The sequence below is a fragment of the Companilactobacillus huachuanensis genome (assembly GCF_005404815.1).
Lineage (GTDB): Bacteria > Bacillota > Bacilli > Lactobacillales > Lactobacillaceae > Companilactobacillus > Companilactobacillus huachuanensis.
Window position 1 is genome coordinate 1 of the sequence record NZ_BJDF01000002.1, and the last position, 115343, is coordinate 115343.

The 115343-nt window shown below is 36.2% G+C and carries 102 protein-coding genes and 1 riboswitch (1 of these 103 running past the window's edge); of the genes, 29 read left to right on the forward strand and 73 right to left on the reverse strand.

What is annotated here, in order from left to right; all coding sequences use genetic code 11:
• The first annotated feature begins 78 nt into the window (after positions 1–78).
• From FFM71_RS13865 to FFM71_RS01180, 4 genes are all read left to right on the forward strand, one after another.
• A complete protein-coding gene (locus tag FFM71_RS13865) occupies positions 79–204 on the forward strand; it encodes an AraC family transcriptional regulator (protein WP_171000432.1) in 126 nt (41 codons plus the stop codon).
• A gap of 236 nt (positions 205–440) precedes the next feature.
• Positions 441–920, forward strand: coding sequence for a PTS sugar transporter subunit IIA (locus FFM71_RS01170; RefSeq protein ID WP_137610360.1), 480 nt, complete (start codon positions 441–443; stop codon positions 918–920).
• A 92-nt stretch (positions 921–1012) separates the two neighbouring features.
• The gene (locus tag FFM71_RS01175; protein WP_137610361.1) at positions 1013–1840 is read left to right on the forward strand and encodes a phage integrase N-terminal SAM-like domain-containing protein; all 828 of its coding nucleotides are present in this window, start codon (positions 1013–1015) and stop codon (positions 1838–1840) included.
• 11 nt (positions 1841–1851) lie between these two features.
• Positions 1852–2421: an LOG family protein gene (locus tag FFM71_RS01180; RefSeq protein WP_137610362.1), complete on the forward strand. Its 570-nt coding sequence runs from the start codon at positions 1852–1854 to the stop codon at positions 2419–2421.
• A 248-nt stretch (positions 2422–2669) separates the two neighbouring features.
• On the opposite strand, the gene rbsU is transcribed toward FFM71_RS01180, so the two are convergent.
• The 5 genes from rbsU to parE form a co-directional block, all read right to left on the reverse strand.
• Positions 2670–3560, reverse strand: coding sequence for a ribose/proton symporter RbsU (gene rbsU / locus FFM71_RS01185; protein ID WP_137610363.1), 891 nt, complete (start codon positions 3558–3560; stop codon positions 2670–2672).
• A 323-nt stretch (positions 3561–3883) separates the two neighbouring features.
• Complete coding sequence (locus tag FFM71_RS01190; RefSeq protein ID WP_137610364.1) at positions 3884–4822, reverse strand: manganese-dependent inorganic pyrophosphatase; 939 nt, start codon at positions 4820–4822, stop codon at positions 3884–3886.
• Between the two features lie 15 nt (positions 4823–4837).
• Complete coding sequence (locus FFM71_RS01195) at positions 4838–5806, reverse strand: LysR family transcriptional regulator (protein ID WP_137610365.1); 969 nt, start codon at positions 5804–5806, stop codon at positions 4838–4840.
• Positions 5807–5899: 93 nt separating this feature from the next.
• On the reverse strand, positions 5900–8341 hold the full coding sequence (gene parC, locus FFM71_RS01200; protein WP_137610366.1) for a DNA topoisomerase IV subunit A: 2442 nt from the start codon (positions 8339–8341) through the stop codon (positions 5900–5902).
• Positions 8342–8351: 10 nt separating this feature from the next.
• Entirely contained in the window at positions 8352–10355 is a 2004-nt protein-coding gene (gene parE, locus FFM71_RS01205; protein ID WP_137610367.1) for a DNA topoisomerase IV subunit B, read from the reverse strand.
• Positions 10356–10563: 208 nt separating this feature from the next.
• Between parE and plsY the strand changes: the two genes are divergently transcribed.
• The 3 genes from plsY to FFM71_RS01220 all read left to right on the forward strand — a co-directional run bounded on the left by plsY (position 10564) and on the right by FFM71_RS01220 (position 13277).
• On the forward strand, positions 10564–11199 hold the full coding sequence (plsY, locus tag FFM71_RS01210) for a glycerol-3-phosphate 1-O-acyltransferase PlsY (RefSeq protein ID WP_137610368.1): 636 nt from the start codon (positions 10564–10566) through the stop codon (positions 11197–11199).
• A gap of 114 nt (positions 11200–11313) precedes the next feature.
• On the forward strand, positions 11314–12015 hold the full coding sequence (locus FFM71_RS01215; protein ID WP_171000433.1) for a DUF3862 domain-containing protein: 702 nt from the start codon (positions 11314–11316) through the stop codon (positions 12013–12015).
• Between the two features lie 299 nt (positions 12016–12314).
• Positions 12315–13277 (forward strand): hypothetical protein, encoded by a 963-nt coding sequence (locus tag FFM71_RS01220; protein ID WP_137610370.1) that lies wholly within the window; start codon positions 12315–12317, stop codon positions 13275–13277.
• A gap of 89 nt (positions 13278–13366) precedes the next feature.
• Here the strand turns inward: FFM71_RS01220 and FFM71_RS01225 are convergent, their stop codons facing one another.
• The 12 genes from FFM71_RS01225 to fakB all read right to left on the reverse strand — a co-directional run bounded on the left by FFM71_RS01225 (position 13367) and on the right by fakB (position 24425).
• Positions 13367–14245, reverse strand: coding sequence for an aldose 1-epimerase family protein (locus FFM71_RS01225; RefSeq protein WP_137610371.1), 879 nt, complete (start codon positions 14243–14245; stop codon positions 13367–13369).
• Between the two features lie 10 nt (positions 14246–14255).
• Positions 14256–15689, reverse strand: coding sequence for an ATP-dependent protease ATPase subunit HslU (gene hslU, locus FFM71_RS01230; RefSeq protein WP_137610372.1), 1434 nt, complete (start codon positions 15687–15689; stop codon positions 14256–14258).
• A gap of 18 nt (positions 15690–15707) precedes the next feature.
• Positions 15708–16232, reverse strand: a complete 525-nt coding sequence (hslV, locus tag FFM71_RS01235; RefSeq protein ID WP_137610373.1) for an ATP-dependent protease subunit HslV — start codon at positions 16230–16232, stop codon at positions 15708–15710.
• Between the two features lie 15 nt (positions 16233–16247).
• Positions 16248–17147 (reverse strand): tyrosine recombinase XerC, encoded by a 900-nt coding sequence (xerC, locus tag FFM71_RS01240; RefSeq protein ID WP_137610374.1) that lies wholly within the window; start codon positions 17145–17147, stop codon positions 16248–16250.
• Complete coding sequence (topA, locus tag FFM71_RS01245) at positions 17147–19234, reverse strand: type I DNA topoisomerase (protein ID WP_137610375.1); 2088 nt, start codon at positions 19232–19234, stop codon at positions 17147–17149. The genes xerC and topA overlap by 1 nt, the downstream gene beginning before the upstream one ends.
• Before the next feature lie 112 nt (positions 19235–19346).
• Positions 19347–20165, reverse strand: a complete 819-nt coding sequence (dprA, locus tag FFM71_RS01250; protein WP_137610376.1) for a DNA-processing protein DprA — start codon at positions 20163–20165, stop codon at positions 19347–19349.
• A 51-nt stretch (positions 20166–20216) separates the two neighbouring features.
• Positions 20217–20990, reverse strand: coding sequence for a ribonuclease HII (gene rnhB / locus FFM71_RS01255; protein WP_137610377.1), 774 nt, complete (start codon positions 20988–20990; stop codon positions 20217–20219).
• Positions 20980–21834: a ribosome biogenesis GTPase YlqF gene (ylqF, locus tag FFM71_RS01260; protein WP_137610378.1), complete on the reverse strand. Its 855-nt coding sequence runs from the start codon at positions 21832–21834 to the stop codon at positions 20980–20982. Before ylqF ends, rnhB begins: the two co-directional genes overlap by 11 nt.
• A 23-nt stretch (positions 21835–21857) precedes the next feature.
• On the reverse strand, positions 21858–22082 hold the full coding sequence (locus tag FFM71_RS01265) for a YozE family protein (RefSeq protein WP_137610379.1): 225 nt from the start codon (positions 22080–22082) through the stop codon (positions 21858–21860).
• Positions 22083–22094: 12 nt separating this feature from the next.
• Positions 22095–22688 (reverse strand): YpmS family protein, encoded by a 594-nt coding sequence (locus FFM71_RS01270; RefSeq protein WP_223876450.1) that lies wholly within the window; start codon positions 22686–22688, stop codon positions 22095–22097.
• Positions 22689–22690: 2 nt separating this feature from the next.
• Complete coding sequence (locus tag FFM71_RS01275; protein ID WP_137610381.1) at positions 22691–23539, reverse strand: DUF459 domain-containing protein; 849 nt, start codon at positions 23537–23539, stop codon at positions 22691–22693.
• 43 nt (positions 23540–23582) lie between these two features.
• The gene (fakB, locus tag FFM71_RS01280; RefSeq protein WP_137610382.1) at positions 23583–24425 is read right to left on the reverse strand and encodes a DegV family protein; all 843 of its coding nucleotides are present in this window, start codon (positions 24423–24425) and stop codon (positions 23583–23585) included.
• 817 nt (positions 24426–25242) lie between these two features.
• On the opposite strand from fakB, the gene trhA reads away from it, so the two are divergent.
• Positions 25243–25893, forward strand: coding sequence for a PAQR family membrane homeostasis protein TrhA (gene trhA, locus FFM71_RS01285; protein ID WP_137610383.1), 651 nt, complete (start codon positions 25243–25245; stop codon positions 25891–25893).
• 23 nt (positions 25894–25916) lie between these two features.
• On the opposite strand, the gene FFM71_RS01290 is transcribed toward trhA, so the two are convergent.
• The 28 genes from FFM71_RS01290 to dnaE all read right to left on the reverse strand — a co-directional run bounded on the left by FFM71_RS01290 (position 25917) and on the right by dnaE (position 58792).
• On the reverse strand, positions 25917–26405 hold the full coding sequence (locus FFM71_RS01290) for a dihydrofolate reductase (RefSeq protein ID WP_137610384.1): 489 nt from the start codon (positions 26403–26405) through the stop codon (positions 25917–25919).
• Positions 26406–26414: 9 nt separating this feature from the next.
• Positions 26415–27371, reverse strand: coding sequence for a thymidylate synthase (locus tag FFM71_RS01295; protein WP_137610385.1), 957 nt, complete (start codon positions 27369–27371; stop codon positions 26415–26417).
• 4 nt (positions 27372–27375) lie between these two features.
• Positions 27376–29280, reverse strand: a complete 1905-nt coding sequence (locus tag FFM71_RS01300; protein ID WP_137610386.1) for an ABC-F family ATP-binding cassette domain-containing protein — start codon at positions 29278–29280, stop codon at positions 27376–27378.
• Positions 29281–29367: 87 nt separating this feature from the next.
• Positions 29368–29535: a hypothetical protein gene (locus tag FFM71_RS13340; RefSeq protein WP_171000431.1), complete on the reverse strand. Its 168-nt coding sequence runs from the start codon at positions 29533–29535 to the stop codon at positions 29368–29370.
• A gap of 70 nt (positions 29536–29605) precedes the next feature.
• Entirely contained in the window at positions 29606–30070 is a 465-nt protein-coding gene (locus tag FFM71_RS01305) for a hypothetical protein (protein ID WP_137610387.1), read from the reverse strand.
• Between the two features lie 53 nt (positions 30071–30123).
• Complete coding sequence (locus tag FFM71_RS01310; protein ID WP_137610388.1) at positions 30124–31326, reverse strand: CCA tRNA nucleotidyltransferase; 1203 nt, start codon at positions 31324–31326, stop codon at positions 30124–30126.
• A gap of 714 nt (positions 31327–32040) precedes the next feature.
• Complete coding sequence (locus FFM71_RS01315; protein WP_137610389.1) at positions 32041–32880, reverse strand: metallophosphoesterase family protein; 840 nt, start codon at positions 32878–32880, stop codon at positions 32041–32043.
• The gene (locus FFM71_RS01320) at positions 32873–33964 is read right to left on the reverse strand and encodes an ABC transporter ATP-binding protein (RefSeq protein WP_137610390.1); all 1092 of its coding nucleotides are present in this window, start codon (positions 33962–33964) and stop codon (positions 32873–32875) included. The genes FFM71_RS01315 and FFM71_RS01320 overlap by 8 nt, the downstream gene beginning before the upstream one ends.
• Before the next feature lie 9 nt (positions 33965–33973).
• Positions 33974–34792 carry a carbohydrate ABC transporter permease gene (locus FFM71_RS01325; RefSeq protein ID WP_137610391.1) on the reverse strand — a complete coding sequence of 273 codons (819 nt, stop codon included), beginning with the start codon at positions 34790–34792 and terminating at the stop codon, positions 33974–33976.
• Complete coding sequence (locus FFM71_RS01330; RefSeq protein ID WP_137610392.1) at positions 34785–35669, reverse strand: carbohydrate ABC transporter permease; 885 nt, start codon at positions 35667–35669, stop codon at positions 34785–34787. The genes FFM71_RS01325 and FFM71_RS01330 overlap by 8 nt, the downstream gene beginning before the upstream one ends.
• Positions 35653–36930 carry an ABC transporter substrate-binding protein gene (locus tag FFM71_RS01335; protein WP_137610393.1) on the reverse strand — a complete coding sequence of 426 codons (1278 nt, stop codon included), beginning with the start codon at positions 36928–36930 and terminating at the stop codon, positions 35653–35655. The genes FFM71_RS01330 and FFM71_RS01335 overlap by 17 nt, the downstream gene beginning before the upstream one ends.
• A gap of 356 nt (positions 36931–37286) precedes the next feature.
• Positions 37287–38708, reverse strand: a complete 1422-nt coding sequence (gene nhaC / locus FFM71_RS01340; protein ID WP_137610394.1) for a Na+/H+ antiporter NhaC — start codon at positions 38706–38708, stop codon at positions 37287–37289.
• Positions 38709–39658: 950 nt separating this feature from the next.
• Positions 39659–40906, reverse strand: a complete 1248-nt coding sequence (locus FFM71_RS01345; RefSeq protein WP_137610395.1) for a tetratricopeptide repeat protein — start codon at positions 40904–40906, stop codon at positions 39659–39661.
• Positions 40907–40977: 71 nt separating this feature from the next.
• Positions 40978–41253 (reverse strand): non-specific DNA-binding protein Hbs, encoded by a 276-nt coding sequence (gene hbs, locus FFM71_RS01350; RefSeq protein ID WP_010019909.1) that lies wholly within the window; start codon positions 41251–41253, stop codon positions 40978–40980.
• Between the two features lie 187 nt (positions 41254–41440).
• Entirely contained in the window at positions 41441–42754 is a 1314-nt protein-coding gene (gene der, locus FFM71_RS01355) for a ribosome biogenesis GTPase Der (RefSeq protein WP_137610396.1), read from the reverse strand.
• Between the two features lie 15 nt (positions 42755–42769).
• On the reverse strand, positions 42770–43429 hold the full coding sequence (gene cmk, locus FFM71_RS01360; RefSeq protein ID WP_137610397.1) for a (d)CMP kinase: 660 nt from the start codon (positions 43427–43429) through the stop codon (positions 42770–42772).
• 65 nt (positions 43430–43494) lie between these two features.
• Entirely contained in the window at positions 43495–44649 is a 1155-nt protein-coding gene (locus FFM71_RS01365) for a LysM peptidoglycan-binding domain-containing protein (RefSeq protein ID WP_137610398.1), read from the reverse strand.
• An 82-nt stretch (positions 44650–44731) separates the two neighbouring features.
• Positions 44732–45283, reverse strand: coding sequence for an ECF transporter S component (locus FFM71_RS01370; protein ID WP_137610399.1), 552 nt, complete (start codon positions 45281–45283; stop codon positions 44732–44734).
• A 73-nt stretch (positions 45284–45356) separates the two neighbouring features.
• Positions 45357–45477, reverse strand: a riboswitch (FMN riboswitch).
• Positions 45478–46455: 978 nt separating this feature from the next.
• Entirely contained in the window at positions 46456–47178 is a 723-nt protein-coding gene (locus FFM71_RS01375; RefSeq protein ID WP_137610400.1) for a pseudouridine synthase, read from the reverse strand.
• Complete coding sequence (gene scpB / locus FFM71_RS01380; protein ID WP_137610582.1) at positions 47165–47692, reverse strand: SMC-Scp complex subunit ScpB; 528 nt, start codon at positions 47690–47692, stop codon at positions 47165–47167. Before scpB ends, FFM71_RS01375 begins: the two co-directional genes overlap by 14 nt.
• A gap of 20 nt (positions 47693–47712) precedes the next feature.
• The gene (locus FFM71_RS01385; RefSeq protein WP_137610401.1) at positions 47713–48438 is read right to left on the reverse strand and encodes a segregation and condensation protein A; all 726 of its coding nucleotides are present in this window, start codon (positions 48436–48438) and stop codon (positions 47713–47715) included.
• Entirely contained in the window at positions 48438–48824 is a 387-nt protein-coding gene (locus tag FFM71_RS01390; RefSeq protein ID WP_137610402.1) for a RibT protein, read from the reverse strand. Before FFM71_RS01390 ends, FFM71_RS01385 begins: the two co-directional genes overlap by 1 nt.
• A 10-nt stretch (positions 48825–48834) precedes the next feature.
• Positions 48835–49755, reverse strand: a complete 921-nt coding sequence (gene xerD / locus FFM71_RS01395; protein WP_171000434.1) for a site-specific tyrosine recombinase XerD — start codon at positions 49753–49755, stop codon at positions 48835–48837.
• Between the two features lie 12 nt (positions 49756–49767).
• On the reverse strand, positions 49768–50637 hold the full coding sequence (locus FFM71_RS01400; RefSeq protein ID WP_137610403.1) for a CvfB family protein: 870 nt from the start codon (positions 50635–50637) through the stop codon (positions 49768–49770).
• Positions 50638–50989: 352 nt separating this feature from the next.
• Positions 50990–51796 (reverse strand): DUF4931 domain-containing protein, encoded by an 807-nt coding sequence (locus tag FFM71_RS01405; RefSeq protein ID WP_137610404.1) that lies wholly within the window; start codon positions 51794–51796, stop codon positions 50990–50992.
• A 776-nt stretch (positions 51797–52572) separates the two neighbouring features.
• The gene (pyk, locus tag FFM71_RS01410) at positions 52573–54342 is read right to left on the reverse strand and encodes a pyruvate kinase (protein WP_137610405.1); all 1770 of its coding nucleotides are present in this window, start codon (positions 54340–54342) and stop codon (positions 52573–52575) included.
• 67 nt (positions 54343–54409) lie between these two features.
• The gene (pfkA, locus tag FFM71_RS01415; protein ID WP_137610406.1) at positions 54410–55369 is read right to left on the reverse strand and encodes a 6-phosphofructokinase; all 960 of its coding nucleotides are present in this window, start codon (positions 55367–55369) and stop codon (positions 54410–54412) included.
• A 99-nt stretch (positions 55370–55468) separates the two neighbouring features.
• On the reverse strand, positions 55469–58792 hold the full coding sequence (gene dnaE, locus FFM71_RS01420; RefSeq protein WP_137610407.1) for a DNA polymerase III subunit alpha: 3324 nt from the start codon (positions 58790–58792) through the stop codon (positions 55469–55471).
• Positions 58793–58885: 93 nt separating this feature from the next.
• Here dnaE and FFM71_RS01425 point away from each other — a divergent pair, with 93 nt between their 5' ends.
• Positions 58886–59092, forward strand: coding sequence for a YjzD family protein (locus FFM71_RS01425; RefSeq protein ID WP_223876452.1), 207 nt, complete (start codon positions 58886–58888; stop codon positions 59090–59092).
• A 37-nt stretch (positions 59093–59129) separates the two neighbouring features.
• On the forward strand, positions 59130–59519 hold the full coding sequence (locus FFM71_RS01430; protein ID WP_137610408.1) for a VOC family protein: 390 nt from the start codon (positions 59130–59132) through the stop codon (positions 59517–59519).
• Positions 59520–59737: 218 nt separating this feature from the next.
• On the opposite strand, the gene FFM71_RS01435 is transcribed toward FFM71_RS01430, so the two are convergent.
• From FFM71_RS01435 to obgE, 7 genes are all read right to left on the reverse strand, one after another.
• Positions 59738–60472 (reverse strand): hypothetical protein, encoded by a 735-nt coding sequence (locus FFM71_RS01435; RefSeq protein WP_137610409.1) that lies wholly within the window; start codon positions 60470–60472, stop codon positions 59738–59740.
• A gap of 63 nt (positions 60473–60535) precedes the next feature.
• A complete protein-coding gene (rpmF, locus tag FFM71_RS01440; protein WP_041499893.1) occupies positions 60536–60718 on the reverse strand; it encodes a 50S ribosomal protein L32 in 183 nt (60 codons plus the stop codon).
• An 87-nt stretch (positions 60719–60805) separates the two neighbouring features.
• Positions 60806–61120, reverse strand: coding sequence for a LapA family protein (locus tag FFM71_RS01445; RefSeq protein WP_137610410.1), 315 nt, complete (start codon positions 61118–61120; stop codon positions 60806–60808).
• A gap of 11 nt (positions 61121–61131) precedes the next feature.
• Positions 61132–61929, reverse strand: coding sequence for an SDR family NAD(P)-dependent oxidoreductase (locus tag FFM71_RS01450; protein ID WP_137610411.1), 798 nt, complete (start codon positions 61927–61929; stop codon positions 61132–61134).
• A gap of 15 nt (positions 61930–61944) precedes the next feature.
• A complete protein-coding gene (rnz, locus tag FFM71_RS01455; RefSeq protein ID WP_137610412.1) occupies positions 61945–62871 on the reverse strand; it encodes a ribonuclease Z in 927 nt (308 codons plus the stop codon).
• Between the two features lie 13 nt (positions 62872–62884).
• Complete coding sequence (locus tag FFM71_RS01460) at positions 62885–64813, reverse strand: acyltransferase family protein (protein ID WP_137610413.1); 1929 nt, start codon at positions 64811–64813, stop codon at positions 62885–62887.
• A gap of 12 nt (positions 64814–64825) precedes the next feature.
• A complete protein-coding gene (obgE, locus tag FFM71_RS01465; RefSeq protein WP_137610414.1) occupies positions 64826–66100 on the reverse strand; it encodes a GTPase ObgE in 1275 nt (424 codons plus the stop codon).
• A gap of 201 nt (positions 66101–66301) precedes the next feature.
• On the opposite strand from obgE, the gene FFM71_RS01470 reads away from it, so the two are divergent.
• The 5 genes from FFM71_RS01470 (at position 66302) to FFM71_RS01490 (ending at position 73459) form a co-directional block, all read left to right on the forward strand.
• On the forward strand, positions 66302–67054 hold the full coding sequence (locus tag FFM71_RS01470) for a DeoR/GlpR family DNA-binding transcription regulator (RefSeq protein ID WP_137610415.1): 753 nt from the start codon (positions 66302–66304) through the stop codon (positions 67052–67054).
• Positions 67055–67975 (forward strand): 1-phosphofructokinase, encoded by a 921-nt coding sequence (pfkB, locus tag FFM71_RS01475; RefSeq protein WP_137610416.1) that lies wholly within the window; start codon positions 67055–67057, stop codon positions 67973–67975.
• An 18-nt stretch (positions 67976–67993) separates the two neighbouring features.
• Positions 67994–69934, forward strand: a complete 1941-nt coding sequence (locus FFM71_RS01480) for a PTS fructose transporter subunit IIABC (RefSeq protein ID WP_137610417.1) — start codon at positions 67994–67996, stop codon at positions 69932–69934.
• A 1708-nt stretch (positions 69935–71642) separates the two neighbouring features.
• Positions 71643–72155 carry a hypothetical protein gene (locus tag FFM71_RS01485; RefSeq protein WP_137610418.1) on the forward strand — a complete coding sequence of 171 codons (513 nt, stop codon included), beginning with the start codon at positions 71643–71645 and terminating at the stop codon, positions 72153–72155.
• The gene (locus FFM71_RS01490) at positions 72152–73459 is read left to right on the forward strand and encodes a glycosyltransferase family 2 protein (protein ID WP_137610419.1); all 1308 of its coding nucleotides are present in this window, start codon (positions 72152–72154) and stop codon (positions 73457–73459) included. Before FFM71_RS01485 ends, FFM71_RS01490 begins: the two co-directional genes overlap by 4 nt.
• A gap of 544 nt (positions 73460–74003) precedes the next feature.
• Here the strand turns inward: FFM71_RS01490 and FFM71_RS01495 are convergent.
• Together FFM71_RS01495 and FFM71_RS01500 are read right to left on the reverse strand one after the other, a co-directional pair.
• The gene (locus FFM71_RS01495; RefSeq protein WP_137610420.1) at positions 74004–74438 is read right to left on the reverse strand and encodes a hypothetical protein; all 435 of its coding nucleotides are present in this window, start codon (positions 74436–74438) and stop codon (positions 74004–74006) included.
• A gap of 195 nt (positions 74439–74633) precedes the next feature.
• Positions 74634–75548: an AraC family transcriptional regulator gene (locus FFM71_RS01500; protein WP_137610421.1), complete on the reverse strand. Its 915-nt coding sequence runs from the start codon at positions 75546–75548 to the stop codon at positions 74634–74636.
• A gap of 417 nt (positions 75549–75965) precedes the next feature.
• On the opposite strand from FFM71_RS01500, the gene FFM71_RS01505 reads away from it, so the two are divergent.
• Together FFM71_RS01505 and FFM71_RS01510 are read left to right on the forward strand one after the other, a co-directional pair.
• A complete protein-coding gene (locus FFM71_RS01505; protein WP_137610422.1) occupies positions 75966–79271 on the forward strand; it encodes a DUF5107 domain-containing protein in 3306 nt (1101 codons plus the stop codon).
• Complete coding sequence (locus tag FFM71_RS01510; RefSeq protein WP_137610423.1) at positions 79268–80293, forward strand: aldose epimerase family protein; 1026 nt, start codon at positions 79268–79270, stop codon at positions 80291–80293. Before FFM71_RS01505 ends, FFM71_RS01510 begins: the two co-directional genes overlap by 4 nt.
• A gap of 411 nt (positions 80294–80704) precedes the next feature.
• Here the strand turns inward: FFM71_RS01510 and map are convergent, their stop codons facing one another.
• On the reverse strand, positions 80705–81544 hold the full coding sequence (gene map, locus FFM71_RS01515; protein WP_137610424.1) for a type I methionyl aminopeptidase: 840 nt from the start codon (positions 81542–81544) through the stop codon (positions 80705–80707).
• 18 nt (positions 81545–81562) lie between these two features.
• Complete coding sequence (gene uvrC / locus FFM71_RS01520; RefSeq protein ID WP_137610425.1) at positions 81563–83380, reverse strand: excinuclease ABC subunit UvrC; 1818 nt, start codon at positions 83378–83380, stop codon at positions 81563–81565.
• Positions 83381–83829: 449 nt separating this feature from the next.
• Here uvrC and FFM71_RS01525 point away from each other — a divergent pair, with 449 nt between their 5' ends.
• The 3 genes from FFM71_RS01525 to FFM71_RS13345 all read left to right on the forward strand — a co-directional run bounded on the left by FFM71_RS01525 (position 83830) and on the right by FFM71_RS13345 (position 85364).
• Positions 83830–84066 carry a hypothetical protein gene (locus tag FFM71_RS01525; protein ID WP_137610426.1) on the forward strand — a complete coding sequence of 79 codons (237 nt, stop codon included), beginning with the start codon at positions 83830–83832 and terminating at the stop codon, positions 84064–84066.
• Positions 84067–84129: 63 nt separating this feature from the next.
• Entirely contained in the window at positions 84130–84633 is a 504-nt protein-coding gene (locus FFM71_RS01530; protein WP_137610427.1) for a hypothetical protein, read from the forward strand.
• A 578-nt stretch (positions 84634–85211) separates the two neighbouring features.
• Entirely contained in the window at positions 85212–85364 is a 153-nt protein-coding gene (locus tag FFM71_RS13345; RefSeq protein WP_164480478.1) for an SPJ_0845 family protein, read from the forward strand.
• Positions 85365–85819: 455 nt separating this feature from the next.
• On the opposite strand, the gene FFM71_RS01535 is transcribed toward FFM71_RS13345, so the two are convergent.
• The 6 genes from FFM71_RS01535 to pfkB (FFM71_RS01560) form a co-directional block, all read right to left on the reverse strand.
• Positions 85820–86416, reverse strand: a complete 597-nt coding sequence (locus FFM71_RS01535) for a TMEM175 family protein (RefSeq protein ID WP_137610428.1) — start codon at positions 86414–86416, stop codon at positions 85820–85822.
• Positions 86417–86521: 105 nt separating this feature from the next.
• Positions 86522–87049 carry a hypothetical protein gene (locus FFM71_RS01540; RefSeq protein WP_137610429.1) on the reverse strand — a complete coding sequence of 176 codons (528 nt, stop codon included), beginning with the start codon at positions 87047–87049 and terminating at the stop codon, positions 86522–86524.
• A 136-nt stretch (positions 87050–87185) separates the two neighbouring features.
• Positions 87186–87890 (reverse strand): MgtC/SapB family protein, encoded by a 705-nt coding sequence (locus tag FFM71_RS01545; RefSeq protein WP_137610430.1) that lies wholly within the window; start codon positions 87888–87890, stop codon positions 87186–87188.
• Between the two features lie 234 nt (positions 87891–88124).
• Entirely contained in the window at positions 88125–88655 is a 531-nt protein-coding gene (locus FFM71_RS01550; protein WP_137610431.1) for a PTS sugar transporter subunit IIA, read from the reverse strand.
• Between the two features lie 384 nt (positions 88656–89039).
• Positions 89040–90965, reverse strand: coding sequence for a fructose-specific PTS transporter subunit EIIC (locus FFM71_RS01555; protein WP_137610432.1), 1926 nt, complete (start codon positions 90963–90965; stop codon positions 89040–89042).
• A gap of 3 nt (positions 90966–90968) precedes the next feature.
• Entirely contained in the window at positions 90969–91898 is a 930-nt protein-coding gene (gene pfkB / locus FFM71_RS01560; RefSeq protein ID WP_137610433.1) for a 1-phosphofructokinase, read from the reverse strand.
• A gap of 123 nt (positions 91899–92021) precedes the next feature.
• On the opposite strand from pfkB (FFM71_RS01560), the gene FFM71_RS01565 reads away from it, so the two are divergent.
• Complete coding sequence (locus FFM71_RS01565; RefSeq protein WP_137610434.1) at positions 92022–92780, forward strand: MurR/RpiR family transcriptional regulator; 759 nt, start codon at positions 92022–92024, stop codon at positions 92778–92780.
• A gap of 1069 nt (positions 92781–93849) precedes the next feature.
• Here the strand turns inward: FFM71_RS01565 and FFM71_RS01570 are convergent.
• From FFM71_RS01570 to FFM71_RS01585, 4 genes are all read right to left on the reverse strand, one after another.
• Positions 93850–94695, reverse strand: coding sequence for a hypothetical protein (locus FFM71_RS01570; RefSeq protein ID WP_137610435.1), 846 nt, complete (start codon positions 94693–94695; stop codon positions 93850–93852).
• Complete coding sequence (locus FFM71_RS01575; RefSeq protein WP_137610436.1) at positions 94692–96722, reverse strand: hypothetical protein; 2031 nt, start codon at positions 96720–96722, stop codon at positions 94692–94694. The genes FFM71_RS01570 and FFM71_RS01575 overlap by 4 nt, the downstream gene beginning before the upstream one ends.
• 386 nt (positions 96723–97108) lie before the next feature.
• Complete coding sequence (locus FFM71_RS01580; RefSeq protein ID WP_137610437.1) at positions 97109–97570, reverse strand: low molecular weight protein-tyrosine-phosphatase; 462 nt, start codon at positions 97568–97570, stop codon at positions 97109–97111.
• On the reverse strand, positions 97571–97861 hold the full coding sequence (locus FFM71_RS01585) for a helix-turn-helix domain-containing protein (protein ID WP_137610438.1): 291 nt from the start codon (positions 97859–97861) through the stop codon (positions 97571–97573).
• Positions 97862–98022: 161 nt separating this feature from the next.
• Here FFM71_RS01585 and FFM71_RS01590 point away from each other — a divergent pair, with 161 nt between their 5' ends.
• A complete protein-coding gene (locus FFM71_RS01590; protein ID WP_137610439.1) occupies positions 98023–98490 on the forward strand; it encodes an NUDIX hydrolase in 468 nt (155 codons plus the stop codon).
• A 909-nt stretch (positions 98491–99399) separates the two neighbouring features.
• Here the strand turns inward: FFM71_RS01590 and FFM71_RS01595 are convergent.
• Positions 99400–100278, reverse strand: coding sequence for a LysR family transcriptional regulator (locus FFM71_RS01595; protein WP_137610440.1), 879 nt, complete (start codon positions 100276–100278; stop codon positions 99400–99402).
• 102 nt (positions 100279–100380) lie between these two features.
• Between FFM71_RS01595 and FFM71_RS01600 the strand changes: the two genes are divergently transcribed.
• Both FFM71_RS01600 and FFM71_RS01605 read left to right on the forward strand, forming a co-directional pair.
• On the forward strand, positions 100381–102003 hold the full coding sequence (locus tag FFM71_RS01600) for a malolactic enzyme (RefSeq protein WP_137610441.1): 1623 nt from the start codon (positions 100381–100383) through the stop codon (positions 102001–102003).
• 39 nt (positions 102004–102042) lie between these two features.
• On the forward strand, positions 102043–103008 hold the full coding sequence (locus tag FFM71_RS01605) for an AEC family transporter (RefSeq protein ID WP_137610442.1): 966 nt from the start codon (positions 102043–102045) through the stop codon (positions 103006–103008).
• Positions 103009–103179: 171 nt separating this feature from the next.
• Here the strand turns inward: FFM71_RS01605 and FFM71_RS01610 are convergent, their stop codons facing one another.
• Positions 103180–103509, reverse strand: coding sequence for a hypothetical protein (locus tag FFM71_RS01610; RefSeq protein WP_137610443.1), 330 nt, complete (start codon positions 103507–103509; stop codon positions 103180–103182).
• A 473-nt stretch (positions 103510–103982) separates the two neighbouring features.
• Between FFM71_RS01610 and FFM71_RS01615 the strand changes: the two genes are divergently transcribed.
• Positions 103983–104456, forward strand: coding sequence for a GNAT family N-acetyltransferase (locus FFM71_RS01615; protein ID WP_223876453.1), 474 nt, complete (start codon positions 103983–103985; stop codon positions 104454–104456).
• Positions 104457–104502: 46 nt separating this feature from the next.
• Here the strand turns inward: FFM71_RS01615 and FFM71_RS01620 are convergent, their stop codons facing one another.
• The gene (locus FFM71_RS01620; protein WP_137610444.1) at positions 104503–105642 is read right to left on the reverse strand and encodes a glycerate kinase family protein; all 1140 of its coding nucleotides are present in this window, start codon (positions 105640–105642) and stop codon (positions 104503–104505) included.
• A gap of 13 nt (positions 105643–105655) precedes the next feature.
• Entirely contained in the window at positions 105656–106939 is a 1284-nt protein-coding gene (locus FFM71_RS01625) for a GntP family permease (RefSeq protein ID WP_171000436.1), read from the reverse strand.
• A 266-nt stretch (positions 106940–107205) separates the two neighbouring features.
• Here FFM71_RS01625 and FFM71_RS01630 point away from each other — a divergent pair, with 266 nt between their 5' ends.
• The 3 genes from FFM71_RS01630 (at position 107206) to FFM71_RS01640 (ending at position 110189) form a co-directional block, all read left to right on the forward strand.
• Positions 107206–108261 carry a CdaR family transcriptional regulator gene (locus tag FFM71_RS01630; protein ID WP_171000437.1) on the forward strand — a complete coding sequence of 352 codons (1056 nt, stop codon included), beginning with the start codon at positions 107206–107208 and terminating at the stop codon, positions 108259–108261.
• Between the two features lie 462 nt (positions 108262–108723).
• Complete coding sequence (locus tag FFM71_RS01635) at positions 108724–109449, forward strand: alpha/beta hydrolase (protein ID WP_137610446.1); 726 nt, start codon at positions 108724–108726, stop codon at positions 109447–109449.
• Between the two features lie 83 nt (positions 109450–109532).
• The gene (locus FFM71_RS01640) at positions 109533–110189 is read left to right on the forward strand and encodes an HAD family hydrolase (RefSeq protein WP_137610447.1); all 657 of its coding nucleotides are present in this window, start codon (positions 109533–109535) and stop codon (positions 110187–110189) included.
• A 41-nt stretch (positions 110190–110230) separates the two neighbouring features.
• Here FFM71_RS01640 and FFM71_RS01645 read toward each other — a convergent pair whose 3' ends face one another.
• Complete coding sequence (locus tag FFM71_RS01645; protein ID WP_137610448.1) at positions 110231–111088, reverse strand: aldo/keto reductase; 858 nt, start codon at positions 111086–111088, stop codon at positions 110231–110233.
• Positions 111089–111302: 214 nt separating this feature from the next.
• On the reverse strand, positions 111303–112508 hold the full coding sequence (locus FFM71_RS01650; protein WP_137610587.1) for a NupC/NupG family nucleoside CNT transporter: 1206 nt from the start codon (positions 112506–112508) through the stop codon (positions 111303–111305).
• Positions 112509–113058: 550 nt separating this feature from the next.
• Between FFM71_RS01650 and FFM71_RS01655 the strand changes: the two genes are divergently transcribed.
• Positions 113059–113904 carry an aldo/keto reductase gene (locus FFM71_RS01655; protein WP_137610449.1) on the forward strand — a complete coding sequence of 282 codons (846 nt, stop codon included), beginning with the start codon at positions 113059–113061 and terminating at the stop codon, positions 113902–113904.
• A 354-nt stretch (positions 113905–114258) separates the two neighbouring features.
• Here FFM71_RS01655 and FFM71_RS01660 read toward each other — a convergent pair whose 3' ends face one another.
• Positions 114259–115343 carry the 3' portion of an APC family permease gene (locus FFM71_RS01660; protein WP_137610450.1) on the reverse strand. Its footprint extends 241 nt past the window's final position, so only the last 1085 of its 1326 coding nucleotides appear in the window; its start codon lies beyond the right edge, outside the window; its stop codon occupies positions 114259–114261.

Consider the following 115343-nt stretch of genomic DNA (forward strand, 5'->3'; position numbering starts at 1 on the left):
TAGTCATCTACCTCATTAAGTGGATTATATCAAAAAAGCACCCATAACTGGATGCTTAAAAAACATTATAAATATCTTATGGACTTTTTCAGCAGCCTCGCGAATCGGTGTGGCTTTAACAGTGATACTTATTTCAACACTCTCTTTAAGAAACATTTTCAACAAACTCCTCTAGAATATCGTGATTCATCTAGACATAGATAGCTTAACAACTCTTGCAAAATACGATATTTTATCTATAATTGTATTAACGCGTATAATGTAAGCGCATTAGCAATTTTATATCGTGGTTTTGGTTCACAATGACAGTTTCGAAATCGTTCTTTGAGGAGTTTCGTAATTCAATTAATTACAGCGACTTCAATTTAAACCTTTTTTGGCGTCAAAGAGATCATTTGTCACTCATTATATTGCTAAGTATTTCAAGGAGGAAGATTAAAATGGGATTGTTCTCTAGAAAAAAGGTTGACGAATTCGTTGCTCCAGCAAAGGGTGAACTGATTCATTTGGATAAAGTCAGTGATCCAGTTTTCTCACAAAAACTTATGGGCGATGGATTTGCTGTTAATCCTAGTGCTAATGAAATTGTTGCTCCAATCGGCGGAATTATCGGAACTGTTTTTCCAACAAAGCATGCTTTAATGATTACTAGTGACCATGGTCTGGAAGTAATGTTGCACTTAGGTATTGATACAGTTGAATTAAAAGGTAAACCTTTTGAGGTCTTCGTTAGTGAAGGTGACACTGTTAAAACTGGTCAAAAACTGGCAACTATGGATCTTCAACAAATTAAGGATTCAGGCAAAGAAACCTCTATTATGGCAATCATAACTAATTCTGATGCTGTTAAAGATATGGGTGACTTTGATGAAAAATCTGTTAATACTGGTGATGACGTTCTTAAAATTGATGTCAAATAGAGTAAATTATCTGAGTTAGGGGATTCCCTAGCTTTTTTTTTACCTAAAAGTTTTCAAAATGTATAATTAATATAACAAAAGGAGGTTTTAACATGGTAAAGATTCCTTACTTAGCTGGCTTTGATGCATATTTGAAGACCAGACATATTTCACCCAAGGCTCATACGGAATATATGAACTCTCTGAACGATTTTTTCAACTTCACGATTCAACATAATAATGATTATAAAATTTCTGAAGATATCAAAGATGTTCACGAAATGGATGTTAGATTATTTAAGAATTTTATGATTGATAATTTACACCTATCGGCCAGTACTATTAACAAAGTCATCAGTAATCTCAACGTCTATTTTAAATACCTCTTCAGCGTCAAAAAAACGTCCGAGATTCCCACTTTAACTATCACTAGTGTCACAGTACCAAAACAGTCAGACTTTCCTGTAGTGGTCTTTTTAAAGCTCCCCTACTATTTAAAAACTAATTTAAGTATCTACACTCGTTTATTAATTCTGATCATAGCGAAAGGTTTCAATTATAAGGAAGCTATGGCACCTGATTTCTATCAGAAGTTCAATCAAGTTCAATTCGATGATGCTGAAAAGGAATTCTTAAATTTATACAAAACGTACATCGAACCATATCGCTCATATTGGAATAATGATAATCTATTCTTAAGTCGTAATCGCGGGGCCAATACACCGCTATTGACTATTCCAGCCATTCATCGTGACCTTAAACGAGATAGTGAAGCAACTAGTTTGGACTTGTCACCTAAGAAACTCTATACGACCTTCATTCTCCTAGCATTAAGTACCCACGACTTAACCGCTGATCAGCAACGGTCACTGGATGCATTAGATACACCGTCATTAATGTACTATCGTCGCCTTAAGCGTGAGACAAATTTTGATATATAGAAAGTGAAACTATGGAAAATATTGCAGTATACTGTGGTGCTGCCACAGGTAATGATGAAATTTATTCACTTGGCGCCAAAAAGTTAGGCCAGTGGATCGTCGAAAATAATTATGGTTTAACATACGGTGGTGGACGTTTCGGTTTAATGGGCGTTGTCGCTGACAGTGTCTTAGAGAATAACGGCTTTGTCCACGGTATTATTACCAAAGAATTAGCTAGTCGTGAGCTATCACATAATACCCTATCCAAACTGGATATCGTTTCTGATATGTCCGAACGCAAGCAGGCTATGTTGAATGACTCGGTAGCTAATATTGCTCTGCCAGGTGGTCCGGGAACGTTAGAGGAAATCTCTGAGGCTTTCTCTTGGACGATTGTTGGTGACAGCACTAATCCTTGTATCTTCTATAACGTTGACAACTATTATGACGAATTGGCAAGTTTCTTCGACTCAATGACTGCCAAAGGTTTTATGGAGGAACAAACCCGTAAGACCTTGCTATTCAGCGATTCCCTACCAGAAATTGGTGAATTTATCAAATCATATACGCCTCCAACATTAAGAAATTACGAGAAATAATTGAGCATATTATTTAACTAGTATTTAAAAAGGAGTTATATTCTAACCGTCAGATAGATAGAAAATATCTGACGAAATATACTCCTTAGATATACATGAAAATGTGATTTTCTCATTAATACTACATAAAATAAATATCCTCCCAATTTTGTATAGTTAATAAAATAGACCAATCAACCTAAAAACTCTCTGATATATAACAAAAACACGTTGGAATCAATTTCCAACGTGTTTTTGTTTGCTTATTATTATAATAACGTCGTAACACTACCAGCAATTACAACTAGGACTAAACCACTTAAGATAAAGCCCATTTCTTTTTTTGTTTTCTTTTCATGTAAGACATAAATTCCACCAAGTGTGGCAATAACAACATTCATCTGCGAAAGGATGAAGCCAGTTGCTAAACCATTAACGGAAGGTCTTGCTGAGATCAAGTAAGTTAAAGCAGCAAAGGCAAAGAAGAAACCACTAACAATATTAGTATATGAACTCCTTGTTTTAAATGGCTTTTCAGCACGATTACCCTTCGTAGCAACGGCAAAGACTGTTGCGACTACCGTCATACCTAAAGCTTGTGGTAGGAAAGCCGAGAAGCCACTGACGCTGATTGCTTGTGGGAATGCTGAGTAACCAAGATAACCAATTTCAGCACAGGCTACTAGCAAAACACCTTTAACAGCATTCATCCCGCCATCTTCTTTGGGCAGCTTTTTCTCACTATATGTCGTTAACCAAACACCGAAGATGATCAAAATGATAGCTGAGAAACCAATTAACTTGGCATTACCTGTCGCACACTCACCTAGCACGATAACACTCCAAAGTGAAGCTCCAACCAATTGGAAGCCAGTTGAAACTGGCATGGTTCTAGAAACACCCATCTCCGCGAAAGCATAAAATACTAAGATTTGACCTGCTGACCAAAAAACACCTGATAAAAAGGTAAATAGAAAGGCTTTTCCCGTCAACATTGGTGTCTGGCGAACTAAGGCAACTATAATGGCAAAAATCAAGGTACCATAAGTTGTTCCCAAAATTTGATTAACTGGCTTACCACCGAATTTACCGGTTAAGATTGGGAATAGTCCCCATCCAATCATTGGCATAAGACCAATTAATAGATTTAATGCATTCATTAATTAAAACTCCCTTTTGAAACTCTCGAATTAAAACCAATCGGACTCACCAAAGTAAAATTGGTTTTTGGACAATGCAAGTATTATATCAGAAAGACGAATACGTTTTCAAGATTTACATAATATTTATTACTCATCTTTCACTGATTATTTTTTAATTTCTTAACCAGAGTCTTGATAATAAACCGCATGAGTTAATCTTAGCCTATTAAGACAAATAGAAATAGTCGATTTCAACGAAATCCAAAAAAAATAAACCCTCAATTCATTAGAAATTGAGGGTTTATTTTCAGCTTCTGAATGAAGCTGCTTTCATAATTTAATTAATCAAATTGTTCTGTTAGTGGAGGAACAACTTGCTTCTTACGTGATACAACACCAGGTAAAGCAGCTTTATTATCTGAAACTTTAGTATTTAGAGCTGTTTCAAACTTGGCAACTGCATCATCAGTACCGATGATAATACCAGTTGTGTCACTTGTAAGAATGTTAGTGATCAATAATACAAATAATCCATAGCCATTCTTGTCATTTTCAGCCTTAATATCATTAACAAAGTCATCTTCACGTTTCAAAGTATCGTTAACGTCAACTGTATTTACTTGAGCAACACGGACATTTGTACCATTCATATCAAAACTCTTGGCATCCATGTCGATAAGTTCTTGGGTTGTCTTGCTGTCTAAGTTAGTACCAGCCTTTAACATTTCAAGACCATATGATTCATAATCGATACCAGCAGTTTCAGAAAGACTCTTCAAAGCATCACGGTCAACTTCTGTAGTTGTTGGTGATTTCAATAGTAATGTATCTGAAATGATCGATGAGGCCATGATAGCAGCAATTTGACTAGGAATCTCGATTTCATCTTCAAGGTACATCTCCCAGATAATTGTACTTACACAACCAACTGGTTCAGCACGATAATATAATGGCAATTTAGTTTCAAAGTTAGCAATACGGTGATGGTCAACAACGTGGGTAACTTCAACGTCTCTGATGTCAGAAACACTTTGTTGTTCTTCGTTGTGATCAACAAGCATAACTTTCTTAACCTCACCATTAATGGCTGAAATAATACGTGGATACTTAACATTGAAATGATCGTAAACAAACTTTGTCTCTAGGTTAGGTTCACCTAAAGCAACAGCTTCAGTGTTGTAACCTAATTTATTTTGTAGATATGAATAAGCAATAGCTGCTGAAACAGCATCTGTATCAGGATTCTTGTGTCCAAATACTAATTCTTTTTCCTTTGGCATGTGTACTATACCCCTTTATAAAATTTTTCTTGAAGATTTAAGCCGATCAATATAACTCACTTTATCTAAGAAGTTATCCCACTCACTCAAAAATTCTTGAATTCGTGGAATCTTCTCTTTATCTTCCCGATATACAAATGATAAATCACTTGATATGGCCGGTTCAAGTGGTGTTTGATAAAGTTTAAACATTGATTGATGTGCAATACAAAAACTCAATGGTAGAACCGTATAAACGTCTTCTGACTCTTGAGCAAACTTCAAAAGTTGATACGGTGAAGAGAATCTGGCAACAACTTGTGGATCATCAACTAATGCATCCCTAAGTCGTTCCCGTAACAACTCTGAAAAATAGTAAGTTTTCAAATAAGTAGCCCAAGGCTTACTGATAGCGTCCTTGTAACAAACGGATTCTCTCTTACTGAATTTTTCATTATTATGAATCAACATAATATTATCACTGATAATCTTTTTAGACTTGTAAATTTTCCAACTTTTGATATTTTTATCAGGCAAATACATGATAGCCATATCAATTTGGTTATTCTGAATATTGTCCCAAAGTTCCTTACGTGTCAAAAGATTTAAATCGATCACAACATTAGGGTTGATACGATTGTATTCAACAATAAAGTCTTCAATTACGATTGATTCAGCTGTTGAAAGTAATCCAATACTGATTGTACCGCTTTTTTCTGAAGAAGCTTGTTGAATGTGATCTGTTACATTATTGATCAGATCAAACATCTGATGTGTTGCTTTGAGCAATGACGTTCCGGCATCGGTTAAATAAATCTTCTTTCCAACACTGTAAAACAATGGTGCACCAACGACACGTTCGATTTTTTTGATCTGTTGTGTCAAAGCAGGCTGCGTTATTCCTAATAACTGTGCCGTTTTCGTATAACTCATATTCTTAGTTAGTTCGTCAAAATAGTTTAAAGCTTTGGAGCTAAAGACCCTTCTTGATTTTTCGTCCAGCAATAAAAGAATCCTCCTAGGTATTTGTGAAGTAAAAAATAATATATTCAATAAGTTAATAATACTATATTAAATTAATCTATGCCGTTTATATTATTATTTTTCTGCAATTTCTTTCACAAATCTCACTGGATTACCATCGATTGCTGGGTCCATAACGAAGGATCCATTAGAATAGCGATCAGTACTTTGATGACTTGCTCGATCAATTTCAATTTGTTTATTTGTATCGGTAATAACTGAAATGTCCATTTCATTGGAAACATTTGTTACAAGAGTAATTCGATGTGGCTGGCGTTTCAATTCACGCAACGTTAAGACACCACGACGAGCACGGCTTGTAACTGGAATTTCTGACAGTTTCATTTGTTTATATGAACCACGTTGCGTCAAAACTGCAATCTTATCATTTTCATCAGTGGCCATAAAGTATCCGGCTATGGCATCGTCATCTTTTAGACTAACGAATTTAACACCGATAGCTTTACCACTAACAACAGGTACCTCGGTAATTGGGAACGCTGAAGCATATGAGTGTTTTGTAAAGACATAGATCAAGTTGCTTGCATCAACTGGCACATAATAGATATCCATTACTCGAGCATCAGCTGATTTCAACTTACAATATTTTGAAGCCCGAGATTTATATGTTCGTCCAGGCATGAGATCACTGAATGCAACTTGTTTGATGTAATTTTCTGATGTTGCTGCCAAAAAATTGCCAGTTTCTTTCAAATCCTTGAAAACAAAGGCTTTTAGAATCGATTCATCCGCATCCAGTCCAATTTCTTGAGACAAATGCGAACCCATATCTTTCCAACGACTATCTTCAATTTCAAAGATTTGTCGATAGATCAAATTCCCTTTGTCAGTAAAGACAAACAAGTGATCCAACGTATTGACGTTTTCATCAATAATTGGATAATCTTCGTCTTTCAATCCGTTGTTGTCTCCCGTTGATGCTTGATAAGAACGTAAACTGCTTCGCTTAACATAGCCATCATGACTAACTAGCAAACGAACATCTTCACTCGCAACCATGACACGAGTATCAACTTCAATTTCTTCGACCTTATCTTGAATCTTAGTTCGACGGTCATCAGCATAATTCTTACGGACTTCCAAAATTTCTTTTTTGATTACTTTGGTCAAAGTAGCATGATCATCAATAATTTTATTCAATGATGTAATTTGACTTCTGAGACCTTTGTCTTCTTTTTGTAACTCAGTAACATCGGTATTAGTTAAACGATAAAGTTGTAGGGAAACAATGGCTTCAGCTTGTTCTTCAGTAAATTGATACTCTTTTACTAAATTATTTTTTGCATCAGACTTGTTTTTACTGCCACGGATGGTCTTAATAACTTTATCCAAAATTGACAAGGCCTTAATTAAACCTTCGACAATGTGCAGACGTTTCTTAGCTTTTGCCAAGTCAAATTGACTACGACGTAAGACGACGTCCTCTTGATGTTTAATATATTCCTTCAGTATTTGAACTAAACCGACCTGTTGAGGACGCATGTCAGCAATTGCAACCATGTTAAAGTTGTATGAAATTTGTAAATCGGTATTTTTGAAGAGGTAATTCAAAATACCATTAGCATCTACATCCCGTTTCAACTCAACAACAATTGACAGACCTTGACGGTCACTTTCGTCACGAACTTCAGCAATACCGTCAACGCGCTTCAAAACACGCATTTCATCCATCTTTTTAACTAATAGTGCTTTATTAACCTCATAAGGGATCTCAGTAATCACTATCTGTGACTTGTGACCACGAATCTCTTGAATATTAGTCTTAGATCTCAAGTAAACTTTTCCGCGACCGGTACGATAAGCATCCCTGATACCATCTTTACCTTGTAGGATACCGCCTGTTGGAAAATCAGGACCCTTAACAATTTGCATGAGTTCATCCAACGTAACGTCAGGCTTATCAATCATTTTGATTGTAGCATCAATGACCTCACCCAAGTTATGTGGTGGAATTTCAGTCGCATAGCCTGCAGAAATTCCAGTTGCACCATTAACTAATAAGTTAGGAAAGCGGGCAGGTAAAACCTTTGGTTCCTTTTCAGTATCATCAAAGTTCCATTCTTCATCAACGGTATCTTTATTGATATCACGTAACATTTCACCAGAAATTTTACTTAAACGTGCTTCGGTATAACGCATGGCGGCCGGTGGATCACCATCCATTGAACCGTTATTACCGTGCATTTCAATTAAGGGATTACGTAATTTCCAGTCTTGAGACAAACGAACCATGGCTTCATAGATTGATGAATCACCATGGGGGTGAAAATTACCCATGACATTACCAACACCCTTGGCCGACTTTCTAAAGCCTTTGTCATAAGTATTGCCATCCAAAAACATTGAATACAAAATTCTTCGTTGAACCGGTTTTAAACCATCACGAATATCTGGCAAAGCTCGCTCTTGAATAATTGATTTTGAATATCTCGCAAATCGATCTCCCATGATTTTTTCGAGCGAGATATCTTGAATTTTAGGAGAATTTTCAGTCACTATTTATCACCTATTCCTTATTCAATAAATCGTCAACGATTTTACTATCGATGGGATCTGTTTCATCATCAACCTTTTCCAAAATATTGTCCCCTTCTTCGGTACCATTGAAGCGAACATTATTTTCGATCCAGTCACGACGTGGCTTAACTTTGTCACCCATCAGTGTAGTTACTCGACGTTCAGCTAAGGCTGCATCATCGATATTAACTCGAATCAAAATACGATTTTCTGGATCCATAGTTGTCTTCCATAACTGGTCGGCATTCATTTCACCAAGACCCTTGAATCGTTGCAAGTCATAGCCTTTACCCATTTTTGCGATTCCAGCTTTTAATTCATCTGGAGTCCAAGCGTACTTAATTTGAGTCTTAGCACCCTTACCTTTTTGAAGCTTGTAAAGAGGTGACAAAGCAATATAAACATGGCCTGACTCAACTAAGGGACGCATGTAGCGATAGAAGAAGGTCAACAAAAGGATTTGAATATGTGATCCATCATCATCAGCATCGGTCATAATAATAACTTTGTCGTAGTTGCGGTCTTCAAGGTTAAAGTCCGCCCCCACACCAGCACCGATCGTATAGATCATCGTATTGATTTCTTCGTTTTTGTAAATATCTTCTAGCTTAGCCTTTTGTGTATTTAAAACTTTCCCACGCAATGGCAATATAGCTTGGAACTTTCGATCTCGACCTTGCTTAGCTGATCCACCGGCAGAGTCACCCTCGACTAAGAATAATTCGTTCTTATCGGAGTTTTTCGACTGAGCAGGTGTTAACTTACCAGACAAAAGACCGTCAGTCTTTTTGTTTTTCTTACCACTACGAGTACTTTCACGAGCTTTTCTAGCAGCATCTCGAGCTTCACGAGCTTTCAAAGCTTTCTTAACTAACATTTGAGCTTGCTCGCCGTTCTCCAACAAGTAGAAACTCATTTGTTCGTAAACTAGTTGATCAACAGCTGACCGAGCTTGAGGAGTTCCAAGCTTACCCTTAGTTTGACCTTCAAACTGTAAGATCTCTTCAGGAATACGCACGGAAATAATTGCTGATAATCCTTCGCGGACATCGCTACCCTCAAGATTCTTACTGTTTTCCTTCAACAAACCAACTTTACGAGCATAGTCGTTGAAGGCTTTAGTTAAACCGGATTTCATTCCAGCTTCATGTGTCCCACCATCAGCAGTACGTACGTTATTAACGAAGGAGATAATATTTTCAGAGTACCCATCATTGTATTGACCTGAAAATTCGATTTCCATATTGGAATTCTCACCTTCAATATAGAAGATGCCGCCAAGCGTATCTTTATCTTCATTCAAATACTTAACGAATGATTGGATTCCGTCTTCATAATGGAAAACTTCTTGTTTTTCTTCCTCGCCACGTTTGTCAGTAATAGTGAACTTAACACCCTTAAGCAAGAATGCTGATTCACGTAAACGTTCAGAAAGCGTATCGTAATTAAACTTTGTTGTCTGAAAAATACTCTTATCAGGTTTAAAGCTAATTGTTGTACCATTGCCTTCTTTAGTAGTACCAGTTTTCTTCAAAGTTCCAACTGGGTGACCACCATTTTCAAAGCGTTCTTCATATACTTTGCCTTCACGAACAACTCGAACAGTCATCCACTCCGATAAAGCATTCACGACTGATGAACCAACACCATGCAGACCACCAGACGTTTTGTAACTATTTTCTGAGAATTTACCACCAGCGTGAAGCACTGTAAGGATAACTTCAATAGTTGGTTTTCCAGAAGCGTGCATCCCTGTTGGCATCCCACGTCCATGGTCAACTACAGTGATACTGCTATCTTTGTTGATTGAAACGTTGATTTCTTTACCAAATCCTGATAAAGCTTCATCAACCGCGTTATCAACAATTTCATAGACAAGGTGATGTAATCCACGTGAATCAGTGGAACCAATGTACATACCAGGTCTTTTTCGTACAGCTTCTAATCCTTCAAGGATTTGAATTGACGAATCATCATAAGATGATTTTGGCATTTATATCATTCCTTTTCATTTACTACTAATCCGATATTCTAGTATTATAACACTATTTACAGTATACGAATATACGTTCGCATACAAGAGAAATCTTTTATTTTTAGTCAAAATAGTGGATAATGTCTAGGTTGGTATTTATAATTCTTGTTAAAACACCATAGAGTTACAATATACCAAAAAATAAAGCTGAGAGAGTGATTTTTTAATGAAACTTCTCATTTGTGCAATTTTAGCCTATCTAATTGGCTCATTTCCAACCGCTTATATTATTGCAAAATTTTTCTTCCACAAGAATATTTTTGAATACGGTAGTGGAAATGTTGGAACTACTAATGCCTACCGAGTCCTTGGTAAATTTGCTGGAACTGTTGTTTTAGTGATCGATATCTTGAAGGGAACTCTGGGGGCTTTGATGCCTGTCTTTTTTGGACTTGATCGTCATTTGATTTTATTTGTCGGAATTTGTGCTGTTATCGGCCACTGTTACTCGATCTTCTTGAAATTTCGAGGTGGAAAAGCCGTTGCAACCAGTGCCGGAATTCTATTAGCTTACAATCCATTGCTATTCGTGATTTGCTTTATTGTGTTAGCTTCAATCGTTTATATCACAAGTATGGTAAGTGTTGCTAGTTTGACAACCGTCCTATTCTTTGCTATTTCCACGCTATTCTTACATGATTGGATCCTAACAACCGTCGCCGTGATCGTTACCGTAATTATTTATTATCGTCATATTCCCAATATTAAGCGACTGCTTAAAGGTCAAGAGAACCTGGTTCCAATTGGATTGCAGTATAAGAAGCAGCAACGACAGAAGGCTCAAGAAAAATCTGATAAGTAATTTCCCCAAGCAAAACTAAAAATAGTTTTGCTTTTTTTGTATTTAAAAGCGCTTTTATACGTGGTTACTGATAAAATGATAGTAAAGTACCATCAACTCGGGGAGGGGTCGATTATGGACTATAATAATAATTTGCCTACAAGATCGGAATACCGCCGTTCTTTAAAACATAAAAAAAAGCATTTCTATAAAAGCTGGTGGTTTTGGACAATTGTTGTTGTTCTTATCCTAGCTGGTAGCGGGGTTGCCGGAATGAAAATGACTTCAACCGGCCCATTTCATCAGACTAGTAAAGTGTCCAAATCAAAGAAGACTAAAAAGAAAAGCACATCTAAAAAAACTGACGTTACTTTTGCCCAATACAGTGGCATCTTTCTTAATGAATCTAGTGGTACCCCAATCGCTACTGTACAACGTCTGTTAGGCAAGCCATCAAGTACTTCGACCTCAACGGCTAATAACGCCAAAACTGAAATAAATACTTGGAACAATATTGAAAATGGTGACTTAGGCTCTAATCTTACAGTTAACTTTGTCAACGGACATGCAATAAGCAAGGCTATCAGTGGTCTTAAGGTCGTTCGTTCCGAGAAACTAGGTTTGGACGCATATAGTTCGGTTCAAAATGGAATGCAGGAAGATACTATCCTAACCAATGTTGGTAAACCAAACGGTTACAGTGAGTCATTCAATTCAGATAAGACATCTAAGAGCTATACGTACTCTTCTGGCGTCTCTGGTAACACTGGAGCAAATTTTGTCGTTAACTTCACCAATGGTACTGTTAGTGGCAAAAGTCAGACAGGGATGAAATAACCACCGTTTCCACTTAACATAAATATTGCAATATTAAATCAAATAAGAGTGATAATCCAAGTTTGGGATTGTCACTCTTATTTTTATTAGGCAAAAAGTTATATCTTATCGCAAATTCATTAATTTGGAGATGGCATATTTCACAAGAATCACCCGTAATCATATAATTAATCAAATATTTCATAAAGCTAAAAACCATATCTATTCAAACGTTTTCTAGGGACTTTTGAAGGGTTTTAATTAGACTAGTCTAGACCACCTCTTATAAAATAAAATTAGTTTATTGAGGAGGCATTATCATGGAACAGCCATCGGGTCCGGAATCACAGATTATCGGAATTTTAAATAGCATGAACATAATCTTTGATCGTGAACGAACATTTCCAAACCTAATCAGCAAGGCCGAAAATGTACTACTACCTGTTGATTTTTCGTTAAATATCAACGGTTTTCTGGCAATCATTGAATATAACGGTTCACAACATTACAAGGCTAAAAGTAGCACTAATAATGTTCAAGAAGCCCTAAGAAGATTAAGCGCCAATGGAACCGCCCGTTTGAACTACTGTAATAAAAATAACATCCCCCTATTAATAATTCATTACAAAGATAAAGACAAATTGATTAAAATCATTTCTTCTTTTATTGAAGATGTTAAAATCACTCTCCATGAAACTACCAAGTCCTACACTGTTCATACAAAAGGCTATTTCAAAAATATTCCCTATGCTACTTTTGAAGACACACCTACTGGACCAATCAAACCAATACAATTTCACGAAAATGACACTTTAGGTTATATCAGTCTAAGCAATAATGCTATCGTTTGGACAAAAAAAGAACTCGACACAATGTTAGCTCGTATCAAATCCTATGAAGATAAGATTGAACAATATCAAAAAGTAACAGCTGATTTGGTTTTGACTATCAGTTCATTGCAACATGAATTGGAACAAAAAAATAACGAGTTAAATAATCAAAATGAATCAAATTTAGATGTTACAAAAAGTCCTTTACCAACCAATCAGGAACCAAAAATAAAGTTGAAATTCGTAAAGGACCCCAGTCTTAATGAGCTTCAAAAATTTAGTGGTAAATTTAGAAAAACTAAATCATCCAGAGGTCAACTCACAGTGGAAGCAAAAAAATTTATCAAGTCCCTATCCGATCAATATAATACGATTTCTGAAATTCAAGAATATCTCAAAAAGAATTATCATGAGAACGTCTCCTTACCAACATTAAAAAAATGTATGCTTTGAATCCAAAAATTGATTTGATTAAATCTGCATCAAAATATCGGTCAAAAAAAGCTCAACATCTTTAAAAGATGTTGAGCTTTTCGATTAATTTACTTAACTGATACACTGAAGTAAGCCTCAAATTGTTCCTTAGGAGCCAATTTGTTAATCGCATACTTATTCTTAAGATTGTTATCTGAATCAGTCTTATCTGCAAGTCCCCACCATGGTTCAATACACATAAACTTACCATTTTCATCGGGATATGTTGACCACATACCGAAGAATTTAGCATTACCTGTATCAAGTGTTAACTTGTGTTCTGACTTATCACTAGCAATTGTTACCTCAGCTGGTTCGTTCAAACGATAAACTACAGCATCATCAACAAAGTAATCACGTGTCATTGGGAAATTTTGATTCTCAACTTTTGTCTCACCATTTAAATCTACTAAATGGTTATCGATTGGAATGTGAGTTCTTGTTTCAGCTGGATCAACTGTAACTTTATAATCTTCGAAGTTAAGGCCCTTGTCAAAAGGAACTTCAAAACCAGGATGTGCACCAATTGAGAAGTACATATCTTCTGATTCTTCCAAACTGTCAACTAGGTAAGAAATTTGAACAGTACCCTTAACTAGTTGATAAACAATTCTCAACTTGAAGTGATATGGATACTTAGCAAGACTTGCTTCACTTGTAGTTAAACTCAAAACTAATTTTGAGTCTGTTTGTGATTCAAGAGCGAATTCTTGGTCACGGGCAAAACCATGTTGTGTCATCTTGTATTCTTTACCATCAACAAAGTAATGGTCATCCTTTAAACGTCCAACGATTGGGAACAATACTGGTGCATGGCGTCCCCAAACTTTTGGATCTGCTTGCCAGATAAATTCTGAATCTTCGTTATTCACGATGCTGTTCATTTCAGCACCTAGTGAATTAACCTTCAATGTTAAAAAGTCGTTCTTCAATTGATAAACTGTCATGTTTTTCCCCCTAAAGAATATAACGTGAAAGATCTTGATCTGCAGCAATCTTACCAACTTGTTCGTGTACATATTCACGAGTAATGGTAATATCACCCATTTGCATATCAGGTCCTTCATACAAAATATCTGCCAAGATTTTTTCCAAGACAGTAGAAAGGCGTCTCGCACCGATATTCTGATTACTATTATTCAATTCAAATGCAATTTTTGCAATCTCTTCGACAGATTCTTTAGTAAAAGTTAAATGTATTCCATCTGCCCTTGTAAGCGCTACATACTGTTTTGTTAAAGCATTATCTGGCTTTGTTAAGATTTGAATGAAATCGTCCTCAGTCAAGTCGTTCAACTCAACACGAATTGGAAAACGTCCTTGAAGTTCAGCAATCAAATCACTAGGTTTACTTTCGGCAAAAGCACCTGAAGCAATAAACAAGATGTGATCCGTATCAACGGGACCATATTTTGTTGCAATTTGTGAACCTTCAACGATAGGTAAGATATCACGTTGCACACCTTCACGAGAAACTTCACCAGAATTACGTTTGTCACCGGCAGCAATCTTATCAAACTCATCAATAAAGATAATACCGTTATTTTGAGTTCTTTCGATAGCCTTTTGGTAAATTTCGTCATGATCGATACGTTTTTGTGATTCCTGTTGAATCAACAATTCACGAGCCTCTTTAACTGGCAAGGTTCTAGTGATAGTTTTCTTAGGTACCAAAGAATCCATCATCCCTGACATATCGATACCCATTTGGCCCATTTGATCGCCCATTGCACCAACTTTTTTCGATTCCTCAACATGAATTGTTACTTCTTCATCTTCAAGTAAACCATTATCAAGTTGTTCTTTAACTGACAAACGTCTGTTACGTACTTCGTCAGTCACTTCAGCATTAGCATCAGGATCCTCATCCACTGTTTCAGCATTACTGAAGATATTGCCTAAGGATTGACCATTTTGAGCATTAGTAAACATATTTAAAATGTCATTACTATTATTTTGACGTTGTGCCTTTTTTACACCAGGAGCAAGCAATTTGACCAATTTTTTGTCAACATCACGGCGAACTTCTGGTCTGATTTCGTCAATTCTTTCTTTTTCAACCATTGAAACTGCAACACTCACCAAATCACGAACCATTGATTCAACGTCACGACCAACGTAACCGACTTCAGTAAACTTAGTTGCTTCGACCTTAACGAAAGGTGCATTGACAATTTTTGCCAAGCGACGAGCAATTTCAGTTTTACCAACACCAGTAGGTCCAATCATTAATAAATTCTTTGGTGTAATTTCAGCCTGTAACTTTTCTGGTACTTGCATTCGGCGATAACGGTTATATAAAGCAATCGCTACAGCCTTCTTAGCATCTGTTTGACCAATAATATAATCATCTAGTTTAGCAACAATTTCTTTTGGGGTTAATGTGTCCATTTATTACTAATCTCCACTCTAAAATTTATCGGAAATAATATTTTCGTTTGTAAAAATATCAATACTTGATGCAATCTTAATTGCTTCAACGGCAATTTGTTCAGCATCCATATCTTCAGAATGACGTTGCATAGCGATGGCTGCTGCCTGAGCAAAATTACCACCAGAACCAATAGAAACAACATCTTCGTCAGGTTCAATCACTTCACCACTACCGGAAATAAGTAATAGATCATCCTTATCCATAGCAATCAACATTGCTTCTAGCTTTTGCAAAGTTGGATCTTTGCGCCAGTCTTGAGCTAGTTCAACTGCAGCACGTTTCAAGTTACCTGAATATGCTTTGAGCTTTTTTTCTAGCCAATCTTGAAGCGTAATAGCGTCAGCAACACCACCGGCAAATCCAATGATAACTTGGTCATCAAAGATTCTTCTAACCTTGTGAGCTGAGCCCTTCATAATGTATTTTTCACCTAATGTAACTTGACCATCACCTGCAATTGCAGTGTGACCATCATGTTTAACAGCAACTATTGTAGTCATTTATTTACCTTCCTCTTATCTTGGAAAATATTTCTTATAATCATTTTGTAAATGTTCCATTGTCACATGGGTGTAAATTTGCGTCGTTGAGAGACTGGAGTGTCCCAGTAGTTCTTGAACTGTCCGCAAATCGGCACCATGATCAAGCATGTGTGTGGCAAATGTATGACGTATCATATGCGGATGTATGTCAGATGTCAAGCTTGTTTTCTTGATTATCTGATCCAAAATATATTCGATTCCACGACTAGTCAAATTATTGCCACGACTATTTACAAAAACATACTCATGATCTTGATGGTTTTTAAGCATCAACGTCTTTCTACCTTGATCAAAATAGGTTTCCAATGCACTTTTAGCATAGCTTCCAAAAGGCACATATCGGTCCTTGTCACCTTTACCATGAATCAAAACTATCTCATTAGAAAAGTCTAGTTGATCTAGTAATAGATTAGCACATTCACTCACTCGCATGCCAGTGGCATAGAGCAATTCTAATAAAGCTGAATTTCTTTGTGAAAGTGGGTCATCCCCTTTAACTGCGTCAAACAATTGGGTCATCTCTTTTTCATAAAAGAAATGAGGCAATTTACGGCCCTTATGACGCAATTGGACTAAATCAAAGGGATTTGCCTTGATGAATTTATTCTTTACTAAGAAGTTGTAAAAAGACCGCAATGCGGAGATTCTACGTGCAATCGTTTCATCTGCATAGTTTTTTTCGTCTAAATATGTCAAATATGTATCGACATCGATTCGCGTCACCTTAGTGAAACCATCAAATCCACCATTTTGGTTTAAAAAAGAAACAAAATTATCTATATCTTCTAAATAAGATTTTTTTGTTTCTTCCGAGTAGCGATGATTAATCATTAAATTATCAACAAATTTATCGATTAATTTTTTTTCTTTCATTACTTTTGAATATCCTCTTCATAATCTCCGTTTGGACAAATTACTTGACGACCACCCTTAACTTTCTTTTCAACTAGGTAATGGCCATCTTTTGGACAATCACGATTAATTGGTTTATCCCATGAAACAAAGTCACAGTCAGGATATCTTGAACAACCAAAGAAAATACGGTTCTTCTTAGATTTTCTTTCAATAACTTGGCCTTTTTTACATTTAGGACAAACAACACCGATTTCCTTAACGATTGGCTTAGTATTACGACAATCTGGAAAACGTGAACAAGCATAGAACTTACCATAACGGCCCATCTTGATAACCATTGGTGCTCCACAGATATCACAATCCATGCCAGCTGGTTCATCTTTGATCTGGACCTTTTCAATTGTATCTTCAGCAGATTCAAGCTCTTTAGCAAAAGGTTTGTAGTAATGGTCAACGACTTTGACCCAATCTTCCTTACCTTCTTCAATCTCATCAAGCTCGTCTTCCAAATGAGCGGTAAAGTCAATATTAACGATATCAGGGAAATAATCTTGAATTAAATTATCAACGATTTCTCCTAATTCAGTTGGTTCAAAACTCTTACCGTTCAATTTGACGTAATAACGACGTTGAATCGTATCAATTGTTGGCGCATAAGTTGATGGACGACCAACACCATTTTCTTCCAAAGCTTTGACTAAGGATGCTTCGGTAAATCTTGCAGGTGGCTGTGTGAAATGTTGAGCCGGATCATTAGTTTGTAGCTGAGCATCGTCACCTTCATTTAGTTCAGGAAGGATGTTGTCCTTCTTTGAAGTGTCTGATGTGCTTTGGTAAACCTTACGGTATCCCTCAAACTTGATTTTTGAACCATTAGCTCTGAACATCACACCATTTTGTGACAAATCAACTGTCATCGTATCAAAAACAGCTGGTGTCATTTGACTGGCAACAAATCTTGACCAAATCAAGCTGTACAAACGGAATTGATCACGACTAAGGATTTCTTTAAGTGAAGCTGGTGTACGGAAAACTGAAGATGGACGGATAGCCTCATGGGCATCTTGTGCACCTTCTTGGTTTTTGTCCTTACGTTCTTTGACAATAGCAAAAGGTTCACCAAACTCTTCATGAATGAACTTAGAAGCTTCTGCTTCGGCTACTTTAGAGATACGCTTGGAATCAGTACGCATATAAGTAATTAAACCAACGGTACCTTCCTTACGACCCAAGTTGATTCCTTCATATAATTGTTGAGCAATCATCATAGTCTTACGAGTCTTGAAGTTTAAACGTTTGTTAGCTTCTTGTTGCAAAGAACTAGTTGTAAACGGTGCGGCAGGCATACGTTTACGTTCTTTTTTTGTGACCTTATCAATGTTAAAATCTTTTTTCTTATCAATTTTACCTAATACTTCTTGAACTTGAGCATTGTCTTTTAACTCAGCTTTCTTACCGTTCAATCCGTAAAAATTAGCTTTAAATTTATCTTTATTATGTTTAAAAACTGATTCAATTGTCCAATATTCTTCAGGTATAAATTTCTTAATGTCATTTTCACGTTCAATTACTAGTTTTAAAGCAATAGATTGAACACGGCCAGCGCTAAGGCCTTTTTTTACTTTAGCCCAAAGGATTGGAGAAATTGAGTAACCCACTAATCGATCTAACACCCGACGTGCTTGTTGAGCATCGACGAGATTCATATCGATTGAACGAGGTGATTTGAAAGCTTGTTTGACGGTATCTTTGGTAATTTCGTTAAATACCACACGATTTTTACCGTCATCTTCAAGACCAAGTAAATGTGAAACATGCCAAGCAATGGCTTCTCCTTCACGATCCGGATCGGCTGCCAGATAAACTCGTTTGGCTTTTTTGGCTTCTTTTTTAAGATCTTTAATAACTGGACCTTTACCACGAATAGAAATGTACTTTGGTTCGTAGTCATGTTCGATGTCGACACCCATCTGACTCTTAGGTAAATCACGAACGTGACCCAAACTGGCAACTACGTGATAATTACGTCCCAAATATTTTTCGATAGTTTTTGCTTTTGAAGGTGATTCAACAATCACCAAATTCTTCTGCTTAGTTGATGGCACGTAAAGGTGCTCCTTTCAAATGGATCAAGTAAAACTGTCAATATATTAATCACAGATTTTTAATTTTGTCAATTGAAAAGAAAATATATCTCTTCAAAATGACGCCTTGATTTTATAAATTATTAAAGTTGATCAGCGGTGTGGCTCCTTCTTCAATTAACCGGTTACAACCAACAGACAAAGGTCGATCGATTGGACCAGGAATCGCCAGAACCTCACGATTATTTTCTAAAGCTAAACTAGCAGTAATTAAAGAACCGCTTCTTTTCCTAGCTTCAGTTATGATAACTTTTTGACTCAAACCCGCAATGATCCGATTTCTTTGGGGGAAATGGAACCGATCAGCGGGCATTTGTGGCGGATATTCACTGATTACCAGACCATTATTCATAATTTGTTGCTGTAAATCAAGATTTTCTGGAGGATAAACCAAATCTAGACCACAGCCAGTGACAGCGATTGTCTGTCCGTGATTCTTCAACGTATGTTGATGCGCAAAAGAATCAACGCCTCTTGCTAAACCGCTCACAATAGTATAACGATTTACTAAACGTGGGACAAGCCCGCCAATGCAACGAAAGCTGTAATCTGTCGCTTTGCGTGCACCAACGATGGCAATACAATCAGTTTTAAGTAAAGCAATCTTTCCTGAAAAAAACAAGAGCGCGGGTGGATTATAAATAGTTCTTAATAGTTGCGGATACTCATCATCCAGATAATTGATTGCCGGTGGTAAAACTTTTGGCAAACGTTCTAATAATAGTAGAAACTGGTTATATTTTCCATGATTCCAAACAGTTTTCAAAAAATTGCACGCCTCAGATTCTAGATTAGCACTATTTATTGAAATTTTAATAATATTTAGCATTATCTGATTGGACATCATGCCAGTCATTCTGCATCTGATTAAGAAATCTGTCAATTTTGTCATAAGAAAAAACATCACTCCCTTGAAATAAAATTACGGAAGTGATGTTCATTTTTAATATAATTTATTAGTTTTTTTAACGGGTGAAAAGCTCAAACGATGGATTTTAGTTCTACCAACAGTATCTAAGGCTTCTAAATGTTCTTTCGTACCATAGCCATCATTTCTTTCGAAGCCAAATTCAGGATAAATATGACTGTACATCGTCATTAGACGATCTCTGGCAACTTTGGCAACAATACTAGCTGCTCCAATACTCAAGGATTTGGAGTCACCTTTGATCAATTTAGTCTGAGGGATGTCAACTGGTATAGTCATTGCGTCAACTAAAATATGGTCAGGTTCTAGATACAAATTATTGATGGAATCAGCCATTGTAAGCTCAGTTGCGTGATAAATATTTTGGGTATCAATCAGATGTGGGCTCCCTACTCCGATACTAATATCAATTGCCTGATCACAAATTTGTTTGTAAAGTTCAGCCCGCTTGTTGCCAGATAACTTTTTAGAGTCATCAACTTCATACAAAGTATTATCGGATGGCAAAATAACCGCTGCTGTAACGACTGGTCCAGCTAACGGTCCTCTACCAACTTCATCAACACCAGCTACGACTGCACCGTTATCCCAATAAGGTTTTTCTAAAAATTCTTTTTGGTGAAAACGGGTGATCAATTCCTGATGTTTGGTCTGTTTTTTATAATATTGCTCTAATAATTTTTTTATTCCATTACGTGGATCTTCTGATAGTTCAGTTAATAATTCACTATCAACTTCGTCAACAGATAGTATCTCCTTAACAGCTTTAACAGTGTACTTATTCTTCATAGAACTCCCCAGGAATATCAAACGTCAGACGACCCAATTTTAATTTGCGGACATCATCAATGATTCGACGAGAAGCTCTATCATAGTCATCCTTGTACCCGAATTTATTAGTCAGGTTCATCAATAACTCGGGAGTAGTGTGATTAAAAATATCGGTATTAGTTAAGCCATAGGCTTCCTGTAATTGGTCCATATAGTGGGTCTCAAGGAAGTTTAGAGCATAAATGGCAACATCATCAGGTGCATAGATTTTATCCTTAATAGCGCCAGACAGAGCCAATTTCATACCAACTTTAGGATCATCGATTTTGGGCCAAAGAATACCTGGAGTATCCAATAAATCGATACCGATATTAGTTTTCAACCAATTCTGATTCTTAGTAACACCAGGCTTATTACCAGTAACAGCCACATTTTTACCTACTAAACGATTCAAAATAGTTGATTTCCCGACATTAGGAATTCCGATACACATGGCCTTGATCTGATAATTCTTGACACCATTACTCTCATAGCGTTCGATCTTGTCAGATAACTCAGATCTGATCAGACTCTTAATTTGACCAAGGCCCTTGTTATGCTTAGCATCCAACTCAATTGAGTTAGTACCTTCTTGTTGAAAATTGATTTTCCAATCCTTGGTAACTTTAGGATCAGCCAAATCAGACTTATTTAAAATAATAATATGTTTCTTTTGATCAATAATTTGTTCCAAAACGGGATTTCTTGATGAGAAAGGCAATCTCGCATCAACAATTTCCAACACAATATCGACTAATTTCAATCGATCTTGTACTTGATTCTTTGCCTTGTTCATATGTCCGGGATACCATTGTAGTGCCATTACCATCACCTATTTCTGTCAATTTATTTTTTATCTATTTCTTGATACTTTTGAAATGCTTCGTCAAAAATCGTCATGCTAGGCAGATACCCGGCATTCAATTCTAAATATTCTGATAACTTTTGATAATTCTGCTCTTGCTTAGGAAAAGATGTATCGTGAAAAGCATTGTTCGCAAATTCTGCTTCTGGTTCGACACTATCCGCATTGCGAAGAGTCATTAAAAACTCATAAAAACTGCGTCTCATATGGACTCCTTCCTACTGGTTATTCGTAATTTTACTATTCATTACTTCAAAGGACAATTTGTTATTTTTCAAATCAATTTTTTTGGCACGAATACCATAGCCGTCTTTAGTAGTAAATTTAGTAAATTTCAACAAAATAGTCTTAGATTTGCCATCAATGCTGACCCATTCCGGAGTTTTAAAACTATTCTTAATATAATTCATTACAAAGGAAATTGGCAATGATAAATCACCAATTTTCATTTCTTTAGCTTGTAAAAGGACATCCCCATTAGTCTTGGCGTATGGTTGCATTAAAATCGTAAAATGAATTTTGGCACCTAAGAAGGCAATAGTTCCCTTTAATTCGGCATCTTTTTTCAAAATCAATTGATAATCAGTTTTGCCATCATTTAAAGTATTCTTCAAGTAGTATTGCGCCATCTTATTTGCTTCTTGCTTATTCATATCAACTGTGAAGACACGTTCATTTTGATTAGGGATGGTTGATGAAACTTGATAATTATCCGATGATGAACTAAAAACTTTCGTACCTACATAACCGAAACCAATGACGATAATTGCTGCTAAAGCGATAAATGCGTATTTCCAATAATTTCTTTTCATGATTATTTGTAAAGCCACTCCTTTGTAGTCCCGTTTACTTTTTCAAAGACTTTGTCTGTCATCATATCATAACCGGTACCATTTGGATGGAAGTGGTCCTTTGTATATAGATATGGATTGCTACCAGTTTTCTTGATTTTCTTAGTGATACCTTTAGGCTGATATAAATCATTAATATCAACAAAGTAAGTGTCATTAACTGTGCTTGCCACTTTTGCTGAGGCTTTATTCCAATTGATAAAGGCTGTTTTGGCGTTTTTGACATTGCTCAAATAAATACTGAACGGATTGTAAATACCAATCAAATAAATTGGGGCATCATTATTATATGCTCTAATATCAGTCAATAATTGTTTTAGTCGCTTGTCGAATTGAACTTGCTCGTCTGCAATATTACCAGCTGTCAAATCTAGTCCTTTACGTTGCAATAAATGCATGAAATCATTACCGCCAACAGTTACTGTGATAATGTCTGCCTTTGGTAGATCCTGATGCATCTTATTGTCAGATTTGATTCTTGCCATAATTTGTTGACTAGTATCACCCGAAACACCGTAGTTATGTGATTCGGTTTTAACTTTATACTTTTTTTGAATCCGTTGAGTCAAGCGAGTAACATACCCGCCACCAACAGATTTGGAATCACCAACACCTTGGGTCAATGAGTCACCGACTGCCACAATACTGATATTCGTCTTCTTAGGAATAACTTTTTTCTTAGGTTTTGTTTTTTTAATCGTTTTTGTTTCAGTAACTTGTTGCTGATTATGATTAACAAAATAGTATGTTCCACCACCAGCAGCAATTACTAAAATAATTAATATTATGATCCAAATATTCTTTTTCTTCATTTATAATCCATCTTTCAAAAAAAAGCTGATGAAATCATCAGCTTTACTCTGTATAAAATTCAATTGCGAAGGCACCTGAACCGGCATGTGTAGCAATTACCGGACTTGTTACACGAATTAATAACGGTACATTCGGTACAATTTCAGCCAACTTCTCCTTGAGTTCGTTCACATAATCCATTTTATCAACGTATGAAATACCAATTGCTTTGATATTTTCTAAGCTCTTGATTTCTTCCATAACATTGTTCATATACTTTTCAATTGTTTTACGGCCACGACCACGTTTAGCGATATCAAGACTATTGTTTTTAACAATCAAAACTAAGTTGATATTTAGAAGTGTTGAGAGTGTTCCAGCAAAACGGCTCAAACGTCCACCACGCAAGATGTTTTCAATACTTGTAACGCCCATGTATAAGTAGGTATGGTCACGTACCTTTTGAACAGCTTCCTTAATTTCAGCAACAGACTTACCCTCTTGCGCCATTTTAGCAGCTTTGATAACTTGGAAACCTTGAGCACGATCAGTAAATTCAGTATCAATTACTTCGAAATTACGATCAGTCATATCAGCCACTTGACGAGCAGCATTAATAGTACCACTGATTGCTGGGGTCATGATCAAAGCTAAAATATCCGTATAGTCTTCTGGGACATCATCAATAACCTTCATAAAAGTACCGATCGATGGTTGAGATGTTTTGGGTAGTTCTTTTGATGAATCCATTTCTTCAACGAATTTTTCTCTTGTAATATCTACGCCATCAGTATAAGTCTTGTCGTCAATACTAATTGTTAAAGGAACAATGCCAATATCATATTTTTCTATTTCTTCTGGTGTTAATTGTACCGATGAATCGGCAAGGATTTTTACTTTACTCATTTTATCCCTCTTTCATAGGGTCTTAATTGTTTCAATTATAACAAACTTATTCTGGGTAAATTACAATTTATTAACTATTTTCATGAATTCCTATAATTATTTTCAAGTTAATATTACATGGTATATGGCGCTTTTGAACTACCAACCGAAAAATTTGAATAGTGGGGTAACATTTATGATTTGATCTGTACTCGAAATATTGATATAAACTTTCAACTTTTAGTTTTGAAAAATAAAAATACTTATTCATTGATAAAATAGTTTGTTTGAATACAATATAGATTTAATAACATAATATTTGAAGGGTGAAAAATCAATCTAGCCATTGCTATCACAGGCTTAGAGTTAATTTATTTAAATAATCAGAAATCTTCATTTTATTCCCGTTATTAAAAAAATAAACTAGTTGGAAGAGCTGAGAGTATTCATTTGCAGCGAAAGTGGCGTTATTGCTTCAGCAATTACACCACCGGGCGCGTTGAAGACTAGCGGGTTTTGCGAGGCTTCAACCGAGGTTCGAGACCGCTTTCTGGCTCGGGCCGTTCCGCGCAGCAATTGAATACTCTCAGCTCTGGAAACGGCATAGTTACCTAAACTTTCAACCTTTAGACATAATATTATCAATCATAATATAATTCAAAATCTAGACCTCAAAAATATCAACAAATACACTATCCGGATGAGTTGAGAAATATTTACGATATTAATTATTGTGCAGTTCCTTAGGTCGTAATATATGTTATTTACGCAATATTGCTATTACATAAAAGGTATATAATAATTAATGAAACTAGTTAAAACAATTGGAGCTTTTAAAATGTCAAAAAAAAGTAATTTCTCAAGAGCATATTTGATTACTGACCAAGTGTTCAGTGCAGTAACTCATGGAATCGGCATCATTTTAGCGATAATCGGATCAGTCTTCCTACTGATTAAAGGTTTCCATCAGGGCAATCCACTCAACATTACAGCTTACTTTATATACGCATTCACACTGTTCTTCTTATACTTGAGTTCAACGCTCTTTCACAGTTTGTATTTCACTCGAGCCAAAAAGGTTTTTCAAATCTTTGACCACAGTTCGATTTTTCTTATGATTGCTGGAACCTATACACCATACTGTCTAATTGCCCTACATTCAGCTTTTGGATACAGTATATTGGCTTTCATCTGGCTCTTAGCAATTGGTGGAATTCTTTATAAAATTTTCAATGTGGGACGTTTTAAGTATTTTGAAACTCTGCTATATGTCTTGATGGGATGGGCCATTATTATTGCAATGAAACCACTCTATCAGGCTATCGGTGGAACGGGCATCGCGCTACTTGTTGCTGGTGGTATCGCCTTTACATTAGGAGCTTGTCTATACTTGATGAAAAATCTCAAATATATTCACGTGATTTGGCACATTTTCGTCATGATTGGTACAGCATTGATGTACTTTTCAGTTTACTTATTTGTTGTTTAACAAACAGTGTAAAATGTAAATTTCTAAATTTTTTGATAAGTCTCGAAGGTATATGGATAGATATTTTTATCATCCACGATACCTTCTTTTTTTTCAATTAAGTTAAATTTGTTGTAATCGATTTCAACCATTTTGGTATCACCATTGAACTCATGATTTATCTTGGTCAGATACAATCGGTCTACATCATCGGCAAAAATCTTAAAAATTCCTTCGCCACCGATAATCATTACCTCTTCGTCTGATTTTACATACTGTGATAATTGGCTCTTATTAGCCAACAATACAACAGAATCTGGAACTTGATAATTAGGATTACGCGAAATAACGATATTCAACCGGTTTGGCAACGGTCCATTAGGAAAGCTTTCATAAGTCTTCCTACCCATGACGATTGGATGTCCCATTGTAACGTCTTTGAATCGTTTCATATCATTAGGTAACTTCCAAGGTAAATGACCATTTTTCCCGATAATATGGTTTTTATCTTCAGCCCAAACAAAACTTATCATTTTATTCTCCTAGACGGCAACTGGTGCTTTAATAGCAGGTTGCGGATTATAATCAGTAACACGAATGTCCTTGGCATCAATTTCAAAAATACTCTTGTCACTGTTGATTTCAAGTTGCGGACCCATTACCGGTATCCGGCTGAGTTGTGTCTTAACTTGTTCAATATGATTGGAATAAATATGGGCATCACCCAATGTATGAACGAATTCCCCAACTTCCAAACCAGTTTCACGAGCAATCAAATGAGTTAATAGAGCATAACTGGCAATGTTAAAGGGAACCCCCAAAAATAAATCCCCACTTCTTTGATATAACTGACAAGAGAGTTTGCCATCGTTGACATAAAATTGAAACAACGTATGACATGGAGGTAAAGCCATTGTTGGTACGTCCTCCGGATTCCAAGCACTGACAATCAGACGTCTCGAATCAGGAGTCTTTTTGATCTGTTCAATAACATTCTTGATTTGATCAATCACACCACCGTCACGCTTTTGCCAATGACGCCATTGTGCACCGTAAACATCCCCTAAATTACCGAATTTTTCAGCAAATTCAGGATTATTTAAAATACTGTCATCAAACTTACTTTTTTCCATCTTGTACGCTTGATCAAACTCATCATCGATTAAACTGCGGCGACCAAAATCAGTCATATCTGGACCTTGATAATCGTTACTCTCAATATAATTTTTAAAAGCCCATTCATCCCAAATATGGTTGTTATGTTCTAACAAATACTTGATATTAGTATCGCCATGCAAAAACCATAACAACTCACTCTTAATTAGACCAAAAGGAATTTTCTTTGTTGTCAATAGTGGAAACGACTCCTGCAAATCAAAACGCATTTGATAACCGAAAGTACTAATCGTACCAGTTCCAGTCCGATCACTCTTTTTGTGACCGTGTTCTAAAACATATTTCAATAAATCCAAATATTGTTGTTCATTATGCATGATCATTCTCCTAAATAAATTGACCTAAGTATTCCCAACGATCCATCAACTTGTCAGACTCAGCAGTCTTTTCATCAAGTTCTCTTTGGAAATCCATCAGTTTTTCATAATCATTCGATGAATCATTCAATTGTTGCTTCAATTCAGCCAATTCATCGTCAAGCTTCTCGATTTTAGGTTCCAATTTGTCAAATTCCATCTGTTCAGCATAAGTTAATTTCTTCTTAGGCTCTGACTTTTGAGTAGCTACTTCTCGTTGTTTTACTTCTTCATGTTTTTGAGCTTTATCTTCATGGTGCTTAGCTTGTTTAGCTGCAGTTTCTTTTTGTAAATAACCTGAGTACGAATCATAACTTTCTTGAATCTCACCTTGACCTTCAAAAATCAACAACTTACCGGCGACTTTATCAAGAAAATATCGATCATGGGAGACAGCCATAACTGTTCCCTTGAAACTTTCTAGATAGTTCTCCAAAATCGTCAATGTTTCAATATCCAAGTTATTTGTTGGCTCATCAAGCAATAAGACATTAGGTTGATCCATTAAAATAGCCAACAGATACAATCGACGTTTTTCACCACCAGATAATTCTCTGACAAAGGCACCCTGCATTTGATGATCAAACTTAAATGTATCAAGCATTTGTGAAGCAGACATGTGGGACCCATCGTTATTCTGAACACCTTGACCGATTGATTCCAAGTAACGAATAACTCGTTTTTCGGGATCCATATCACGAGTATGTTGCGTATAATAGCCAATTTTAACTGTTTGACCAGTCTTAATTTCACCAGAATCAAGCGGAATCTTTTGAACAATCGTATTCAAAAATGTTGTTTTACCAGAACCATTAGCACCAGTAATACCGATTCGATCACCACGTGACACTAAGTAGTTGAAATCATTTAAAATAACATGTTTATCAAATTTAAGAGAAGCATCCTTGATATCAAAGACATCATTACCAAGACGTTGTTGGGCAATATCAATTGACATTTCCTTTTGAACATCAGGTTTATCCTGCAAATCCTCTTTCAAATCGGTAAAACGGTCTTTTCTAGCTTGTTGCTTAGTTCCTCGAGCCTTAACACCGGCACGCATCCAGTTTAATTCTTGTTTATAGAGTTGAGTCTTGTGATGTTGGACTGAAGCGTAAATTTCTTCATTATCAGCCTTTTGTTGCAAATACTTCTCATAATTACCGTCGTACTCAGTAACATTACGATTTTCTAATTCAAAAATTCTGGTTGCGACCTCATTCAAAAAATAACGATCATGGGTTACGAATAAAACAGAACCCTTGTATCTGCTCAAATAAGTTTGGAGCCAATCAATAGCTTCATAATCCAAGTGGTTCGTTGGTTCGTCCAAAATTAATAAATCAGCTTCAGAAATCAAGGTTTGCGCCAGTGCAACACGACGTTGCTGACCACCAGATAATTCACTGATTTTTTTCTCTAATTCAGTGATACCCAATTTGTTTAAAATTGATTTAACATCTGATTCCATCTGCCAAGCTTCAGCCGCATTCATTCTTTCTTGCAACTTGAAAAATTCTTTTTGAATCCTCTCATCGGTTGAATTCATGTTGAACTGAGCGAGTGAACTTTCATATTGACGAATTAATTGAAACTTCTCACCACTTCCATTAAACACAGCATCAATGACGGTCGAATTTTCATCGAGATCAGGTTGCTGTCTAAGGTAGGAAATCTTATAATCCTTAGGCTTTTCCATGCCAATAGTATTAAGATCACTATTATTAACAATTCCATCAAGCAGCGTTGTTTTTCCGGTTCCATTCAATCCTAGCAAACCGATTCGGTCGCCTTCATTGATCGTAAAAGTTACGTCGGTGAAAAGTGTTCTGTCACCGAATGATTTTGATGCATTTGAGATATTTAAGGTTTTCAATTATTTCACCACGTATAAATAAAAAATTCCTCTACCCATGTAGATAGAGGTATATGTCCTGTCTTTCCTTCTTATTATCACATTCTATTAGTATTCTTTCAACTGATTGGGCGCGTAATACAACTGCTGTTGACCACCAAATCTTATTAAAATTCGGTCACGCTTTTTATCAAAATAAACTACTACCCCAATTTGGTTTTTCATAGCATCAGCTTCATCAATCACCGTTACCATCATTCCAATTTTAAAATTCATATTTTTACCTTCCTCAAGAAAATACGGGACTTAGTTAAGATTAATTAACTAATATCCCGTATTTTAATAATTAAAGAGTTTCCTTGAATATGTCATAAACTGTATTTTCTGGATCAATTGAAATATAAAGTTCGCCGTTCTTGCTAGAAATTGCTGAAGATTGATAAGCATTATCCAAACCTTCAACATCCTTTTGTTTGAATGGGAAGTAGATTTGCATTGGTTCCTTATCTTGCTCATCCTCAAAGACAATATCACATTTTTCAATATCTTGATATTTAATGACCCGGTTGAACATACCATCGGCCATAGCAGCTGTTGAAACGTCAGTATCTTTGATGTAGTCGGCATCTGGCAGAATTTCAATTCTAAAACGTTTACATGGGTGAATCTCTTGCATACGTCCACCATGAATTCGGCCATAACTTGTTGTGACACGAGCAATCCAAATATCTCTCATTTCACTGTGGCTAACTGTCCAAGTATCATCATTTCGAAAGTAGAATTTAAGTTCTTTAAAAACATGTTTAGTCATATTATCACCCTTTCAAATCCTAAAATACTTACTGTTTTCATGATACCACAGCATTATTGATTACTTAACAAATAATGTCTTAAATCATCGAAATTATTGGAAACGTTTCCTTCCACGACAGCACGCTCAATTTGCGACATTGACTTACCGATAATTGGACCTGGTTTGACACCTAAAATTTCACAAATATCCTTGCCGGTAAGTGCCAAATCATGACTATTTTTTATTGAAATCTGATCAATTTGTGTTTGCAAAGATGTGTAATCAAATTCAATCAAAAACATTTGACACAACTGGATTGTTCTCGGAAGGTTATCAATACCTAATTTATAAATATTCCACAAATCATAGTCTTGATTTTCAAACAAATGTAATAAATTTAAAGTATTCAGACTTGCTTCACGTGTTTTATTAGAAACTTTCCAGTTACGCAACAATTTATTGAATTCTTGATGATTCAAACTTAAAACATAGCCTATAGCACTCCAAACAGCGTCTTCGTCAATAAAATGCTGCCCCTTCGAATCAAGCAACTCTTCCAGTTCCATTTTTTGACCTTTGAAATCAGGACAATATTCGCTCAAGCCCAAATCTAAAAAGTTTGAGAAACCATTTTGCCAAGAATTGCTTAGCATCAATTTGACGAATTCTTCACGAATCCGTTCAACAGCAATTTTCTCTAACAATGGGGCATTGTCAGCAATTGCTTGTGCCGTCTTTTCTTCAATTTTAAAATCCAACTGTGCTTGAAAACGAACTGCACGCATCATTCTCAGAGCATCTTCATGGAAACGTTCCTCAGCCTTACCAACCGCTCTGATTACATGGTGATCTAAATCCGTTAACCCATCGAATTGATCGATAACCTCTCCATTGCGGTCAACAGCAAGTGCGTTAATTGTGAAATCACGTCGTTTCAAATCATCATTTAATGAACGAACAAAGGTTACTTTATCCGGACGACGATAATCTTGATAGCCAGATTCTGTTCTAAAAGTTGTGATTTCATACGAATCATCCCCCATTAAAACAGTGACCGTCCCATGTTGAATTCCCGTATCAACTGTTCGTTTGAAAATCTCTTTAATTTCTTCAGGGTAAGCACTCGTAGCAATATCAACATCATGAATCGGCAAACCTAAAATGTGATCGCGCACACTTCCTCCAACAAAATAAGCCTCATAGCCGGCTTGTTCAATTTCTTCTAGAACTGGTAATGCCTTAATAAAATCCTCAGGAAGTTGTTTGATTTGCATATTCTTACCTCACAATTTAAAAAATAAAAGTCTTTTTACATTATATACCAACTGGAGGTTGAAAGGAGCAAACGGCATATAACCATAACTGTAGCAAAAACAACTGTGATTTATTTCAGGTAATTATCTTTTTGATAGGACAAAATGGCCAAAACGTTGAAAACTAGCAATTATTTGTGTTTGAACGGTGCATGGTTTAATAAAGATAGATATAATAGAATAAATAAGGATGTGAAAGAATATCAGATAAGAAAGCGCTTCAAAAACAAATCGGGGTTCTGATATTCGTTAGATATGGTAGATATTATACTTTTGATCTCACTTATCGGCATTTGGATCGGTGCTATTTGTAGCCTTGACTGGTTAACATTCTCTGCGCTTCTTCTTAATTCAATCGTCTTTCTGATTAGTATGGTTGCTGGTAGGGATAAGAAATGATTGTGTCAGAGAACAGAACAAAATACGTTCTACGCTAAAGAAGGTTGAAGGCATAGTTAATTATGCTGTTTCCAGAACTGAGAGTATTTTTTTAATAGGAGCGATAAAATGATAACCTCCGATTATTTAAATAAACTAGCTCTAGTCCTGTAACAACAATAGTTATATTAATTTTTAACCTCTCAACTTTTAGTAATTAATGTAAATAGGGCCCGCAATCTAAATATCTTTAGATTGCGGGCCCTATTTATTTTTAACAGAAAATATTTAAAATCATTACTCAAAAATGCTTTCATCAACAAAATCAGTATCGTCAACATCTACATTATTTATCACATTATATCCTTCATAGAGACATCTTGTTTCAGTTCCAATTGTGCCGTCGTCATCAATTGTAATGATGTCATAATATGTCGCATCATAAATGTAATGTTTGTGTTCATCGTCACAGTTAATATGGTAAGCACTTGAATCGGTGGAATGTAGCAAAATACCATTGCGTACAAATGATGTTTCAAAATGAATATGCCCTGAGAAGACAGCCCTCACCGGACTGTCTTTTATTATCTGCATTAACTCATCGCTCTCTTGCAAAATACTGTAACGCATATGATGAATGGATGGACCATCAATGGGATGGTGTAGAAAAATCATTGAATCCTTCGGATCATCAAGTAAATGATCCTTCAACCAGTCTAATTGTTCTTGTCCAAGATAGCCTTGCTCATAATTGTAAAATTTGCTATCGAGAAAATAAATATTAATGTTGGGAGTCTCTTGTAAATAATAATATTTATCACGTGGTTTCGCTTTTAGATAACCCTCAAAAAATGGCGTAGTTCTGTCATGATTCCCTAAAACAACTTGAATCGGGATATCTAGCAAATTTCGATAATATTCAATTAATTGTGAAAGCTTATCATAATCATCAGTCGTACCTTCATGAATCAAATCACCTGTAATTGCAATCAAATCCGGCTTCTCTGGCATCTTATTGATGTCGATAAAGATATTATCTAACTTTTCGCACGGATCAATTTCTTGATTATTAGCCGCATCTGCTCCAATTGGAGTCAAATGGGTATCTGTAATTTGAATTATCTTATATTTACTCATAATTTCCCCAATATAAATTTTTTTCGGTAGTTAAATCAAATAGGATACTTGTCGTTTGTTCTAGGGTCACAAAGATTTTTTCATTAACTTTAAATTCATTGTTATTAACAATGGCCTTTAAATGATGACTATTTTCCATTACCAAAAGAAGTTGAACAAAACGTCCATAATCAATAATGTTTTCTACGGTTACCGTAAAACTCAAGTCAGTTTGTTTAGTCTTTGAGCAACGTAAACTTTCTGGTCGTATCCCTAGGTAATAACTGTCTGCTCCCAAGCCAGGTTTTTGTATCTGCATGATTGGTGTCTCGTCCAATACAAGCTGATTACTTTTTAAAGAAACCTCAATAACGTTAATTTGTGGCGTTCCAATGAACTTAGCCACAAATAGATTTGTTGGTTGATTATAAATGTTCTCTGGAATATCGATCATTTGAATAATACCTTGGTTCATGACTGCGATTCGATCACCCAATGCCATAGCTTCCAATTGATCATGGGTTACATAGACAATTGTTTGATTATTAGTTACATGTAACTTTTGGATTTCATCACGAGCCTTTTCACGTAATTGAACATCAATATTGGAAAGTGGTTCATCCAGAAGAAAAATTTTACTTTTTTTAACCATCCCTCGGCCAACGGCAACACGTTGTTTCTGACCGCCGGATAATTGAGAAGGTAAACGATCTCTATATTTCGTCAAATTAAGTGTATCTAAAACATTTTCAATTAGTTTTGTTCGATTCTTTGAAGGAACTTTATGCACTTTTAAGGCATATTCCAAATTTTGATAGACTGTCATATTTGGATAGAGTGCGTAGTCTTGAAAAACCATAGCAATCGTATGGCCATCATCCTTAGTCTGATTTCGATCCTGACTATCAATCAAAACCTTACCTGAACTTGGTTCCTCTAAACCAGCAATCATCCGTAAAGTTGTAGACTTACCGCAACCAGATGGACCCAATAATACTAAAAACTCACCAGCATTAACGAAGAGATCAAGTCCATCGATGATAGTATTTTTTTTGAAATTCTTGGAAATACCTTTTAATTCAATTGTTGCATTGCTTTCGCTCATAAATTTCTCCTATTTCAAACCACTATTGCTAATGCTATTAAGAATATATTTTTGAAAAATTAAATAAATGATCAATGGTAAAACCACCATTATCGTTGACAAAGCCATTGCTAGTGGGAAATTTGTACCACCTTCACTAGAAATGTAGTTTTGTAATGCCAATGGCAAAGTAAAACTTGATTTATCTTTTAAAATCAAAGTTGGCCAGACATATTCATTCCAAGAATTGATGAAGAATATTGCTCCAACACTGACAATACTTGGTTTCAAAATAGGCACAACAATATTGAAAAATATTTTTCGATTTGGAATATTGTCAATTTTAGCCGCGTCGATCAAACTATTGGGAATCTTCTCCATTGTCTTTAAGAAGATCATAATTCCGGTTGCATCACATAATTGTGGCAGTGCTACGCCAATGATATTATTCAAAAGATTTAGCTTGGAAATCACCAAATAATTAGGAATCATAACGATGGTGAACGGAACGAAGATTGTTGAGACAAATATCAAATAAATCAACATTTTACCTTTGAACTGATAGCTTCTAAAAGCGTACGCGGTTAGTAATCCCGTCAATAATTTACCAACTGTCACCATCGTCGCCATCAAAAAGGTATTCCAAGTTAAGCCAAGTAAATTTACCTGTTTATTTAACAATGAATAATTCTCAAAAGTTGGATGTAATGGAATTAAATTTAACATTGTTCCATACGAATCACGCAACGTTTTAAAAGAATTAGAAACCATGAATAAAATAGGGAAAATAGCTCCCAAAATGATTATTATCAAGAGTACATGCCATAAATTAAGTTTCTTTTTAAGCATAATTTTTAGCCTTCCTCTCTACAAAACGGATTTCAATGAACAGCAATATCAAAAAAATTACAAAAGTTACGATTGCTAAAGCCGATGAAGTTCCTGTTTTATATAAGACAAAAGCATTCAAATATGTTTGATAAATCATATTTGATGAACCGTAGTATGGACCACCTGTCGTAATCACATTTATCGGTGTGAAGACATACTGCAATCCTTGTACAATGGTCAGAATTAAAACATAAATTGCGATTCCTTGGTTCATGGGTAAAATAACATTCCAAATCAAACGCCATTTAGGAATTCCATCCACTTTGGCCGCATCAATAATGTTCTTTGGAATTGATCCTAATCCAGTTAATAAGAGGATGAAATTATAGCCAAAAACTTTCCAGTTCGTAATAAAGCAAATCACGGTAATCGCCAAAATACCTGAGTTCGACCAATTAGGCATCGAAATACCAACGTTTTTTAAAACATACGCTAATGGTCCCGATACAGGATTTAAAATCCAAGTGAAAACCATGGCTCCAACTACTAAAGAAAATAGACTTGGTATGAAGAACAAGACTTTGTAAGCCCCTTGCATTTTGCTAATAAAAAACTTAACAATCAGCGAAATGAAGTATGGAAACAAAAAGTTCAATACTACCAAGAACACGATATATATTAACGTATTCAAAATAACTTTTTGATTTACCGGATCAGTAAAAACTTCTAGATAATTTCTCATTCCCACAAATTCTTTTGTTGGAGCAATCAGATTCCAATCAAAGAAACTTAAATAAAAAGTATACAAAATTGGTACGATTAGAAAAACTATCAATAAAATGGCTGTCGGTAATAAATACAAAAATGGTAAAAATTTCTTATTTTTGTTCTGCATTGATTTTATCCTGTGCTGCTCCCAAGGTAGACTTGACATCACTTCCAGATAAAATTTTATCTCTTGCATCAATCATAGCTTGTTCGGCTTGTAGACCCTTTTTAGGGAATGAAGTCCATGGAACAGCATTATCTAGTGTCTTAACAGCTGGATCAAGCATTGGGTTTTCTTTGACATAATCTTTAAAGGCTGATGATTCTAGAGCTACCTTAGTTGGTGGTAAGTAACCAGTTCCCTTGCTCCAAGTAACAGCAGCATCTGCCTTATACATCCACTTCTCAAATTCCCAAGCGGCTTTTTGTTGTTCTGAATCTTGTGCAGTGATTGCTAACATTGAGCCACCAACTGGTACAACTGTTTTATGACCTTCAAAATGTGGTGCAGCAATTGCTGAGGCATTAAAACTAGCACTCTTCTTGATATGTGATGCTTGAGCAATAGTAGTAAACGCCATAGCAACATCACCCTTAACAAATGAATCCATACCTTGTGCCCATGGAGTATGTAGAGCTAATTTTGAAGTAACCATTTCCTGATAATACTTGTAAGCTCCGACACCGTTATCACTCGCAAAAGCAGCCTTGCCACCCTTTTGAATGTCTGCACCATGACTTAGCATGATTCCTTGTTGAGCCCATGTGTCTCCAGGTTCTTGAATATAAAGACCATACTTACCTGATTGGTCATGAATCTTCTTAGAAGCTTCTTTAATACCTTCCCATGTTGACAATGAATCTTCCTTGATGTTGTACTTACTCAAAATGTCTTTATTAATAAATAACACAGGAGTACTCAATGAATATGGCAAACCAACCAGTTTACCTTTGCTATCCTTAGCAAATGAAAGAGTCCTCTTAGTAAAGTTGCCGTCAATAAATTTGTTGTTCCCGTCAAATTTCTTAGCAGCATCTGTTGGTGTCATATATTTGAAATTACTAGCGAAGTAATTGTCATAAGCCCATCCAACTTGAGTAATATCTGGGACCTTGCCTGAGGCCTGTGCTGATTGCAAGTTTTGCATCAAACCTTTATACATATCCGGATTATATTTAGCTGTTACCTTAATATTCTTATGCGTATCATTGAATTTTTTAACTAAGTCGTCAACGGCAGCCCCACCCTGAGTTTGTGCATTGACGTGCCAATATGTAATGTGTTTAACGGTCGACGCAGAAGTCTTTTTTCCGCATCCGGCAAAGACAACTGCCATCGCCATTATCCCCAACATTAAAAGAATCTTTTTAAGCTTACTATTTTTCACTGTAATTCCTCCCTTATTCATAGAAATAATCATATAGAGAAACTGTATAAAAAAAGTATATTTAATGTTTAGAAAGTGAAAAGTTTCTGTAAACAATCTTTACAAATAATCGTTTTTTATCATTCGATGCTAGTTAAATATTCCGTCTCTAAATCTGATAGTTTTTCTTTAAAAATCAGCTTCTAACTAAAACAGTACATATTCTTTTAACTAAAGATTGAAAGAATAACATTGGATACGATTGTTGATTTAACGTTGAAATTCTTAATTTGCAAGCACAAAAAAATCTGAGTGCAGCTCTTTATAAAGTTGCACTCAGACTTTAACCAAAATTCAAATGTAATAGTAGCATCCACTTAATTTAACTGTTCCGAAACTTCACCAACTACGGCAGATTTAGTGGCCTTATCTTTGTTGTAATTCTTACCAAAAACGAAGGCAAAAATCACTGTCAACAATGGATTCATCCAAACATAGAAGGCACATGAGATAAAGACTACTGGACTGACGCCGAGAACACCAGAGATGAAGATCCCGGTAACACCCCATGGTACTAAGGCATTAATATCAGCTCCCCCACTTGCAAGTACTCGCGAGAGGTACTCAGGACGAATATTTTGTTTATCAAAATTATCTTTAAATGTTGCTCCTGGAAGAATAATTGAAATGTATTGTTCTCCAACTAAAAAGTTAACACCGATCGCACTGATCATTGAAGTAAGAATTAATTTTCCTGGTGTATTAACTTGACTGTTTAATTTACCAATCAAATTATCAACGACACCGAGTTTTAACAAAACACCCCCAAGTGTTAAGGCAACTAGAATTAATGAAATACTGCTTAACATGCTTGTAATACCACCACCGCTAACAATTGCATTGATTTTTTTATCGGGTGAATTCAATTGAAAGCCATTCATAATTTGATCACTAATTGTTTTGACTGAGGGATGATCAATAAAAATATGCATGACAATAGCTGTAACGGATCCTGCCAACAGTGTTGGAATAGCGGGAATTTGCATAATTGCACAAAAAATCAAAACAGCGATAGGAATTAGCATTAATGGCGATATGAAGAAATTGGTATTTAATGCATTAATAATGTGACGAACTGAACTCATATCTGGATTAACAGTATTGTGGCCCAATACTAAGAAGATAATAGCTGTGATAGTAGCTGAAGGAACTGCCGTGTGAGCGATTGTTTTAATATGATCAAAAACATTGTCAACACCAGCGATACCTGTTGATAGGTTAGTTGTTCCAGAAAGTGGCGACATATTGTTTCCAAATAATGCTCCCGAAACGATTGAACCAGCTGTCAAAGCAACGTTGATTCCCATAACGTGTCCAATACCCATGAAGACGATTCCCAAAGTACTGATTGTTGTGAATGAACTGCCGACGATTACTCCGACTAAGCAACAACTGACAAAAACTGTAAAAAGAAAGAATCTAACATTCAATAGCTCTAAACCGTAAACCATAATTGTGGGAATAACTCCTGACATTGACCAAGCTGAAACTAAAACACCAATCATAATAAAAATGATCATTGGAATGATGCCCGGCTTAATGCCTTCAGAAATGCCATCCTGCAATTCATTCCAAGAAAATCCTCGGAATCGACCGTAAAATAACAACAATGTAAATGTTAATAAAATTGGAATCTGTGGAGTCATCTTCCAGGCAATCATCATCGTACCTAACATACCGAACATGACTAACATAATAATTAAACTTTCCCAAAACGTTAAACGATTTTTCTTTTCCATATCTATCACCCTAATTATTTTTAGTGGGGAGAAAATCTTCCCAAATTTTTGTTTTTTTTGGTCATTATTTGCTCCAATAGGGTCTATAAAGATAATTTCGTTTTGCGCTGCTCATTTCATTTTCGTTTAAAATTTGACTAAAAGTTGCTTGCATTCTAAGTTTCTCAATAAATTTCATAATATATTTCCTCCTTCTTCGTATCCCAAGAGTATAAAAAAAAGCGCCCCTGCAATTATATGCAGGGACGCTTATTTGCGCGGTACCACCCAAAATTCAAATGGATAGACTAGTCCATTTGCTCTTTACTCCCGAAACGTGGGATACGTGATTTCAATTCTGTATTTCATAAAAAACATCCTGCATGGCTCGCACCGACCGCCAATTCTCTGAACACCCAGATATTTTATTACTTGCGTTAAAATCGAAATCAATTTATGTCTGTAATACTAGCAGAAGTTTCCAAGAATGCAATAGATAAATTAGAATTAATTAATCTAATTTTAATTCTTCTAATAAAAGAAAGCGTCACCATGCCTGTTACTTCAAGGCATGATGACGTTTCTTAAATTATTAATTTTTTAATGTAATTAACTGAAGGTTGAAAGGTGAAAAAGTGATATAAGCAGTGCTCTGATAGTCCTAAAATAAATTTATTTATTTAAATAGCAAAAGATAACAATTAGACATTCATATTATTAAAAAACTAGTTGGAAGAGCTGAAAGTATTCATTTGCCGCGAAAGTGGCGTTAGGACTTTAGTCCTTACACCACCGGGCGTGTTGGAGACTTACCGTTTTTTGGTGAGGCTTCAACCGAGATTCGAGACCGCTTTTTGGCTCGAATCGTACCGCGCAGCATATGAATGCTTTCAGCTCTGGAAACGGCATAACTCATCAAACTTTCAACCTTTAGATATTCAAACTGTCAGTAATAAAACAGAGACAATATTTTATTGAATCTGATCTAATAAGTTCTGCATTGCTTCATTGTCAGGATCTTGCTTTAGATATAGTGCCAAGGCTGGCTTCAAAACATCATTATTACCCGTGCTACGCAAGATTTCTATCAAATCGGATAAGTAATCCAGGTTATCTTTAAAGTCGTCTAAGACCACCATAATGTTCTCCTGAGCATCTTTAATATCGTCAGTCTCAAATTGTGACTTCGCCAAATTCCATGTTAATTTTGGATTATTGCTGACATCTTGTTCAGCCAATAGGTCCAAGTTAGCCTTGAACTGACCCTTAGTGACGTAATAATCACTCAGCTTGACAATTAATGGCAATGGATTTTCAACTTTCTTGATACCGGTTTCCAAAATCTTAATTGCAGCGTCCGAATCTTCAGATGTTCCCGCATCAAAGGCAATTGAATATAGACGATCATCCAACTCGTTCAAATTCAATCCTAATTGGGCATATTTAAAGGCATCAGCGGTCTTTTTAATATTCAAATAGTCCTCAGCCAAAATTGGATAAGCCGTTGGATAATCACGATTTGTATCCAATAATTCCTCTAAGATGGAAATTGACTTATTATAATTTTTTACTTGGTTATACAAGAATCCCAGTTGGAACTGAGCATCTTCATTCAATTCCAGAGCATTCAACTTCTCATATTCACTGATAGCATCTTCATATTGACCATCACCGGCAAGCGAACTGGCTTTTCTAAAGACAATTGAAATACCTGAATAATTCTTGATACCCATATCTAACAGCATATCGTAGTATGTTAAGGCCTTACCGAATTTATTCTCATCAAAATAAACTTCGGCTAAGGCAAATTTAAAGACTTCTTCATCGGGGTATTCACGAATACCAGTGAGAAGTTTTTGTTCACTTACCTCATAGAGACCTTGTGCTTGATAAATATCTGCAGAAACCAGAAGATTTTCGGCATAAGCAGGAGAATCTGGCATGATTTGAGAAATATAATCTAATGCTTGGTCACTATCACCATCAGAAACGGCAATCTCAGCCAATCTGGAGAGGATTTGTCCCTCATCAGGGTAAATGGTCAGAAGATGTACATAAATCGTCTTAGCCTGAACAGAGAGTCCACGACTCATTAAAGTTTCCGCCAAAGAAAATTGGGTTTGATCATCATCCTCTAAAAGTGAATCTTGAATTAAACTGTCGACTTGAGAAAAATCGCCATCGTCAATTGTTTGAATAACTTCATCTGCTTTACTCAAAAGTAATACCTCCAATTTTTTGCGTAAAAAAAGACGGTCATCTGACCGCCCCTTTGATAGTTAAAATTTAACTATTTAACTGAGTCCTTCAAAGCTTTACCAGGTTTGAATGCTGGTACTTTACTTGCAGGAATCTTAATTTCTTCGCCAGTTTGTGGGTTGCGACCCTTACGAGCAGCACGTTGACGAACTTCAAAGTTACCAAAGCCAATTAATTGTACTTTGTTACCCTCTGATAAGTTTTCTTGAATTGTTTCGAAAACAGCGTCGACAGCAGAAGTTGCATCCTTCTTTGTCAAACCTGTTTTACTTGCTACACTATCAATAAGTTCAGCTTTATTGGCCATATGTGAATACCTCCGGAAAATTGTAAAAATTTTAGAACACATGAACTTTTATTAATGCGTTCATTATTCTATTTACAAAAATACCATAGCAATGCCGTTCTGACAAGCATTTAACGTTTTTTTTCGTATAAATCTTCTTAAATATAATTATATTTATAAAAACGGATGAAATACCGCCATTATAAGACTATTTTCGCTTACGTGGCAAAATCTTAATCGGTGTTCCCTCAAAATCAAAAGTATCTCTCAATTGGTTCTTCAAGAATCTTTCATATGAGAAATGCAACAATTCAGTTTCATTAACGAAAACGACAAAAGTAGGTGGTTGAACAGCAACTTGTGTCATGTAATAAATTCTCAATCTCTTACCATTAACTAATGGTGTTGGAGCAATTGTAGTTGCACGCAACAATAAATCGTTCAAGATAGCTGATTGAATTCTGCGTTCACGGTTATCGTAAACTCTTGAAACAAGTTCAGGAATCTTATCGAGACGTTGACCTTTAGTTGCTGAGGTGAAGAGAATAGGAGCATAAGCTAAGTATTGGAACTCAACTCTTATTTGGTTTTCAAAGTCCTTCATCGTATTGGTATCCTTTTTCAAGGTATCCCACTTATTAACGACGATGATCACACCTTTACCAGCATTATGAGCATAACCAGCAACACGCTTGTCTTGTTCACGAATACCTTCCTCGGCGTTTAGTACAACACAGACAACGTCTGATTTATCAATTGCACTCAATGCTCTCAAAACAGAATATTTCTCAGTATTCTCGTAAACTTTACCACGTTTTCTGATTCCGGCAGTATCAATCATTGTAAAGTCTTTATCAAGTTTTTCATCGTGATATTTAGTATCGATGGCATCACGAGTCGTTCCTTGCATATCAGAAACGATAACACGATCATCACCCAAAATTGCATTAACTAACGATGACTTACCAACATTAGGACGGCCAATGAAACTGAATTTGACGGTATCATCTTCTTCAGCCTTATCATCATTGGGGAAAGCCTTGACGATTGAATCCAATAAATCACCCAAACCGGTACCCTGGGCACCAGAAATTGGATTTGGATCGCCGAATCCCAAAGCATAAAAGTCATAAATATTTTGACGTTGTTCAGGATTATCAGCCTTATTGACTGCTAAAATAACGGGTTTATTTGTTCGATAAAGAATCTTTGCAACGTCTTCGTCTTCTTTAGTAACACCGTTTTGACCATTAGTGATAAAGACAATAACATCGGCCTCATCAATCGCAATTTCTGCTTGTGTCTTTATTTGAACAGACAACTTTTCACCGCTCATCACAATACCACCGGTATCGATCAAACGAAATTCCTTGCCCAACCAACTGGCACGTGAATAAATTCGATCACGGGTAACACCTGGTGTATCCTCAACGATTGATAATCTTTCATTAATAATTCGATTGAAAATTGTAGATTTCCCAACATTGGGGCGTCCTACTAACGCAACTACTGGAACAGACATATTTTGCCTCCCTACTTACTTATGTTCATTAACTATCTCAGTTACTCGTTCAACAACTTGTTCAATTGTCATATCAGAAGTATCAACTTCTATGGCATCGCTAGCTTTCTTCAATGGTGAAATCTCACGATGTGAATCCTTATAATCTCTTGCAGCAATCTCATCTTGCAATTCTTTTAAAGGAGTATCGATACCACGTTCAATATTTTCTTTAAAACGTCTTTGTGCACGGACTTCGACACTCGCAATTAAAAAGATTTTGACTTCGGCATGTGGCAAGACGGTTGTTCCAATGTCACGACCATCCATGACAATATCAATATCATTTGCCAGATCTCTTTGCATTTCAACTAATTCAGTTCTAACTTCTTTGATTGCAGAAACCTGAGAGACGTTGTTCGTGATCTCTTCAGTTCTAATTGCATCAGAAACATCCTCATCATCTAAAAGGACGTGTTGACCGTCTTCTTTATTTAGAAAATGAATTTTATGTTCTGACATTAATTTTAAAATATTGAGAGTATCACCATAACCCACATTATGCTTTTTTGCAAGCAATGTTACTGTGCGATACATTGCGCCAGTGTCACAATAAACAAAATTTAAATTCTTAGCAATCAATTTGGCAATCGTACTTTTGCCAGCAGAAGCTGGGCCATCTATAGCAATTTGCATTAATTTCTCTCCTTAATAAAAGGGCCCAGACAAAAATCGTCAGAGACCCTACACTTAAACTAAAATTATTTAACTCTTAGTGATGTACCAGGTGTTAATGTACCAACATTACCATTCATACTCTTTAATTGAGCTGTGGTTAAGTTGTTGTTGTACGCAATTCTAAACCAGTTATCACCAGCCTTAACAGTATAATACGATGCAGCACTACTGTTATCTGTTGTTGTAGTTGAAGAATTATTATTTGTGGTGCTATCTGATGCTTGTTGATTATCCTGTGATTGTTGTGAATTATCAGTTGTTGATGTTTGATTGTTAGTACTATCAGAAGCAGTGCTATCAGAAGCATTACTATTACTATCAGTACTTGAAGAACTGTTATTAGTATTTTTATCACTTGATGAAGTAGTTGAGCTAGACTTCTTAGCTTCAGCAGCTTTTTTAGCAGCGGCCGCCTTCTTAGCGTCAGCTGCGGCCTTTTTTTCTGCTGCGGCTTTCTTGGCCGCTGCCTTTTTTGCAGCAGCCTTTTCTTTAGTAGCCTTATCTTTATTCTCGACAGATTTAGTCGATTGCGTACTATCTAAGTCACTGCTGCCACTACCCTTAACTGCATTTATCACAACCGGTGTGAACATGATTACGATTAAAGCAATTACTAAGGTAACGACTAACGTATGATTACCACGTTGCTTCTCTTTGGAAACTGCACGAGAAACATGTCCCTCATCGTCTGTATCAGAGTCAAAACTCTTTTCCCAAGGCTTAACATCTTTTTGGTCAGTCTCAGGTTCGGCGTCAGAATCAGTTGTCGACTCTTTTTGAGCTTCTGCTGTATCTTTAGCCTCTTCAGTTTTTTCTGATGACTTTGGAGTCACAGGCGGAACTGGTATAAAATTAGTATCCTTTGAGATATCAGGCTCAACGTCCTGTCTTGCTTCACTTAAATGATCGTTGCTTTCTTCAGATTGAAGATGATCTTCCGCAGTCGGTGTTGTTTGACTGCCCGTATCATTACTTTCGTATGTACTTGGTTGTTCGGAAGACTCATCATTAGAAGTTTGAGCATCAGAAACAGTATCATTTGTTGGCGTGTCGCCATCACCAGTATTAATTAGATGATATTTTTTCAAATCCTCAAGACTGACTGATCCCTCTAGTCCTTCAGTGGATTTAGGAACACGTGAATCGCCAGACATATTGTTTTTATCATTATCGGCCATTAAAAACCAACCTCCTAATTTCTATCCCTTAAAGCATATCATAAAAGTTTAAAATTTTTCTTTAAAGATTTATAAAGTTTCGCTATTTAATAGCAAAATGTCCTTTAATTCGTGGATAAACGATCATAACGGCCGCTGAAATGATCAAGGCTTTAACAATATTGAATGGAATTACTCCTGTTGCTACATATTGAGCCAAACTCATATTCAATTTCATACCGACAACATTCATATATAGTGGCATGATTACAAAATAGTTTAGAATCGACATAATTATTGTCATTGAAACCGTTCCCGCGATGATAGCTGAAGTACGGTAATCCTTTTTCCAAAAATAATTGAATGGAATTAATAATGCAACTGAACCAATAAATGCAGCGCCATTACCGATCAAGCCTGCAACACCACTACCAGTAACAATGACGTGAACCATGGATTTGATTAAAGCAATCATAATTCCACCAACTGGTCCATATGCAAACGTTCCTATTAAAGTTACCACATCACTTAAATCAACTTTCAAAAAAGGCATCCAAATCAAAATTGGAAATTCAAAAAACATCAAAATTGTCCCCAATGCCGCAAAAACTGATACTCCTACTACTGCTTGAAATTTGTACGTACTCTTTCCCATTAAAATCAACCTTCCTCAATTGATTTCCAAAGAAAAAAGGCCTGTTTTGGGCACACCAAAACAGACCTTAATCATCTGTTTTCTTCCATCTAGACTTTAACTATCGGTATTGGAATCTAACCAATTCGGCCAACTTTCGTTGGGTCGCGGACTATACCGCCGGTCGGGAATCACACCCTGCCCTGAAAACCAATTTATTAAATTTTATACTCTTAATATAGCAGAGATTGGATAAATTACAACTAATCGTTATTTATAGCTCACATAACTAAAATGTATACGTTTACATTGGTAGTAATAATCCATATTTATCAGTAGTTACAGATTTAATATGTGCAGTACGATCGAATTAGATCAATAAAATTAATTAACCATATTTTCTAATATTACTGATTCATTAATGGATTATCTATAACTAACTAAAGGTTGAAAGTTTAATTAAGTATGCCGTTTCCAGAGCTGAGAGTATTCAATTGCTGCGCGGAACGGTCCGAGCCTGGGAAGCGGTCTTGAACCTCGGTTGAAGCCTCGCAAAAACCGCGAGTCTCCAACGCGCCCGGTGGTGTAATTGCTGAAGCAATAACGCCACTTTCGCTGCAAATGAATACTCTCAGCTCTTCCAACTTGTTGTTTTTTTTAATGAAAGGAATAATAAAACAAAACTCCTGATTATTTAAATAAATTAACTATAGGCCAGTAACAACAATAGTTATATTTGTTTTTCACCTTTCAACCTTTAGATAACTAAGCCAACATTGAAAAGAACACCAATTTCCAATATTATCATCCAAACTACTAAAAATGATATCCGAAATTTACTCTTAAAATTAGACGAATACCGCAAAAATGTGCAGACTTCAAAAAAAAGTTGATTCTTCACTTATGAAATAGGATACCCAGCAAGTGAAAAAGCAGCTTTTTTATTAGTATTAACCTTAATAACGAAAGATATATATAAATATATAAATTAGTCGTAAGATCTGAGAGTATTAACCGGCTGTGGATGTGGCGTTACGGCTTTAGCCGTTACACCACCGGGCGAGTTTGGAGCCTTACCGGTCTGTGGTAAGGCTTCAAACCGAGGTCCGAGACCGCTTCTCAGGCTCGGGCCGTTCCGCATAGCAGGTTAATACTCTCAGATCTGGAGACGGAAAATATGGAAAATATTAATTCTATTCGTCCTTCTTCAATTCAGCGACCTCTTTGCGACTCAAATCACGATACTTACCTGAAACTAATCCCTCAAGAGTCAAGAATGAATAGCTCTCACGTGAAAGTTTTTCAACCTTATGACCAACAGCATCAAACATATTCTTAACTTGGTGATTATGTCCTTCGTGAATGGTGATTCTAACGATTGAAGAGTTTCGCTTGCTATCTTTAGACATCACCTTAACTTTTGATCTCGAAGTTGTATAACCCTTTAATTTGATACCTTTTTCCAACTTTTTGAGATCTTCCGTTGCTAAAAATCCTTCAATTTTGGCAATATAAGTCTTTTCAACGTGATATCGAGGGTGCATCAAGTGATTGGCAAATTCACCATCATTTGTTAATAGCAATAAGCCAGAAGTATCGTAATCTAAACGACCAATTGGATAAACTCGTTCTTGGACATCCTCTTCCAACAGATCAGTTACTACTTTGCGGTCTTTATCATCCTTAACGGCTGTGATCACACCACGAGGCTTATACATCAAGATATAACGCTTTTTTTCCTCTTGTAAAGGTACACCATCAACTTCAATCTTGTCATGATCATCAACTTTGACACCCATCTCAGTTACGACCTTGTTGTTAACTCTAACATGTCCAGAAGCAATCATTTCTTCTGATTTACGACGTGAAGCAACTCCAGCTTCAGCCATAAATTTTTGTAATCTAATTTTCTCCATTAATATCTCCTGTGTTTGTAATATCTTCAAAACTTTCTATTTTTGGTAATTCATCAATACTTTTAATACCAAAATAATCAAAGAACTCGTCCGTTACAACGTATAAATTAGGATGCCCAGGAACATTCTTTTTTCCATTTTCCTTAATCAATTTTCTCATCAATAAAGTATTCAGGCTTCCTGAACTCTGGACGCCACGAATCTCATCAATTTCAATACGTGTGATAGGTTGACGATAGGACACGATTGACAAAACCTCCAATGCTGCTTGACTGAGCTTTGTCCCCAATCCTGCTTTGAAATATTTTGTCAATAAGTCGGAAAATTCATTTTTGGTTACTACCTTATAAACATTATTATAATCAACCAATTGAATACCTGAATCAACGTCAGTCATCAATTTAATCTTTAATTCTTCAATATTTTGTCGTAAGGCCGCACTGTCGATCTCCAACAACTCGGCTAAATCTTTTTCTTTGATTCCTTGGTCACCGGCAACGAACAATAGTGCCATTATTTTTGCTTGATACACGTCTAATTCCTCAATTCAATAAATAATTCACTTTTAAAATCAGCCTGCATGATTGAAATCAATTGCTTACTAGCTAATTCCAATATGGCCATAAAATCGGTTACGATTTCTTCAACACTATCATTCAACTTTAATAGCGCCCTGAAAGTCGTTTTTTTAGAAACTTCTAGTTCACTCATGATGTTATGTGTCGCGTCTTCAATCGATAACGTTTCATTTTCAATCGTTTCAATCTCTGGTTGACGTCGCTTTTGGTTATGTAGTAATTCCGCATACGTCGAGGCCAACTCATCCAAAGCAATTGAACCAGGTTCTAAAAACTGCTCCAATTGTTTAGCTGGAATACTGACCTCTTTATCAAACTGCATTTTTCTGATTTGTTCTTTCTCTTCAAAATAAGCTGCAACTCGTTTATAGGTTTGATAAGTCAAAAGTTGTGAAACTAATTCATCACGCGGATCATCAGCTTCTAATTCATCATCCATTTCATCCGGCGCTTGTGGCAGCAACATTTTACTCTTGATTGACATCAAAGTGGATGCCATCACCAAATAGTCACCAGCCACGTCCAATTCCAATACTTTCATACTATTTAAATAGTCAATGTATTGCTGTGTGATCTGTGCAATTGGAATATCATAAATATCAACTTTTGATTCCTTGATCAAATGAAGCAGCAAGTCGATTGGCCCTTCGAAATCGGTTAAAACTAAATTTAATTTTTGCATTAATTTGTTTCTTTCATATCTTTTTCAAGTTTTTCTTTATTTTGACGCCACTGCTTTAACTCATCACTCAAACTGAAGTTTGATAAAATTACCCTTTTAGGAAACTTCTGTTGCACATCATCAAATATTTTAAAAATATTACTTTGTGAACGGTATGACGGGTTCAAAGAAATATATTCAATAAATACGGTCTTATCTGAGAATGACAATGCTACGATACCTGAATAGTCATCAATATTACTTTTCCACAAAAAAAGTTGACGATTTTCATCCTCAGAATACAATTGCAACTCTTGTTCCAGATTGTCTAAATCCTTGAGATCAACAATGTATGACAGAAAACCCATAGCAATTTTTTTATTCTCATCACTATATTTACTAAGCATTTAACTCCTCCTAAGCACGTGGAAATGATTCATTATACACTTGTTTCATATGCGTCTTGTTAATGTGCGTATAAATTTGCGTCGTTGAAATATCAGAATGACCTAATAATTCTTGAACCACACGCAGGTCAGCCCCATTTTCCAATAAATTGGTTGCAAATGAGTGTCGCAAAGTATGCGGTGTAACATCCTTTTTGATTCCTACTTGTGCAATGTACTTTTTAATCATTCGCCAAATTGATTGACGCGTTAATTTCTTGCCACGGAAATTCAAAAAGACTTCTTTTTGAGGACCATATTTACCAACTAATTCAGCTCTAGTCTCGGTAAAATACTTTTTTAACCAAGTAATAGCTGTGTCGCCAATTGGTAGAAGACGCTCCTTATTTCCCTTACCGAGCGTCTTGATCAGTCCCAAATCTAAATGTAGATCATCCATACTCAAATTGACTAATTCACTGACCCGTAGTCCAGTGGCGTACATAACTTCAAAAATCGTCCGATCTCTGATCCCCAATGGTGTTGAAACATCGGGCGACTCAATCAATGAATTTACTTCGTCCATTGATAGGACTACCGGTAAATGGGTTCCTTTTTTGGGAGCATCAAGTTCATTCAGTGGGTTAACTTGAATTTTATCAACAATTTCCATCCATTGATAAAACTTCCGTAGCGAAGAAAACATCCTCATTTGGGATGTTTTGGACTTTTTCTGTTTGTCCTGTTCTGCAAAAAATTGTGTCACCACAAAATGATCTTCAGGATAAAATTTCATCTGTTTCTTTTCTAAAAAACTGCTAAACTCCAATAAATCAGTTTGATATGAAATAATTGTATTCTTAGAAAGACCACGATCTAGCCTTAAATATCGAGCATAATCGGCAATCGTGTCAATCATAGTTTGATTCTTGATTGATAATTTATCATTCATAAATTATCACCTCTATTTGAGATACGTGTAGCCATCTTTTTGTTCAATCTTGCGTTGTTTCATCAGGTTACCAAGGGCACGTTTAAAACTACCTTTACTAATACCAAAGTATTCTTGAATATCATCAGGAGAACTCTTGTCAGTATAAGGCATTTTTTTATCACGGGAATGTTCCAAAACGGCGACAATCATCTGAGCATCAGGTGTAATTTCTTCATAGGCACGAGGTTTCATCGAAAGATTCAACCGACGGTGACTTGAACCAATGACACGAGCTTTGACATGTTGACCTACGTGAAGTGGTTGTGATTGTTCATTAACATGTACGAAAGCCATATAATAACTTTCAGTCATCACAAAAGCCCCTGATTCTCTGATTGCAATAACAGTTCCCTCTTCATCATTATTCAAGAGAGTCTTCATATCACGTTCCGGACTACGAGCAATTTGTGTGTAAAGTTCAATGTCAGCCAATTTGCCCCAAAGACGTCCTTTATGATCAACATCCAACTTGACCATAACTTTATCGCCCTTCTTAGGCCACTCATTGTGTTCCAAAGGCAAATCATCTAATGAAACAACAAAATCTTTGTCTTCCAAGCCAACGCTAACGAAAGCACCCAAGTCAGTTCTGACATCGACTACTTCAGCAAAATTCCAAACACCTTGTGTAACCAATGGAAGAACCGTTGTCATTCTATTTTTGTGAGCTTGATTTTCGTAAACGAAACCTGTAATTTCGTCGCCAAGCTCTGGAATCTCTGTTAATTCGTTAAGATCTAAAGCAAACGTGTATCCTTCGATTTGAACAAATGCTTCATCTTTGTTGAGGTCACTAACTGTACCGGTAAGTACTTGACCATACATTTCTGTTATATCCATTTTTCACCATACTCTTTTGTATTTAATCAGTATATATTTTAACGTACTTTTGACGTTACATAAAACCTTTTCGTTGTTAATTTAAAACTTTTTAGAAATTACCTAACTAATACGTTAACTCTCGAGAATAAATATCAATCACGAGGAATTTTTGGATTATAATGTTTCGTTTGTTGATGTTGAGATTTATGTTTTCGTAAAACATGTTTATTAACTATTGTTAACGTTACATAACTTTTTTTCTTCGAAGCTGACAAAACAAAAAAATCTTATTCACTTGAATTTCTTGAACAACAAGCAAAATAAGATTTCTTCTTCCCAATCACAAATTATCTTAAATGACCATACACGTTTATTCTAAATTATTTATTTCAGCAGATTTTACAAGCCTATGAAATTTTTCCAATAAAACCTTTGCAATCTCACCCATTTGTTTATCACCATCACGCTGAGATAAACGATAGCCAACAAAATATGGTGAAACAACATATCTGGCAGTTAATTTACAGATAATTTTACGACCATCACGGTAAAAGAAAATATTATATGAATCAAACTTTCCACCGTAAAAATCATCAAGAATATACTTAACTGTCACTCGAGCAAATTCGGCCAAATCATCTAAATATTTCGGATTGTTGATTACAATATTAAATTCGACAAATCCCATCACCGGTTTTTCAGAAATATTAACATCAATATGCTTATTTTCAAACACCTTCATACCTGTAAAATTCTCAGGTTCAACATGTTTGTAGCCATTAACTTTATCTAATCCAATTATCTGAAAATGTGGATGACGCAACGAGCCACCCGACATAGGCCCAAAATTTTTATACATTAGGACACTTTGATATTTCTTTGTTTGAATCATTTGATTCCAACAATCATAGATATAATTGAAAACTTCGCGGTTCTTAGCGACAGAATAATTTGATATATCGCCATTATGATCGTGTGATTCAATTACTATCGTTTGATTAGTATCCTGCAACGTCTTAAATTTGTTCTCTAACCAAATCATATCGTCTTTTTGATCAATGACATTAGTTAAATGTTCTGTGTCGCAGAACGGACAATAGTCAGCCTTTTTCTTTATATCACGTGGTTTACCCTTCGCCTGTTCAATTTCAAAAACAAGTACATCTTTATTTGACATACGATTCACCTCAAATATACCTTTTATTCTGCCATAAAAACTACTCACAGTTTTCATTATTATACTAAAGGTTGAAAGATGAAAAATTAATATAACTATTATTGTTACAATCCTAGGCTAATTTATTTAAATAAGCAGAAGTCTCCATATTATTATTCTTGCCATAAAAAAATAAATTAGTTGGAAGCGCTGAAAGTATTCATTTGTAGCGAAAGTGGCGTTAGGACTTTAGTCCTTACACCACAGGACGTGTTGAAGACTCTCAGCTCTGGAAACGGCATACTTAACTAAACTTTCAACCTTTAGTTATTATATCTATAAAACTACCAAGTGGCACTTAACGTCATTATAACCACTGTGGATACAGAACTAGCGCTAATTTATTTATGCAATCAGAAATCCTTATTGTCCCTGCTATAAAAAAACGAACTAGTTGGAAGAGCTGAGAGTATTCATTTGCAGCGAAAGTGGTGTAAGGACTTTAGTCCTTACACCACCGGGCGTGTTGAAAACTCGCGGTTTTTGCGAGACTTCAACCGAGGTCCGAGACCGCTTCCCAGGCTCGGATCGTACCGCACAGCACATGAATACTTTCAGGTCTGGAAACGGCATAATGCATCAAACTTTCAACCTTTAGACTTTAGTTAAAAAATAAACTAATCGGAAGAGCTGAGATGATATCTTAAATAAATTAAGCCCACAAAAAAACTGAAAGAAATTCGTCAATTTCTCTCAGTTTAATTATATTAAATCATTTTAAAATTTGTTTTTAAAAATTAAAGTGAACGTGAAGCACCTTTGTAAACAACACCACGTCTTGAATCAACAGTAACTGTGTCACCATCGTTAACAAGGCTTGTAGCATTCTTAGCACCAACAACTACAGGTAGACCCATAGCAATACCAACAACAGCAGCATGTGAAGTTAAACCACCGTTTTCAACAACAACGGCACTAGCTTTTTCAAGAGCTGGTAGGTAATCTTTGTCAGTCATTTCTGTAACAAGGATGTCACCTTCGTTGATTTTCTTGTTAGCTTCTTCAGCAGAGTGAGCAACTACAACGTTACCAACAACTGATTCTTCTCCAACACCTTGGCCTTTAACCAATGTTGAACCAATCAATTGAACCTTCATAACGTTTGTTGTACCACTTTCACCAACTGGAACACCAGCAACAACAAGGATTAAATCGCCTTCCTTAGCAAAGCCAAGTTCTTGAGCTTTCTTAGCAGCAAGGTCGAACATTTCATCAGTGTTTTCTGGCTTGTCAACGATAATTGGATCAACACCCCAGTTAACTGTCAAACCACGTTGTGTAGTTTCGTCAAATGTAAGTGCCAAAATATCAGCAGCTGGACGATACTTAGAAATCATACGTGCAGTGTAACCACTCTTTGTTGCAGTAACAATTGTGTGAATGTGTAATTCTTCAGCAGCTCTAACAACTGATTCACCGATTGATTCTGTAACGTTTGAACCTTTGTAATCTTCAAATCTTTGAATTGCAAGTGAGTTGTTCTTGTCTAATTCTTTTTCAGTACGTTGGTCGATACGTGACATAGCAGCAACAGCTTCTACAGGGTAGTCACCATTAGCACTTTCACCTGAAAGCATTGTAGCATCTGTACCATCAAGAACAGAGTTAGCAACATCAGTAACTTCGGCACGTGTAGGACGTGGGTTTTCTTGCATTGAGTCAAGCATTTGTGTAGCTGTGATAACTGGCTTGCCAAGTGCATTACACTTCTTGATCAAGCTCTTTTGTACAAATGGTACATTTTCAAATGGAATTTCAACACCCATGTCACCACGAGCAACCATCAAACCATCAGAAACTTGAAGAATAGAATCGATATTGTCGATACCTTCTTGTGATTCAATCTTAGGGAAGATTTGTACATATTCACAGTGTTTTTCTTCAAGGATTGCACGAATATCAAGAACATCTTGAGCTTTACGAACGAATGAAGCTGAGATGAAGTTGATACCTTGTTCTAGACCGAAACGAATATCGTCAGAATCTTTTTCAGTGATACCTGGTAGACGAACTTCAACACCAGGAGCATTGATACTCTTTCTTGAGCCGATCATACCATCATTTTGAACAACTGTAACTAGTTCGCGATTCTTGTCATCTTTTTCAGTAATCTTCATATCAACAAGACCATCATCGATCAATACGTGACCACCAACGTGTGTATCATCGTACAAACCAGGGTATGTTGAAGCAATCTTTTCTGGTGTACCCGTTAAAGTATCATCCATTGAGATACGGATTGTTTGGCCAGTCTTAGCTTCAAACTTGTTGCCTTCTTGAACAGTAGTACGAATTTCAGCACCCTTAGTATCAAGAACGATACCAACAGTCTTACCAGTGATTTTTTCGGCTTCGTGTACCATTTCCATACGAGCCTTGTGTTCTGGGTGATCACCATGTGAGAAGTTGAAACGGAAGATGTTAGCTCCGGCTTCAATCAATTTCACGATAGTATCAATATCGTTACTGGCAGGTCCAAGTGTACTTACAATTTTTGTTCTTTTCATCGAGAATCCCCTTTTCTTGTCTTAAATCCAAGTTTATTGTAACAAATTACAACTTTATATGCTTAACTTATCTGCTTAAAGATTCATTTAAGTCATATAATGATAAATCAGGTTTATGCTTGCTATCGAATAGGTCAAGAATATCATGAGAAGTAATCTTGTTGTTTTCGATACCAACAGCTAAGCCACCTTTGCCATCAAGTAAGAGGTCAACAGCATGTGCGCCCATCTTACTTGCTAAAACACGGTCCTTAACAGTTGGTGAACCACCACGTTGTACATGTCCTAGAACAGTAGCACGTGTATCGAAATCACCATACTTGTCTAATTCTTTCTTGAAGTCTTCAGCATGCATAACACCTTCGGCCAAGACAATAATCATATTCTTATTGCCTTGTTCACGGCCTTCTTTGACTTCTTGAGCAATTTCTTTGATGTCAAAGTCACGTTCTGGAACGATGATCTTTTGAGCACCACCAGCAACACCAGCCCAAAGAGCTACGTCACCAGCGCCTCTACCCATTACTTCAACAACGAATGTTCTTTCATGGGAGCTAGCAGTATCATGCAACTTATCAATGGCGTCAACAGCAGTAGATACGGCTGTATCAAAACCAATTGTAAAGTCTGTGAATGGAATATCATTATCAATTGTTCCTGGTAGTCCGATTGTGTTGTAACCATGTTCAGTTAAACGCAATGCACCATGGTAAGAACCATCTCCACCAATAACAACCAATGCATCAATTCCAAACTTCTTTAATTGCTCAATACCCTTTAATTGACCTTCTACGTTAGCAAATTCAGGGTATCTTGCAGAATACAAGAATGTACCACCACGTTGAATACGGTCGGATACGTCTTCACTGTTTAATGGGAAAATGTCTCCCGCAACAAGTCCAGCATATCCATAATTGATACCAAACACTTCGAGCCCTTTGTCAATAGCCCGACGTGTGACTGCTCTGATAGCAGCGTTCATACCAGGGGCGTCTCCACCACTGGTTAAAATACCAATACGCTTCATTTGTTCACACTCCAAAATTATTTGTTTCTAAAACAAAACCTAATCAAATATAACATTTTTATTGTCTACTTTGTAGAGCTGAAAACGTTTTAAAATAAATTAATCATTTTTTTTTAGCAAAACGTTCTTTTTACCCAAAAGTATTTCCAATTTATGTTGAATTTCATCGTTAAAATTGATCCAATGATTCGATTTTAAAATTGATGCTTGTTTTTTCTGTTCCCGATAAATAATTATTGGCATTTTTCCACGTGAACTTTCAATAATTCGATACAACTGTTCCATATTTTCAGGTGTATCTAAATTTTTAGGGACTTTCAGGTATAACTTCTCGCTTGGCAGTTGCACCGTATATTGCTGAGGATCCGACAAACGATCAGCAATCAATTCCAAGTCACCACGATTACCAACGTTAGGGTGGCCGACAAATAAGAATATTTTGCCATCAAGCGTCAATTCCTCAATTCTTTGGAATAGTTTAGGGAAAATCGTCACTGAAATACTGCCTGATTCATCCTCGATAGTCATAAAACACATCCGTTGACCTTTTTTGGTTCGGATCACACGTAAATTTTTAACTAAGCCAAGTACATTGACTGTTTGACCTTGATAGTTTCCCAGTTCAGCCAATTTAACTGTTCGCATATCTAACAAGCGACTACGATATTTTTCAACTGGATGTCCAGAAACATAAACGCCAAGATACTCTTTTTCCTGATTGAGCCGCTCAGTTAGGGTATAGTCATCAACTTGATGCTTCTTTGGATCCAAAACATCGAATAAGGATAAATTGCTCCCCGCTAATTGAATGCTCTCGATCAAATCGCGGAAATCATATAACAATTCCTTACGATTACGATTAAAGCTATCAAATGTTCCTGACAAAATCATCGGTTCCAAATAATCCGTCTTTACAAAGCGACGATCGATTCGTTGTAAGAAATTCAACGGACTAGTATAGGGGCCCTTCTTCTGCCGCTCTTCCACAATATTACTTGCCAGATCACGACGCATCCCCTTAATACTCAACAATCCAAATCGTATAGCTTTGGCCTCATCGGTATATTGATACTGACTTTCATTAATATCAACATTCAGAATCTTAACACCTGAATCTTTAGCATCTTGAATATAAGTAGTTACTTTGCTCTCATTGTTTAAATTGGAATTTAAGAGGCAGGCAAAGAAAATATCCGAAAAATGAACTTTCATGTATGCCAACCAAAAGGCAATCATTGAATAAGCAACTGAGTGGGATTTGTTGAATCCATAATTACCAAATTTTTCAATATATTGATAAACTTTTTCAGCCGATTCACGATCATGTCCTTGTCCAACCGCACCATCAACAAATTTCTGACGATTTTCTTCAATCAATTGCTCATTCTTCTTACTAATAGCCCGACGTAAAATATCAGCATCAGCTAATGAAAAATGTGCCATCTCTGAAGACGCCTGCATAACTTGCTCCTGATACACCAAGACCCCATATGTTGGCTTTAGAATCCGCTCGAGTGACTGATCAGGATACGTTACCGGCTCTTGACCATGCTTTCTTGCAATAAAAGTTGAAATATTTTGCATTGGTCCCGGGCGATAAAGAGCATTTGTTGCCACAATATCATCAAAACTAGTGGGAACTAAACGCCTCAAAACACTACGAATTCCATCTGATTCAAATTGGAATACTCCATCCGTTGCTCCTCTTTGGAACAGTTGAAGAGTCTTTTGGTCGTTCAACGGAATCTTTTCTGGTATGAATTCCTTACCATAGCGCGTTGAAATGGCTTTAATCGCTCGATCCAATATTGTTAAATTCTTCAAGCCAAGAAAATCCATCTTCAGTAATCCAACATTTTCAACGTTATACTTTGTCTGTTGAGTCAGATTAATGCCGTCGTCCTCTAATTGCACTGCAACAATATCGGTCATTGGTTTTTTACTGAGCACGATCCCGGCCGCATGCGTCGAATAATGTCGAGGGATTCCTTCGATTCGTTGGGCAACTTTAAAAATCAATTGATTCTCCCGTGAGTTCTCAACTAAATTACGCAAAGTGCTTGATTCTTCAAAGGAATCTTTTAAAGAAATATTTAATTTCCGTGGAATAGCATTCGACCACTGTGAAATTTGAAATTGTGTCTGACTAAAAGTCCTGGCAATGTCACGTAAGGCCATCTTAGCAGCTAACGTTCCAAAAGTAATAATTTGTGCCATATGATCTGACCCATACTGATCATGCATATACATCACCATCTCGTCACGGCGATCATCTGGCAAATCTAGATCAATATCAGGCATATTGGCTCGTTGTGGGTTCAAAAAACGTTCAAATAGCAAATCGTACTTAATTGGATCCACTTGCGTGATGCCTAAGCAGTATGACACTAACGAACCTGCGGCAGAACCACGTCCAGGACCAGTTTTAATACCAATTTCGTGGGCATGCTTGATAACATCCCAGACAATCAAAAAATAGTCTGAAAAGCCCATTTTTTCAATGACGCTTAATTCATAATCCAAACGCCGTTGATACTCGTCTGTAATTTGATTCTCCAGACGCTTCTTCAATCCTTTAGTCGAGAGTTCATGAAGAAACTGTTGAGAACTAGTTCCTTCTGGCGTTAAAAATTTAGGCAATTCGGTGGCCTTAAATTCAATCTCAACATGACAATTTTCGGCAATCGCATTCGTATTAACAATTGCTTCAGACATATCAACCTCTGAAAAGTCATTGGCAAATTCAGTGGCAGTCCTTAAATAATGGTCCCCTTTTTCGACAACCTGATTTAGGTTTTCAAAACGTTCCCCGGTTCTTAAACTATTGACGACCTGATAAGCTAAATGGTCATCTTGATTGACGTAGCGAACATCACCAAGAGCCGCCAGTGGAACATCTTGCGAACTTGCAACCGAACGAATATTTTTAACGTTATCAATTTGCTCCGAATACAGGCTAACGCCCAGATATAGTGAGCTTTCATCCACTAAAGATTTTAGTTGTTTGATATAAGAACCTGCATCGACATTTAGTACCTCAGCATCACTGGCTGGGGTGATCACGAAAAGGCCTGCCAAATAATTTTTCAAATTAGCGATTGCAACTGATTCTTTTTCCGACATGATTTTAGAAGAAATTTTTATAAGATGCTGATAACCTGAATCATTCTTTGCTAATAATAATAATGGGTACGTATTCTCAGTATCGATAATTCCTGCGATTTCAATTGTTAAACCTATAATTGGTTTAATCCCAATTTTTTTAGCATATTTATAAAAATCTAATGATCCATAAAGATTATTAATATCCGTTAGAGCTATTGCTCCATAGCCTCGATTTTTTGCTTGATCGATCAACTCGGTCAACTTTGCGGGACTATGCAATAAACTATAGCTACTCATTACCTGTAGTTGTGCTTGCAATTTGTCGCCCCCTTTGTTTAAAATTATATCAAAATCAAGTGAAATTTTATTGGGTAAAATTCCCTTTTGTGCTAAACTACTTGAGAAAGTGAGATGGAAGAAATGAGATATATTGCTGTTATTTTCTGGTCTATCATGCTGGGACAAGTTGCCGGTTTTATCGGTGGAGCTTTGAACCAACAAAAGTTTAACTCTATGTACTCAATCATTATAAGTATAGTATTTGCGGTCATTTTCAGTATCATTCCATTGATCCTTGATAGTTCCGTAAAAGATACTAAGAAAGAAAAGAACGCTTAATTAAGTTTAAGCGTTTTTTTTATGGAAGTGTTAACTTATGCATATAAAATCGATAGATCATTTAGTTTTAACTGTCGCTGATATTGAGGTGACCTGTGAATTCTACAGTACCATCCTCGATATGCAAGTCATTAATTTCAATCAAGGTCGAAAAGCTTTACGATTTGGCAATCAAAAAATCAATCTTCACCAAAAGGGCCATGAATTTGAACCCAAAGCTAAATATCCAACACCTGGTTCAGCTGACCTCTGTCTGATAACCGAGACGCCATTGAAAAAAGTTATTGTCGAATTAAAACAAAATAACATTTCAATTGAACAAGGTCCGATTGCTAAACACGGTGCCTTAGGTGAAATTGAATCCGTATATATACGCGATCCTGACCAAAACTTAATTGAAATCTCTAATTACAAATCCGAAGACTAAAGTGGCATTAGGACTTTAGTCCTTACACCACCGGGCGTGTTGAAATTTCTTCCCAGATTCGGGACATTCCGCACAGCAATTGAATACTCTCAGCTCTGGAAACGGCATAATGTTTCAAACTTTAGATACAATTTAAAACAAAAAAGACACTGTAATCCAGCCCTGGGTTACAGTGTCTTTTTGTTTTGATACTCGAAAGTTGACCACACTCTCTATTTCTAATACTTAGTAACGTAAAGATAAAACTCTTTCATTGATAAATTAATATTGAAGTTAACGCCATTTGAAGTAATCTGCTTCATTGAAGTCTTAGTAGAATTCTTGCTGGCATCTTTAGTTTGTTTACCGAAGTCTTTCAAAACTTGTTTACCATCGGCACCAAGCAACTTCGAAGTAATCATCAAATCAGTCGCCATATTCTTTTGACCAGTCTTTGATTTCAAATCCTTGTAGGTAAACTTCGTTGCAATACCCATCAATTGATTATCTTGGACGTTGTAATACCATTCAGTTCCGTCACTCTTCTTGTGCGTGAATATCCCATTTTTGGTGATCAACTGTAATTGATCTGTGGGTTGTCCTAATGACAACAACGTATAGTTATATGTCTGAGCAAAAGTCAGGTAACTCTCAAGTGCCTTGGCTTTCTTCACTTTTACTAATTTAGTTTCAACCTTATCGCCATTTGTTGCTTTGATGCGAACATTTTGGTCTTTAGTTGAGACAGGTACAGAGATAGCAAAATGATTATCATTGACAGAAACCTTTTTAGTCTTGCCATTAACCGTATAGGTCAACTTGTCATAATTCTTAGCTTGACCTTTAACTACAGCAACTAGTCCATCAGCACTGTACTCTTTTTTGGTTGTCGAAAGGTTCATTTTAGAACAGCCAGTTAGTAACAAAAAGAATAGCGGAATAACCATCAATAACATATACTTTAGTTTTTTCATTATCATCGTTACTCCATCTATTTAATATATTAAAAAAAAGCCAAGTTCAACTTGACTTTCTCATTAAGCTTCTTTGCTATCGTCGATAACTTTTTCACCCTTGTACATACCTGATGGTGAAACATGGTGACTTAAACGATATTCACCTGAAGCAACGTCGAATTGCATGTTTGGTGTACTTAACTTAAGATGTGCGCGTCTTGAGCGCTTTCTTTGTTTTGATGTTTTTCTCTTTGGAACAGCCATATTTAAAAACTCCTTTTATTTATTAACTCAATCAAATCTAACGTTTAATATAATACTATCATAAAAACGTTTGAGCAAGCAAATTTACTATTTTGTTTGCTTTTTTGCATTATTTTCTTTTAATGCATCAGCAATTTGGTTGTCATTTGAAACTTTAACTTTGGAAATTTGTTTCTTAGCGTGACGATTTAAGTCATCGTTATCCTTCTTACCCGTCGTTGCTAAAAGCATCGTAATAACAGCGCCTAATAACAAAGTAACGATAATCAAAACGATCAATGGCAATTTAACTCTGGTAAAACCAAAACTAACGGTCACCGGATTAACATTCAAAACGGCAAAGATTACGACAATCAATGTAATAACTAAGCCAATTACGAATCTTGATTGTTTACCCTTCATATGAGTCCTCCCTATTTGCGATTGCCTAATGTTGCGGCAAAATAATCCCCAAGACTTGGAGCCACTTTATAAAGCACTGCTGCCAATTCCATATATCGTGGTCGATTGATCTCACGTTTTGAACGTCCAAATGTGTTCACAATCTCCCAAGCTAACTTGTCAGGATCAAGCACGAAATATTTTACTGAATCAAGATAGTTGCCGGAATGATCAGCCACATTGAAGAAATTCGTGTCTACAGGGCCCGGATTAACAGTTGTAACATAAACACCCAATGGTCTCAATTCTAGTCTGAGACCGTCTGAAAATGCGATTACAGCCGCCTTAGTTGCCGCATAAGCAGCAGACTTAGGAGTTGTGATTTTTCCAGCCATCGATCCAATATTGATAATATGCCCACGACCATTACCAATCATACCTGAAGCAACTAGGCGTGTCATTAACATTAATCCCAAAACATTTACTCGGAACATTTTTTCAACCTTGTCAAAATCGGTATCCAAGTAATTTGAAAAATCTCCAAAACCAGCAGCATTAACTAAAACGTCAATATCATCAGAGATATCAGCAATTTTTTTAACCGCCACACTGATTTGATCAGCATCACTCATATCAACTGACAAGTACTCGTGATGAGCATTCTCAGCACCAACACGGATACATTCATTCTTAACTTGTAAGAGTTTATCTTCATTTCTGGCAATCAAAATTAAATTAGCACCACATTTTGCAGCGTTAATTGCAACGTCTTTCCCAATACCTGAAGATGCACCTGTAACAACAACCGTTTGATTCAATAAATTAGTCATATTCATCCTCTTCTCCTAATTAAAGGGTACCTCGTATATATCAAAATCACTAGCAACACGAGTATTCTTAAAGATTTTTTGAGCCTCTTTTTGTAAAATCAAAGCACCGCATCCAGTATATCTAGCTGAAATATGTGTCAAGATCAAACCTTTGGCATGACTTCTTTTCGCAAGTTCAGCTGCCTGTGTAGCTGTCGAATGATAATAGTTATAAGCTAATTTCTTTTCATCATTCGAAAACGTCGATTCATGAACGATGACGTCAGCATCCTTTGCCAGCTTATCAATTTCTGGCGTATAACGTGTATCGGAAATAACTGTGACAACCTTACTTGGCTTATCAGGTCCGATAAAATCTTTTCCATCCAACACTGTCCCGTCGTCTAAGGTAACCACTTTACCAGCCTTCAATTGACCAAAAATTGGTCCATTAGGAATATGATATTCCATTAATTTGTCGACTAACAATTCACCCACACGAGGCTTTTCAACCACTCGATAACCAAAACAAGTGATTCGATGCTTTAATTTGCCAGCATAAACACTAAAGGTTTTATCGTTGAAAATTTCACCTTCATTTTTTAATTCGATATATTTGATTTGATAACCTAGTCTACTGCCTGTCACCTTCAAGGAAGTCTCAACATACTCTTTGATTCCCACGGGACCATAAATCTCCAATGGTGAATCACCACCTTGATTGGCACGACTAGATAATAAACCTGGCAAACCAAATATATGATCACCGTGCAAGTGACTGATAAAAATTTTAGTTATTTTTCTAGGTTTAATTGCTGTTTTTAATATCTGATGTTGTGTCGCTTCGCCGACGTCAAAAAGCCAAACTTCATTACGTTCATCAAGCATTTTCAATGCAGTACTCGAAACGTTGCGGCCTTTTGATGGAACTCCGGCACCAGTTCCTAAAAATTCTAATTCCATAAAAAAATCCTATCTATTTTTTGTCTAATGATTTCAAAATTTCCTTTGTGACAAACGAAGTATAATACATTGATCCGTCTGGATTTGGATGTACATCATCATCATAGAACCAGTCTGTATGACCTTGTGAGTAACTATTCCAGTCAATTACAGTCAGATTCTTATACTTAGCTGTTGCTTGAGATAAAACACCATTAACGGTCTTTTCCCAAGGTCTTGTTGGTACGTGAACATTGATCCAGTAAACATGGCGTTGAGGGCCAACCAATTGCATGACTTGGCCAACTTGATCCATATTGAATGGTCCATTAGTTCCTAGACCAATTAAGACATTAGGCGCTAGAACACCTTGGCTCTTGTAATTTTGCAAGAGATCAAGACTGGCACCCATTTGACGACTGACCGCGGCATCAATGATAACTTTCTTGTCATCGAATAACTTCAAGAAATTATCGGAACCATCAGCCATAACGGAGTCACCGACAGCAGTTAAAGGAACATCCTTTAAGCGTTGCAAGTCAATTTGACTCAACCCATACTTTTCGAACTCAGTATTGATTGGGTGACTCTTAGCGGCCTTCTTATAACGAGCATAATCAGCATCGGACATCTTACCAGTAACATTCTTTTGCTTATCCTTGGTTTTCTTCAAGTTGGCAATTGCTTTAGCCTTCTTAGCCTTAGTAGCTTTTTCATTCTTGGTGATCTTATTAGCAAGTTGACTATGGTTAACGTTAGGCTTTGGTGCACTGACAGCCTTGACGACACCATATGAACCAGTTAAACAGATCACGGCAATCACTAATGCTAAGACTCGTTGGACCGTGTTTGAGGAACGGAAGAATTTCTTCACGTCACTCCACTTAGCGTGAGCCAATGGCTGTTCAACAAATCTGAACGAAAATTCAGTCACTAAAACAATCAAGATAACTTCAATAACTGGATAAAGAATTGGATGGTCAGCAATATTTCTGAATTTTGATTCGAAGAAAATCATTACTGGAAATTGATACAAGTAAAGTCCATAACTTCTAGATCCGATATAATGGAAAACTTTATTTGATAAAATACCATTCCAGAGTGAATCCGGGTGTGCTACAACACCAATAAAGATACATGTTGTGATCGAGAAGATAAACATCCCACCACGATATAAGAAAGGATCAGAATCCTTAATTGTAAAGATCATCAGTAGCATCAAACCAAATGACAACAAGCCAACTAAGTTAAGTTTCAGCTTATCATTATTCTTCAAACCACTCTTCAGTTTCTCAGCTGGCCAAATCAAAGTTAGACCACAGCCAAGTAAAATTGAGAATAGTCTTGTATCAGTACCATAATAAATTCTACTTGGATCAACACCTGGCTTGAATAAAATAGCCATCCAAATTGCTGAAGCAATAGAAAGAATCATTGAAAAACCGAAAATTCGACTTTTTTTAACTCCATATTTGGCAAATAAAACTAACAAAATTGGCCAAACAATATAGAATTGACCTTCGATAGACAAAGTCCATAAATGTGTAAATGGTGATTCATTATTAGCAAATCTCTCAAAATAAGATTGACCATTAAAAATTTGCCACCAATTATAAACATTTAAAACATTAGTTACGAAAATCTGATCTAAATGATATAACAGCCCCTTTAAAAACATCACGATATATGCTCCAGATGCTAATAATACAAATAGCATCCCGGGATATAATCGCTTAACTCTTTTAATGTAAAAATTACTTAACGAGAATGAACCACCATAATCAACAGTATTAAAAAAGTGATCTGTGATTAAGTAACCCGATATAAGGAAGAAAATTGGAACCCCCAAATATCCGCCGGAAAAAACATTGGGATTTAAGTGGTACATGATAACACCAATAACCCCTAAAGTACGTAGTCCATCAAATCCAGTAATAAATCTTCTTTTCGGTGATTTATTCATTATCTATTGCCCCTAAATAAATTCAAAAGTGAAATCGAGAATCGTTACTGAATCGCCTGATTCAGCACCTGCGTCGATCAATGCGTCTTCAATACCCATTGACTTAAGTTTTCTAGCAAAAAGCATAATTCCATCTTGGTGATCCAAGTTGGTTCTTTGAAGAAGTAATTCAACCTTAGCACCCTTAACAACAAAGTCATGCTCAGCTTCTTTTTCAATCGTAAATGCTTTCTCTTCTGGTTCAAAGTTGTATTCTTTGTCTTCATCAGTTTGAACGTCAAAGTGAATTGGCTCTGCATTAGACAAGACTTCACTTGTGTGATTCATCAATGCCTTCACACCAGTGTGCTTAATACTTGAAATTGCAAAGATATCAGCATCTTCTGGCAATTTTTCTTTGAATTCAGCTAGTCGTTCTTCAGAACCAGGAATATCTAACTTAGTTGGCACGATGACTTCAGGACGTGATAAAACATTCTCATCGTAATTTCCTAATTCTTTTCGAATTGCCAAGTAATCTTCGTATGGATCACGTCCATTGTTAGGATCCATATCGACTAAGTGCAAAATAACTCGAGTACGTTCAACGTGACGTAGGAATTGAATACCCAAACCAACCCCGTTAGAAGCACCTTCAATCAAACCAGGCAGATCAGCAATAACAAAATCACGTCCATCGTCTAATCTAACCATTCCTAGGTTAGGTGACAATGTTGTAAAGTGATAAGCTGCAATCTTTGGTCTGGCAGAAGTTGCAACTGATAATAAGGTAGATTTCCCAACAGATGGAAAACCAACCAAACCAACATCAGCAATCAACTTCAACTCAAGTTTGATAAATTTCTCTTGTCCAGGTTCACCATTTTCGGCAATTTCTGGAGCTTGGTTTCTAGAATTGGCAAAGTGAATGTTTCCACGTCCACCATTACCACCTTTAGCAACAACTAGTTCTTGATTATTTTCAGTCAAGTCACCAATTAAACGGCCACTTTCTTCATCATATACTGAAGTTCCGGTTGGAACCTTAATATAAATGGGATCTGCTTTATGCCCATACATTGCCTTGATCTGACCATTTTGACCAGGTTCGGCCTTAAAAATTCTCTTGTATCTAAAGTCCATTAAAGTATTCATACCTTCATTAGCCTTTAAGATGATATCGCCACCGCGACCACCATCACCGCCGGAAGGTCCACCGAGTGGAGTATATTTTTCGTGACGGAAGGCTACAGCCCCGTCGCCACCCTTTCCGGATCTAACGGTGATTTTAACGTTATCTACAAACATTAAAATCCCCCTTTCTTAACTATAATTATCATTTCTAAATTTTAGCACAAAAACAGACTTCATAATACTTTGAACTAGTATTGATTGTCCAGTCTTTTATAAAAGTTTCGATATTCGTTGAACGTTTTTGACTGTTTTTGATATTTTATGATTGATTTTGAATGAATATGGATGTATTATATCTCTTGTGAGGTGATGTAAGTGCTTACTGAAGAAAGACAACAAATTATTTTAGAACAATTAAAATTACATAATATTGTCAAACTCCATGACTTAATTCCATTAACCGGTGCTTCAGAATCTACCTTGCGCCGTGATCTCCAAGATTTAGAGAATTGTCACAAACTTCTAAGAATCCACGGTGGCGCTCAAAACGTGATTTCTTTACATGAAGAACCTGCGCTTTCTCAAAAAGCTGCCGTTCATATCAATGAAAAGAAAATGATTGGTCAAACAGCTGCAAGTCTGGTTCAAAATCATGAGGTCATCTTCCTTGATTCAGGGACAACGATACAATTCATGATTCCTTACTTAATAGAACACAATGACTTGTTAGTTATTACCAATAGTGTCGACAATGCTTCGATGCTAGCCGATTATAACGTGAACACATTTCTTCCTGGTGGAAGATTGAAGTCATCTACCAAAGCTTTGGTTGGAGCAAATATCATTCAAACTTTGGAAAATTATCATTTCGATCGTGCATTTCTAGGTACTAATGGCTTTTCAGTCGACGCCGGCTATACAACGCCTGACCCTGAAGAAGCAGCCATTAAGAGTTTAGCAATTGCCCAATCAAATCAAGCTTATGTTTTATCTGACAGTTCTAAGTTTTCACAAGTCAGCTTTAGTCGCTTTGCTACTCTAGCTGAGGTGCCGTTGATCACAAATAAATTGTTGGAAAAAGAAACAAGCATATTAAATAAGTATACAAAGATAACGGAGGCTATTTAGTTGATTTATACAATTACAGTCAACCCTTCAATTGATTACGTTTTGCAATTGAAGCAATTAAATACCGGTGAAGTTAATCGGACATCAAACGATGTTAAACTTCCTGGTGGTAAAGGCATCAATGTTTCCAGAATTCTAAAGGCTTTAAACATTGATTCAACTGCCTTAGGATTTGTCGGTGGTGCTACTGGTTCAATGTTTGAAGAATTACTTTCACAACATGAACTTAAAACTTCCTTCACGAAGGTCAAAGAAGATACTCGAATCAACGTTAAGATCAATGCTGTCGATCAAAATGAGGAAACTGAAATCAATGGTGCTGGTCCGATGATCAGTGATACTGAAAGACAAAACTTCATGGATAACCTTAATGGCATTGGAAACGGTGATATCGTCATTATGGCTGGTAGCCTTTGCAAAAATCTTGATGCAAAATTTTATTTAGATATTGCTGATACGATACAAAAACAAGGTGCCGAATTCATCATTGATACAACTGGTCAGGCTTTACTAGATACCTTGCCATTGCATCCCTTAGTTGTTAAACCTAATCACCACGAACTAGCTGACTTATTTAACGTAACACTTAATAACGAACAAGAAATTGTAACTTATGCCCGTAAATTATTGGACAAAGGTGCCAAACATGTACTTGTCTCAATGGCCGGTGATGGTGCCCTGTTAGTTACTAAAGACACAGCTTACAAGGCTAACGCACCTAAAGGAACTGTTATTAATTCAGTTGGTGCTGGGGATTCAATGATAGCCGGTTTCGCCGGAACGTTCATGGAAACAAAAGATCCAATCGAAAGCTTCCATATGGGTGCTGCTTGCGGATCAGCTACGGCCTTCAGTCAAGATATTGCCATTAAGACAAAAATTGACGAAGTATATCAAGATATTTCTATTACAGAGCTCTAATCGAGGGGGACTTTTAAAATGGATTTGAAACAATTGCTATTAAAAGACGCCATGATCATGGACTTGAAAGCTACTACTAAAGAGGATGCCATTGATGAAATGGTAGACAAGTACCTTCAAGTCGGTGTGATCGACGATAAAGATTTATATAAAGCTGACATTCTAAAGCGTGAAGCACAAACAAGTACTGGTATCGGTGACGGAATTGCCATGCCACATGCTCGTGACAAGGCCGTTAAGCGTGCCACCGTACTTTTCGCTAAAAGTGCTAAGGGTATCGATTATCAATCATTAGACGGACAACCAGCCTACCTATTCTTCATGATTGCTGCTCCAGATGGTGCCGACAATCTGCATTTGCAAGCATTAGCCGCATTATCATCATTATTAATTAATCCTGAACTTGTTAAGAACTTGAAAGCTGCTAAGACAGTTGATGAAGTTCAATCACTATTCGACAATGCTATGCAAGCAAAAGAAGCTAAGGACAAAGCTGACGAGGCTAAGCAAAAAGCTCAAGAAGCCGCAGTTGAAAACGCTGATGACAGCTCTGAACACAAACCATACGTAGTTGCCGTTACTGCCTGTCCTACCGGTATCGCCCACACATACATGGCTGAAGCTGCTTTGAAAGAACAAGCTGAAAAGATGGGCATCGACATCAAAGTTGAAACTAACGGTTCTGAAGGCGTTAAACACAAACTTACTGCTAGTGAAATCAGACGTGCCGATGGTGTTATCATTGCCGCCGATAAGAAAGTTGACATGCCAAGATTCGATGGTAAACATTTAGTCAACCGTCCAGTTAGTGATGGTATCAATAAAGCCGAAGAATTGATCAACTTAGCTGTTGAAGAAAAGGCTCCTATTTTCCATGCTGAAGGTGGCGCCGTTTCTGATGAAGATGATTCTGCTGAAAAGAAGTCACTTTGGTCAAGAATATACGCTGATTTAATGAATGGTATTTCTAACATGCTTCCATTCGTTGTTGGTGGTGGTATCTTAATGGCTATCTCCTTCTTACTAGAAAGCTCCGTTGGTGCTAATTCACAATGGTTCTTGTTCTTCAATAACGTTGGTAACTATGCTTTCAGTTTCTTGATTCCCGTTTTAGCCGCATACATCGCTGTTTCAATTGGTGATCGTCCTGCCCTATTACCTGGTTTCGTTGGTGGTTATATGGCCTCTCAAGCCACTGCTTCCGTTGTTAGTTCGAAGAGTCCTGCCGGTTTCATTGGCGGTCTACTTGCCGGTTTCATTGCCGGATGGGTTATTGTCTTACTTAAGAAATGGCTCAAGAACTTGCCACACACCTTAGATGGTCTAAAGACTATCTTGATTTACCCAGTTCTAGGCTTATTATTAACTGGCGCTATTATGTACTTCGGTATTGATCCAATTTTCGCTGTTGTTAATGCCGCAATTACTCACTTCCTAGAATCAATGGGTACTGGTAATGCTGTTATCTTAGGTACATTGCTCGGTGGTATGATGTCAATCGATATGGGTGGTCCTTTTAACAAAGCTGCTTACACATTTGCTATTGGTACATTTACAGCTACACATGACGGTGCTTTGATGGCCGCCGTTATGGTTGGTGGTATGATTCCTCCTCTAGCTATTGCCATTGCTACAACCTTCTGGAAAGATAAGTTTACTGAACAAGAAAGACAAGCCGGTCTTTCAAACTATATCTTAGGTTTGTCCTTCATTACTGAAGGTGCAATTCCATTTGCTGCCGGAGATCCATTACACGTTATCGTTTCAAGTGTTATCGGTTCTGCAATCGGTGGTGGTTTGACACAGTTCTGGGGCATAAATGTTCCTGCTCCTCACGGTGGTATCTTCGTTACACCACTTGCTAACAAACCAATGCTTTACTTACTAGCTGTTGCCATTGGTGCCGTAATTTCAGGTGTTATCTATGGTGTTTGGAAACCTGCTAAAAAAAATAATTAAAAAATGAGTTGTACCGTACCTAATGATTCAAACTATTAGGTGCGGTACAACTCATTTTTCGTTTTAATTATCAGGATTATCACCCAAACGTTTAAATGCATGGAGAAGCGATTCTTCAGAGGTTCATTTTCATCAAGTTTTAGTTAAGCCAGATATTACCATTCCTGAATACAGCCAGTATAGCTGATATCGTTGCGATCTTACATGAATGATTCATTTTAGAAAACGAGAAATAATTCCAACAATATTGATATATAGCCCATTACAAGTCAAAATAATTTACATTATATTTACAGCTTATTTACGTTGGATTGTTATTATTTATATTGACTAATGCTAAAGAAGGACAGGAAAAATAAAAGAGCTGATTCTTTATAAAACTTTATTGGGTTTGTTGTCGCTTAATGTGTTGGGTATTTTTATGTTGTCTCCGACAATGGCATATTTAAAATTGCATATATTTAATTTTAGAAATATTCGAAACATTATTTTGACGATACTAATCTCCAGCAGTATTATTTTTCTTACTATTTTTTTTCACATATTATATTACTTAATAATACTGCTCTTTTCAATCTGTATTTGGATTGATTTATACAAGAATAGCCGAAGTAAAAAAACCTAATATACCTACCGTTCTTACATGCCTAGAGCTAATTTATTAAAGCCCGATTTTAAATAATCAGAAGTCTCCATTTTATTATTCCCATCATAAAAAAAATAAACTAGTTGAAAGATCTGAGAGTATTCATTTGTAGCGAAAGTGGCGTTATTGCTTCAGCAATTACACCACCGGGCGTGTTGGAGACTTACCGGGGTTTGGTAAGGCTTCAACCGAGATTCGAGACCGCTTTTTGGCTCGGATTGTTCCGCGCAGCATATGAATACTTTCAGCTCTGGAAACGGCATACATAATTAAACTTTCAACCTTTAAAAACTAGTCAAAAAGAGACTGTCTCACTTGAATAATCAAGGTAGAGACAGCCTCTTTTTCCCATAATCAAGCTCTAGAAAAAACATATTAGCCTTAGCTATGTCCCCCGTTTTTATTTCGATTCATTTTTCTTGCAAACGTTAACCAATTGTTTACCATTAGATGAAATCAAAGGGCGTCATATCAACGTTTCCAACACTTTTAATAGAAATTAGTAAAATATTGATTATAAATATATGTGTATTTTAAATGCTGATATATCTAAACAAAATCGTTTAAAATTTTTCTAAAGCATAAATTTATTGCCTTGAGATTTTTAGAATAAATTATTTAATTAATATCTAAAGGTTCAGAAATTGATTCTAATTTAATGTGAACAATTACAAAAGGTACTGTTGCAATATATTTTATAACCAAAGATTGAAAGTTGAAAAGTTGATAAAACTATTGTTGTTACAGGCCCAGAGCTAATTTATTTAAATAATCAGAAATCTTCATTTTACTGTTCCTGCTATAAACTAGTTGGAAGAGCTGAGAGTATTCATTTGCAACGAAAGTGGTGTAATTGCTTCAGCAATTACACCACCGGGCGTGTTGAAAACTCGCGGGTTTTGCGAGGTTCCAACCGAAGTTCGAGACCGTGCTTTAGCTCGGACCGTTCCGCGCAGCAATTGAATACTCTCAGCTCTGGAAACGGCATACTTAACTAGAATTTCAACCTTTAGTTAACATCTCTAAACACTCCCTAAGAGTAAAAAGTTACGGGTGATTAAAATGAGAGCAAGAAAAAATATCGATACCATGCAAAAATACATCCATGACGCTTTTTTTGAACAAGGTCATTGGCAATTAAAAATCAGACAAACACTAGTTACTATTTTATCGTGGATAATCATGCTAATTCCGATTTATTGGACTCTATCCATGACCGTTTTTGTTGGTGATAGATTAAAAGGACAGCCTTGGTCTGTACCTGAAGGAAAGGAATTATTCAATTTCTTCGGTCATTTCTTAACCAACGCCTTTATCGTCTTAACAATTATCACCATTTCATTTACACTTTATAATAATTACTACACCAAATATCATGTCAAAAAGCATGCAATTTACAATGAGAAAAAGCTCTTTGCTCGGCGTGAGGCTATCAAGGATTTCTATACTTTCAAATTCGGTGATCGTTACTATCGTCGCAACGACATCAGATATTATGTTGTCACTCCCGAAAATAATTTTGAAATTAAAACTATCGACAAAATCTACAGTAAATTCGAGGATACCAAATTATGATTAAAACTGGAATCTCCACTTTTGATACTGTAGCTAACTTTTTTCTATTAATTTTAATTTCATATCCAATTTTGGGATCGTTCTGCTGGTTGATTGGAACGATTTGTTATCAATTCCTCTACGCCCACAGAATCGTAAAATACAAACGAATCGACAAGAGCATGCAGCCTTTTGTTACCATCATGATTCCCGCACACAATGAAGAAATCATGATTGCTGATACTATCAATTATTTGATGACTGAATTGAATTACACCAATTATGAAGTTTTAGTTATTGACGATGGTTCGACTGATAATACGCCTAAAATCCTCAAACAATTAATGTCTCAGTATTCTAATTTAAAAGTCATTCGGATTGAGAAAAATCAAGGTAAAGCTCATGCATTTAATATCGGAATTGCCTTTACAAAAGGTGAATTCATTTTGAGCAATGATGCTGACTCCTTACCTGAACCTGATGCTATTTGGAAGTACATGAATTATTTCAATACCTCCGAGGGTCAAAATATTGCTGCTGTCACTGCCAATATGGACGTCCAGAACCGTGATAGTATCATTTCTAAATCACAGACTGTTGAATTTTCCAGTATCGTAGGAATCATCAAGCGTAGTCAGGTTGGCGTTTTTGGCAATATGTATGCTTACAGTGGCGCTAACACTATGTATCGTCGTGATGCCTTAATTGATGTTGGACTGTTCAGACAAGATCGTGCTACTGAAGATATCAGTATTGCTTGGGATCATCAAACAAGTGGCTGGTCCACAGTCTTCGCTCCAAATATTCTTTTCTATATGAACGTACCGGACAACTTGAAAAGTCTGTACAGCCAAAGAAAACGTTGGGCTAAAGGTGGAACCGAGGTTTGGTTAACAAACTTTTGGAAAATTGTCTTACATCCCTTCAGATATACTAGACAGCTTGCCTTTGTAATTGATCAAACATTCAGTATCATTTGGTCGTTTTTCTACTTTATCAGTCTAGTTTTATTCATTGGCTCAGTAGTCGGCTTCCTATTTACCGGCGATTTCAGGCAAGTAATCTTCCTATTCGCAATGTCGTTTGTCTTTATCACATTTGAAATGTTGGCCGGAATCGTGCAATTGGGGGCTGCCCTACTGGTAGACGAAGAAGGTAAAAAGTTTAAATATTTAATATTCATGCCGTTTTATTCATTAGTCTATTGGCAGGTAAACGCCTTTTCAGTTGTAACAACGTTTATTCCAGCTATCAGAACGATTATGGGCCATGGTCAAGGTACTTGGGAAAGTCCTAAACGTCATAAAAATGTCAAAAGTGATTAACGTCTGTATGTAAATGTGTAATTAAAAACGAGTCATTAATCTCGAAAAGACTCTTTCTTGAATTTGATTAAATTTTGGCCGTCTCCAGGTCTGAGAATATTCACCTGCTATGCGGACCGGTTCGAGCCTGAGAAACGGTCTCTAACCTCGGTTTGAAGCCTTTCCATAGACCGGAAAGTCTCCAAACTCGCCCGGTGGTGTAACAGTAAAGTCCTAACGCCACACCCACAGCTGGTTAATATTCTCAGCCCTTCCGACTAATTGTTTTCTATGTAAATAAAATGATTTCTGATGGATTTGGATTTTTAATCATTTTTAATTATAAGTAAATTGGATAAAAAATAGTTGCATCACACTTAAGGACCCAAATAATTAGGTGTGATACAACTTTTTTTTGCTGATTTTAATATTCAATGATTACGTTTAATAATTATCACAAAAGCTTTAAAGATAATCATTGGGGCACTTCTATAACCAAATCTAAGAAAGAACCCCCCAAAAAATTACTGGATTTATTTTTTCTATAATTACTATCCACCGTAATCTACATCATATTTTGCTCATCACGTGTATAACTGTAATAAAGATCCAACATAATAGATTTATCTTTAGTAGAAATGTCATTCAATGTTTGAACCGCAGTCGCAACCATCAAATCGTCGTCCATTCCTTCTTCAGAATTAAAATATTCTTCCTGAATACCAATGGATTCATCGAACCAATCACCGATCCTGATCACAAACTTATAAAAATCATTATCTTGATTCTTATTCAAATAATCAATTTGAATATCATTGTATAAATCTGCTAAAGCAATAACTTCCGAATATTTCAAGTCATTGACGAAACTAGGTACATCTTTTGCCGTTCTGGCATCTGTTAGTACTTTCACGCTGATACCAGTAATCCGATGAATTTCAACAATTGTAACTGATTCATCATTCAATAACTCGGTGGCTCGATCAATATCAGTTAACATAGTAACTACCTCGCTTTTCGTAAAGTTATACTTAGTTGCTAGTCACATTCTAAAACAAAAGTACTTTTCCTGTCGCTTATTAGCTCTGATATTACGTTAATTTAGCGTAAAGTTTTCTTTACATTGTGTATTTTAAATTTACTTTTCCAAAGTAACATAATCTTTGTTACGGAATTACAAAAAAGATGGACAAAACTACACACCCTTATTAATTTTAATACCACTGCCAAATTGATTTCTAAAATAAGCCGGCGAAATATGATAAACCTTTTTAAAAGTTCTGGAAAAATAATATGGATCACTGAAACCCAAACTCTGAGAAATTTGTTTTACTGATAAATTCGTATTTTGTAAATAATGACTTGCCTGCTTTATCTTGATTGAAGTAATGAACTCATTTGCCCCCATATTCAAATTCTTTTTAAAAATACGACTTAAATAACTGCCTGAAACACCCAAATATTGACCCAACTCTTCCAAAGAAATATGTTTGTCCAAATTATCATATATGTATTGAATCGCTCTCGTCAGGTGTTCATTGCCCATATTTTTCTTTTCCTTTGGTAACTTTGAACGATAAACAATATATGCTAATAACGTCCCTAAAATCTGCGTATCATAGAAAACCGACTCAAATGAAAAGCCAGAAGTCAGCGCCTGAATCATTTGCCAAAATAATGACATTAGATAATTAATTCCATCCTCAGATTTTTCATCCAAATACTCGAAATCAGGTTTGTCCTTATATAACGGTGCCAAATATTCGTCTACTGATTGACCTGAAAAATGAATCCAGAAGATATCCCAGGGATGATTCTTAGAAGCAAAGTAAGTATGCTCTTCGTTCGGGGGCATCAGGATAATAGAACCGCGCGTCATCCTCCAAGTTTTATCCCGAGACTCAACAGTTCCCTCACCTCCGGTACAAAAGATCATGACCCATTCATCTGTTCCGTGTGGACGATGTACATAATGGTACTGAGCATTAGGATAAAATCCTAAATCAGTCCCATATAATTGTTTTAGAATCGAAGACTGATCAAATTCTCTGAGAATTTCTCTTGGCAGAACAATCAAGTACTCATTAGCAAAACCCTCTAACTTTTTCATAGTAAGCCTCCCTTTTAACATCAATTTAATTTATATCTGTACGTTGAAAGATGAAAAATTAATATAACCATTATTATTGCCAGCCTAGAGTTAATTTATTTAAATTAAACATCCTCTTTTATTGTTCCTACCATTAAAGAAATAAATTAGTTGGAAGAACTGGGAGTATTCATTTGCAGCGAGGTTCGAGACCGTACTTTGGCTCGAGCCGTTCCGCGCAGCAATTGAATACTCTCAGTTCTGTAAACAGCAAACTTACCTAACCTTTCAATCTAAAGATAACATCAAAATAAGCTGTTATTAAATTTAAAATCAAATTTGTTCACGATAATCCATCATTAGTCAGTGACTGTGCATTTAAAGTAATCGTTTTCAGTAATATTATATCTTTAGAAAAGTAAAGGAGATCATCTATATATGGATACTGTAATTGATCAAAATAGTACTCTCGTTACTGTTACTGAAAAGAAAATTGTTATTCCAACTTATGAAATTGGTAAACCTGAGAAAAATCCTCTGTTTTTGGAGAACCGTGCTTATCAAGGTAGTAGTGGTAAAGTTTATCCCTACCCTGTCACTGAAAAAATCAAAAATGTTAAAAAGGACAAAACCTACTCAGCTGTGATTCTAGAGAACAAATACGTTCAAATTACCTTTTTACCTGAATTAGGTGGTCGAATTCAACGAATGCTGGATAAGACTAACAACTATGATTTTGTTTATTACAATCACGTCATAAAACAGGCTCTAGTGGGTTTAGCAGGGCCTTGGATTTCCGGTGGTATCGAATTCAATTGGCCACAACATCACCGTCCTGATACTTATTTACCAATTAATTACCGTATCCAAAGCAATTCCAATGGTTCAAAAACCGTTTGGATGAGCGATGTTGACCGCATGCATGGCACGAAAATAAATGTTGGTTTTACCTTGTTCAAGGATAAATCATATTTGAAACTTGAAGAAACCTTCTCAAATCCAACTGAGTTGCCACAAACATTCTTATGGTGGGCTAACCCAGCTGTGCCAGTCAATCAACATACTCAATCCATTTTTCCACCTGATGTTCACGCTGTTTTCGATCACGGTAAACGTGCTGTTTCCACTTTTCCAATCGCAACTGGTGAATACTATAAGATGGATTATTCGGCTGGTGTCGATATTTCCCGCTACAAGAACATTCCCGTTCCGACTTCATATATGGCTGCTCACTCCGACTATGACTTCTTAGGAAATTACGACTATCAAAAAAAGGCTGGGCTCTTGCACGTGGCTGACCATCACATTTCTCCTGGTAAGAAACAATGGACTTGGGGTAATGGTAACTTTGGTAAGGCATGGGACAATCAATTAACTGACGATGATGGTCCTTATATTGAACTAATGGTTGGTACTTTCACTGACAATCAACCCGACTTTACTTGGTTGACCCCACATGAAGAGAAACATTCCGTTGAATACTTCATGCCATATCGCACTGTTGGAGCAGTCAAAAATGCTACTATCGATGGAGCAATCAATTTGGATAAAACCGATAACATTGTTAAAATTTCGGCCTACACTACTGCTGCACACAAAAATGCTAAATTAGTTCTCAAACATAATTCTGAAATAATCAAAGAAATTGTCCTTGATATTGCCCCAAACGAACCTTTTGAAAACCAAGTTACAGATATTAATTATCCACTCAAAGATTTAAGTCTCAGTTTATTAGATGAAAATCAAAATCTTTTAGTCAAATACCTCCCCGAAAAGAAACAGCTTGAAAAGATTCCTGACCCAGCTAAGGCTATCCCTGATCCACAAGCTCTAAAAAATAACGATGAACTGTTCTTTGCTGGTCAACATCTTGAACAATATCGCCACGCTAGTTTTGACCCTAAAGACTATTACCTGGAAGGTTTAAAACGTGATCCACATGATGCTAGAATCAATGATGCTTATGGTTTACTTTTATATCGTAACGGACTCTTTGCCGAAAGTGAGAAATACTTTAGAATTGCTATTGCACGGACAAATGAACACAACACTAACCCAGCTTCAGGTTCGGCAATGTATCATTTGGGACTATGTCTCTTGAAGCAAGGCAAGCCTAATTTTGCCTATGACGCTTTTTACAAAGCAACTTGGTCTAATGACACCAAGGCTATCAGTTTCTTTGAGATGGCTAAAATAGCTGTTCAAAGACATGACTATAAAAAGGCCTATAGTTTCACTAAACAAGCTTTAAATTACAACTATCAAGATAGTATGACTAGATTAGTGGCGATTCATATCCTGAACTTGTTGTATCAGACTAAAGCTGCACAGGAATTATTATCCCAAAGTTTACTAATTGATCCATTAAATCTTGGTTTACTTTACGAAGCAAAAAAAATGAATCCGAACAACGAAGACTATGCGAAACGCTATGTTAACGTCAGTGATAAATTAAATGATATTTTACATTTAGCCACATTATTCATTGAAATGGGTCAATATGTTGATGCTATTCAAATTCTAGATTCTAATGACTGTAAAAATCCATTGAAAGAATATTATCTGGCTTATACATATGAATTAAATCAAGCCCCAACGTCCGCCCTTACCCATGCTAAGATTGGAGCTTCACTTTCTCCAGACTATATTTTCCCTAACAATTTATTTGATATCGTTGTTTTGGAAAAAATCATCAACTTAAATCCCAGTGATGGTTTAGCCAACTACTATCTAGGAAATATCAATTATGATCGTAAAAATTATAATTTAGCTCAAACTTATTGGGAAAAATGTACGAAACTAAATTCTGACTATGCAATGGCCTACCGTAATTTGGCAATTAAGTACTTTAATAAAAATAACGATACCTCAAGTGCCCTTATCGCTCTTGAAAAAGCTTTCCAATTAGACCCTGAAAATGCTCGTCTAATCTTTGAATTGGATAATCTCTACGAAAAATTGAATCGACCAATCAACCAACGTTTAAATTTCCTAGAAAAGCACGCAGATTTGGTTGCTGCTAGAGATGACAGTTACACGCAATTAATTACTTTGCTCAACGAAACTGGTGAATTTCAACAAGCCTATGATAAAATTATGGCGCACAACTTCCATCCTTGGGAAGGTGGCGAGGGTAAAGTAAGTACTCAATACAAGTATTCGTTGGTTGAATTAGCAAAAATTGACTTAGATAATAATGAACCAACAGCGGCTATCGACAAGTTAACTAAAGCTCTAACTTACCCAGAGAATATCGGTGAAGGCAAACTGGTAACAATGCATGACAATATTGTTGAATATTACTTAGGTCTCGCTTATAAAACTGCCAATAAGTCAGATCAAGCGAAATATTATTTGACTGAAGCTACTAAAGGTATCGACGAACCAACAAATATGATGTATTATAACGACCAACCGGCCGATTCACTCTTCTATCAAGGATTAGCTTTTGAACAGTTGGGGCAAAGCAAAAATGCAATTACTAGATATCACAAATTAATCACTTATGGTGAAAAGCACATTTTTGATAAGATCTCGCCAGACTACTTTGCTGTTTCCCTACCTGATTCACAGTTATTCGATGAAGATTATCAAGAAAAGAATCAACTTAGTTGCTACTACTTAATTGGCTTAGGTTACCTAGGGTTAAATAAATCTGCTGATGCGACGGCAATGTTTGCCAAAGTAAACGAATTAACTAATCACTTTCAATCAATTAAACATTTGGAGAAATTTCAAAAATGATGATAAATATTTCAACTGACAATTACAATCAAAATAAAACTGAAATAACACTACAGAATTCCAACGGAATGATTGTTAAACTGTTAAATCATGGTGCCACACTTGAGAAAATACTTTTACCTAGCAAAAATGGCGATTCACGAAATGTCATCCTAAGCCTGAATTCACCTAGCGATTATGACAAGGAAAGAAACTATTTAGGTGGTACCGTCGGCCGTGTTATTGGTCGGATGAAAGATGGAATTTGGCAAAAAGCTAACGGAGAAAATATGCAATTTGAGTTGAACGAAGATAATCGAACGCACGCTCACGGTGGCACCTACGGATTGGATACACAAACTTTTGAATACCAAACAGAAAAGACCGAAGACACTTGTAGTGTGATCTTCACTTATCTCGATTCTGATGGTCATAATGGATATCCAGGAAACTTGAATGTGACAGTAAAATACACGCTCGACAATACTAATAAACTTACTTATTCGGTTTCGGCAACTACTGATAAAACGACCCTCTGTAATATTGCCAATCATACGTATTTTTGCTTAGATGGACCAAATACGAACGTTAAAGATACAACGCTGAAAATACCTGCTGACACTTATCTAACGTTGGATGAGCAACACATACCTCTAAAAAATACAGCACCGGTTGAAAATACTTGCTTTGATTTTAAAAATGGTGCACCTATCGCCCAGGCACTTGATAGCTCAGATCAGCAAATTCAGCAAGAAAACGGTCTCAATCATCCATTTATAATAAATAACAAAGAAGCTGTATCCTTAGAGTCATCTGATAAAAAGGTCAAAATGACCATGCACACGAATGCACCAGCCGTCGTAACATATACTGGAAATCACTTTAATCACACAGGATATGCAAAGAACTTAGGACAATATTGTGGAATTGCACTGGAAGCTCAAATCCCACCAAGTGCAACACATGATCTAAGTTCCATAGTTTTGACTCCTGCTGATACATTCCACAGAGAAGTGACATGGGGCTTTGACTACAACCTTTAAATTTCTGAAGGTTGAAAGGTGAAAAACTAATATAACCATTGTTGTTACAGGCATAGAACAAATTTATTTAAATAAGAAGGAGTTTTCATTTTATTCGTTCCTGCCATGAAAAAATAAACTAGTTGGAAGAGCTGAGAGTATTCATTTGCAGCGAAAGTGGCGTTAGAGCTTTAGCTCTTACACCACCGGGCGAGTTGAAGACTCGCGGGTTTTTCGAGGCTTCAGCCGAGGTTCGAGACCGCACTTTGGCTCGGGCCGTTCCGCGCAGCAAATGAATACTCTCAGCTCTGGAAACGGCATACTTGCCTAAACTTTCAACCTTTAGTTAAATTTAAAAAAGTATTAGAAATGAAGTTCATAAACCTCATTTCTAATACTTTTTTGATTGTAATTATATTATTAAATCAGAAATTACTTAGTTTCTTTGTGTTCCTTAAGATAATCTTGAGCCCACTTCAAATACTTAGCGTCTTCAGCGGCATCTTGTGATGTTAAAATCTCAGGACCATTTTCCGTAATAGCTAAAGTGTGTTCATATTGAGCTGACCATGAACCATCAGCACTGGCATAATAAATCCAGTCATCTTTAGGGTCTTTTAGTGAACGGTCAACAATTTCCCAAGTACCTTCATTGATCATTGGTTCAATTGTAATAGTCATTCCATTCTTCAAACGTAAACCTTTACCTGGTTCACCATAGTGCAAGACATCAGGTTCTTCATGCATTGTAGGTCCAATTCCGTGTCCACAAAGATCCCGAACGTCCCCATAGCCATGTTCATCTTCAGTATAGTGTTGAATGGCGTAACCAATATCACCTAAACGATTGCCTTCAATACTTTGAGCAATACCTAAGTAAAGTGACTTCTTAGTAACTTCCATTAGGTCAGATGTTTCTTGACTAACTGAACCAACGCCGTAACTCCAACAAGAATCACTTTCGTAACCCTTATAGTTAACGGTCATATCAACTTTAACAATGTCGCCTTCTTCTAAAATCAAACCTTTTCTAGGTGTACCATGAGCAACTTCGTCATTAACGTCGATACATGTAGCGTACTTATAACCTTCAAAGCCTTTTTCAGAAGGAGTAGCACCATGGCTAACAATGTAGTCATTGGCAAACTCTTCAATTGAAAGCGCTGAAATTCCAGGCTTGATCATATCACGTAATCCCAAATGGACTCCGGCCAAAATCTTACCAGATTCACGCATTCTTTCAATTTCTCGTTCTGATTTTAATGTAATCATATAATAAATATCCCCCAACTATCCTTTATGGTATTTTTTATGAAAATCGGTACTTGCTAATGTGATTTTAATAGTTTGTGCTGTCGTCTTAGGAATTCCAATATCAGTCAATTGTTCAATACTAGCTTCCTTCATCTTCTTAACCGAACCAAACTTCTTTAACAACTTGGTTCTAGTCTTAGGACCAACGCCTTGAATATTATCTAATTGCGATGACAAAGCATTTTTACTTCTCGTCTTACGATGGAAAGTAATAGCAAAACGGTGAACTTCATCTTGAATTCTCTGCAAGAGATAGAAGCCTTGACTCTTTCGATCCAAAGGCACTTCAATTCCGTCCTCACCAACAATCAAATGCGACGTATTATGGTGATCATCCTTGACCATCCCTGCAACTGGAATATCAATACCAAGCTCATTGTTCAAGACATCCATAACAGCACGCAATTCAATGATACCACCATCCATTAAAATTAAATCTGGCAATGGGTCTTTTTCTTTGATCAAACGTGAATAACGTCGATAAATTACTTCACGCGTATTGGCAGCTTCATCAGCACCCGATTGATGTTCAACTTCACCTTTAATTTTATACTTCCGATAACCACTCTTTTCAGGCCGACCATCTTGAAACATAATCATTGCTGAAACTGGGCTAGTTCCTTGGATATGTGAGTGGTCAAATGATTCAATAACGTGACCATATGGCAAATCCAGTGCCTCAAAAATTTGTTTTTGAGCACCATATGTCTGACGATTATCCAGTTCCATCAAACGGAATTTCTCCTGCAGAACTAATTTAGAATTATCAGCCGCCATATCCATTAGATCTTTCTTTTGACCACGCTGTGGTGTTCGGAACGGAATATTCAAAACTTGCGAGAGTGTTTTTTTATCTAAATTATCAGGCACCAAAATTTCTTTAGGCATAACCTGATTGCGACGATTATAAAATTGCAGAATAAACGTCGACAACTCTTCTTCTGGGCTATTGATGCAAGCAAAAACCTTTTTTTCACGCTTCATCAAACGTGCTTGTCTAATGAAGAAAATTTGAATGGAGATCCACCCTTTTTCAACATAATAATTAAAAATATCACGTGGTGTGCTGTCATTAGAAATAATTTTCTGCTTTTCTACAGTCGTTTCGATATATTTAATTTGATCCCGTAATTCAGCAGCACGTTCAAATTCCATTGAATCTGAGGCCTTCGACATTCTATCTTCAAGTTGGTGCTTGATCTCAGCAACATTACCGCCAAGAAATCGTTTAATTTTTTCAATTTGTTCATCATATTTTTCTTTAGGAACGGTCTGAAAACATGCTCCTAGACATTGCCCCATATGGTAATACAAGCAAGGTCTCCCGAGGTTACCTTGACATCTGCGTAACGGATAAACCTTTTGTAAGAAATTCAGCGTATTAGAAGCCGCCCAAACATTTGGATAGGGACCAAAGTAATATGCGCCATCCTTCTTAACAAGACCGGTAATTTCCATTTTAGGATCACGTTCATTAGTAATCTTAATATAGGGATACCCAGTACCACGTTTCAACTTGATATTGTAATATGGTTGGTGTTTTTGAATTAAGGTTATTTCCAACAAAAAGGCTTCCTTATCATTGGAAGTAATAATGGTTTCAAAATCACGGATTTCCGAAACAAGTCGGGCAGTTTTACCTTCATGTGAGCTCTTAAAATATGAACGAACACGGTTTTTTAAATTTTTGGCTTTACCAACATAAATAATTTTTGAGTTGATATCCTTCATCAGATAACAACCAGGCCGCGGTGGCAAAAGGCTTAACTTATGTTCCAAATATTCAGTGGCCATCGGTATCCCTCCCTCAAAATGCTATAGACTTATTTAATCTTAATTTAAACAATTTAATTGTCAACTTTAATGCAACCATATGTTCTATTATACAATTATTTTTTTAGCATAACTTGTTGGTCTGATTAATTATCCTGTCTCTCAAATTAAAAAATATTCAAGTGCTTAACATGATTATAAAATTTACTACTGATTTCAAACAAAATTATGCGGCAATTCCTATTGTTCTCAATTCTATAATAATCAAACAAAGCAGTCACAAAAATGTTTATATAATTAAATGTTTACTTGTGTTTGTATTTTATGCAGAAAGTCATTAAGGATTATACGGAAAAAGAATGGTTAAAAGGCTAGAAATTGTTTCTTAAATTCCCCATTCCAGGTAAGCTAAAAAAAGTAAAAAATTGATACTGATCGAAATTCCCAATAAAAAAAGTAGATGACACCAGATGAAAAAGAGATTAAAGATTAGTAGTATTGCTGCACTGATGTTATTTGCAGGTTTTACGACATATTATGTAAATAGTGTCAAATCAAAAAGTATAACTAATGAGCACGTTATGTCGAAGAAAAAAAATAAGTCTTCAAAAAAGTTTATTAATAAAAAAAGTGCTGAACAAATTAATCATAAATTTTATAGTCATGAAAAGGTTAAACAAGGTGCTGAAATGTCTTTTGTAGGGTAACCGTCCACCTTTTCTAAAATGGTCGATACCGGACAGCTAACTATAATTGGTGAAGTAACAGGGTTGCAAAGCTTTGTTTCTAACAATATCCCGTATACAATTGCAAACGTAAGTGTAAACCAAGTTTTACATGGTGATAGTTCTCAGCAAGATAAAACTATTCGTGTAATGTTTTTAGGAGGAAATATCACCAAGAAAGAAATGTTGGCTCCAGTAGCGGATAAGGGATTTATGGATATTTCAAAGGAAGATGCCACATCTGATGAAGTGGTTACTATTGAGTATGGTAATAATCGTTTGCCCAAAGCTGGAGAAAAAATTGCAATAATTATTTCTAAAGCCCCAAAAGGAGCAAATAATATCCCTGGTGAATTTTGGACAATAAATTTTGCGGATAAGTCTACTTTTTTCCAAGACGAGGACGGACAATATCGCAGAATACCAGAAGCAAAATCCTTTGGGGGTGGCTCAAACAAAAAATCAGGTGGTCATTCTGAAAATGAATGGAATGAAAAAGACGACAAAAAAATGAATGATGGAATGAATGAACTGATTAATAGTAAATAACTGAAGGTTGAAAGGTAAAAAATTAATATAACCATTGTCATTACAGGTACAGAGCCAATTTATTTAAATAATCAGAAATAGTTGTTTTATTGTTCCTGTTATTAAGGAAATAAACTAGTCGGAAGAACTGAGAGTATTCATTTGCAGCGAAAGTGGTGTAATTGCTTCAGCAATTACACCACCGGGCGTGTTGGAGACTCGCAGTTTTTGCGAGGCTTCAACCGAGGTCCGAGACCGCACTTTGGCTCGGGCCGTTCCGCGCAGCAATTGAATACTCTCAGCTCTGGATACGGCATACTTAATTAAACTTTCAACCTTTAGTAAATAAGTATTGGAAAGTTCAAATGATCCGGGCACGTCAAGCTTATGTTTGAAATAATATAAATTCGAATACACTTAGAGATTACCTTTGGATCGAATCCTTTTGAGAAGCATATGAATGCTCTTAGTTCTGGAAACAGTACGCTTCATTAAACTTTCAACTTTTAGGTAAAATAATGAGACAAAAAATTGTCATTTGTGCTTAAAGGTTCTATAATGTAGTTAAATATAAAGATAACTGAAAGGGGCTGATACCGATGGGCCTAACAGTGAAACGTGAAAGTAATTTTGGCAGTTTATTTGATAAGTTTGCCTCTCTTCCCGATGATGTAAAAGAAAACGTAAAACGCGTAGATTCTGCCGATAAGAAATCTTCAAAAGATCAGAAGAATCTTAAAGATAAAAAATAAGTTTCTCTTGTTTAATGTCACTTTATATAAGTGTATAAATGCCATTTATTTTACTATTTCTTTAGCTAAGAACCCTTTTGATAAATGCAAAAGACCTAAGACAAATTGTCTTAGGCCTTTTTTTATTTAAAACATCTGAAGGTTGAAAGGTGAAAAACCAATCTAACAATTGTTATTACAGTCTTTTAGCTAATCTATTTAAGTAACTCAAACGTCTTCATTTTATTGTTCCTACTATTAAAAAATAAACTAGTTGGAAGAGCTGAGAGTATTCTTTTGCAGCGAAAGTGGCGTTATTGCTTCAGCAATTACCCCACCGGGCGTGTGAAGACTCGCGGGTTTTGCGAGGCATCAACCGAGGCTCGAGACCGCTCTTTGGCTCGAGCCGTTCCGCGTAGCAATTGAATACTCTCAGCTCTGGAAACAACATACTTAAATAAACTTTCAATCTTTAGTTAAAACATTTTGTCACTATCCTCATTGACTCTGCCACCAACAAATAACACTTGAAAGGCAATCAGTAACATTTGTAATGCGGGCATAAAGACTATAATCAATACCCAAACAATGAGTTCTGCCCCAACAAACTTCCAACTAGTTAAAGCCCGATATATTTTCATATCTCGAATACTTCCTGCAACTTTTTCATAGCCAGCCCGTTCGTTCTCCTTGGCAATAACATGAGTCAAAATAGCGTAGGCCAAAGACCAGGTGAAGTAAACGATTGCATAAAATATTTCTGGACCTTGTGCATTCAAATCACGCCCCACCCAAGCAGTTGCTACCGGAATAAACGACGTTGTGAACATCCAAAAATTATTAGTCCAAAATATTTTACGTGTAATCACTTTTGCCTTGCTGAACATATAGTGATGATTGTACCAAGCAATCCCGATAAATAACCAGCCAACGGCATACGAAACCATATAAGGTATTTGTGGAGTAATGGCCGAAAGTTTTGATGATTCCGGCGTTTTAAACTCCAAAATCATAATGGTTAAAATAATTGCAATAACGGCGTCAGTAAAAGCCTCAACTCTTGATTTATTCATAATTTTCTCCCTCTTTAGCAAGAAAATTATATCAACAAATCAGAATTGAGGCTGTTCTAATATCGTAATAATGTTTTATCTATCTTGCAATTCAATCAGAAAAAATTAAATTGCACCGTATCTCTCGCCACGATTGATTTTTGTCTGAATAAAATCAGCAGCAATCACGGGAAGTTGAACATCTCGGCCCTTATCATTCAAATAACTATCAGTTGCTAAAACTCGTCCGTAAAATTTTATTGGATCATTTTCTTGAACATTGACATTACCACGTTCAAAATCTGACAATCTATACTTCAATTTAACCGTTCTTGATGCATCATTGCCATCAATTGCGACAAGGATAAACTTATGATCCATGTCTAAATCTTTAATGTGCCCCCGTTGATAGATCTTGGTTCCATAATACAAACTCGTATTAGAATACAAATTATCAAACGACACATAAGCGTATTCTTTACGTTCTTTGCCGAATTCAGAGACAGTTTTTTGCTTCGATTTATCAAGTAAATTGATTTTGGTTTCTTGAATGCTTCCCGAAATTTTTCCCTTGGGCATAGTTAAGTATGCCGTCACCAAAATGAAAGTACATAAAAAGGCAAAGAAGAGTCTGGTCGGTAAATTTTTTTTCATTTAATTCCCCCAATAATTCAAAGATAGCAAAGGTCTAGACTAATTACAATCAGTTTAGACCATTTAAATATTTAAGTATTTTTTCATAAATACGCCAATAAAAAATACTCCTAAATGCAAATTTAGGAATATTTTTTTATACATTTATTGTCTCTACTTTAATAATATTATCATTCATCGACAATCCCTCAACGATATCGACATAATCCAGACTTTTACCAAAGTCAATCGAATAGACATTTGTATAAACTTTTTCAGTATCACGTCTTGTCACACTGAAACGAACGCCTTCGACCGTAATATCATTTTTCTTAAAATAATCATCAATAAACTTTTTTGTATCAACTTTGTGCAGATATTCAATTTTTAATTTCCGCACTGGACTGATACGAATGATTTTCTTTAAAAATCCTAACACTGCGTACACCACCAAAAATCCTGCAATTGCAATAATATAATCACCCATACCAACTGCTATGCCAAGACAAGCGACGACCCACAAACTGGCTGCCGTTGTTAGTCCTCGAATTGAATGATGTTCAACTATAATCGTTCCAGCTCCCAAAAATCCAATTCCACTGACAACCTGAGCAATTAATCGGGCATCATCAGCTCGGACAACTCCTTTTAATTGCGGATATTGTCTAGCGATTTCTAAAGCATTAAACCCGATATTCTGTTGAATCATTGCAATGATACAAGCACCTAAACATACTAAGACATGTGTTCTCAATCCAGCAGGTCGATGTTTATAGGCACGATCAATACCGATAATACCGGCAAACAGAACTGACAACAACAGTCTAATTACTACTGTAAGAACACTTAATTGACTCTGCAAATAACCCCTCCAATGTCCTTGTTCATAAAGGCTACTCTGCATCCCCTCTTTCAGCAATACAGATGCAATTGTATTAAAAAATGTACTAAATTCTCCTTGAATATTGTTTCTTAAAAAAATTTAGCTCATCAAAATACCATAAACCTTTAATTCCATAACTATAAGTATACCATTATCGAAATCATTCTTAAAAAGCTCATCAAAAAAAGTGACCCCAAAAAAATAAATTTTAATTTAAATAAATAACTGGCTTATTTTTTCTGGAGCCATTGTTCGATTTAACGCTGAGATAAATCCCTTCTTAAAAAGTAACCGTGCAATACTCGACATATATGGAACGTGCGCATAATTCTTTTCCGGATCTGGAATGACCAGAGAAATAACAGTCTGGACTTCGGCACCTTCACTCCATACGATTGGTTGGGCCAATTTGACTACTAACATTGTTAATTTGGAAACCGACTCATCCTGAGCGTGAGGCATGGCGATTCCATCCCCTAAATCAGTCGAGGCATCACTTTCTCGAACTAAATACTTACCATACAAAGCTTCCACATCAATTTTAGAATCATTGGTATGGGCTAACGTGGCCAAATATTTCAGAAGCTCATTTCGCGATTTCACTTGTACATCAACGACGATATTTTTAACATCTAAAACCCGTGAAAAGTCACTCATTTGATCTTGACGAGTAACGTTAGGGTCATTAGTCGGTCGATTACTATCAGGAGTGAGAAAATCACTGATTTTTTTCCAAATAGACACAAGAATCACCCTCCTTCTGCATTAATACGCTACCTATATAGTACTATTATTTTAACGTAAGTGCCTTCATACAAAAATGGTCTCAGTAAAATTAAATTTCACTGAGACCATCATTTATTTTTCTATTATCAAATACAACATTGAATTAGCTATTACTGATACATCTAATACTCAATTAACCTAGCTGGAGGGTGCCACTAATAGAGTCAGCAGTGAAAGTGGAGTTAGGACGAGTGTACTTCTCGTTCTTACTCCACATGACGACTTTTGAGACGCGCACTACGGCTCAAAATCGAGGTTCGAGACCGAACCACAGGCTCGAACCGGTCCTCACAGCGACTCTATTAGTGGCACCCTCCAGCGGAACCTCCCCTCCTACAAAACCTACTTAAACAAATTAAGAATTTCGGCTTTAGTTTGAGCGTTTCTCAATGAATCAATAAACTCATCATGCATTAATAGTTTCGAGGTACTTGATAAATATTCGAGATGATTACTGCCGTCATCTTGATCAGGAATCAAGAATGAAATGACAATATCAACAGGTTTATTATCAAACGTCTTCCATTCAACTGGTTGTTTTAATTTTGCAATCAACATGGCAGAATTGTGAATCGTCTTATCTTGAGCATGTGGAATGGCAATACCTTTCTCCATTCCAGTAGAACTCTCTTTTTCACGAGCAAGATACTTTTCATAAACAGCATTTGAATCGGAAGCATAACCTAATTTCTTCGAAAAATCAGCTAAATATTTTAACAAATCGTCACGTGAAGAGACATCTACATCTAATGCAATATTATCTTCGTTGATAATTTCACTTAAATCATTATTACTTGTTTCTGTTTCAGCAGATTCTGATTCTGGTTCTGCATCAACAGCAATATTTCCAAGTGGAGTTGCTACCATTTCTGCATCATGTTTGCTTTGACGTCCGGCAACGATTGATAATAAGAATCCGGCAACAAGTGATCCCAGAACAATCCAAAGTACCCACAAGAATGGCTTATTTACCAATGGTAGAACAATGAAACCACCATGTGGTGCTGGAACTGAAATCTTACTTACATATGTTAAGATTGCAGCAATTGATGACCCTAACATAAAAATAGGAATATTTAATAATGGGTTCTTAGCCGCAAATGGAATTGCACCTTCGGTAATATGAGTTGAACCAAGTAAGAAGTTAACATATCCGGCACTACGTTCCTTTGATGTATAAGCTTTCTTATTGAATAAAACAGCAAAACCAGTAGCTAAAGGTGGAGCGATACAGGCGGCAGAAACACCAGCCATGAAGAAGTAATTACCTTGAGCTAACAAAGCCGTACCAGTTAAGTAAGCGGCTTTATTAATAGGGCCACCCATATCGGAGGCGGCCATGATACCAACAATCAAACCTAAAAGAATCGGACTAGAATTTTCCATACTCTTCAAGAATGACATCATACCAACGTTGATATCCTTCATAGGCACTGAAATGTACCACATGATCGTTCCAGAAATGAAGACCCCCAAAACTGGGAAAATAAAGATAGATTTCAAACCATCAAGTGATTTTGGTAATGACTTGAATAATTTCGTTAAGAGAACAGCCACATATCCGGCTAAGAAACCACCAACGATACCACCTAAAAATCCGGTACCATTAGTATATGCAATCATACCAGTAACAAATCCAAGAACCAAACCAGTTCTTTTACCAATGGCTTCAGCAATATAAGCACAGAGCACTGGTACCATTAAGTTCATGGCAAAACCACCAATTGTGTTTAACAAGGCAGCAATAGCATTATACTCAGCACTCTTTGGATCAGCAGAGTTGATGCCCCAGAAGAATGAAACAGCTGTTAAAACACCACCAGCAACAACCAATGGCAACATGTGTGAAACACCATTCATCAAGTAAACGTACATCTTGTGCCAGAATGAACCAGTTAATTCGGATTCCTCAGAACTACTTGCACTCGAATTACCTGAACTGTGATAAACAGGTACATTTTTATCATTTAAAATTTTCTCAATTAGTTCGTCTGGTTCTTTCATTCCTTTAGTAACTGAAACATTGATCAAACGTTTGCCGTCAAAACGGTCAATATCAACATCCTTGTCGGCTGCAATAATAACTCCGTCGGCCTCATTGATTTCTGTCTGCGTAAATGCATGTTCAACGCCCGATTGTCCGTGTGTCTCAACTTTGATTGAAATCCCCCGTTTCTTAGCAGCCTCTTCCAAAGCTTCTTGAGCCATATATGTGTGGGCAATTCCAGTTGGACAGCCAGTAGCAGCAATAACTGTATATTTTGCCATATCTTATCCCTCCAATTGTGAAATATGAATTTGTTTCATTAATGAGTCAACATCCTCAAAATTTGTTAACCCTGTACTAGCAGCAGTTGAACTAGCAGCCGCAATACTTCTTTGTAAATTATCAGCCAGTGACATTTTCTGCTCTAATCCTGCCAAAAAAGTCCCTAGCATCGTATCCCCTGAACAAGCCGTGTTAACAACTTTTATCTTCGGAGCGTTACCAAATAAAATTTGTTCAGAATTAATAAAGAGTGCACCTTTGGAACCCAATGATAACAAAATATTTTGGGCACCCTTCTCAAGTAATTTCTGAGCATACTTTACTAACGTATCAACATCATCTGTACTATCTTGATCAAACCACGACAAGAGTTCCTCATCATTTGGTTTAATCAAAAATGGTCGATGATCAATAGCTTTCAACACTTCGGGATAACTTGTATCAATTACTAAATCAAAACCTTGTTTCTCAGCCATTTTAGCAATTTCAACGATGATTTCTGGTGCAATTCCTTTAGAAAAGCTCCCTGAAACAACTAATTTGTCATCATTCGTCAAAGTTGTTACTTTTTGTAGAAATTCAGCCACTTTGTCAGCGCTTACTTCAGGTCCATTATTAACTTCCTTAAACTCTGTATCTGTCTCAACAACGCGCGTGAACACATTGATTCGAGAAATTCCTTCGATATGAGTAAAATCTGTTTTTATTCCCTTTTTTTGTAATGAATCCTCAATGAACTTACTTGTAAAACCACCACCAACACCCCAAGCAGTATTAGTGATCCCCAAATCATTAAGAATAAATGAAACGTTGACACCCTTACCATTTGGTTGAATATCGTAACTGTTCGTGCGATTGACAATCTCCGGTTTTAAATGCTCTGTTTCAATGAATAGATCTATTGCTGGGTTTAAAGTACACGTATAAATCATTTATTTAACCCCTTTTCGCTTTCATATTTACATCATAACTTGTGTTATCATGTAAATGTTTTCATAAACTTGATACATGACTATTATATCGAAAAAACCTTTACAAATTAGGACGGTTTTGACATGACAAATAAATTAAGCTCCTCGGAACAATATCTTTGGGATTATATTCAAGAAAACTTAGCTGACATACCCAATCTTTCTATCGTTAAATTAAGTGACGATGCTAATGTTTCCACTGCAACCATTGTCCGAACCACTAAAAAGATGGGTTATTCTGGTTACACGGATTTTCGGCAACAGTTATTAGCTCGCAACAAGAATAATTCTCAATATCAGAATCTTGAAAAAGTCGATCACGATATCAAACAAGCAATTTTTAAAAATAAATATGAAGTTGACAATACCTTACAAATGCTCAATGTTGGTTCTATTGAAGATGCCGTCCAAAAGATTCGAGAAAGTAAGGATATTTATATTTTTGCTCGTGGTTTCTCAGAATTCATTGCTCAAGAAATGCTCGTCAAATTACAACTTCTAGGTAAAAATTGTGTGATGAGTTCTGACCCAAATATCATTGTCACAATGAGTCGACGGATCAAGCGTGAGGCTCTGGTAATAATTATTACCCTCAATGGTGAAACTAAAGAGCTCGTTGCGGGAGCTAAAAATGCCTTTTCCAATGGTGTCAGTACCATTACGATTACAACAAATGAAAAGAGCCCCATCGCTGAGTATTCGGAAATGGTTTTGCTTGGTTATAAATCGCAGACCTCCTATTTTCCCGATTACGAAGTAAGATCCCGGTTACCACTTCAGGTTATCAGCCGTATCCTCCTAGATTCTTATGTCATTCGAACTAAAAAATCATCTGGGGTATAATTTTTGGGCCGTCTCCAGAGCCAAGAGTATTAACCTGCTATGCGGACCGATTCGAGCCTGTGGTTCGGTCTCGAATCTCGGTTTGAAGCCTTACCAAAGACCGGTAAGTCTCCAAACTCGCCCGGTGGTGTAACGGCTGAAGCCGTAACGCCACAACCACAGCCGGTTAATACTCTTGGCTCTTCCGACTAATTTATTTTTAAAATGGTTCATTACATTTTCATGATTATCTTTTACTGACTATTTACAATTTTCATTTTTAAATTATTAAATATAAGAAATTATCGTTAGGTAAGTACAAATCTACAGCTTGAGTGACAACTTGAGTTCTTTAATAGAAAACAAATATGACCAGTAATCCCAAATTGAATCGGATTACTGGTCATATTTATTTTTAACTGAAGGTTGAAAGGTGAAAAATTAATCTAACGATTGCTATTACAAGCCTAGAGTTAATTTATTTAAATACTCAGAAATCTTCATTTGATTATTTCTACCATCAAAAAATAAACTAGTTGGAAGAGCTGAGAGTATTCATTTGCAGCGAAAGTGGCGTTATTGCTTCAGCAATTACACCACCGGGCGCGTTGAAGACTCGCGGGTTTTGCGAGGCTTCAACCGAGGTTCGAGACCGCTTTCTGGCTCGGGCCGTTCCGCGCAGCAATTGAATACTCTCAGCTCTGGAAACGGCATACTTAACTAAACTTTCAACCTTTAGTTTTTAAAACTTAACTATATTCAATAATTTGCCAATAATTTTCTACTTGAATATAGAGAAAATATGCAGAAATATATGTATAGCGCCAGTCGATGATTAATTAGTCGGAAGAGCTGGGAAATATTTGTGTGCCGCGGAAGTGTTGTTATGGCTTTAGCCATTACAACACCGGGCGTGTTTGGAGACTTGACGAACTATGTCAAGGCTTCAAACCGAGATTCGAGACCGCTTTCCAGGCTCGAATCGTTCCGCACAGCTAGTGAATATTTCCCAGCTCTGTAGACGGCATATTTAACTAAACTTTCAACCTTCAGTTAATATCTAAAGCTTTCAACTTTTAGCTAATATTTTTTACACTATTGAATCAATCGTTTGCCAAGTCCAATGACTAATATATTTTCCTGGTATCTGGCCATCCTCATTCGATCTAAAGCCTATCTTAAGTTTTTCAACAATTTCGTCTGTGAAATCAGTTGTTTGCTGCCATTGTTTATTCTTGGGACCGCTGGTTTGACCTACTAAAATATTCTTGGAACTTACCGGTTTATCATCCCAATAAACATCATGTAGTAAGGAAACTTTTTCCTTACTTGCACGGTCAGGATCAACTGTACTATTACTATCATCCCCATCGTCGCCATCATCACCACCATTAAGATCACCTGCATCTTTATAAAATTTATCAATAGACAAGCTGACACCTAACTTGTTTGAACCTTCTTTACGAAAATCCTCTAAAACAACTTTATCACCTTTTAAATCCGGTTTGCTTGGTTTATCTTTGGCATTCGTAACAGACAATCTCCCAAAATCAATTTCTTCTGGCGCAACCAAATGGGTATTACCACTGACATGCTTGAAATAGAAAATATCTGTATCTGTCATATCTTCATCATCAGTAATCTTTATAACCAATTTATGCTTCTTAAAATCATTATATTTTTTTATATCAAGATCATCAATTCGCCAAGCTACTAATTTTCCCAACATTGAATTTTCAATATCCTTTTCAAACACCTTTTCTTCGCCGCCATCAATTGTATAACTTAAAGATTTAACCTTATTGCTCTTACGATCAGACCAATACCCTGTTAAGTCAAAATGATCATTTAATGCAATATGTGGATATTTTTTTGAACCAATCGGTGATGTTACATCAATCTGTGGCCCTTTATTAACTTCGGCCGTTTTAATCAATTTAAAATTGAACGATTTCCGTCTTCATCTTCCGCAATTAAGTAAATTTTATGAACCCCTTTTTCCAGTCCGGCAATATTGGCAGTTCGTTTAAAGTCGTGAAAATCACCATTGTTGGCTTCTTCTTTTTTCTGTTTACCACTGAATAAAATATTCTTCTGTAAGTCATCTGGTTCATCACTATCAATAGAATAATATGCCGTCACATTCTCACTATCAAAATCGTACCAGTGACCTGATAATTCCAGTTCTTTTGAGCCTAACGTTAAAACCTGTGGTTTATCATCTGTTCCTAAATTGTCATATTCCACAACTGGATTAAAGGTGGATCCTGGAATATCAGTCATCGTGCCATATTGTAAACGAACTGTTTTACCAATTTTTAAATCTATCGGTGCGGAACGCATTGTCACCCCAGCATCCCATTGTGGATCTTTTTCATTATCAGTCCCCAGACGCTTACCAGCGCCCATTAGTTTACCTTTGTCACCAAAATCTCGCTGGTTAGTAAATGCATTGTGGTAATCATGTGGTGTATATGGAAATTTATAAACATTATTTTTTTTATCAAAGAAACTGTGATCATGTCCCTTACCAACTTTCCAAGGATAGTACGTTTCCTTTTGAACTGCTAAAAGACCGAGTAAACCTGGATTATACATATAACCCTTTGTAGCCAAATATGAACGACTGGCTGATCGTGCGGCCCAAGCACCAGGACCATTTTCATGATTCATATAAATATTAGTTCTAATCTCATTATTTGGGGCTTGAATATACATTCCTCGCTCGTTGCCTAAAGCACGCATTGGAATAAAATTACCAATATTCTTCCCTTTAGCATCTGTCAACTCGGCACCATCTTTATTTAAAGATAGATCATGATTTGAAAATCCACTAAAATTATTAAACATTACTTTACCGGTATTTTTGAATGCAATATCGGTAACAACTCGACCAGTCCTTGTAAAAGACATTTTAATAGTTGTGGTTATTTCTGGATTAGTTTTACCTTTTTTATCTTCAAAAAAAGCTCGTTGCTTATATACCAAACGTTGTTCTTCAAACTTAGTGCGGGGATTGATTCGATAATACAAACTAGGATCACCAATCATTGCATAGGAACGCCCTAGTTTATTTGGTCCGGATGTTCCTGGCCTTTTCCAATCATCAGTATGCGTTACAAAATTATATAAATTATTTGACGTATAACTTGTGGGTGATCCAAATGGTAAATCCTCAAGATCTTGTAAAGCACTATTAAAGCTTCGATTCTGCCCGTCACCGTAATGAATCGTATAAATATGATTTTTCTTGGCGGTTGGTCCATCTTCAATTCGACTACCTGGCTCTGCATAAAGAATGCCACTATTTGGTGCCGTTAAACTGTTTTCTCTTGACTTACCTCGCGGAATCCAAGTAGATGACATTGACACAATACCATGTTCGGCATAAATGTAATCGCCAAAGTAAAAAATTGGTTGCGTACTGGAACCATCTTTATGTTCTAAAACTGGTCCCTTAGACACCCGAAGATTTTCTGATTTAATCCAAGTCGATTCTTCGGCCAATCCATCATCGTCATCATCCAAATTTGTATCAAGTGGCTCGACCTGATTAAATTTGTAATTAAAAAGTTCATTTTCATTTAAATCCTGAACTGATAATAAGAACACCTTTTTCTTATCTACAAACATCTTAAAATCAATTGCATCTGGACTATCTAATGTTACTTGTAATTCCTTTTTATTAGTATTTTCTTTAACATTGCTGTCACCAAGCTCTTTTTTCAAGGCTGAAACATCAATAACATTCTCCTGATCAGTTTTTAAAATTAAATCCTTTTGGTCTTCTAAAACATAACTGATTGTCACTTCAATATTATCCTTGTTTTCAACAATCGTCTCTAGACCAGCGCTAGTCATCGGGTTATTTTCTGTGGTTTCAGCGTTAACTGTGGTTGTGAAACAACTAGAAAATATTAACCATAGACATGCCAGCGTTAATGTTGGTCGCATCTCTCTCATAAAAAATAAACACCCTCTCATCAAATGATTTCGTAATCTTATCACTGGTGAAAAGGCTTTCTGTTTCAAAATTATATAAGACTCTTCTCTTGAAATGAAGTGTAAAATATTAATCTAACAATGGTTTTTATTAATCAAAAATTCATTATTTTTTAACTTATAGCTAATGAAAGGATGAAATCTATTATACCTATACCAATTCAGAAATTCTCTTAATCCTTATATATCAAGTGTTTTTTCCATAATAATTATTTTTAACTAAATGCCCAATAATTCAAGTTTGGACAAACTTTTAATCTCTCAACAATATTCTTGTAACGCACAATTATTATTAATATCCTTTTACAAACTGGTCCAACCTCTTAAACACAAAAAAAGCTGATAATTTATTTATCAGCTTGAACAATATTTTTTAACCAAAGTGGCAACAATTCCTGTAGTTGTCGATAAGTGCGATCAAATTTGTGATCATACCAAGGATCCTGAATTTCGGCATCCTTATTTAATATCTTATAAGCCAAATGTAGCTTAGATTGGTCAATCACTGGGGCCATCTGTTTCAAATCAACCAGGTTCTGCCGATCCATACCGATAATTAAATCAGCCTCTTTAAAATCTTCCGCCGTGATCTGTTTGGCAACATGTTCAACAATCCCAACACCTTGCTTTTGTAATTCCCGAATCGCTAATGGATGTGGAGGATTACCGATCTCATAGGTAGAGGTTGCCCGAGATTCAACTTGAATCTCTTTTATCAAACCTTGTTCTGCAACCAACTGTTTCATCATCATTTCTGCCATTGGTGAACGACAGATATTACCTAAACAAACAAAAATGACTCGCTTCATTTAAATCAAACCCAATCTCTTCTTAACTTCTTCAAGTTGTGCTTCCAAAACGGGATCTTTTCGACTTAAAACATTAAGCATATTAGTTTCCGATTTTGTTGATACAGACTTTGATGCTGGAACCTTTTCAGTAGTATTCTTCTTAGAAGTGTTTTTTTTCTGATACTTTCTAACCCAAGCAGCCACCTGTTGATATGAAATTTCGTATTTCTCACCCGTAGCCTTGTAATTGTTGTCATGCTCGATCGCATATTGTGCAATTTCTTTTTGTTGACTCTCTTTGTAATTCATACTAAAAACTCCTAAATCGCTTATTAATAAAAATTATACCATATAAAATTACTCTAATATTGATGTAACACAGTTTTAACAGTTTGTTGAATTTTTTTTATTCAAATAAACAATCTCTGTGTCATACTTAAATTAATTTATATGGAAAGGAATACTGATTAATGGCAAATTATATTAAAGAAATTCGTAGTCTTGTCGGCCACCGCCCCATAATCCTAAACGCCGCCGGGGCAATCCTAGTCAATAGCAAAAATGAGGTTCTTTTAAATCTGCGCACTGACACTCACAATTGGAGCCTTCCTGGAGGTTTCCTTGAATACGGCGAAACCTTTGAGCAAGCTTGTATCCGCGAATACAAAGAAGACGCAGGCATTGATGTTGAAATTATAAAACCAATTGGAATATTTGATCAAGGATTTACAGTCTATCCCAATGGCGACAAAACTCAGGTTATTTCACGTCTGTATCTTGTAAAACAAATTGGTGGACATACATTAAATGAAGCAACGAATGAAACACTTGATCTTAAATACTTTCCATTTGGTCAATTGCCTCCACTATTAAATCAACAGACAGCTGAGATGTTGAAGGCTGGTGAAAAATACTTAGATTCTTTGAATTTAAGATAAAAGACTGAAAGGTGAAAAAGTAATGTAGCCGTTGTTGTTAAATACCTAGAGTTAATTTATTTAAATAATCAGAAGTTTTCATTTTATTATTTGCCTTTATCATTTCTTCAATTAAAAAAATAAACTAGTTGGAAGAGCTGAGAGTATTCATTGCCGCGAAAGTGGCGTTAGGACTTTAGTCCTTACACCACCGGGCGTGTTGGAGACTTACCGGGGTTTGGTAAGGCTTCAACCGAGATTCGAGACCGCCTTTTGGCTCGGATCGTACCGCGCAGCAAATGAATACTCTCAGCTCTGGAAAAGGCATAATGTATCAACCTTTCAACCTTTAGTAATAGATAAAAGAAGCTGTTTTCCTCCTGATTCGGCCAGGGGAAAACAGCTTCTTTAATTCATAATTTTTTGATTTTGAATTCAATACAATAAACAAACAGTTAAATTAACCGAAGACGACAACAAAAAATGGCAGCTCAGGGAGGAACTACCATTATATCGACAATAGTTATTCAACTATTATAATCATGAAATTATCAAAGAAGGGGAAACGTAGGAATGGACTTCCCCTTCATCAATAATGATAACACAATCGTTTTTGAATTTATTATATTATCCAAAATGGACATATTTTTGTAAATTATTAATAAAAAAAGAAAGAAAACCGGTCAGACCAGCTTTCTAACTCTAAAGTGAACATTACGAAACATGCCCTATCCCTCATTTTTTCATCCATTCCAATTATAAAAAGTGATAATAATGTAATAAAAGCATAATAAAACGACTATATTGATGAAATATAATTTCCTATTAAATACAGTAACCACTAATTGTTACAAACAAATTGAAATTGGCATACTAATTGTAACGTTAATGGACTATACCTGTACACCACGTTTTATTTATAAAATATTATCATTTTTTATATATACCTTTGAAAATATGCATCAACTTGCCCAAGGTCTCATTACCAATCATGTTGTGTCGGTAAACAAAGAGAATATAAAACGATGGCAATTGAACGCCCGGTATATCAATCACTTGAATTCCGGGCACATCCTGAATTGCAGTTTCTGTGATAAAACTTATCCCTTTGTTTGCTCGAACCAAATTCAACGCTAGTTTGTAATCTTCAGTTTGAAACATTGTTTTAGGAGTGACGCTATAGTGTTCTGTCAACCGTTGAAGGACTTGACTATGGACTGATTTTTCATTCAAAGAAATAAAATCCTCTTCAAATAGCGTTTCAATTGAAGTTATCTTGGATATATCTTTCTCTGCTGAAGCAATAAATTTGAAATGATGTTCTTTAAGTAATTGGTAATCCAAATGATTTTCTTGCGGCAAAACTGTTGTTCCTAAAAATGACAGATCAATCTCTCCATTGATCAGTTTTTCCAATAAATCCTTGGAACCATCGGAAACCGGCTCTATTGCTGACAAAAGATTTTCATCCCGAAGTTCATCAAATACCTTTGGTATGACGTAATTTGTAATTATCGGTGGCCATCCCATAACAATCTTTTCTCGTTTGATCCGCTCCATATCGACATCAATCAAGTCATTCTCCTGAAGAATACGATTAATATGAATCAACAGCTGCTCACCCGCATATGTCAGTGACAGTGAATTGGCGTAACTCTTCCGTTTAACTAGCGACAAACCACAACTATCCTCCAGGCGTTTCAGCGAATAAGTAATGGTTGGTTGGCTGACACCAAAGAACGCTGCGGTATCAGAAAAGTTTTTTAATTCTGATAATTTCTTAAAATATTGATAGTCTTTTAAATTCATTTTTTCACCTATAAATTTTATTTATCAATAATAACATATTTGACTATATTTTTTATAAGGGTATATAGTACAACACGAAAGCTAATTAGGAGGCATTAATTTATGAAATATACTGGTTTAGATTTATTAAATAATCACTTCTTGAACAAAGGTACTGCCTTTACCAAAGAAGAAAGAAAAGATTACAAAATCGAAGGTTTACTTCCACCATTTGTTCAAACATTAGATCAACAAGTAGAACAAGCCTACGAAAACTACTCAAGTAAAGATACATTTTTGGCTAAGAGAATGTACCTGATGGATTTATTCAACGAAAACGTTACATTGTACTATAAATTGTTCAGTGAACATGTTAACGAATTTATGCCCGTTGTTTATGACCCAACAATCGCTGACACCATTGAAAACTACAGTCACTTCTTCTTAGACCCACAAAACGCTGCTTATCTATCAATCGACGACCAAGATGACATCAAAGCTACATTGAAGAACGTTTCAGCTGGCCGCAACATCAAATTGATTGTTGTTACTGATGGTGAAGGTATTCTTGGTATTGGTGACTGGGGTGTTCAAGGTGTTGACATCTCTGTTGGTAAATTAATGGTTTATACAGCCGCTGCCGGTGTTGATCCTAAATCTGTTCTCCCTGTTGTTCTTGATGCAGGTACAAATAGAAAAGAATTACTTGCCGACGACCTATATATGGGTAATCATCATGAACGTGTTACTGGCGAAAAGTACTACAACTTCGTTGACAAGTTTGTTGAAACTGCTGAAAGCTTATTCCCAGACATGTACTTACACTTTGAAGACTTTGGTCGTAGCAATGCTGCTAATATCTTGAACAAGTATAAAAACCAAATCTTAACATTTAACGATGATATTCAAGGTACAGGTATTATTACACTTGCTGGTATTCTTGGTGCTTTGAACATTTCTAAAGAAAAATTAACTGATCAAGTTTACCTATCATTCGGTGCTGGTACTGCAGGTGCTGGTATCACTAAGAGAATTTTCGATGCTATGGTTGAAGAAGGACTTTCAGAAGACGAAGCTAGAAAACACTTCTACTTAGTTGACAAACAAGGTTTGTTATTCGACGACACAGAAGATCTTACACCAGAACAAAAGCCTTTCACAAGACAACGTAGTGAATTCAGTAACGCTAATGAGCTAACAAACTTGGAAGCTACTATTAAAGCAGTTCACCCAACAATCTTAGTTGGTACATCAACACAACCTGGTACATTCACAGAACCAATCATCAAAGAAATGGCTGCACACACTGCACGTCCAATCATCTTCCCACTATCAAATCCTACAAAATTAGCTGAAGCTAAGGCTGAAGATCTTTTGAAGTGGACTGATGGTAAAGCCCTTATCGCAACTGGTATCCCGGTTGAACCTGTTGAATACAACGGTGTAACATATCACATTGGTCAAGCTAACAACGCTTTGGTTTATCCAGGTCTTGGTCTTGGTTCATTGGCTGTTAATGCCAAAGTATTATCAGACGGTATGATCAATAAAGCCGCCCATTCATTAGGTGGAATCGTTGATCCTACACAACCTGGTGCTGCTGTTCTTCCTCCAGTTTCAAAACTAGACGAATTCAGTATGACTGTTGCTGTTGGTGTTGCTCAACAAGCTATCGACGAAAAACTTACTGACACCAAAGATGCTAAACAAGCAGTTGCTGACAGTAAGTGGGAACCTAAATATTAATTAATTAACATATTTGTCAAATAAAGGGGATTTTTATTCATGGAAGCATTTATTACTTCACTAGAAAGTGTTGCAGAAATCGTTCTAGTCATTGCTCTAGGTTACTGGTTAAGAGGATCCGGTCGCCTAGGTGATGAGTTTAAAGGTAACATTTCCTTCATTATTATGAAGGTTGCTTTGCCAGCATCAATCTTTGTTTCAGTTCTTAAATATTTGAACAGAGACAAACTTGCAAGTTTATCTGGCGGTTTAATTTTCACATTTGCCAGTTTCACGATCGGCTATATCATTGCCTGGATCTTAACTAAAGTCTTCCGCATTCGTAAAGGCCGTCGTGGTACATTCATTAACATGTTTGTTAATGCTAATACAATCTTTATTGGTTTACCTCTAAATATGGCTTTGTTTGGTACTAAGAGTTTACCTTACTTCCTTATTTACTATGTTATGAATACAATTTCAACTTGGGCGGTCGGTATCTTCTTTATCTCAAGTGATGATCCAACTGTTGAAAAAGGTGCTAAGAAGGACTTTAACTGGAAGAAATTACTTCCTGCTCCACTTGTTGGTTTCTTAGTATCACTTGTCTTCTTGTTACTAGCCATTCCCGTTCCTGCATGGATCGATAAGACCCTTGATATGGTCGGTGGTATCGTAACACCTATGTCACTTATCTACATTGGTATCATCTTGGCCGACGCTGGTTTGAAATCAATCAGATTTGACCGCGATACTATTTTAGCTTTACTTGGTAGATTCGTCGTTGCTCCAGCCATCATGATCAGTATCATTTTGATTGGTGGTTCAATGATGGGTACTTCTCTACCAACTATTGAATCAAACTCATTCATCATCCAATCAGCTGCTCCTGGTTTAGCCGTTTTGCCTATTCTAGTTGATCAATCACACGGTGACGTTGATTACGCAACTAACTTAGTAACAACATCAACAGTTCTATTCGTCATTGTTGTTCCTATCCTTATGCAAATCGCTAACTTGATCTAGTTGAACTGATTCGACTTACCATTCACACACTCAAAATAAAACTTAGATCCTCCTCAAATACACAAACACACGTATATACATTAAAAGGTCGTCAACATCTGCGGTTGACGACCTTTTTTGTGTTTTGAAATTGTTTCGTCATTTTGTACTTTCCATTTCCAGAAACAATAATTATTTAGGAGAAATCAATATTATCAAACGATTCACCAGTGTAATAATACGTTGAGTATCAGCCTCAATATCTTCTTCAGACCGATTATTCACCATTGTATGGTTAACTTGTAACAAGCCGACTGAATCGGTCTCATCGTTGAATTCAGCGATTGGCAAATCAACTTGATGGTCATACATCGGCACCTTGCCATGTGACACTTTTACGATCTTCGTACCTTCAGGCATGCTTAAAATGTAGCTCTTAATACGTTTAAAACTAAAACTATCTTGATAAAAACCATAGATGATACCAAGTTCATCCATAATAAATTTGATTTCGTTATTCATAAGCATTTATCACCTCTTAAAATATCTCTCTAATTAAGTATCACGCAATTGACTAACAATTGACAAGAAAAACTTACTTTTTTAGTATCTTAACTAAAGGTTGAAAGTTTAGGTAAGTACGCCGTATGCCGTTTCCAGAGCTGAGAGTATTCAACTGCTGCGCGGGACGGCCCGAGCCAGAGTACGGTCTCGAACCTCGGTTGAAGCCTCGCAAAACCCGCGAGTCTTCAACGCGCCCGGTGGTGTAATTGCTAAAGCAATAACGCCACTTTCGCTGCAAATGAATACTCTCAGCTCTTCCAACTAGTTTGTTTTTTAATAGTGAGAATAAAATGAAGATTTCTGATTATTTAAATAAATTAACTCTAAGCCTGTGATAGCAATGGCTTGATTGATTTTTTACCTTTGCGAAAAATAATTGATACGAATTTTTGTAATAAAATATCAACTAGTACTAGGCGGTACCTTAAGATATGATTATTAAAAAAGGAGTTACAGCTTTGAAAATAGTTCCAGTGACTAAACGAGATACATTATTAATCGCACAATTAACTGTTATTTGGGAAAATTCAGTCCGCGCAACACACAGTTTCTTGAGTGAAAATAATATTCAAGACTTTAAAAATTCAATGCCAAAATTTTTGATGGAAGTTTCTCATTTAATCATCGCACTTGATAAAAACAATCAACCACTTGGTTTCATGGGAATCAATGGTCCAGAAATTGACATGCTTTTTATTGATAACAAAAAACGTGGTCAAGGTATCGGCAAAGCACTAATCAACTTTGGTATCACAAATTATCATGCTAAACAAATTACAGTCAACGAACAAAATCCGCAAGCCATCGGTTTTTATAAACACATGGGATTTGTTGAATATCATCGACAAATAACTGATGACCAAGGTAATCCTTTTCCAATTTTAAAAATGAGATTAAAAAAATAGAGTAATTATTCTCCCTTTACTAAAAGGTGGATGATTACTCTATTCTTTATTTTGTATTTTTGATCAAGCGACCGATATTCTCAGCAACTTGTTGAAGGTTCCTGTCTGTATTTTGAATGGCCGTCGATAGTTCTTCAACACCTGGAACACAAGTGAAGATGGCATCGATACCTAATGGATATAACTCCGAAATTTTTTCACCAACTGAACCAGCAACCGCTATCACAGTCGCATCAGGATTGACTGCTTTCGTAGCTTTAGCAACTCCAATTGGTGTTTTACCAAACTTAGTTTGAAAATCAATTTGACCTTCGCCTGTTACAACGACATCAGCATCTTTAACCTTATCTTTTAACTCAGTATAATCAACCACAATATCGACGCCAGAGCGCATTTCAGAGTCGGTAAAGGCTAATAAGCCAGCCCCTAATCCACCCGCAGCACCTGCACCAGCCACACTTTCTAGATCCTGATGCAAATCACGTTTTAAAATATCTGCATAGTGTGACAAAGCATCATCTAAAAATTCAACCATTTCTGGACTAGCACCTTTTTGTGGTCCAAATACGTGACTGGCACCATCAGGACCCGTTAAGGGATTTGTTACATCAGAAGCAATAATAACTTTGACATCTGCTAACTCAGGCATCATTTCAGAAATATCAATATGATCTAACTTCTTTAACATCGCACCACCATATTGTAATTCTTCATTTTTATCATCCAGCAAGTGTGCTCCCAAGGCTTGAGCCATACCAGCACCACCATCATTTGTTGCTGAACCTCCGATGCCAATAATAATCGTTTTGGCACCTTGTTTGATAGCAGATTTAATCAATTCACCTGTTCCAAATGTTGTAGTAATGTATGGATTTTGTGTAAATTGATTGATAAATTGAATCCCACTTGCTTCAGCCATTTCTATAACGGCGACTTTGCCATCGTTGATCAGGCCATAGTGAGCTTCTGTTTTATTACCCAACGGATTAATGACGTCTGCAGTCATTATTTGACCGTTCTTAGCATCAACAAGTGACTGCACAGTTCCCTCACCACCATCTGCCATAGGTACATTAACGTATTCAGCATCGGGATAAACTCGTTCAAACCCTTTTCGTAATGATTGAGCAACTTCCTTAGCTGTCAAAGAATTCTTATATGAATCCGGAGCTAAAACAATTTTCATTTATAGTTCACCTCTAGAACAGATTTCCATACATCAATGTTGCAACAATCGTCATTGAAAGTCCAACTAGCATTTCCCAGAAAACAACGCTCATTCTCTCTTTGAAATGCATGTTAACAGCTTTGGCAGTCACGTGGAAATAGTTACCATGTGGCAATTGGTCGATAACTGTAGCTCCGGTATGAACCATTGCGGCTGCACCAGTACCAGAAATTCCAAATGACATGATCGACTTACTAAACGAATTAGAAGCCAAGATAACACCAGTTGAAGTTGAAGCCGTAGCCGCTGCCATCAAGATTCCGGCAATTGGTGCCAAAAATGTTCCAGAAATTCCTGAAACTTGTACCAATTCAACAACCTTTTGAGGTAAGTTGGAAACTGAAACTAACCCAGCAATCGCACCCGCACCAATTAAAATCAAAACGACATCTGTCATACGAGCCAAACCTTTTTGCATATATTGCAAGAATTTCTTACTCTGACCCATGGCTATCGTTCCAATCAGACCAGCAATCGGTAGGATATACATTGCATCCAAGTTGAATGATGCTAAAGCTTTAACACCTAGAATATCCCCAACCGGTGTAATTAGTAATAAAACTACCGCAACTAAAGGTGTCACAATAGCCGCTTTTAAACTTGGTAAATCCTTTGGTTCTTTTGTTTCAAACTTTTCAGCCTCAGGAACAAACTCGCCACGATTCTTGATCAAAGTGGCCAAAATAACTGTCACGATTAAACCAACAATTGCTGGCACAAAATCGGCAATCATAACCTGTGACAAATCAACATTAAAACCCTTTGCAGCCGCAATCGTATTTGGATTAGGGGAAATAATATTCCCGGCTTTACCACCACCAGATAATGCGACTAATAATGAAAGTTTACTATAATGCATTTTTTGACCAACTTCTAAAGCAATTGGTGCAACAATCAAAACTGCAACAGGAATAAAAATACCTACACCCGTCAAAACCATTGTTGAAAGTGCCAGAGCTAAAATCGCTAGTCGATCACTGAATCGATTGACAATATTTGAAGCAATCACATTAGCTGCTCCTGACTCCATCATTACACCTGCCAGAACACCGGCAGCGATAACGCGAATTATAGTCCCCATTACTCCAGAACTACCCTTAACAATTGTATCTGTTGTCTGGGCCAGTGAAAGTCCTCCAACTAAACAACCAACAATAGCTCCAAAAATCAAAGCATAAACTGGATTAACTCGAAATAAAATCAAGCCAATCGCTAACAGCAACCCCAATAAAGCTGCCCACCATGCAATAACCATACTTATTAATACATCCTTCCTCAATATATCCCTTGGTCTTGTTAAAATTTTAACAATTGATTAACGAGTGTATAATACAGTGATATACAATCTAAATCAATGTACACATGCACAAAAGTAATTGTTGAAATACTTAAAAAATAAAAATATTCCTTGATAAATCAATGTTTTAAAATATAAAAATATTGTAAAATATTTATATGCACAATTATTTGATAAACGCTTTCACTAAACTTTGAATAATAATGAACAAGGAAGTTAATAAAATGAAATTAGACCCCCAACTGGCACAATCGATTGTCGATAAAATGATGGAGAGTATTCCATACAATATTAATATGATGAACGAAAGAGGCTACATTATAGCAAGTGGCGACAAAAAGCGAATTAACACCTTACATATCGGCGCAATTGATACAATTCAAAGTGGCAAGACCAAACCGATGGTTGAATCATTTGGTAAATTTGGTCAACCCGGTGTTAATATACCTGTTGAATTCAACGGTGAAACTATTGGTGTTATTGGTATTACCGGCGATCCTGAAAAAGTGACACCTCTAGCATCACTTTTAAAAATTTCGACTGAGTTACTAATTTCACAGATTCATAACGCTAAAATTGAAGGACAACGTAAAGAGAGTTTGAATCACTTCCTATATCAATGGGCCAATGCAGACGATCTTATTAGGAATGAAGAATTACGACTTCGTGCTCAATCATTAAAAATTGATTTAACTATTCCTCGTTATGCCATAATTGTTGTTACCAAAACTCTCTCTCAATTACAACTAAATCCAACTGACTTCACTTTCAGTAAAACACCAGAGCAACAATTGATTATTACCAAAAATGAATCCGATTTACTACACTACTTGAAATTCTGTCAAGAAAATCATCTCCAGATCGGTATAAGTGAACGATCCGATAATTTGAAAGAGGCTATCAAACAGGCTCAAGACACTATAAATGTCAGTAACGAATTAGGACTCACAGAAACGTATTACTTCAAACAAATCAGTTTTCTCAGTCATGTGCTCGAAAGTAATCTCCATTCTCATCGTGCTCTGAGTATTTTCAAGAGTTTTTTAAAGACCAAATCTGGATTAGAATTATTAGAAACATTAGATTGTTACTTTAAACATAATGGTAATGTTACTGAAACTTCCAAAGCTTTAAGAGTTCATCGAAATACTACCAATTATCGTTTAAACAATATTTCAGAATATTTTGGCTTAAATCTGCATGATTTACCAGATACCTTGCAGCTTTATGTTAATTATTTGTATTTTAAAAAATATTTATACGAACATGAGCATAAGTAGTAGTTGCGTCCCCTATTGTCAATAATCCAAAGATTGAATTAATATATCTATTGTTGTTACAATTCCAGAGCTAATTTATTCAGATATGCAGAAGTCATAGTTTTATCATTCCTTCAATTAAAAAAATAAACTAGTTGGAGGAACTGAGAGTATTCATTTGCAGCGAATGTGGCGTTATTGCTTTAGCAATTTACACCACCGGACGTGTTGAAGACTCGCGGATTTTGCGAGTCTTCAAACAATCGAGGCTCGAGACCGCTTTCTGGCTCGGGACGTTCCGCGTAGCAAATGAATACTCTCAGCTCCGGAAACGGCATACTAAACTTTCTCCCTTTAGTCAGTAATATAGTTATGTGACAAATTAGTGTGGCACCAATACTTCAAATTAACCTGTATCGTTAGACTTTTTTCCTTAAATTGATTATTATTTGATTTAATTAATAATATTGCGAGGCTTATACAATGGTGTTAATGAATCTTAATTATCGTACTAATTATTTACATACTTATTTCAAAACGACTGTTGTTGTTCCAGATACTAATGAACATGACTACACAGCGATTTGGCTACTTCATGGTTACACTGGCGATGATTCTGCTTGGATCAGACATGTGAACATTGAAAATCTTGCTCGCAAACATAATTGGGTCATCATTATGCCCGAAGGTCGGAATGCTTTTTACTCTGACTCGGACTTTATCCCTTATTACTCCTATTTTATCGATGAGTTCATCCCTAAAATGCAGAATCTTCTACCCATCTCGAAAGATCGATCCAAAAATTATATCGTTGGTTCCAGTATGGGTGGCTATGGAGCCTTAAAAATTGCTTTTCTCAACGACTCTAAATTCAGTAAAGTTGCGGCACTTTCCCCAATTACTGATATCGAACATTTCCGTGATAATCCTAATTGTCCGATGCCCAAAGTTGCCTTTAACAGTATTTTTAACAGTCCTGAAAGAATTGCCAAAAATCAATTGACTAATATCTATAACAGTCATCAACCTAAACAGCGGATTCTCACCCTCTGCGGCGATTCTGATTTCATGTATGAAGACAACGTTATGTTCAAAAACTTTCTTTCGATTCACGCTAAAGGACGCTATACTTGGATGCCCGTGATTGGTGATCATTCTTGGAAAACCTGGAGTAATAATATTGAGATTGTTTTCAATTGGCTTGAATAAAATCATCCAATTCGAATAACTTCTATTTATAAAATGTTATGATAATTTTAGATAATATATTTTATAGAAAGAAGTCAGCTTTTATGCAAAAATATCTCACTTTTGATTGTTACGGAACTTTGCTTCATGAAGAACCAACTTATGATGCCGTTGAACAAGCCGCAAAGGACATTGGCGTTGATTATAAACTCGCCCGTCAGCGTTTTTCGGATTACCAAGGCGATCGTAACAACATGCATCCCTATCAAGATTATGCAATTTTAACGCGTAATAATTTGATCCACCTTGATTATCAATTTGGACTCAATCATCAATTCGAAAAATACTATGTAGATGTTTTAACAGCCCACCATAACTTGAAACCATTTCCAGAAGTGATTTCAACATTGCAAAAATTCATCGATCAAGGTTATAAATTAATCATGATGTCCAACTCATCTTGGGATATTATTGATGCTAATGCAAAAGCATTACAAGTCCCATTTGATATTTGGACGGCAGAAGACGTTCATGCTTATAAACCTGACTTGCATTTCTTTAAAGCAGTTGATGACCATTACAACTTCACAACCGAAAATCATTGGCACATCGCTGAAGGCTATGCTTCCGACATCATTCCAGCCAATCAGATGAACTGGCCTTCTATTTGGGTCAACCGTCCACATGAACAAGCCACAAAAACCATCAAACCAACACATATGGTCGAAACGCTTAATCAAGTTCTACCCTATTTGAACTAAAAAAATCCTGTAAGCCAGCAATGGACTTAACAGGATTTTTTTTAGTCATTTTCGTGAACATCAAAAGCAGATAATAATATTTCTTTGACACCAGGTGCATCAGGATTATGTGACCCATGACCTTTATCAAGTTGGGCCATCATTGACATTTCTGATTCAGTCAATTCAAAGTCAAAAATATTCAAGTTACTCTTGATTCGAGCTGCATGGGTCGACTTTGGTAGCACAATGATACCTAATTGATTTTCGAATCTTAAAATAATTTGTCCAGCATCTTTGTGATATTTTTCAGCTAATTGTTTAATAACTGGCTCGGCAAATAAGTCTCTATTGCCTTGACCTAAGGGACCCCAAGCCTCAATTTTAATATTATTTGGTGCTAATAGTTTTCTCAATTCAGTTTGTTGAAAATAAGGATTAAATTCAACTTGATTCACTGCTGGGACACTCTTGAATTGTGGAATAAATTTTTGCCAAAGTTTAGGTGTCATATTACTGACACCAATTGATTTAATTTGACCATTAGCCTTTCCTTCTTCCAAAGCCTCCCAAGCACCAACAACGTCACCATATGGTTGATGCAATAAATAAAGATCAATATAATCTAGGCCTAGTTTTTTTAACGATGTTTCAAGGCCCTTCTTGGCAGCCTCATAACCATAATCTTGCAACCAAAGCTTACTTGTTACAAAAATATCCTTGCGGTCAACACCACTGTCAACGATAGCTCGGCCTACTTCAGCTTCATTGAAATATGCAACCGCCGTATCGATATGACGATAGCCAGCATTCAATGCTTCTAAAACGGCCTGATAAGTTGACCCATCACTTGGAATCTTAAAGACACCAAAACCGATTGCTGGAATTTTATTTCCATCGTTCAACAAAATTTGCTCCATAATTATAACCTCTTTTTTAGTAGACGTGTTTGCAAGACCTCAGTCCGATGCCATACAACTTCTAAATCGTTCCGGCCGTGCACGTTTAATTGATAGATTCATTCTAAAGCTTAGGTGGGTCTTTGAAAATTACCAAATAAGCATGCTACTATACGAATCACGTATACTAAGAAACCCCGTCAAAAAAAGCCATCGCCCAATTGCGATGACCTCTTTACCAAACAAATAAACCAACGAGTGCCGCTGACAAGAGTGAAACCAAAATACCTGACAGCAACATATACCCAACATTTTTTGAAATAATATCATTTTTTTCTTTATTAACAATTCCCTTGAAACAACCGATAATCATACCTAAAGTCGAGAAGTTGGCAAAGGATGTGATGAAAACTGTTAAGACAGCTCTAAAGTGCGGATCGAAGTCTTTAATAATACCAGTAACTTTACCCATAACAACAAATTCATTAGTAACCAACTTAGTACCCATATATTGAGCCATTTGGAATGAATCATGACTACTTAAACCTAATAACCAAGCAAATGGATACATGATAATACCTAAAATATGTTCCAAAGTTAACCATGGATTAACGAGTTGAAGAATTTTATCGATCAATGCTGCTAAGGCAACAAAGGCAATAACATTGGCAGCGATAATCAAAATCAAACGACCAGCACCCAAGATAGAATCACCTAAGAATGAGAAGAAAGGTTCTTTTTTACCACCCTCGCCTTGACCGCTCAATTTAGCAATTGTATCTTCTTCTGGTGTAACCGTAACGGGATTTAGCAAACTCGTTACAATAATTGCATTGATAATATTGATTGGAATAGCAGTCAGAATAAACCGCCCCGGCATCATTTGAATATATGAACCAATAATTGAAGCCGTGACACAACTCATTGACATCATCGCCAATGTAACATTACGTTGCGACTTGATTTGCTTCAATTGCAAACTTGAAACAGCCAAGGCCTCAGTATTACCTAGGAACATCATTTCAACCGCAAAGAATGACTCAAACTTTGGTTGGCCTGTGATAAATGACAATCCTTTACCGATCCATTTAATAATAAATGGCAAGACTCCAATGTATGTCAAAATATCAAATAATGGCACAATCAAAAGAATTGGCAAAAGTGCACTGGTCACGAAGTCCATACTTTTTACATGAACCCAACTTGGTAAGGCAAATTCAATTCCGACATAAGCCACTTGAACTAACCAGTTAAAGCCGTCAGCTGCCCCTGAAACAATCGCCCGACCAACAGCAAAACTGGTCAAAAACCAAGCTAAGAATAAGTTCAAAACTACCATGATAATGATAGACTTCCAATGGATGTTTGACCTATCCTTTGAAAAAAGGAAACCAATAGCTAGAAAAACGATGACACCTATTACGTTAACTACTAAGTACATACTCATATATACTTAACCCCTTTTTTTATTTGAAGATCCACATTGTTAAACTTTTCACTTCATTTTTAATATTACATGGGGATAAACTTTTTGTAAATATTTTTTTACAATAGAAATCAATCAAATAAAGCATTATTTCAAATTTCATAAAGTAGCTATATAATGGTATTGATAACGATTACAGAATTATTATCTAAAAGGTTGAAGGTTTGAGTAAATATGCCATTTCCAAAGCTGAGAGTATTTTTTTATGGAAGGAATAATAAAACGAAAACTCCTGACTATTTAAATGGCAAGAGATCACAGTTGGACATTCTTATTATAAAAAAACTAGTTAAGTGGTGTTAGAACTTTGCTCCTACACCACCGGGCGTGTTGGAGACTTACCGGTTCGTGATTCAGCTTCAACCGAGATTCGAGACCGCCTTTTGGCTCGAATCGTACCGCGCAGCATATGAATACTTTCAGCTCTGGAAACGGCATAATGCATCAAATTTTCAACCTTTAGTTAATAAATTAAAATCAAATCTCTTGAAAGTGAGGTATTAGTTTGAAATCTATTACATTTAATCATCAAAATACGTCCGCCATTGGTATTGGAACTTGGCACATTGGTGAAGGAAATAACGTGAGAACGGAAGATGAAATGGCAGCGATGCGCTTTGGTCTTGATCATGGTATCAATGTTATCGACACTGCCGAAATGTATGGTGAAGGAAAATCTGAGACTTTAATCGGAAATGTTTTGAAAGACTATCACCGAAATGATATTCAATTAATTTCAAAATTTTATCCTTATCATGCAACTCCAAAATTAATTGAAGAAAGTCTTAAGGCAAGCCTCAAACGACTTCAAACTGACTACTTAGATTTGTATCTATTGCATTGGCGTGGCAAGACTCCTCTTTCCGAAACAGTTTTTGGATTAGAAAAAATGGTCAAAGCAGGACTAATTAGAAATTGGGGTGTTTCAAATTTTGACCGCAGTGATCTTGAAGAACTATTCAGTGTGACTGACGGAGAAAACTGCCGTATCAATGAAGACCTATATAATATCGGCAGTCGTGGGATTGAATATTCGGTCTTACCATGGCAAAAGAAAAATCATATTTCATTTATTGGATATTCTCCATTTGGATCAGATGGTGGTGAATATCTAAAGATCAAGCCAGTACTAACTGATATGGCGCAACAAAAAGATGTGACTGTTTATCAATTACTTTTGGCTTGGGTTTTGAAGAATCATGATTTACTCAGTATTCCTAAGACCAGTTCTGTCGAACATATGCAGAGTAATTTAGAAGCGGTCGACATTGATTTCACAAAAGACGAATTGGAGCTATTGGACAAATATTACCCTAAACCAAAACATGAAGGACAACTTGAAGTTATTTAGTATTTGACGTCTCCTTAACCAGTTAATACGCCCAGCTCTTCCGACTAATTTATTGGTCTGAACAATTTCTTTAAAAATAAGATTCTTTCTCAAGTTTAGTTATAAAAGCATCCGTATGTCTATTTAATTTAGAAGTTTGTCAAAAAGAGACTGTCTTCCACTTGAAATAATCAAGTGAAGGACAGCCTCTTTTTCTCATAATCAAAATTGAAAAAGAACCCGAAATAATTGAGTGTTTAACAACTCATTTTCTTCAATTTTAATATTTAACACATTACACTTACGAATAGTCTGTTTTTAAAAATCCATTTTGCAGTTTTCATTTTATTGCCTTTAATTAACTAACGCAATATGCTAATTAACAAAGTTTCTCCGTGTCAAAAAATAGAATGGTACTGCGACTAATAAGGCACCAAAACCCCAGATCAAATTGGAAATACTTGTTTGTGCTAATAGCCATAACGATACCGTAATGGCCAAAACTGGAATAAACCAACCAAATGGAATTTTGAAACCTGACTTACGATCCTTCATTGTTTTTCTAAAGACCAATACAGCTAAACAGCTTGGAATATATTGAGCAAACCTAGAAACGGCACTGATTTGAACTAACGTATTGAAACTGCCTGAAACCGCAACTATCAATCCTAATAACGCAGAAATGATGATAGCATTGTGTGGCACTCCAAAGCGATTCTTATGAGTCAAAAATTGTGGCATCATACCATGTTCTGCCATTGCTACACCAAATCTTGGTGTAATAAAAGACGTGGAAAAGCCGACTCCCCCAATCGACATCAATGTACCAGCAGCCACTAGATATTTTCCAAAACTTCCAACCATTGTCCCAAACGCATCTTGAATCGGTGTTGTACTGACGGCTAATGACTTGCCCAATACTCCGATACAAACAGTTTGAACCAGAATATAAAAGGTTGCGACCGCTAAAATCACGATAATTAAAACTCGTGGTAAATCTTTCTTGGGATTCTTCATCTCACCCGCAGCCACAACCGAACTTTCAATTCCTGTAAAGACAAAAAACATTGTCATAGCAGCTTTTGCGAACGAACCTTTGCTGGCAATTGAAGCTGGAATCATCGGCGTAAAGTTGCTACCTTTAATGAACCAAATTCCTATAGCAATAAAAACTACTAATGGTAACAATTTTGAAACTGTAACGGCATTATTTAAAATAGCTGCGACTTTGATGCCAAAGAGATTTACAGTCATCAATGTCAAAGCCATAATTGTAACAATAATATCTTTATCAATTGAATTATTCAATTCTGGAAAAACACCTGCAACTGCTGTCGCAAAACCGACATACAAAGTTCCTTCAGCAATGATCCGAATCGTCCAAGTTACGAAACCAACTTCATAACCAACGAAGTTTCCAAAAGCAGCTTTGGCATAAACATATGCCCCACCGGTTTCAT

What these genes read in the sequence shown, in the direction of transcription:
- FFM71_RS01605 (WP_137610442.1), top strand. Translation starts at nt 102,043, where the DNA reads ATGGAAGCATTTATTACTTCACTAGAAAGTGTTGCAGAAATCGTTCTA.
- parE (WP_137610367.1), bottom strand. Translation starts at nt 10,355, where the DNA reads ATGCCAAAATCATCTTATGATGATTCGTCAATTCAAATCCTTGAAGGA.
- pyk (WP_137610405.1), bottom strand. Translation starts at nt 54,342, where the DNA reads ATGAAAAGAACAAAAATTGTAAGTACACTTGGACCTGCCAGTAACGAT.
- scpB (WP_137610582.1), bottom strand. Translation starts at nt 47,692, where the DNA reads ATGGCACTATTGTTCGTTGCCGGTGACCAAGGAATCAAAGAAAAAGAT.
- FFM71_RS01445 (WP_137610410.1), bottom strand. Translation starts at nt 61,120, where the DNA reads ATGAAGGGTAAACAATCAAGATTCGTAATTGGCTTAGTTATTACATTG.
- FFM71_RS01485 (WP_137610418.1), top strand. Translation starts at nt 71,643, where the DNA reads ATGAGAGCAAGAAAAAATATCGATACCATGCAAAAATACATCCATGAC.
- FFM71_RS01375 (WP_137610400.1), bottom strand. Translation starts at nt 47,178, where the DNA reads ATGGAGAAAATTAGATTACAAAAATTTATGGCTGAAGCTGGAGTTGCT.
- FFM71_RS01525 (WP_137610426.1), top strand. Translation starts at nt 83,830, where the DNA reads ATGAAAAAGAGATTAAAGATTAGTAGTATTGCTGCACTGATGTTATTT.
- FFM71_RS01385 (WP_137610401.1), bottom strand. Translation starts at nt 48,438, where the DNA reads ATGCAAAAATTAAATTTAGTTTTAACCGATTTCGAAGGGCCAATCGAC.
- FFM71_RS01295 (WP_137610385.1), bottom strand. Translation starts at nt 27,371, where the DNA reads ATGATCATGCATAATGAACAACAATATTTGGATTTATTGAAATATGTT.
- FFM71_RS01490 (WP_137610419.1), top strand. Translation starts at nt 72,152, where the DNA reads ATGATTAAAACTGGAATCTCCACTTTTGATACTGTAGCTAACTTTTTT.
- rbsU (WP_137610363.1), bottom strand. Translation starts at nt 3,560, where the DNA reads ATGAATGCATTAAATCTATTAATTGGTCTTATGCCAATGATTGGATGG.
- map (WP_137610424.1), bottom strand. Translation starts at nt 81,544, where the DNA reads ATGATTACATTAAAATCAGAACGAGAAATTGAAAGAATGCGTGAATCT.
- cmk (WP_137610397.1), bottom strand. Translation starts at nt 43,429, where the DNA reads ATGCAAATTGCTATAGATGGCCCAGCTTCTGCTGGCAAAAGTACGATT.
- trhA (WP_137610383.1), top strand. Translation starts at nt 25,243, where the DNA reads ATGTCAAAAAAAAGTAATTTCTCAAGAGCATATTTGATTACTGACCAA.
- hbs (WP_010019909.1), bottom strand. Translation starts at nt 41,253, where the DNA reads ATGGCCAATAAAGCTGAACTTATTGATAGTGTAGCAAGTAAAACAGGT.
- FFM71_RS01590 (WP_137610439.1), top strand. Translation starts at nt 98,023, where the DNA reads ATGGCAAATTATATTAAAGAAATTCGTAGTCTTGTCGGCCACCGCCCC.
- FFM71_RS01425 (WP_223876452.1), top strand. Translation starts at nt 58,886, where the DNA reads ATGGAAGAAATGAGATATATTGCTGTTATTTTCTGGTCTATCATGCTG.
- rpmF (WP_041499893.1), bottom strand. Translation starts at nt 60,718, where the DNA reads ATGGCTGTTCCAAAGAGAAAAACATCAAAACAAAGAAAGCGCTCAAGA.
- FFM71_RS01600 (WP_137610441.1), top strand. Translation starts at nt 100,381, where the DNA reads ATGAAATATACTGGTTTAGATTTATTAAATAATCACTTCTTGAACAAA.
- FFM71_RS01390 (WP_137610402.1), bottom strand. Translation starts at nt 48,824, where the DNA reads ATGCTTAGTAAATATAGTGATGAGAATAAAAAAATTGCTATGGGTTTT.
- FFM71_RS01190 (WP_137610364.1), bottom strand. Translation starts at nt 4,822, where the DNA reads ATGCCAAAGGAAAAAGAATTAGTATTTGGACACAAGAATCCTGATACA.
- FFM71_RS01540 (WP_137610429.1), bottom strand. Translation starts at nt 87,049, where the DNA reads ATGAAAAAAAATTTACCGACCAGACTCTTCTTTGCCTTTTTATGTACT.
- FFM71_RS01325 (WP_137610391.1), bottom strand. Translation starts at nt 34,792, where the DNA reads ATGCTTAAAAAGAAACTTAATTTATGGCATGTACTCTTGATAATAATC.
- rnz (WP_137610412.1), bottom strand. Translation starts at nt 62,871, where the DNA reads ATGGAATTAGAATTTTTAGGAACTGGTGCCGGAGTTCCATCAAAAGGC.
- FFM71_RS01625 (WP_171000436.1), bottom strand. Translation starts at nt 106,939, where the DNA reads ATGGTTATTGCATGGTGGGCAGCTTTATTGGGGTTGCTGTTAGCGATT.
- FFM71_RS01630 (WP_171000437.1), top strand. Translation starts at nt 107,206, where the DNA reads ATGAAATTAGACCCCCAACTGGCACAATCGATTGTCGATAAAATGATG.
- FFM71_RS01265 (WP_137610379.1), bottom strand. Translation starts at nt 22,082, where the DNA reads ATGAGACGCAGTTTTTATGAGTTTTTAATGACTCTTCGCAATGCGGAT.
- FFM71_RS01480 (WP_137610417.1), top strand. Translation starts at nt 67,994, where the DNA reads ATGGATTTGAAACAATTGCTATTAAAAGACGCCATGATCATGGACTTG.
- FFM71_RS01180 (WP_137610362.1), top strand. Translation starts at nt 1,852, where the DNA reads ATGGAAAATATTGCAGTATACTGTGGTGCTGCCACAGGTAATGATGAA.
- plsY (WP_137610368.1), top strand. Translation starts at nt 10,564, where the DNA reads ATGAAACTTCTCATTTGTGCAATTTTAGCCTATCTAATTGGCTCATTT.
- FFM71_RS13340 (WP_171000431.1), bottom strand. Translation starts at nt 29,535, where the DNA reads ATGAATTTTAAAATTGGAATGATGGTAACGGTGATTGATGAAGCTGAT.
- fakB (WP_137610382.1), bottom strand. Translation starts at nt 24,425, where the DNA reads ATGAGTAAAGTAAAAATCCTTGCCGATTCATCGGTACAATTAACACCA.
- FFM71_RS01220 (WP_137610370.1), top strand. Translation starts at nt 12,315, where the DNA reads ATGGAACAGCCATCGGGTCCGGAATCACAGATTATCGGAATTTTAAAT.
- xerD (WP_171000434.1), bottom strand. Translation starts at nt 49,755, where the DNA reads ATGAATGATAAATTATCAATCAAGAATCAAACTATGATTGACACGATT.
- FFM71_RS01510 (WP_137610423.1), top strand. Translation starts at nt 79,268, where the DNA reads ATGATGATAAATATTTCAACTGACAATTACAATCAAAATAAAACTGAA.
- FFM71_RS01640 (WP_137610447.1), top strand. Translation starts at nt 109,533, where the DNA reads ATGCAAAAATATCTCACTTTTGATTGTTACGGAACTTTGCTTCATGAA.
- FFM71_RS01650 (WP_137610587.1), bottom strand. Translation starts at nt 112,508, where the DNA reads ATGTACTTAGTAGTTAACGTAATAGGTGTCATCGTTTTTCTAGCTATT.
- FFM71_RS01610 (WP_137610443.1), bottom strand. Translation starts at nt 103,509, where the DNA reads ATGAATAACGAAATCAAATTTATTATGGATGAACTTGGTATCATCTAT.
- FFM71_RS13865 (WP_171000432.1), top strand. Translation starts at nt 79, where the DNA reads ATGGACTTTTTCAGCAGCCTCGCGAATCGGTGTGGCTTTAACAGTGAT.
- FFM71_RS01430 (WP_137610408.1), top strand. Translation starts at nt 59,130, where the DNA reads ATGCATATAAAATCGATAGATCATTTAGTTTTAACTGTCGCTGATATT.
- dprA (WP_137610376.1), bottom strand. Translation starts at nt 20,165, where the DNA reads ATGACAAAATTGACAGATTTCTTAATCAGATGCAGAATGACTGGCATG.
- FFM71_RS01320 (WP_137610390.1), bottom strand. Translation starts at nt 33,964, where the DNA reads ATGAGCGAAAGCAATGCAACAATTGAATTAAAAGGTATTTCCAAGAAT.
- FFM71_RS01635 (WP_137610446.1), top strand. Translation starts at nt 108,724, where the DNA reads ATGGTGTTAATGAATCTTAATTATCGTACTAATTATTTACATACTTAT.
- nhaC (WP_137610394.1), bottom strand. Translation starts at nt 38,708, where the DNA reads ATGGAAAAGAAAAATCGTTTAACGTTTTGGGAAAGTTTAATTATTATG.
- FFM71_RS01215 (WP_171000433.1), top strand. Translation starts at nt 11,314, where the DNA reads ATGGACTATAATAATAATTTGCCTACAAGATCGGAATACCGCCGTTCT.
- FFM71_RS01315 (WP_137610389.1), bottom strand. Translation starts at nt 32,880, where the DNA reads ATGAGTAAATATAAGATAATTCAAATTACAGATACCCATTTGACTCCA.
- FFM71_RS01270 (WP_223876450.1), bottom strand. Translation starts at nt 22,688, where the DNA reads ATGAAAAGAAATTATTGGAAATACGCATTTATCGCTTTAGCAGCAATT.
- FFM71_RS01330 (WP_137610392.1), bottom strand. Translation starts at nt 35,669, where the DNA reads ATGCAGAACAAAAATAAGAAATTTTTACCATTTTTGTATTTATTACCG.
- FFM71_RS01495 (WP_137610420.1), bottom strand. Translation starts at nt 74,438, where the DNA reads ATGTTAACTGATATTGATCGAGCCACCGAGTTATTGAATGATGAATCA.
- obgE (WP_137610414.1), bottom strand. Translation starts at nt 66,100, where the DNA reads ATGTTTGTAGATAACGTTAAAATCACCGTTAGATCCGGAAAGGGTGGC.
- FFM71_RS01400 (WP_137610403.1), bottom strand. Translation starts at nt 50,637, where the DNA reads ATGGATATAACAGAAATGTATGGTCAAGTACTTACCGGTACAGTTAGT.
- FFM71_RS01500 (WP_137610421.1), bottom strand. Translation starts at nt 75,548, where the DNA reads ATGAAAAAGTTAGAGGGTTTTGCTAATGAGTACTTGATTGTTCTGCCA.
- FFM71_RS01460 (WP_137610413.1), bottom strand. Translation starts at nt 64,813, where the DNA reads ATGAATAAATCACCGAAAAGAAGATTTATTACTGGATTTGATGGACTA.
- hslV (WP_137610373.1), bottom strand. Translation starts at nt 16,232, where the DNA reads ATGACTACAATAGTTGCTGTTAAACATGATGGTCACACTGCAATTGCA.
- ylqF (WP_137610378.1), bottom strand. Translation starts at nt 21,834, where the DNA reads ATGGCACTACAATGGTATCCCGGACATATGAACAAGGCAAAGAATCAA.
- rnhB (WP_137610377.1), bottom strand. Translation starts at nt 20,990, where the DNA reads ATGAAGAATAAGTACACTGTTAAAGCTGTTAAGGAGATACTATCTGTT.
- FFM71_RS01585 (WP_137610438.1), bottom strand. Translation starts at nt 97,861, where the DNA reads ATGAATTACAAAGAGAGTCAACAAAAAGAAATTGCACAATATGCGATC.
- FFM71_RS01365 (WP_137610398.1), bottom strand. Translation starts at nt 44,649, where the DNA reads ATGGCCGATAATGATAAAAACAATATGTCTGGCGATTCACGTGTTCCT.
- FFM71_RS01535 (WP_137610428.1), bottom strand. Translation starts at nt 86,416, where the DNA reads ATGAATAAATCAAGAGTTGAGGCTTTTACTGACGCCGTTATTGCAATT.
- FFM71_RS01305 (WP_137610387.1), bottom strand. Translation starts at nt 30,070, where the DNA reads ATGACTAAACATGTTTTTAAAGAACTTAAATTCTACTTTCGAAATGAT.
- FFM71_RS01575 (WP_137610436.1), bottom strand. Translation starts at nt 96,722, where the DNA reads ATGAGAGAGATGCGACCAACATTAACGCTGGCATGTCTATGGTTAATA.
- FFM71_RS01225 (WP_137610371.1), bottom strand. Translation starts at nt 14,245, where the DNA reads ATGACAGTTTATCAATTGAAGAACGACTTTTTAACATTGAAGGTTAAT.
- FFM71_RS01620 (WP_137610444.1), bottom strand. Translation starts at nt 105,642, where the DNA reads ATGAAAATTGTTTTAGCTCCGGATTCATATAAGAATTCTTTGACAGCT.
- FFM71_RS01450 (WP_137610411.1), bottom strand. Translation starts at nt 61,929, where the DNA reads ATGACTAATTTATTGAATCAAACGGTTGTTGTTACAGGTGCATCTTCA.
- FFM71_RS01405 (WP_137610404.1), bottom strand. Translation starts at nt 51,796, where the DNA reads ATGTCAAATAAAGATGTACTTGTTTTTGAAATTGAACAGGCGAAGGGT.
- FFM71_RS13345 (WP_164480478.1), top strand. Translation starts at nt 85,212, where the DNA reads ATGGGCCTAACAGTGAAACGTGAAAGTAATTTTGGCAGTTTATTTGAT.
- FFM71_RS01290 (WP_137610384.1), bottom strand. Translation starts at nt 26,405, where the DNA reads ATGATAAGTTTTGTTTGGGCTGAAGATAAAAACCATATTATCGGGAAA.
- FFM71_RS01505 (WP_137610422.1), top strand. Translation starts at nt 75,966, where the DNA reads ATGGATACTGTAATTGATCAAAATAGTACTCTCGTTACTGTTACTGAA.
- FFM71_RS01645 (WP_137610448.1), bottom strand. Translation starts at nt 111,088, where the DNA reads ATGGAGCAAATTTTGTTGAACGATGGAAATAAAATTCCAGCAATCGGT.
- FFM71_RS01555 (WP_137610432.1), bottom strand. Translation starts at nt 90,965, where the DNA reads ATGGCAAAATATACAGTTATTGCTGCTACTGGCTGTCCAACTGGAATT.
- FFM71_RS01595 (WP_137610440.1), bottom strand. Translation starts at nt 100,278, where the DNA reads ATGAATTTAAAAGACTATCAATATTTTAAGAAATTATCAGAATTAAAA.
- FFM71_RS01370 (WP_137610399.1), bottom strand. Translation starts at nt 45,283, where the DNA reads ATGGGAAAGAGTACGTACAAATTTCAAGCAGTAGTAGGAGTATCAGTT.
- FFM71_RS01275 (WP_137610381.1), bottom strand. Translation starts at nt 23,539, where the DNA reads ATGAAGAAAAAGAATATTTGGATCATAATATTAATTATTTTAGTAATT.
- xerC (WP_137610374.1), bottom strand. Translation starts at nt 17,147, where the DNA reads ATGAAAGAAAAAAAATTAATCGATAAATTTGTTGATAATTTAATGATT.
- FFM71_RS01310 (WP_137610388.1), bottom strand. Translation starts at nt 31,326, where the DNA reads ATGCAAATCAAACAACTTCCTGAGGATTTTATTAAGGCATTACCAGTT.
- FFM71_RS01435 (WP_137610409.1), bottom strand. Translation starts at nt 60,472, where the DNA reads ATGAAAAAACTAAAGTATATGTTATTGATGGTTATTCCGCTATTCTTT.
- hslU (WP_137610372.1), bottom strand. Translation starts at nt 15,689, where the DNA reads ATGGACACATTAACCCCAAAAGAAATTGTTGCTAAACTAGATGATTAT.
- pfkA (WP_137610406.1), bottom strand. Translation starts at nt 55,369, where the DNA reads ATGAAGCGTATTGGTATTTTAACCAGTGGTGGAGACGCCCCTGGTATG.
- FFM71_RS01565 (WP_137610434.1), top strand. Translation starts at nt 92,022, where the DNA reads ATGACAAATAAATTAAGCTCCTCGGAACAATATCTTTGGGATTATATT.
- der (WP_137610396.1), bottom strand. Translation starts at nt 42,754, where the DNA reads ATGTCTGTTCCAGTAGTTGCGTTAGTAGGACGCCCCAATGTTGGGAAA.
- FFM71_RS01615 (WP_223876453.1), top strand. Translation starts at nt 103,983, where the DNA reads ATGATTATTAAAAAAGGAGTTACAGCTTTGAAAATAGTTCCAGTGACT.
- FFM71_RS01175 (WP_137610361.1), top strand. Translation starts at nt 1,013, where the DNA reads ATGGTAAAGATTCCTTACTTAGCTGGCTTTGATGCATATTTGAAGACC.
- pfkB (WP_137610433.1), bottom strand. Translation starts at nt 91,898, where the DNA reads ATGATTTATACGTGTACTTTAAACCCAGCAATAGATCTATTCATTGAA.
- FFM71_RS01170 (WP_137610360.1), top strand. Translation starts at nt 441, where the DNA reads ATGGGATTGTTCTCTAGAAAAAAGGTTGACGAATTCGTTGCTCCAGCA.
- FFM71_RS01580 (WP_137610437.1), bottom strand. Translation starts at nt 97,570, where the DNA reads ATGAAGCGAGTCATTTTTGTTTGTTTAGGTAATATCTGTCGTTCACCA.
- uvrC (WP_137610425.1), bottom strand. Translation starts at nt 83,380, where the DNA reads ATGGCCACTGAATATTTGGAACATAAGTTAAGCCTTTTGCCACCGCGG.